Annotated in this window: 71 protein-coding genes and 3 pseudogenes; 37 read left to right on the top strand and 37 right to left on the bottom strand. The window is 72.3% G+C overall.

The genetic code is table 11. The annotated features are described in order from the left end of the window. The 4 genes and pseudogenes from ACIBAF_RS32615 to ACIBAF_RS32630 all read right to left on the bottom strand — a co-directional run. Positions 1-2025 (bottom strand): annotated as a pseudogene (locus tag ACIBAF_RS32615) (hypothetical protein); the annotation flags it as partial. Positions 2026-2181: 156 nt separating this feature from the next. After that, positions 2182-6336 carry a type VII secretion protein EccCa gene (gene eccCa / locus ACIBAF_RS32620; RefSeq protein WP_399467791.1) on the bottom strand — a complete coding sequence of 1385 codons (4155 nt, stop codon included), beginning with the start codon at positions 6334-6336 and terminating at the stop codon, positions 2182-2184. 13 nt (positions 6337-6349) lie between these two features. Further along, complete coding sequence (locus ACIBAF_RS32625) at positions 6350-6784, bottom strand: WXG100 family type VII secretion target (RefSeq protein WP_399467793.1); 435 nt, start codon at positions 6782-6784, stop codon at positions 6350-6352. A gap of 53 nt (positions 6785-6837) precedes the next feature. After that, complete coding sequence (locus ACIBAF_RS32630; protein ID WP_399467794.1) at positions 6838-7131, bottom strand: WXG100 family type VII secretion target; 294 nt, start codon at positions 7129-7131, stop codon at positions 6838-6840. A 77-nt stretch (positions 7132-7208) separates the two neighbouring features. On the opposite strand from ACIBAF_RS32630, the gene ACIBAF_RS32635 reads away from it, so the two are divergent. Beyond that, positions 7209-7823 carry a hypothetical protein gene (locus tag ACIBAF_RS32635; RefSeq protein ID WP_399467795.1) on the top strand — a complete coding sequence of 205 codons (615 nt, stop codon included), beginning with the start codon at positions 7209-7211 and terminating at the stop codon, positions 7821-7823. A gap of 75 nt (positions 7824-7898) precedes the next feature. Here ACIBAF_RS32635 and ACIBAF_RS32640 read toward each other — a convergent pair whose 3' ends face one another. The 4 genes from ACIBAF_RS32640 to ACIBAF_RS32655 all read right to left on the bottom strand — a co-directional run bounded on the left by ACIBAF_RS32640 (position 7899) and on the right by ACIBAF_RS32655 (position 12818). Further along, a complete protein-coding gene (locus ACIBAF_RS32640; protein ID WP_399467796.1) occupies positions 7899-10655 on the bottom strand; it encodes a right-handed parallel beta-helix repeat-containing protein in 2757 nt (918 codons plus the stop codon). Continuing rightward, the gene (eccD, locus tag ACIBAF_RS32645) at positions 10652-12004 is read right to left on the bottom strand and encodes a type VII secretion integral membrane protein EccD (RefSeq protein ID WP_399467797.1); all 1353 of its coding nucleotides are present in this window, start codon (positions 12002-12004) and stop codon (positions 10652-10654) included. The genes ACIBAF_RS32640 and eccD overlap by 4 nt, the downstream gene beginning before the upstream one ends. 42 nt (positions 12005-12046) lie before the next feature. Further along, positions 12047-12370 carry a WXG100 family type VII secretion target gene (locus ACIBAF_RS32650; protein WP_399467798.1) on the bottom strand — a complete coding sequence of 108 codons (324 nt, stop codon included), beginning with the start codon at positions 12368-12370 and terminating at the stop codon, positions 12047-12049. Between the two features lie 91 nt (positions 12371-12461). Beyond that, entirely contained in the window at positions 12462-12818 is a 357-nt protein-coding gene (locus tag ACIBAF_RS32655; RefSeq protein ID WP_399467799.1) for a WXG100 family type VII secretion target, read from the bottom strand. 492 nt (positions 12819-13310) lie between these two features. Here ACIBAF_RS32655 and ACIBAF_RS32660 point away from each other — a divergent pair, with 492 nt between their 5' ends. Together ACIBAF_RS32660 and ACIBAF_RS32665 are read left to right on the top strand one after the other, a co-directional pair. After that, complete coding sequence (locus tag ACIBAF_RS32660; RefSeq protein ID WP_399467800.1) at positions 13311-14216, top strand: ricin-type beta-trefoil lectin domain protein; 906 nt, start codon at positions 13311-13313, stop codon at positions 14214-14216. Between the two features lie 28 nt (positions 14217-14244). After that, complete coding sequence (locus tag ACIBAF_RS32665) at positions 14245-14610, top strand: YbaB/EbfC family nucleoid-associated protein (RefSeq protein WP_399467801.1); 366 nt, start codon at positions 14245-14247, stop codon at positions 14608-14610. Positions 14611-14938: 328 nt separating this feature from the next. On the opposite strand, the gene ACIBAF_RS32670 is transcribed toward ACIBAF_RS32665, so the two are convergent. Continuing rightward, positions 14939-18157 (bottom strand): AfsR/SARP family transcriptional regulator, encoded by a 3219-nt coding sequence (locus ACIBAF_RS32670; protein ID WP_399467802.1) that lies wholly within the window; start codon positions 18155-18157, stop codon positions 14939-14941. 173 nt (positions 18158-18330) lie between these two features. Here ACIBAF_RS32670 and ACIBAF_RS32675 point away from each other — a divergent pair, with 173 nt between their 5' ends. Further along, a complete protein-coding gene (locus ACIBAF_RS32675) occupies positions 18331-20454 on the top strand; it encodes a tetratricopeptide repeat protein (RefSeq protein ID WP_399467803.1) in 2124 nt (707 codons plus the stop codon). A 128-nt stretch (positions 20455-20582) separates the two neighbouring features. Here the strand turns inward: ACIBAF_RS32675 and ACIBAF_RS32680 are convergent, their stop codons facing one another. From ACIBAF_RS32680 to ACIBAF_RS32695, 4 genes are all read right to left on the bottom strand, one after another. Further along, a complete protein-coding gene (locus tag ACIBAF_RS32680; RefSeq protein WP_399467804.1) occupies positions 20583-21086 on the bottom strand; it encodes a hypothetical protein in 504 nt (167 codons plus the stop codon). Next, positions 21086-22309, bottom strand: coding sequence for a hypothetical protein (locus ACIBAF_RS32685; protein ID WP_399467805.1), 1224 nt, complete (start codon positions 22307-22309; stop codon positions 21086-21088). Before ACIBAF_RS32685 ends, ACIBAF_RS32680 begins: the two co-directional genes overlap by 1 nt. A gap of 131 nt (positions 22310-22440) precedes the next feature. Beyond that, complete coding sequence (locus ACIBAF_RS32690) at positions 22441-22797, bottom strand: hypothetical protein (RefSeq protein ID WP_399467807.1); 357 nt, start codon at positions 22795-22797, stop codon at positions 22441-22443. 100 nt (positions 22798-22897) lie between these two features. Then, the gene (locus tag ACIBAF_RS32695; RefSeq protein WP_399467808.1) at positions 22898-23554 is read right to left on the bottom strand and encodes a TetR family transcriptional regulator; all 657 of its coding nucleotides are present in this window, start codon (positions 23552-23554) and stop codon (positions 22898-22900) included. 58 nt (positions 23555-23612) lie between these two features. On the opposite strand from ACIBAF_RS32695, the gene ACIBAF_RS32700 reads away from it, so the two are divergent. Then, positions 23613-24317: a class II aldolase/adducin family protein gene (locus ACIBAF_RS32700; protein ID WP_399467809.1), complete on the top strand. Its 705-nt coding sequence runs from the start codon at positions 23613-23615 to the stop codon at positions 24315-24317. Then, positions 24314-25243 carry a carbohydrate kinase family protein gene (locus ACIBAF_RS32705; protein WP_399467810.1) on the top strand — a complete coding sequence of 310 codons (930 nt, stop codon included), beginning with the start codon at positions 24314-24316 and terminating at the stop codon, positions 25241-25243. The genes ACIBAF_RS32700 and ACIBAF_RS32705 overlap by 4 nt, the downstream gene beginning before the upstream one ends. A gap of 46 nt (positions 25244-25289) precedes the next feature. Here ACIBAF_RS32705 and ACIBAF_RS32710 read toward each other — a convergent pair whose 3' ends face one another. From ACIBAF_RS32710 to ACIBAF_RS32760, 11 genes are all read right to left on the bottom strand, one after another. After that, entirely contained in the window at positions 25290-26174 is an 885-nt protein-coding gene (locus tag ACIBAF_RS32710) for a 3-hydroxybutyryl-CoA dehydrogenase (RefSeq protein ID WP_399467811.1), read from the bottom strand. Then, the gene (locus ACIBAF_RS32715; RefSeq protein WP_399467812.1) at positions 26171-27361 is read right to left on the bottom strand and encodes an acyl-CoA dehydrogenase family protein; all 1191 of its coding nucleotides are present in this window, start codon (positions 27359-27361) and stop codon (positions 26171-26173) included. Before ACIBAF_RS32715 ends, ACIBAF_RS32710 begins: the two co-directional genes overlap by 4 nt. Before the next feature lie 28 nt (positions 27362-27389). Further along, positions 27390-28502, bottom strand: a complete 1113-nt coding sequence (locus ACIBAF_RS32720; protein WP_399467813.1) for an alcohol dehydrogenase catalytic domain-containing protein — start codon at positions 28500-28502, stop codon at positions 27390-27392. A 109-nt stretch (positions 28503-28611) separates the two neighbouring features. Then, complete coding sequence (locus ACIBAF_RS32725) at positions 28612-30069, bottom strand: class I adenylate-forming enzyme family protein (RefSeq protein WP_399467814.1); 1458 nt, start codon at positions 30067-30069, stop codon at positions 28612-28614. Further along, the gene (locus ACIBAF_RS32730) at positions 30066-31319 is read right to left on the bottom strand and encodes an NAD(P)/FAD-dependent oxidoreductase (protein ID WP_399467815.1); all 1254 of its coding nucleotides are present in this window, start codon (positions 31317-31319) and stop codon (positions 30066-30068) included. The genes ACIBAF_RS32725 and ACIBAF_RS32730 overlap by 4 nt, the downstream gene beginning before the upstream one ends. Further along, complete coding sequence (locus ACIBAF_RS32735) at positions 31316-31639, bottom strand: 2Fe-2S iron-sulfur cluster-binding protein (RefSeq protein WP_399467816.1); 324 nt, start codon at positions 31637-31639, stop codon at positions 31316-31318. The genes ACIBAF_RS32730 and ACIBAF_RS32735 overlap by 4 nt, the downstream gene beginning before the upstream one ends. A 23-nt stretch (positions 31640-31662) precedes the next feature. Next, positions 31663-32862 (bottom strand): cytochrome P450, encoded by a 1200-nt coding sequence (locus tag ACIBAF_RS32740; protein ID WP_399467817.1) that lies wholly within the window; start codon positions 32860-32862, stop codon positions 31663-31665. Continuing rightward, positions 32859-33389: a cupin domain-containing protein gene (locus tag ACIBAF_RS32745; RefSeq protein ID WP_399467818.1), complete on the bottom strand. Its 531-nt coding sequence runs from the start codon at positions 33387-33389 to the stop codon at positions 32859-32861. The genes ACIBAF_RS32740 and ACIBAF_RS32745 overlap by 4 nt, the downstream gene beginning before the upstream one ends. 131 nt (positions 33390-33520) lie before the next feature. Further along, positions 33521-34063 carry a MarR family winged helix-turn-helix transcriptional regulator gene (locus tag ACIBAF_RS32750; protein ID WP_399467819.1) on the bottom strand — a complete coding sequence of 181 codons (543 nt, stop codon included), beginning with the start codon at positions 34061-34063 and terminating at the stop codon, positions 33521-33523. 34 nt (positions 34064-34097) lie between these two features. Beyond that, the gene (locus ACIBAF_RS32755; protein WP_399467820.1) at positions 34098-34946 is read right to left on the bottom strand and encodes a fumarylacetoacetate hydrolase family protein; all 849 of its coding nucleotides are present in this window, start codon (positions 34944-34946) and stop codon (positions 34098-34100) included. Beyond that, complete coding sequence (locus ACIBAF_RS32760) at positions 34943-35533, bottom strand: carboxymuconolactone decarboxylase family protein (RefSeq protein WP_399467821.1); 591 nt, start codon at positions 35531-35533, stop codon at positions 34943-34945. The genes ACIBAF_RS32755 and ACIBAF_RS32760 overlap by 4 nt, the downstream gene beginning before the upstream one ends. Positions 35534-35614: 81 nt before the next feature. On the opposite strand from ACIBAF_RS32760, the gene ACIBAF_RS32765 reads away from it, so the two are divergent. Both ACIBAF_RS32765 and paaZ read left to right on the top strand, forming a co-directional pair. Beyond that, positions 35615-36511 (top strand): VOC family protein, encoded by an 897-nt coding sequence (locus ACIBAF_RS32765; protein WP_399467822.1) that lies wholly within the window; start codon positions 35615-35617, stop codon positions 36509-36511. Between the two features lie 89 nt (positions 36512-36600). Beyond that, positions 36601-38148, top strand: a complete 1548-nt coding sequence (gene paaZ / locus ACIBAF_RS32770; RefSeq protein ID WP_399467823.1) for a phenylacetic acid degradation bifunctional protein PaaZ — start codon at positions 36601-36603, stop codon at positions 38146-38148. A gap of 380 nt (positions 38149-38528) precedes the next feature. On the opposite strand, the gene ACIBAF_RS32775 is transcribed toward paaZ, so the two are convergent. Next, the gene (locus ACIBAF_RS32775) at positions 38529-39368 is read right to left on the bottom strand and encodes a TetR/AcrR family transcriptional regulator (RefSeq protein ID WP_399467824.1); all 840 of its coding nucleotides are present in this window, start codon (positions 39366-39368) and stop codon (positions 38529-38531) included. Positions 39369-39519: 151 nt separating this feature from the next. On the opposite strand from ACIBAF_RS32775, the gene ACIBAF_RS32780 reads away from it, so the two are divergent. The 3 genes from ACIBAF_RS32780 to ACIBAF_RS32790 are packed head-to-tail and all read left to right on the top strand — an operon-like array spanning position 39520 to position 42347. Then, positions 39520-40374, top strand: a complete 855-nt coding sequence (locus ACIBAF_RS32780) for an acyl-CoA dehydrogenase family protein (protein ID WP_399467825.1) — start codon at positions 39520-39522, stop codon at positions 40372-40374. Further along, positions 40374-41531, top strand: coding sequence for an acyl-CoA dehydrogenase family protein (locus ACIBAF_RS32785; RefSeq protein ID WP_399467826.1), 1158 nt, complete (start codon positions 40374-40376; stop codon positions 41529-41531). The genes ACIBAF_RS32780 and ACIBAF_RS32785 overlap by 1 nt, the downstream gene beginning before the upstream one ends. A gap of 24 nt (positions 41532-41555) precedes the next feature. Beyond that, positions 41556-42347, top strand: a complete 792-nt coding sequence (locus ACIBAF_RS32790; RefSeq protein ID WP_399467827.1) for an enoyl-CoA hydratase — start codon at positions 41556-41558, stop codon at positions 42345-42347. Between the two features lie 46 nt (positions 42348-42393). On the opposite strand, the gene ACIBAF_RS32795 is transcribed toward ACIBAF_RS32790, so the two are convergent. Together ACIBAF_RS32795 and ACIBAF_RS32800 are read right to left on the bottom strand one after the other, a co-directional pair. Further along, complete coding sequence (locus ACIBAF_RS32795) at positions 42394-43134, bottom strand: SDR family NAD(P)-dependent oxidoreductase (RefSeq protein ID WP_399467828.1); 741 nt, start codon at positions 43132-43134, stop codon at positions 42394-42396. Then, positions 43131-43937 (bottom strand): TauD/TfdA dioxygenase family protein, encoded by an 807-nt coding sequence (locus ACIBAF_RS32800; protein WP_399467829.1) that lies wholly within the window; start codon positions 43935-43937, stop codon positions 43131-43133. The genes ACIBAF_RS32795 and ACIBAF_RS32800 overlap by 4 nt, the downstream gene beginning before the upstream one ends. Positions 43938-44120: 183 nt before the next feature. Here ACIBAF_RS32800 and ACIBAF_RS32805 point away from each other — a divergent pair, with 183 nt between their 5' ends. The 11 genes from ACIBAF_RS32805 to ACIBAF_RS32855 all read left to right on the top strand — a co-directional run bounded on the left by ACIBAF_RS32805 (position 44121) and on the right by ACIBAF_RS32855 (position 55253). Then, a complete protein-coding gene (locus tag ACIBAF_RS32805) occupies positions 44121-44852 on the top strand; it encodes an SDR family oxidoreductase (RefSeq protein ID WP_399467830.1) in 732 nt (243 codons plus the stop codon). Next, positions 44849-46333 (top strand): aldehyde dehydrogenase family protein, encoded by a 1485-nt coding sequence (locus ACIBAF_RS32810; RefSeq protein WP_399467832.1) that lies wholly within the window; start codon positions 44849-44851, stop codon positions 46331-46333. Before ACIBAF_RS32805 ends, ACIBAF_RS32810 begins: the two co-directional genes overlap by 4 nt. After that, entirely contained in the window at positions 46330-47535 is a 1206-nt protein-coding gene (locus ACIBAF_RS32815) for a CaiB/BaiF CoA transferase family protein (RefSeq protein ID WP_399467833.1), read from the top strand. Before ACIBAF_RS32810 ends, ACIBAF_RS32815 begins: the two co-directional genes overlap by 4 nt. A gap of 59 nt (positions 47536-47594) precedes the next feature. Beyond that, positions 47595-48977, top strand: a complete 1383-nt coding sequence (locus tag ACIBAF_RS32820) for an ABC transporter substrate-binding protein (protein ID WP_399467834.1) — start codon at positions 47595-47597, stop codon at positions 48975-48977. Between the two features lie 61 nt (positions 48978-49038). After that, the gene (locus ACIBAF_RS32825; protein ID WP_399467862.1) at positions 49039-49230 is read left to right on the top strand and encodes a ferredoxin; all 192 of its coding nucleotides are present in this window, start codon (positions 49039-49041) and stop codon (positions 49228-49230) included. Positions 49231-49251: 21 nt separating this feature from the next. After that, positions 49252-50604 (top strand): cytochrome P450, encoded by a 1353-nt coding sequence (locus ACIBAF_RS32830; RefSeq protein WP_399467835.1) that lies wholly within the window; start codon positions 49252-49254, stop codon positions 50602-50604. Next, entirely contained in the window at positions 50601-52274 is a 1674-nt protein-coding gene (locus ACIBAF_RS32835) for a thiolase C-terminal domain-containing protein (protein ID WP_399467836.1), read from the top strand. Before ACIBAF_RS32830 ends, ACIBAF_RS32835 begins: the two co-directional genes overlap by 4 nt. After that, entirely contained in the window at positions 52271-53194 is a 924-nt protein-coding gene (locus ACIBAF_RS32840) for an alpha/beta hydrolase (protein WP_399467837.1), read from the top strand. The genes ACIBAF_RS32835 and ACIBAF_RS32840 overlap by 4 nt, the downstream gene beginning before the upstream one ends. Beyond that, entirely contained in the window at positions 53191-53691 is a 501-nt protein-coding gene (locus ACIBAF_RS32845) for a DoxX family protein (protein ID WP_399467838.1), read from the top strand. Before ACIBAF_RS32840 ends, ACIBAF_RS32845 begins: the two co-directional genes overlap by 4 nt. Before the next feature lie 13 nt (positions 53692-53704). Then, positions 53705-54517: an NAD(P)-dependent oxidoreductase gene (locus tag ACIBAF_RS32850; protein ID WP_399467839.1), complete on the top strand. Its 813-nt coding sequence runs from the start codon at positions 53705-53707 to the stop codon at positions 54515-54517. A gap of 61 nt (positions 54518-54578) precedes the next feature. After that, on the top strand, positions 54579-55253 hold the full coding sequence (locus ACIBAF_RS32855) for a TetR/AcrR family transcriptional regulator (protein ID WP_399467840.1): 675 nt from the start codon (positions 54579-54581) through the stop codon (positions 55251-55253). A gap of 56 nt (positions 55254-55309) precedes the next feature. Here the strand turns inward: ACIBAF_RS32855 and ACIBAF_RS32860 are convergent. Beyond that, positions 55310-56113, bottom strand: a pseudogene (locus tag ACIBAF_RS32860) (NAD(P)-dependent oxidoreductase); the annotation flags it as partial. A 135-nt stretch (positions 56114-56248) separates the two neighbouring features. On the opposite strand from ACIBAF_RS32860, the gene ACIBAF_RS32865 reads away from it, so the two are divergent. Genes ACIBAF_RS32865 through ACIBAF_RS32880 form a run of 4 tightly spaced genes read left to right on the top strand, consistent with a single transcriptional unit; the run spans position 56249 to position 60788 of the window. Further along, positions 56249-57526, top strand: coding sequence for an aromatic ring-hydroxylating dioxygenase subunit alpha (locus tag ACIBAF_RS32865; RefSeq protein ID WP_399467841.1), 1278 nt, complete (start codon positions 56249-56251; stop codon positions 57524-57526). Positions 57527-57557: 31 nt separating this feature from the next. Continuing rightward, on the top strand, positions 57558-57887 hold the full coding sequence (locus ACIBAF_RS32870; protein ID WP_399467842.1) for a hypothetical protein: 330 nt from the start codon (positions 57558-57560) through the stop codon (positions 57885-57887). Beyond that, positions 57887-59164: an amidohydrolase family protein gene (locus ACIBAF_RS32875; RefSeq protein WP_399467863.1), complete on the top strand. Its 1278-nt coding sequence runs from the start codon at positions 57887-57889 to the stop codon at positions 59162-59164. The genes ACIBAF_RS32870 and ACIBAF_RS32875 overlap by 1 nt, the downstream gene beginning before the upstream one ends. 25 nt (positions 59165-59189) lie before the next feature. After that, a complete protein-coding gene (locus ACIBAF_RS32880) occupies positions 59190-60788 on the top strand; it encodes a GMC family oxidoreductase (RefSeq protein WP_399467843.1) in 1599 nt (532 codons plus the stop codon). Between the two features lie 65 nt (positions 60789-60853). Here the strand turns inward: ACIBAF_RS32880 and ACIBAF_RS32885 are convergent, their stop codons facing one another. From ACIBAF_RS32885 to ACIBAF_RS32895, 3 genes are read right to left on the bottom strand one after another with little or no spacing between them, the layout of a single operon-like run. Continuing rightward, positions 60854-61612 carry an alpha/beta hydrolase fold domain-containing protein gene (locus ACIBAF_RS32885; protein ID WP_399467844.1) on the bottom strand — a complete coding sequence of 253 codons (759 nt, stop codon included), beginning with the start codon at positions 61610-61612 and terminating at the stop codon, positions 60854-60856. Beyond that, the gene (locus ACIBAF_RS32890) at positions 61602-62321 is read right to left on the bottom strand and encodes an enoyl-CoA hydratase/isomerase family protein (RefSeq protein ID WP_399467845.1); all 720 of its coding nucleotides are present in this window, start codon (positions 62319-62321) and stop codon (positions 61602-61604) included. Before ACIBAF_RS32890 ends, ACIBAF_RS32885 begins: the two co-directional genes overlap by 11 nt. A gap of 48 nt (positions 62322-62369) precedes the next feature. Further along, complete coding sequence (locus ACIBAF_RS32895) at positions 62370-63353, bottom strand: 2Fe-2S iron-sulfur cluster-binding protein (protein ID WP_399467846.1); 984 nt, start codon at positions 63351-63353, stop codon at positions 62370-62372. Positions 63354-63424: 71 nt separating this feature from the next. Between ACIBAF_RS32895 and ACIBAF_RS32900 the strand changes: the two genes are divergently transcribed. From ACIBAF_RS32900 to ACIBAF_RS32930, 7 genes are read left to right on the top strand one after another with little or no spacing between them, the layout of a single operon-like run. Continuing rightward, the gene (locus ACIBAF_RS32900) at positions 63425-64987 is read left to right on the top strand and encodes an AMP-binding protein (RefSeq protein WP_399467847.1); all 1563 of its coding nucleotides are present in this window, start codon (positions 63425-63427) and stop codon (positions 64985-64987) included. Between the two features lie 37 nt (positions 64988-65024). Next, positions 65025-66203: an amidohydrolase family protein gene (locus ACIBAF_RS32905; protein WP_399467848.1), complete on the top strand. Its 1179-nt coding sequence runs from the start codon at positions 65025-65027 to the stop codon at positions 66201-66203. Beyond that, positions 66200-67642 carry a FadD3 family acyl-CoA ligase gene (locus ACIBAF_RS32910; protein WP_399467849.1) on the top strand — a complete coding sequence of 481 codons (1443 nt, stop codon included), beginning with the start codon at positions 66200-66202 and terminating at the stop codon, positions 67640-67642. Before ACIBAF_RS32905 ends, ACIBAF_RS32910 begins: the two co-directional genes overlap by 4 nt. Further along, positions 67639-69216, top strand: coding sequence for a methylmalonyl-CoA mutase family protein (locus tag ACIBAF_RS32915; protein ID WP_399467850.1), 1578 nt, complete (start codon positions 67639-67641; stop codon positions 69214-69216). Before ACIBAF_RS32910 ends, ACIBAF_RS32915 begins: the two co-directional genes overlap by 4 nt. After that, positions 69216-69659, top strand: coding sequence for a cobalamin B12-binding domain-containing protein (locus ACIBAF_RS32920; protein ID WP_399467851.1), 444 nt, complete (start codon positions 69216-69218; stop codon positions 69657-69659). The genes ACIBAF_RS32915 and ACIBAF_RS32920 overlap by 1 nt, the downstream gene beginning before the upstream one ends. Positions 69660-69675: 16 nt before the next feature. Then, positions 69676-70617, top strand: a complete 942-nt coding sequence (locus ACIBAF_RS32925) for a TIGR03564 family F420-dependent LLM class oxidoreductase (RefSeq protein ID WP_399467852.1) — start codon at positions 69676-69678, stop codon at positions 70615-70617. Then, positions 70614-71651: a CaiB/BaiF CoA transferase family protein gene (locus tag ACIBAF_RS32930; RefSeq protein ID WP_399467853.1), complete on the top strand. Its 1038-nt coding sequence runs from the start codon at positions 70614-70616 to the stop codon at positions 71649-71651. Before ACIBAF_RS32925 ends, ACIBAF_RS32930 begins: the two co-directional genes overlap by 4 nt. 4 nt (positions 71652-71655) lie before the next feature. Here ACIBAF_RS32930 and ACIBAF_RS32935 read toward each other — a convergent pair whose 3' ends face one another. Next, entirely contained in the window at positions 71656-72423 is a 768-nt protein-coding gene (locus tag ACIBAF_RS32935) for an SDR family NAD(P)-dependent oxidoreductase (protein WP_399467854.1), read from the bottom strand. Between the two features lie 82 nt (positions 72424-72505). Between ACIBAF_RS32935 and ACIBAF_RS32940 the strand changes: the two genes are divergently transcribed. Beyond that, entirely contained in the window at positions 72506-73831 is a 1326-nt protein-coding gene (locus ACIBAF_RS32940; RefSeq protein WP_399467855.1) for an acyl-CoA dehydrogenase family protein, read from the top strand. Further along, the gene (locus tag ACIBAF_RS32945) at positions 73828-74874 is read left to right on the top strand and encodes a phosphotransferase family protein (protein ID WP_399467856.1); all 1047 of its coding nucleotides are present in this window, start codon (positions 73828-73830) and stop codon (positions 74872-74874) included. The genes ACIBAF_RS32940 and ACIBAF_RS32945 overlap by 4 nt, the downstream gene beginning before the upstream one ends. A gap of 18 nt (positions 74875-74892) precedes the next feature. Here the strand turns inward: ACIBAF_RS32945 and ACIBAF_RS32950 are convergent, their stop codons facing one another. Next, a complete protein-coding gene (locus tag ACIBAF_RS32950) occupies positions 74893-75660 on the bottom strand; it encodes an SDR family oxidoreductase (RefSeq protein WP_399467864.1) in 768 nt (255 codons plus the stop codon). A gap of 54 nt (positions 75661-75714) precedes the next feature. On the opposite strand from ACIBAF_RS32950, the gene ACIBAF_RS32955 reads away from it, so the two are divergent. After that, positions 75715-77145 carry a class I adenylate-forming enzyme family protein gene (locus ACIBAF_RS32955; RefSeq protein WP_399467857.1) on the top strand — a complete coding sequence of 477 codons (1431 nt, stop codon included), beginning with the start codon at positions 75715-75717 and terminating at the stop codon, positions 77143-77145. Then, on the top strand, positions 77138-78283 hold the full coding sequence (locus ACIBAF_RS32960) for a thiolase family protein (RefSeq protein ID WP_399467858.1): 1146 nt from the start codon (positions 77138-77140) through the stop codon (positions 78281-78283). Before ACIBAF_RS32955 ends, ACIBAF_RS32960 begins: the two co-directional genes overlap by 8 nt. Before the next feature lie 14 nt (positions 78284-78297). On the opposite strand, the gene ACIBAF_RS32965 is transcribed toward ACIBAF_RS32960, so the two are convergent. The 4 genes and pseudogenes from ACIBAF_RS32965 to ACIBAF_RS32980 form a co-directional block, all read right to left on the bottom strand. Then, positions 78298-79104 carry an acyl-CoA thioesterase gene (locus tag ACIBAF_RS32965; protein WP_399467859.1) on the bottom strand — a complete coding sequence of 269 codons (807 nt, stop codon included), beginning with the start codon at positions 79102-79104 and terminating at the stop codon, positions 78298-78300. A gap of 10 nt (positions 79105-79114) precedes the next feature. After that, the gene (locus ACIBAF_RS32970; protein ID WP_399467860.1) at positions 79115-79894 is read right to left on the bottom strand and encodes an acyl-CoA dehydrogenase family protein; all 780 of its coding nucleotides are present in this window, start codon (positions 79892-79894) and stop codon (positions 79115-79117) included. 6 nt (positions 79895-79900) lie between these two features. Further along, positions 79901-81025: an acyl-CoA dehydrogenase family protein gene (locus ACIBAF_RS32975; protein WP_399467861.1), complete on the bottom strand. Its 1125-nt coding sequence runs from the start codon at positions 81023-81025 to the stop codon at positions 79901-79903. Next, positions 81022-81393: pseudogene (locus ACIBAF_RS32980) on the bottom strand (nuclear transport factor 2 family protein); the annotation flags it as partial. The gene ACIBAF_RS32975 and the pseudogene ACIBAF_RS32980, both read right to left, overlap by 4 nt. Positions 81394-81490: the final 97 nt, after the last annotated feature.

Genomic DNA, 81490 nt, shown 5'->3' on the forward strand with positions numbered 1-81490 from the left:
CCCCTTGCCCGGAAACGGATCCGCCTTCGCGCCCGCACTGGAAGCACTGCGCGGACCCTCCTGGACCGGCAGGTCATTCACCGTCGCCGGCCGGTCATAGCCAGGGCCCGAACGCGTCGGCCTCGGCACCGCACCACCCGAACCGTCCTGCCGGGGAACGGAGTTGGGCTTGACATCGCCGTGGGGTTCCGCACCCAGGCGCTGCCCCCCACCCGGAAACGGCTCGGTCCTGGATGCGCCCGCGTCCCCGTTCGGGCGTCCGCCTCTGGCCGGGGTGCCGCCGGGCGGGTTGTTCGCCCCGTCGGGCACCGGGCGTCCGGTCGCCTTCGGACTGTTCTGGCCCGGCACCGGGGAGTCCGGCGTCGACGCGCTCGGCTCTGTCTGCGTCCGGGCGCCGGACGCGTTGGTCGTGGGCCGCGTCTGGTCCGGGGAACCGGCCCCGGAGCCGGGACGGGCCTGCGGGCCCGTCGCACCGGCCGAGTCGCGGGTGGTCGTCTCGACGTGGTTCGTGCCGGAACTTCGGGTGGGGCCGCCGTTCGGCGTGTGCGTTGCCGGCGTCGTCGCATCCGGGCCATTGCCGGTGGAGACGTTTGTCGCCGGGGCGTTCCTCGGACCACCGGGCACCTGCGTGTTCGGCGCGGCGGGGTCCGGGCGGCCCGTCGTCGGTGCGGGACGTGGCGTTCCGGTCGCGGGCACTGTCGAGTTCGGCACGGTGGTGTCCGCATGTCCGGTGTTCGGTACTGGACGTCCGGTACTGCCCGGCGCATGCGTGCTGGGCGCGGCGGGGTCCGGGCGGCCCGTCGTCGGTGCGGGACGTGGCGTTCCGGTCGCGGGCACTGTCGAGTTCGGCGCAGACGCGTCCACACGCCCCGCGTTCGGCCCCGGACGCCCAGGACCACCCGGCACATGTGTGTGCGGAACCGACGAGTCGGGTCCGTTCACCGTCGGTGCCGAACGCGCGGGGACGCCCCCGGCCGTGGTCTGTGGGGGCGGCGCGTCTGCGCGGCTGACGCCGGTGACGGGGCGGCCGGCGCCGACGCCGCCCGGGGTGGGGGCGGGGGTGGCCGTCTCCGGAGTGACCCGGCCCGTGCCGTCGGGGCGGATGCCTGCGGGCGTGGGCGTGCGGGTCTCGGGGGAGCCGGTGGTGGTAGTGATCGTGTCCGGGGTGTTGATCCTGGTGTCGCCTGGGCCCAGGGACACCGTCTCCGAGAGGTTGCCGCCCGGCGGCGTGGGCGTGTCGACGCCCTTCACCGAAGGGGGGTTGACGTGCGGGGTCGAGCTCTGTGGAACCGGCGTGTTCCTGGGGATGCCGACGTTCGGGCCGCCGCTGTCGAGGGAGGCGGGATTGCCCTTGGACCCCGTGCCGGTGGGCCGCCAGTCCGGACCCATCCAGCCGCCCATGCCGGCGCCGATCCCGATGTTGATGCCCTCCGACTTCCAGTCGATCTTGAAATCGGTGTGCGTGGCCCAGGACGCGAGGGCCTGCGCGAACACGTCCGTGCCCAGAGTGATCGCGCCGCTCAGGATCGCGTTGATCAGGAAGTTGCCGACCGGCGCCAGGGAGCCCATCGCCGAGATGACGCGGCCGACGGCGTTGACGATGAACGCGAGTACCCGGCCGACGATCCCGAAAAGCAATCCCAGCAGGGCGCCGAGGCCGGGGAGGAGGAAGCTGAGCACGAGGCCGAAGAGGCCGGCGAGGCCGGCCAGCGCCTCCGCCTCGTTGATCTCCTCGATGGTCTTGTCGAGTTGGTTCGCGTACGTCTGCAGCGCCTCGCTGATCCGCCACGCCGTGATGGCCGACTCGAGGAGCTTGAGGGCGACACCGCCACCCGGCGCGCCCCCGCCCGCGTTCTCACTCGAGGCGTAGGCCTCCCGCGCGGCGTCCGAGGCGATGCCGGACCAGGGGATGCCGCGGACGGCCTGGACCGTGGACGAGTACGTCTCGGCGAACGTGTTGCCCACCTGCATCCAGTGGTCGGCCAACTCACGGATGGGCTGGGAGTCGAAGCTGATGGGCGCCATGTCAGATCCTTCGCAGTGGCCGGGCGCCCGTGCGGGGCGGCGGGGCGGGAGGCAGTGGGGTGGTGGGTCCGCAGCCGGCGGGTACGCCCCGTGGCCCTCCGTCGCGGCGCGTCGAGGGGTGCGCCGCGACGGAGCCCACCGCAGGCGTGCAGGGGGTCAGTCGGTCCCCGGATCGAGCACGGTCTGGACGATCGCGGGCTGTGTTCGGCGGCCGACGAGTACGCCGCGGCCGGCAGGCCGGCGTGCCGCGCGCTGGTCGCCGATGAGGGCGCCCTCGCGGGGGTCTCCGGAGAGGATCAGGCCGCCGGCGCCGAACTCCTGCATCCTGCTGACCAGCGGATCGGACATCAGCGCACGCCCCGCCCCGGTGACCCGCCGGGCGATGACCAGGTGGAAGCCGATGTCGGCGGCGTGGGTGAGGTAGTCGGCGAGCGGGGCGAGCGGGCCGCGCTGCCCGGCCTGGCCGGCGACCAGGTCGTAGTCGTCGACGACGGCGTACAGCTCGGGCCCGGACCACCAGTCGCGGCGCCGCAGTTCGCGGGAGCCGATCCCTGGGGGCGGCATCCGCTCGCCGAGCTTGGCGGTGAGTTGCTCGACGTACGTGGCTGCGTGGTCGTTGTTGGCTGCCTGGGCGGCCAGGTACTCGTCGGGCACGGCCTCCAGAAGTGAGCGCCGGTAGTCGAAGACCATGAAGCGGATGTCGTGCGCGGAGTTGCGCTCGGTCATGCCCCGCATCCAGGACCGCAGGAACGATGTCTTGCCGGAGCCGGAGTCGCCCAGGACCAGGAAGTGCGAGTCTCCCGCGCCCAGATCGACCGTGGCCGGGGCCAGATCGAACTCCCTTATTCCGATGGGCACTTCGCTTGAGGGCCGGGACTCGAGGGCGACCTGCGCCGCGTCGAGCGCCTGCGCGTGGGCGGCGGTCCCGACGGCGGACGCCCGCGCGGCCTCGACCGCGGCCGTCAGCTCGGCGGGGGTGATCAGCTCCGGCAGCACCCGCACCCGCGGGGCGATCGCGCCGGTCCACCGGGCGGCGGCCTCCGCGATCGCGCTCTGCTGCGCGGCGCCGAGTCCCTGAAGGGACTGCGTCCCGTCGAGCCGCGGCAACGCGATGTGCATGAGGTCGCCGGGGGGTGCGATGCCGCGCCCGGGGACGGTGTTGACCAGCAACTTGGCGGCCTTGCGGTTGACTTCGGACTCGCCCGTCTCGTTGAGCCGCAGTTCCAGCCGGCCGCCGATGGCGTCGCGCAGGTTGGTGCGTATCTCCATCCAGCGGTTGGCGGTGATCAGCAGGTGCACTCCCACGTTGAGACCACGCGTGGCGATGTCGAGTATCTGGCCCTCGGCCTCGTCCATGGCCGCGCGCAGCGCCGCCCAGTTGTCGACGACCAGCACGATGTCGGCCGCGTTCTGCCCGTCGGGCAGGTCGCCCTCGGCGCGCAGCCGGCGGAAGTCGGCGGCGGAGTCGATCCCGAGCCGCTCGAAGAGCCGCTCCCGGTCGACGACGGTCTGCCGTACGACGGCGAGTACCCGGCGGACCTTGGCCTCGTCGTGCCGGGAGGCCACGCCGGAGACGTGCGGCGCCTGCTCGAAGGGGCCCAGCGAGCCGCCGCCGAAGTCCACGCAGAAGAACTGGAGTTCGGTGGGGGTGTGGGTGAGCATCGCGCTGAGCAGGGTAGTCCGCAGTGCCATGGACTTGCCGGTCTGCGGTGCGCCGACGATGGCGACATGGCCGTGAGCGCCGTCCAGGTTGACCTGTAGGGCGCGCTGCGCCTGCATCAGCGGCAGGTCCACCACGCCCAAGGGGAAGGCGAGCCGGCCGAGCGGGATGGCGCCCTTGGTGGCCTGAAAGCCCCGCTCGGGGTCTTCGCCGACCGGGCCGAGCAGCGAGTCGAGGTCGATGTGCGGCGGCAGCGGGGGCAGCCACACCTGGTGCACGGGGCGGCCGTACAGCCCCAGCCGCTCCACCACGACCTGCATCTCGGTACGCGCGCCGGCGGTCGGCAGCGGCACCGGGGTCGCCGCCGGTTCCTCCTCCTCGTCTCCGGTGCGGGCCTGTTCGGCGGTGCGCAGGCCGTACGGCACCGGCTCCGGCGCGGGGCCCGTCCTCGCCGGCTCGGCGCCGTCCGCCCGGTAGGCGCCCGAGACGTGGGCGACGCGGAACCGCTCGTAGACCGACTCGTCGACCTTGAGGTACGCCGAGCCGGGGATCGGCGGCAGCTTGTAGGCGTCGGCCGTGCCGATGACCGCCTTGGACTCCGCGGCGGAGAAGGTCCGCAGGCAGATCCGGTACGACAGATGGGACTCCAGGCCGCGCAGCCGGCCCTCGTCCAGCCGCTGGGTGGCGAGCAGCAGATGCATGCCCAGCGACCGGCCGACCCGGCCGATCTGGACGAACAGCTCGATGAAATCCGAGCGTTGGGAGAGCAGTTCGCCGAACTCGTCGACCACGATCACCAGATACGGCATCGGCTCCAGCGGCCTGCCGTCCACATCGGCGCCGCCCTGCGCCTGCAGCAGCTGGTACTGGCGTACGGAGTCGACGTTGCCGGCGTCGCGGAGCATCCGCTGGCGGCGTTGCTGTTCGCCGATGAGCGCGGCGCGCATCCGGTCGACGAGGGCGAGGTCGTCGGCGAGGTTGGTGATCAGGCCGGCCACGTGCGGGAGTTCGGTGACCCCGGCGAAGGTGGCGCCGCCCTTGAAGTCGACCAGGACGAAGCTGAGGTGTTCGGGCGAGTGGGTCATGGTCAGGCCCGTGACCAGGGTGCGCAGCAGCTCGCTCTTGCCGGAGCCGGTGGCGCCCACGACCAGCCCGTGCGGGCCGATACCGCCCTGTGCGGACTCCTTGAGGTCCAGCACGAGGTCCTCGCCGGCGCCGGTCACCCCGATCGGGATCCGCAGCAGCGCCTCGTCGTCGGGGCTGCGCCAGAACGCGGTGGGATTCAGCTCCGTGAGGTCCCCGACGCCCAGCATGTGCGGCAGCGAGACCGTATGGGAGAGCACCTGGTCGCGTTCGCCGGACAGTCTGAGCGGCGCCAGGGTCCGCGCGACCTCCTCGTACAGCGCGGGCTCGGCCTCGTCGGCGACGGCGTCCTGAACCGGGTTGAACAGGCTCGGGTCCCGGCTCTCCAGGGTCAGTTCCCCGGCGTCCTCCAGCCGGGCGCGGACGTCGACCCGGCCGGGCTCCTCGTTCTCCCTGCGCACCAGGCAGACCACATGGATGCCGCTGCTCGGGCCGGCCTCGGCGAGCAGCTCGGCGAGCAGGGGCGTGCGGGCCCAGGCGGCGTCGGGGCGGTAGCCGTCGATCACCACGACACAGCGTCGGCCAAGAGTGGCCTTGTCGCGGGCCGAGGGCAGTAGGGTGGCGCGCTCGGCACGCTCGGCCCGGGCCCGCTCCAGCCTCCGTTCGATGACGTCGGCGATGCCGTCGAAGCGGCGGGCGACGGTCGGCACGACGCCGGCGCCACCGGCCTGGGCGTCGGTCTCATGGGTGTGCGGCAGCCATTTGGTCCAGTCCCAAAGCGAGCCGTCCTCGTCCTGGCTCTCCCGGTCCGGCTCCGGCGCGGCGAGGACGACCAGCTGGACGTCGTCGGGGGCGTGCAGCACGGCGAGTTGGAGCAGCAGCGCCGCGGCGCCGGCCCGGGTGCGTTCGGGAGTGCCCAGGAGGCTGACCACGCCGCTGCGGGCCAGGTCGATCCAGGCGGGCTGCAGTCCGACCGTCGCGTAGTCGCGGGCGAGCTTCTCCGAGGCGCGCTGGGACAGCGGCTCGTACTCGGCGGTCGGGTCGGACTTGTTGCTCTGCACGAGCTGTAACGTCGGCACGCCTCGGCCGAGTCCGAGGCGCACCCTCAGGAAGTCGGCGTCGTTCGGACGGCGTTCCCACACCCGGCGACGGCCGACGGCCATGGCCCACAGCCGGTGCGGGCCGGGGTGCACGAAGGCCCCGACCGCGCGCTGGGCGGCCGCGGAGTCGCGGGCCTGGGCGCGGATGCCGGAGAGGTACTCGACGTAGCGGTCCCGCTGGCGCAGCCGTTGCCGCCGGGTGGTGGAGCGGGACTGCCAGCGGACGTAGAGGGTGATGGTCACGGACAGCACCACGAAGAGCACGCCGAGCATGATCATCCACGGTCGGCCGAAGGTGACCATGTACGCGGCCATGCTCACGCTGCTGAGCAGCGGCAACAGAATGATCAGCCAGTTCGCCGCCTGGTTGTTGTGGGGCTTCTGGGGTGGGGCCGCCAGGGAGATCTTGCTCTCCGGCAGCGAGGGCGGGAAGGTTCGGGCGGGGCGGTGGAAGGCGGTTCGCGTCATGTCGGTGTGCCCCTCACCAGTCGGTGCTGACGGCGGTCTGGTCCGGATTCGTCTGGTCCTGCGGCGACGAGCCGGGGAGGTCGCCGCCGGAGGAGCTCAGGCCCTTGAGGAAGTTCTGGAACATCTCGGCGAGTGCGACCTCGGTCTGGGCGTTGCCTGCGGCGACCGCCATCACTCCGGCGGCCATCACGTTGAGCACCCCGCTCTCCGGGGCGTCCTCGGTGCCGAACAGCCCGCGCATGGTGGACGTCCACTGGTTGTTCATCTTGTCCACCTCCTCCTGGGTCCGGCCGGCCCAGCCCAGCGCGAGGCCCTTCAGCGTGTTGTTGATCGCGGTGATGCCGTCCGCGACCTCTTTCGCGTGCGCCAGCAGGTTCTTGGCGCTGTCGGAGAGCCCGGTCGGGTCGATGTAGAGGGAGGAGAGGTCGTAGTCGGCAAGGTCAGGCATGCGGCGCTCCGCGGTCGGGGGCCGCAGTTCCGCCGGGCGGAGACTGCGCCACGTCAGGTCATGTTGTTGTAGTTGGCGGTTTCCATGGCGTGGTAGTTGTCGTACGCCACCTGCATCCGGCGTGCGACCTCCTCCAGCAGGTCGTGCAGGTCGGTCTGCGCCCGCGCGAACCACTGCTGCACCTCTTCGAGGCTCGCCGAGGAGGGTGTCTGCCATTCGGCGCCGACCGTCCGGAACTCGGCGGCGATCCGGCTCATGGTCGACTCGATCTGGACCGACTGTCCTTTGACGGTTCCGGTGGCTTCCTTGAGGTGCCCCAGGTGCACCCTGAAATCAGACCACGACATATCAGGCACAGTCCGATCCTTTCCCATCGATAAACCGGGCTCTGGTACTTTATCAGAAGACGAAAGGGAGGTTGGAAATGCCGGACGATGGCGATGTCAAGCATTCACCGTACGACCAGTGGCAGCAGGATCCCGGCCCGGCCGAACCGGGGGGCGACCCGGACCGCGGAAAAGAATACGGCTATCTGGTGCCGAATGTCGCAGTCGGATGGGGTTCACTCCCGACCTTCAACAACCCGCCCCCGGACACCGGGCAGGGCGGAGACGCGGAGGCCCGCTCCGACGTACCCGCGACCCCGCCCATCAGGGTGGACCTCTCAGGGCTGCGGGCCACCGAGAACACCCTGCTCAGCGCGGTGCGGACAGCGGTCGACGCCTACCAGGGGCTACGGCAGCACGTGCTGTCGACGGAGGACGATGTGTTCGGCCAGAACGAAATGGACTGGTACAAGGACCCGACCTACTACGGTTCCATTCCGAGTGAGGTTCCCAGCAAGATCCAGCCCATCGCCCGGGAATTCGCGGCGTCCATGAATCCGGCAATGGAAAAGGCGCTGTATTTCATGGGCACCACGCTGGAACTGGTCGGCGAGTACATCGCTCTCGTGAACAGGACCGGGCAGACCTACTCCGAGGTCGACCGAAAATCGCGCTTCCCGACCGAAGGCACCTCCAAGGATGTCGTGACCTGATCCGAAATCAATCCGGCGATCCGCCGACGGTTCTCCTCTGCCGTCGGCGGACGCATGTCCAGCACATGAATTCCGTCAATAGCGCAGCGCGGTCCTCGGCGGCAGATCCTCGGGCCGCACGATCGTCAGGTCGTCGGTGCCCGGATCGAGGAGTTCGGCGACCCGCTGGGCGTGCTGCTCGGTCATCCGCTGGAACACCTGACGAGCAGTGCGGCCGTTGCCGAAGTGCTCGGTGCGCTCGATCCCGTCGAAGTACTCGAGGAGCGCGGTCAAAGTCGGGTCCGGCAGCTGGTACTGGTGCCGGGCCGCCTGGTAGCGGACGATCTCCACCAGCTCCTCGGAGGAGTAGTCGTCGAAGGTGAGTGTCCGGGTGAACCGGGAGGCGAGGCCCGGATTGGAACCGATGAAGCGCTCCATGTCCGTGGGGTAGCCGGCGGCGATCACCACGACCTCGTCGCGGTGATCCTCCATCAGCTTCACCAGCGTCGCGATCGCCTCGTGCCCGAAGTCGGTCGCCTGCCCGTGAGGCACCAGGGCGTACGCCTCGTCGATGAACAGCACCCCGCCCAGCGCCCGCCGGAAGACGGCCGTGGTCTTCGGCGCTGTGTGGCCGACGTACTCACCGACCAGCGATCCGCGGTCGGCCTCCACCAGGTGGCCGCGGGCCAGCAGTCCGAGCGCGGCCAGCAGCCGCCCGTACAGCCGGGCCACCGTGGTCTTGCCGGTGCCGGGGTTGCCGGCGAACACCAGATGGCGGCTGAGCGGCGGGGGCTGCAGCCCGGCCTCCTGGCGCCGTTGGACCATCTGCATCACCTTGGCCAGTGAGCCGACCTCCTGCTTGACCCGGTCGAGGCCGACCAGCGCCGCCAACTCGGCGAGCAGACCCGGAAGTTGCTCCCGGGTGGCGCCCTCCTGGGCCTCCCTCTGCGCCGAACCCCCTGTACCGGCGGCGGACTTGCGCGGCGCCGAACCGCCGCCGACCACGGCCAGGGCGCCCCCGGACGGCTCCGCCCCGGACTGCGGCAGGGTGCTGACCGCCACGTCACGCACCCGACAGCCCTCGAACACGGCCTCCGCGTCCTCGGCGGCCGACAGGTCCTCCTGGACGTCGTGCACCAGCAGCCGGCGCAGTACCGGCGCCGACTTGGGCCCTGCGTGGACGGCGGGGAAGGCCGAGCCCGAGATCTCGCAGTCCTCCAGGATGCCCGCGCCTCCCTCGTGCACGTACACCCCGTTCTTGCCCGCGCCGGTGACGGTGACCGCGCGGATCCGCGGGGTGGCCCCGGTCCACACCACCAGCCCGCTGCCCTGCGCGCCGGAAATCTCCATCTCCTCGATCCACGCCTGACTGCGCTCCTCCAGGAACACCCCGGCCGATCCGGTGCCTGTCACCTGCCCGCCCCTGATCAGCGCCGCCGTGTCGGCCGCCACCTCGATCCCGGCGCGCCGCACCGTCCGTACCTCGCAGCCGTCCATCAGCGGCCGGTGCCGGGTGTCGAGCCGCACCCCGGTCTCCGCCTCGCTGATCACACACTCGCGCAGCACCGCGTCGGCGCCCTCCACCTGGACCCCGGCCAGCTCGGTGCGTTCGATCCGGGTGCGCTCGGCCAGCAGGTCCGCGCCCTCCGCGAGCCGGATGCCGTGCTGGGCGCTGTCCTGCACCGCGCAGTCCACCAGCATCGCGTGGGCGTTGCCGGCGAGCTGCACCGCCGAGTGGCCGGTCACGGCGATCCGGCAGTCGGCCAGCTCCAGCACCGCGTTGCCGTCGACGAGCAGTCCGCCGGCGCCGGTGCGGGTGAACACCCCGTCCCGTGCCCGGACTTCGGCGTGGTCGGCGACCACGACCGCCGCATCGGGCACATCGACGATGCGGACCGACTCCAGCTCCACCCGGGCGGCGCCGAACGCGAACAGTCCCGCGCCGTGCGCCTCCCGCACATCGCAGTCCCGCAGCAGCACCCCGCTGGAGCCGGAGACCAGCACGCCCTCCGCCCGGGTGCGGAAGATCTCGCACTTGTCGAGCCGGATCCGGCGCTCGTCCTGCCCGGCCGAGGCGCCCCCGCCGCCCGCGTCGACGCCCGCCGCCTCGGACCGGTCCCGGTCCTGCCGCGGCTGCGGCGCGGGCCGGCCCGGCGCGTCCTCGATCCGTACGCCCTGGGCCCTGGTGTCGTGCAGCCGGCAGCCGCGCAGCAGCGGTTGCGCGGGCGCGTACACCAACAGCGCGGCATCGCCGGTGTGGGCCAGCTCGCAGTCGTCGAAGGTGGCCCTGCTGGTACCGCTGAGCAGGACCCCGCAGTCCGTGGTGCGCTGCACCCGGGTGCGGTGCAGCTCGGCCCGGGCGGTGTCGACCAGGGTGATCCCGTAGCCGTCGATCGAGCGGACCGTGCAGTCCTCGAAGCCGCCGTGTGCGGTCCCGGTGATGTGGACGCCGGCCCGCTTGGCGCCGTGGACCGTGCAGCCGCGCACCTGCGCCGTGCTGTCCCGGGCCAACTCCAGCCGCCCGCCCAACAGTTCGCAGCGCTCCAGTTCCAGGGAGCCGCCCCGGGCCAGCACCACCGGCTCGGCCGTGTCGCCGCCCTCGAACTCCAGCCCGCGCAGCAGGACACGGCCCGCCGAGACGCTGACGGCCGGGCCGTGTGCCGCGGTGATCCGTACGGTCCCCGGGCCCTTCTCGGCCACCACGGTGATGTCGCGGTCCAGGACCAGGGACTCCGTGTAGGCGCCGGGCTGAACAGAGACCACCGCGCCGTCGGCCGCCGCACGGACCGCCGCTGCGACGGTCCGGTGGGTCCCCCAGCCTCGGGAGGCGACGCGCTGCAGTTCGGGTGTCACATCGACTCACCCAGCTTCATCAGGGTGCCGAACACCCCGAAGACACCGACGGCCAGCGGTACGGCCGCGAGCGCCAGCGTCGAGGACAGCCCGCTGATCCAGGCGGGCCGCTCACCGATCGACTCGCCCTCGGGGAAGGCTCGGACCAGGCCGGCCCCGAGCATCACCGCGCCCGCCGCCAGCACGGCCAGCGGCCCCGCCCAGCCGGGTGCGCCGAGCTCGCCGGGCGCACTGACGGCTACGGCCAGCAGGCCGGTCGCACCGGCGACGACCACCGGCAGCACCGCCGCGGTGATCTTCAGCTGGCCCGCGCGCAGCAGCAGCGCACCGCTCACACACACCACTAGGACCAGGCCGTACGCCTCGTCGGAGGTGGCCAGCACCACCAGAGCGGCGATCAGCGCGGCGCAGAGCAGCTGGGTGAGTCCGGCCAGCACCCGGCGGCCCCTGCGGACCAGTTGGGGGACGGCCTCGCCGGTCGCCGGGTCCTCATCGGCGGAGGCGGACAGCGCGACGAGGTGTCCGGAGAGGATCGGAGCCACGCCCAGTGCGCCCATCGCCAGCACCGCGACCACCGCGGCGCTCTCGGCGCCGTCGGCGCCGAAGCCGGACAGCAGGCCCGCGGTGGGCAGCAGTACGGCGGTGAGCACCAGCGTGGTCAGGGTGATCACATGGTTGACGGCGAGCCGGGCCGCGAGGGCTCCCGCCAGCGCGCCGGCCGCCCCTGCGACGACCGTTCTGGGAGTGGTGTCCAGCGCGGTGGGGAGCATGACCGTACTCACCGCGACGAGCGGTACGGCCGACAGGGCCATGCCCAGCCGTACCGGCAGGGCCAGCGGCCAGGTGCGTCGGGTGGCGTGGCCGGCGAGCAGGGCCAGGCCGAATCCCGCCAGCAGTGCGGCCAGTCCGACCAGCGGGAAGCGGGGGTCGTCCACGGACAGCCCCACGAACCGGCCGAGGGCGCCGGCCATCCCGCCGAGGCCGACGAAGAGCAGGGTCAGCGCACGGTGCCGGGTGTCCCAGCGCAGCCCCTCCTCGTTCGCCTCCCCTACGAGCTCGTCCAGGTCGGTGATGACGGGCTCGTCGAACTCACCCGCCGCCATGTCCCGCAGATACAGCGTGGCGCCGTCCGCTACCCCGGACTCGGTCAGGGACACGCCCGGGGAGAACGGCTTGGCGCCGGGCAGGGCCAGGGACCAGACCGCGGGGAAGGTCTCGTCCTCTTCCTCCTGGCCGGTGAGCCGCAGCAGGGTCGGGGTGTACTCGGCGATGGCGGCCCGGGCCGGTACGGCCAGGTCGACCCGCCGCCGGGTGCCCACCACCGTGATCCGGCACCGTTCGTCGTCCACTTGTGCTGTCCTTGGAGTCGTGGGGGTAAGGGCCGACGGCTTCTAGTTGCCGTTGTTCCAGGTCTGGATGTTGGACAGCTCGGCGTCCGCGCTGTTCTGGTAGCTGATGTTCAGTGCCCGGGCGATCTCGCCGAGGATGCCCACCTGCGGGTCGAAGAGACCGGTGGCGGCCTGGTCCCACTCGGTCTGCCGGGCCTGGTAGTAGCCGGCGGCCTTGCTGCGCATCCAGGACTCGGCGAGCGGGGTGAGCCGCCGCTTCAGCTCGTTGAGCCGGTCGATGCAGTCGTCGGCCCGGTTGACGACGGCCGGCCCGGCGTCGGCGAGACCGGTCGTGACAAGGATCGGCAGGCTGTCGGGGCTGGGCACAGGGGGGCTCCTTGGAGGAGGTCGCGAACCGGCGCGACCGAGGCGTGTGTGGTCGTGCGGGGTTGCTCGGGGGCGGGTGCCGGAGTCGGTCTCAGCCGAAGTTGGCGGCCGGCAGGCTGGTCTTGATCGAGGCCATGTTCTTGTGGTTGGTGACCTCGGTGTGGTCGTAGTTGTGGTAGTTGCCCATCAGGCCGTCAGCGATGGCTCTCAGCGCCTCGTTCAGCTGGGCGGCGTAGATGTTCCACTGCACCATCAGGTCCTGGAACTCGTTGGCCGCCATGCCCTGCCACTCGTTCTGGAGGCCGGTCACATACGTCTGCAGCTGCTGCAGCCACTCCGCGATGTCGTGTGCGGTCAGCTGCGTGTCGCTGGAAGCCGCCTGCAGGTCGAGCAGCGTGACGCCGTACTCGACACCGCCGCTCAGGGTGTGGGGAGTGGGAGTGGACACGAATTATGGCTCCTAGCACATCGTGGTCCGATACCGAATCGAATCCGCACGCACGGCGGTCGCTGGCGCGCTCGGAAAAACTCCGCTCACGCGTCAGAAGGATATGCGGAACGCTAAATCAGCTGTGCGGCCAGGAATTGACCGCACGTGCACAGGGACTGGTCTGTCAGTGCACAGCGTTCGGTGCGCTCTGGGTCAACCTCGGTGAAAGAGGGCAGAGTTGGGGCGATCCAACGCTGTCGGCCGCCGGGCCGCGACCTGCCGGCGGCCGGGCCCGCGACTTCGCGTAGAGCGCGTTCGGGGCGTGCAAGAATCTCCGGAAAGCGACCGGCGTCAAACGGGCGTGGACAAGCCTGTTGTAGAGTGCGCAACAATTCGCGGAGAGCCATTCCTCACGCGCCGACAATCGACCGTCATCGGTATGGCTGGTCAAGGGTTGGCCGCCAGTCGTCATCACGGGTCGTAACCCGAATCGCGAAAGGATTCACGGCAGTGGGCGAACCCACCCGCAAGGAGCCCAAAGCACCAGGAATACCTGGCTTCGCCGCAAGCTTCGCCGCAAGCTCCCGGCAGCCGGGGGACCGCGACACACCCGGTGTGCTGTCCCGAGTGCTCACCTCCGGCCTGGTGATCGTGGTCCTGGGCACCGGTGTCTTCGGCATCGGCAAGCTGATCGACTACCAGCGTGACCGCGACCGCGACCGGGTGGCCGAGCGGGCTGCGACCGCGGACAGGCCGCTGTCCAGCCCCAGCGCGACCCCGACCGGGGGCCGCGAACAGCAGAGCGCCCCTCCACCGTCCGGCTCCGGCCGAGACGGCGGCCCGGCGCGGTACGCACCGCCGGCGTACAACCCGCCCAGAGGCGCGACGAGTCCGAGTGCCTCGGCCACCGCCGGCTCCGGCGGCAAGGGCGCCTCCGCATCCACCCCGGGGGCCGGCGGACAAGGCACGCAGCAGCCGTTGTCCGGCGGCGGGAAGCCGGTGAGCGGCGGTGGCGATTCGGGCGGCGCCACGTACCGCATCGTCGGTACGGACTCCAACAAGTGCATCGATGTGACCGACCACATTTACAGCGCTCCGGACAAGACCGCGCTGCAGATCTACGGCTGCGGCAACAACCCGAACCAGAAATGGACCTTCCACCAGGACGGCACCGTCCGCTCGCTCGGGATGTGCATGTCCGTGCTGGAGGGGTCCACCGCGGACGGCGCCGCGATCGACGTCTACCGGTGCAACGGCAGCGCCAGCCAGAAGTGGCGCTTCACGACCGCCGGGGACCTGGTCAACGTCAAGGCCGACAAGTGCGTCGACGTCAAGGACTTCGGCACCGCGGACGGCGCCCGGCTGCAGCTGTACAGCTGCGCGGGCACCGGCAACCAGAAATGGCGGCTGGCCTGACGGCCGCAGGACGAGGCAGGAGTTCACCATGACGAGCCCGCTGGGCGCACAACGCCCGGACATGCGGCAGTTTCTCCAGCAGGCCCAGGCGATGCAGCGCAATCTGCTCGACGCGCAGCAGGAGCTGAGCGCACTGCGGGTCCAGGCCACCTCCGGCAACGGTGCGGTGCGGGCCACGGTCGACGGCTCGGCGCGGTTGCAGAGGCTGGACATCGCGCCCGAGGTCGCCGACCCGTACGACACGGAGGGCCTCGCCCAGCTGGTGCTCGCGGCCATCCGGGATGCCACTGCGTCGGCCCAGGAGCTGGCCCAGCAGAAACTGCTGCCGACCATCGCGCACACCCTCGGCGACTCCATGAAGGCGAACCTTCGCGGTGTGACGGGCGGCGACTGAATCGGCGGCCCGCGCTTCGTGCAGCCCGGGCGGTGGTGGCGGGCGCCCGGTGGGGTGGCGGCGTGTGCTGCCACCCCCGGTGCGCCGACCGACCCTCAGAGGGTCGACATCATGATGCACCTGTTCGTGCTGACCGTCGCGGTCGAGGAGAGTTCGGCCGCGGAGGCGCTTGACGTATTCACGCCAAGAATGCCGAGGGTGACGGCCAGGCCGGCTCCCACGGTCAGTCGACGCATTGTGCTCACGTAAACGGTTCCCTCCCTTGTGCGGATGCTTACGGAGGTTGACCGTACATGATCGTCGGCTTATCGATCTAATCGAACAATAGTCACTGGTTGCGCATTGAATCACCGCCGGGTAAGTCGACTGTTCGACGCAGTAAGGCATGCCCCGCAGGAGTGCCGCCTACTGCCAGTCGTACCTCCGTCAACGCGCTCTCCGCCTGGGCTTTCTCGTCGACGTCATGCGTGCGCTCGGCCAGGGAAACGGCGAACTCCAGTTGTTCCCGCGCCGAGTCGAGCCGGCCGGCGTCGACATGGGCCTGTCCTATGCGCCGCAGCGCCTGTATCTCCTGATGCGCCGCGCCGATCACACGCGCGATGTCGAGGGCCTCCAGGAAATGCCGTAAAGCCTTCTCGGCGTCAGCTGCCTTTCGGTGCGCCTCGCCCAGGCCGATGAGAGTGTCGGCCTGACTCTTTCGGTCGCCGAGTGCGCGGAATTCCGCGAGCGTCTCCTCGTAGAGAGGGAGTGCCGCGGCGATGTCGCCCGATTCTGTGAGGGCGTCGGCCAGGCTGCCGCGTACCGTGGCGCGGTCGTAGCGGTTTCCGGAACGTTCCAGGAAAGTCAGCGATTCCTCGAAGGAGCGGCGGGCCGATTCCAGGTCTCCGCGACGCATGTGCAGGTCACCGATATTGTTGAGCGTCTTGCCCAGCGCCGCGTGATCGCGCGCCTCGGTGAATCCGCTCAGCGATTTCTCGAAGTGTTCGAGCGCGCGGTCGTGTTCCCCGAGAAACAGCAGAGTGACCGCCATGTTGTTGTGCAGACGCGCGCGGTCCAGGGCGTCTGTGGACCGCGCGACGAGGGCGAAGGCCTTCTGGAAGAGGACGAGCGCTGCGCGGTGGTCGCCGAGGTGCCAGTTCAGGGTGCCGAGCGCGCGCAGCACCTCGGCCTGCGCCTCCTGGTCGCCGGTCGCACGGGCGATGCTCAGGGCCAGCTCGCCGCTCTCGGCGGCCTCCGGGTAGCGGGCGGTGTGGGCGTGGACGGCGCTGAGATGGAGCAGGGCACGGCACAGCGCGGCCTGCTCGCCGGTCCGGGTCCAGTGGTCGACGGCGGGTTCGAGGACGGTGCGGGCGTCGTGCCAGTGGCACTCCGCGTTGAGGAAACCTGCCATGGCGTAGGCGAGTCGGGCGGCGGCTGCGGGGTGTCCCCGATCGCGGGCGTGGCGCTCCGTGGCCAGCAGGTTCGCGCGCTCGGCGGCCAGCCACGACCGGGCGGCCTCCGCGTCGGCGTCGCCGGCCGCCCGGCGGGGCGGAGCGGCGGGGGCGTGGTCCCGCGGCGGGGCGGGTCTGGTGCGGCGGGGGTAGGCGGCGCGGTCGGCGCGGTCGGCGGCGTCGGCGTAGAAGTCCAGGAGGCGCCGCAGGACGTCGGCCCGTTCCTGGTCGGTGTCGTCGGTGAGGGACCTGGAGTGGCCGTACTCGCGCAGCAGGTCGTGGAACCGGTAGCGGTCCGGGGTCGGCTCGCGCAGCAGATGGCGGGCCAACAGCGCCTCCAGCATCCGTTCCGCGACGGCCGGGTGCAGTCCGAGTGCGGCGGCTGCCGCATCGACCGTGAGGTCCGGGCCGGGATGCAGACCGAGACGGCGGAAGGCGGTGCGTTGCTCCGGGGTGAGGGTCCGGTACGTCAGGTCGAGGGCGCGGGCCATGTCCTGATCGGCGTCCCGGATCTCGCCCAGTCTGCCCTCGGTGCGGGTCAGCCGATCGGCGAGCGTGGTGAGGGTCCAGGCCGGGTGGGCGCGGAAACGGCTCGCGACCAGCTCGATCGCGAGCGGGAGATGGCCGCATAATCGAACGATCCGGGCGGTCTCCTGGATGTCCAGGGCGCGTTCCTCCCCGGCGAACGCGCGGAACAGGGCGATGGCGTCGTCGGTCGGCAGCACGTCGAGCGGGATGTGCCGGGCGCCCGGCAGGCCGGTCAGATGGCGCCGGCTGGTGACGATCGTCAGGGAGGCCGAGCCGCCCGGCAGCAGCGGGCGGATCTGGTCGGCGCTCACCGCGTCGTCCAGGACGATCACGGCCCGCCGCTCGGCCAGCATGCTCTGCCACAGCGCCGTACGGTCCGCCACATCGACGGGGACGGTCTCCGCGGGTGTCCCGAGCAGGCGCAGCAGTGTGGCCAGGGCCGCTCCGGGACCGAGCGGTTCGCCGACGGGGGAGTGCCCCCGCAGGTCCAGGTACAGCTGGGCGTCGGGGAACCGCTCCGCGAGCCGGTGCGCGCCGTGCACCGCGACGGCGGTCTTGCCGACCCCCGCCATGCCGCTGACGGTGCTGACGGACTCCAGGCTGATCACCCAGCTGTCCTCCGCCGCAGCGTCGACCGCGGCGCTCAGCGCCCGCAGTTCCGCGTGCCGGCCGACCAGGGGCGGCTGATGCGGCAGGTTCCTCGGCGGCCGTGGCCGCGCCGGCGGCGCAGGCGCGGCCGGGCGGGGCGCGGCCGTCCGGCCCCGGACGAGATCGACGGCGGGGACGCGATCGAGGATCCCGCGGTGGATGCGGTTCAACTCGGCGCCCGGGCGGGAGCCGTACTGCGTCATCAGCAGCTGACGGGTCTCCTGGTGCACCCGTAGCGCGTCGGTGTACCGGTCGCTGCCGTAGTAGGCCAGCATCAGCTGACCCGCCAGCGTCTCGTCGCCCGGATACCGGTCGACGAGGCCGGACAGGTCGGCGCTCACCTGCGCGAACCGGCCCAGCCGGAGGGCGGCGGCGATCCGGGAGACGGCGGCGCTCAGCCGTCGTTCCGCCAGGGTCCGGCGCATGGTCTCGGCCCACAGGCCGGGCAGCCCTGCCAGGGCCTCGCCCCGCCAGAGGGCTTCGGCGCGGTCGAGGAGGGCGACCGCCTGCTCGTCGTCACCGTCCGCCGCGCCGGACCCCGCCCGCGCCACGAGTTGTCGGAACCGGTGCCAGTCGACGGATTCGCGGGCGGCCTCCAGCGTGTAGGTGTGGGCGCGGCTGACGATCCGGGGCGCGTTCGCGGACGAGGGGTCCACCAGCCGCAGCCGTCTGCGCAGCCGCGAGACATAGCTGTGTGCGTTCGCGCGGGCGTGCGGCGGAGGTTCGCCGTCCCAGAGCCGGTCGAGGAGCATGTCCAGCGCGACCGGTCGGCCCACGTCCAGTGCCAACAGGCCCAGCAAGGTCCTTTCCTTGTCCGAACCGAGCTCCACGCGCCGACCGTTCACCCGGATGCCCACCGGGCCCAGTACCTGGAATTCCACCAGCGCCTCCCGCTGGTCCGGCCATTTCGACGAACTGGCAGTGGGGAATGTGCATGCCATGGAGCGATGAGCATGACAGGGAGCGGAGGGGGTTCCAAGGCACCGCCGAGGGCTGGCCGATTCGTTTCCGTGTCATGCGCCCGACCTCGGTCGTCGGCATCGTCCGGGACGCCGCGAGGGTAGGACCATCTTGATCGATGGAGCGGGCGACCGGTCGGAGGGGGACGAGCGGTATGAGCGCGGCACGCGAGGACGGCCCGGAGAGAGGGAGCAGCAACACCATCGGCGGATCGGCCCGGTTCTACGGACCCACCGTCCAGGCCCGCGACGTCCACGGCGGCATCCAGGTGCAGACCGCACCGCCGCAACCACCACCGACGCCCCGTCAACTCCTGCCGGTCCCACCGCACTTCACCGACCGCCGGGACGAACTCACCGCCCTGGACCGGCTGCTCACACGGCGTGCGGAGACCGGTTCCCGCCAGCCGCTGATCGTGGTCAACGGCCCGGCCGGCATCGGCAAGACCACCCTGGTCTCCCGATGGCTGCGCGGGCACCAATCCGCCTTCCCCGACGGCCAGTTGTACGCCGATCTGCGCGGCCACGCGGCGGACGGACCGGCGGGCCCCGGCGAGATCCTCGGCCGGTTCCTGCGGGCGCTCGGCGCCTGGGCGGTGCCGCTCGACCTGGCGGAGCAGGCCTCCCTGTGGCGGTCCGTCACCGCGGACCTGCGGATCGCCGTCATGCTGGACAACGCCTTCACCGCGGCCCAGATCCGGCCGTTGTTACCGGGCGGCCCCGGCGGCCTGGTCGTCGTCACCAGCCGGCACCGGCTGACCGGACTGCGCCTGGACGGGGCCGACTTCCACCGGTTGCAGGCCCTCGGCCCCGCCGCCGGGGTGGAGCTGTTCATCCGCGGCGTCGGCGAGGGCCGGGTCTGCGGAGAACTGCCCGCGGTCCGCCAGGTCGTGAACCTCTGCGCGGGCCTGCCCCTCGCGGTGTGCCTCGCCGCCGCCCGGCTCGCCGCCCGCCCCGGACAGCCCGTCGCCGCACTGGCGGACGCTCTCAGACCGGACGTCGGCCGCCTGGCCGCGCTGGAAGTCGAAGGGGAGGCCACCGTGCGCAAGGCCCTGGACGCGTCGTACGCGGTGCTGAGCGCGGAGGCCGCCCGGATGTACCGGGCCCTCGGTCTGCTGCCGCTGCCCGACTTCGACTCCCGGACGGCCGCCGCGGCCTGCGGGCAGCCACTGGAGTGGGCGGAACGCCGACTGGACGAACTCGTCGAGGCCAGTGTGCTGGAGGACATCGGACCCGACGCGTTCCGCTTCCACGACCTCGTCCGGGTCCACGCCCGCCACCGCGCCACGACCACCGACACCGAGGCGGACCGCGAACGCACCCTGCGACAGGTCGCCGACTGGTACCTGCTGACCGCGACCGAGGCCCAACGCGCCATCACGCCCATCCAGTTCACCCTGCCCCGGACCTACGCCCACCCGTCCGCGCTGCCCGCACCCTTCACCGACGAACCCGGCGCCCTCGGCTGGCTGCACGACCGACGCAGCCACCTCATGGCGATCCTCCGCCTGGCCGCCGAGCGCGGCTGGCACGCCACCGCCTGGCAACTGGCCGACGCCATGTGGCCGTTGTTCCTGCGCAGACGCCACTACGACCTGTGGATCGAGGCCCATCGCATCGGCCTCGCGGCCGCCCGCAGCGACGGACACCGGGAGGCGGAACGGCAGATGCTCAACTCCGGGGCCATCGGCCTGAGCGCGGCCCGCCGGATCGACGACGCCACCGAGTGGTACACGCAGTCCCTGTACGCGGCACGCGACGCCAAAGACGCGCGCGACGAGGGGCAGGCGCTGCTCGGCCTCGGCGGCTGCCACTTCGAGGCGGGATGTTTCGCCGAGGCGGTGGCGCACCTGAACCGTGCGGCGCGGACATGGGAGGAGTGCGGCTATCCGCGCGGGGTGGCCCTCGCCCGGATCGTGCTCGGCGAGGTCGCGCTCGCCGAGCACGACCCCGACCGGGCCGTCGCTTGCTTCACCGAGGCCCGCACCGGGCTGCTGGCCGTGGCCGACCCGCACGACGCGGCCCGGGCCCTCGCCTTCCTCGGCCGGGCCCGCGCCCGCACCGGCCACCCCGCCACGGGCGCCGCGCAGATGGAGGAGGCGCTCGCCGTGTTCACCGCCTCCGGCGCCGTCCACTGGCAGGCCCGCACCCTGGAGATGCTCGGCGACAGCGCACGCGAACAGGGCGAGGAGAGGGCCGCGGACGAGTTCCGCGCCCGCGCCCTCGCCCTGTACGAGACCACCAGCCCGGCCGACGCACGCCGACTGGGGCGACCGTAGGGCGTGTCTCGAAAGCCCGGTCCGGCTCGCGCGTCTTGCACCGCACCGGATGCCGCGAGCTCCGCCCGCCGGGCGAACGACGCCGCCTTCGCATCACGCCCTCGGCGCGCACACCGGCGCACTCGTCCTCAGGCGTCGTACAGCACGCGGACGTCCTCGATCTCCGCCAGCGTGTGGCCCGCCACCAGCCAGGCATGCAAACAGGACGCCAACAGGGGTTCGTCCGGCGGTACTTGGCGGGCCAGCGGCACGACCGTCCGGCTCGTGGTCTCGGTGACCGCCCAGCCGCCCCCGGTCAGCGGCGCGGCGGCCAGACGGCAACCCGGCTGGGCGGCCGTGATCGCGCCCAGCCGGCGTGCCGCGTCGGCGAACGGGCGCGGGCGCCGCTCGTGCAGCACATCGGCACAGGCCGGCCACCGGGCCTCGGGACACAGCCCGACGTCCAAGGCGACGTGCTCGTCGACGCCGGCCACGGCCCCGTCCGGGCCGGGCTCCATGAGGCCGACCCGGGCCAGCACGTCGTAACTGCTCCCCGCCGACCGGATGCGCAGCGCCAGGTCCGGCGCCGTGCCCCGGCGCGGTCCCCGGGGACAGGGCAGCGGCGCCCGCACCCGGACGGAGACGAAGCGCATCACGCCGGCACCCCTCGGCGGCCCCGCGCCCAGGTGTCCAGCGGCGGCGGCTCCGGCAGCGCAGCGGTCTCCGGTTCGTGGGCGGGCTGGCCGAGGCCCAGCAGGCGGTACATGAGCCGCCGCATGTTGCGGTTGAAGCGGCCGGGCTCCGAGGTGAGCCGCGAGGCGATCGCCGCGTACTCCTCCCGGCGGTACTCGGCGGCGGCGTACTGGAGCTGGCCGACCAGCGGGTGGGTGGGCGACAGCGCGGGCGCGGTCACGGCGAGGGCGGCGGCGGGCGAGGCGGGGTTGATCTCCCGCTCCGGTGAACTGGCCAGCAGGATCGGCGCGTCGGTGAGCGTGCCGTACAGCGTCACCGACCCGTGGTCGCCGATGATCCAGTCCGCGGCGATCAGCACCCCGCGCCAGTCCGCCTCCGGGGGCACGAGCGCGATGCCCCGCTCGGCGCAGCGCGCCAGCCAGGCCCTGACCTGCCAGGAACCGTGCCCCGACCACACGTTGGGGTGGACGAGGACGACGGACCGGAACCGCGCGGCGGGCAGTTCGGCGACGAGCCGGGGCAGCAGCGTCTCGAACCGGCCGAAGGACGAGCGCGCCCCCCAGGTCGAGGCGACGACCACCAGCTTCTCGCCGTTCGAGAGCCCCAGCGCCCTGCGGTACCGGGCGCGCAGCGGCAGGCTCGCCGCGATCCGGTCGTGCGCCGGATCGCCGACCACATGGGCGAGGGGAAGCGCCTCCGGGCAGTGCCGTTCCAGGTCGGCGAGTTCGGCGTGGTGGGGCACCGCCACGGCGGCGGGCAGCCGTCCGCCGGGGGCGAGGTCCTGGCGGCGCAGTCCGGCCACGCCCGTGTGCCGGACCGACACCAGCCGCTTGAGATAGCCGGCCCCGTGGGGCAGCGTGATCAACGGCGCGGAGATCTTCTCCACGCCCCGCGGCCCGGCGGCGAGGGCCAGGTCGAACGTCATCCGCACCGCCTCGTCCCACGGCAGCACCGCGCCGCCCAGCCCCTTGAGGAAGCTCGGCACCTCGTCGCCGAAGACGTGCGGCGGCGCCGTGAACACCACCTGCACCCTGAAGTCGGCCTCCAGCAACGACAGGACGTCCACCAGCCGTTTGCCGTAGGTGAGGGTGTGCACGACGACCAGCACCAGCTTGTGCTCGACGAGTGTCCGCCACTCGCGCTCCTCGACCGACGGCTCCGTACTCTTCCGCAACGCCGACATGAAGTCCCCCGTCGTCCCGTGCGGGCCCGATCCGGCCCGTTCAGCCGGGCGTCTGCCCCTCCCGATGGACGGAAGACCTGCCGGGACCTTGCGGAAACCTTGCAGCGGCCGTCAGCACCGGCCGCCGGACGTCACCGGAACTCGTGAACGACCTCGATCCTGCCCACCACATGGGCGTTGAACTCCGGCAACTCCTCGGCCGGTACCCACAGTTCGAGGATCGTGCGCCCGCCCGCCTGCTGGACCGGATACCTGCGCAGGAACTCCGAGTCGACCTCGAACCGGGTGACGAAGCCCGCGCCGTCGTGCTTGACGTTCCAGTCCCGGGCGATCCTGACGGCGTACTCCTCGTTGAGGACCGGGTAGAAGATCGGCTGCTCGGGGAGACGGGGCGGCCAGGCGCGCCAGTCGAGGTCGCGCACCAACTCCAGCTCCTTGGGGCCGGTGGGACGCCACAGGGTCGTGGTGGCTCGGTGCTGCCTGGTCACGGGAATCGCTCTCCGGGTGCGGTGACCGCCGGTGCGGTCGGCTTCGGGCACCGACGGTATCGACCGGCCCGGCGCGGCGGCCACCGACTTTCCCCGCACGTCACGGCTGCCGCCGTCCAAGGCGCGCGACGACCTCGGTGAGGTAGCCGCGCAGCATCGCCTTCGCCTCGTCGAGCAGGTCGGTGTCGCCCTGCGGCGCCCGGCGGAAGGCCTCCTGGGCGAGGGCGTCGGCGGCGAGGATCGCGGCGTGGCAGGCCCGGGCGAGCGCCTCGTCGTCGGGGGCCACGCCCAGCGCGAGCAGGACCCGGCGGATGCCGTCGGCCATCCGGCGCTTGTGCTCGCGGTCCGCCGCCCGCGTCTGCTCGGTCAGCCCGCTGCCGAACCACAGGGCGCGGAAGCCGTGTTCGGTCCGGTAGACCTCGGCGTACGTGTCGATCAGGACGCCCACGGGGTCGTCCCACCGCTCCTTCGACGCGGTCCGCACCAGGTCGTCCATGACGCCTTCCAGACGCGCGAAGTAGCCCGCGGCCAAGGCGTCGATGATCGCGCCGCGGTCGGGGAGGTACTGGTACAGCGAGCCGACCGACACCTTCGCCTCGGCCGCCACCCGCGTCGTGGTGAGCCCCTCGACGCCCTCGCCGATCAGGATGCGCTCGGCCGCCTCCAGTACCAGGGCCAGACGTGCCTTGCTGCGCGCCTGCCGGGGGGTGCGGCGCAGGGGAGCGCCACCGTCGGGTCCCGCGGTCGCCTCGACCAAGGAGCTGCCTCCAAACCTGAACGTGACTTTGTTTCAGGTTTACGCTACCTTCGCGCCCATGACCGCCTCAAGCTCGGCGCTGGCTCAGGAGCGGGCCGCCGTGGCGGACGCCTGCCGGCGCCTGGGGGCCGAAGGCCTCCTCATCGGCACGGCAGGGAACGTGAGCGTGCGCGTCGAGGACCGGGTCGCGATCACCGCGACCGGAGCGGTCCTCGCCCGGCTCACCCCGGACCAGGTGACCGTGGTCGACCTCGACGCGAACGTCGTGGCCGGGACCCTCCAGCCGACCTCCGAACTGGAGCTCCACCTCGGCGTCTACCGCCGCTACGGCACCGGCGCGGTCGTCCACACCCACGCTCCGATGGCCACCGCCGTCTCCTGCGTCCTCGACGAACTGCCCTGCATCCACTACCAGTTGCTCGCCCTCGGCGGCGCCGTGCGGGTCGCGCCGTACGCCACCTTCGGCACCCCCGAACTCGCCGAGTCGGTGCTCGCCGCGCTCGACGGCCGCAGCGCCGCCCTGATGGCGAACCACGGCGCGCTCACCCACGCCACGACCCTCGACAAGGCCGTGGAGAACGCCCTGCTCCTCGAATGGGCCTGCGGCGTCTACCAGCGCGCGGCAGCCATGGGCACTCCCCGCGTCCTCGACGAACAGCAGCAACTCGCGGTGATCGAGGCGGCGATCGCCCGCGACTACGGCGCCACCCACCCCGTACCAACCGCGCAGGACGAAGAGCCGACGAAGGGGGAAGGCAGATGAAGATCTTCACGATGGGCGTGCACGTGCTGGACGTGCTGGTGAGACCCGTGGAGGAGATACCCGAGGGGCAGGGCGCGACCCTGGTCGAGGACATCCGGATGACCGCCGCCGGAACGGCCGGCGGCACCGCCCTCACCCTCGCCAAGCTGGGCGCCGAGGTGCGCAGCGCCGGCGCCGTCGGCACCGACCCGACCGGCGACATGCTGGTGCAGTTGCTCGACCGGGCGGGCGTCGACACCGAGTTCCTCGTCCGTCGCACCGACACCGCCACCTCCGCGAGCGTCCTGCCGATCCGGCCCAACGGCGACCGCCCCTCGCTGCACCTCCTCGGCGCGAACATCACCTACGGCCTCGCCGACGTCCCCTGGGACGCCCTCGCCGAGGCGACCCATCTGCACCTCGGCGGACCGGAGTTGATCGGCGTCGACGTCGCGACGCGCATCCTGTCGTACGCCAAGGAACACGGTGTCGTCACCTCCGTGGACCTGCTCGCCCCCGGTGTCCTCGGCAGCTTCGAGCAGATCGAGGCGGCCCTGCCGTACATCGACCATCTGCTGCCCAACGAGGACCAGGTCCTCGGCTTCACCGGCGAGGACGATCTGCTCACCGGGGCGCGGAAGCTGCTCGCCGCCGGGGCGGGGGTCGTCGCGGTCACCCGGGGTGGCGACGGGGCGCTGGTCGTGAGCGCGGACGGTGCCGAGCCGGTGCCGGCGTTCGTCGTCGATGTCGTGGACACCACCGGATGTGGGGACGCCTTCTCGGCGGGGTATCTGCGGGGGGTCGGTCTGGGGCGTACGCCGAGTGACGCGGCGGTGCTGGGAAGTGCGGCTGCCGCGCTGGTCGCGCAGGGACTCGGCAGTGATCACGGCGACTTCGATCTGGCGGGGGCCGATGCGTTCGCCTCGTCTGCCAAGTCCCACGCGTGAGCGGGTGCGGCGCCGTGGGGGCCGGTCGCGCAGTTCCCCGGCGCCCCTAGGGTTCCCGGGCGTAATCATGGAACCCCCGGCCCGATTTCCGGCCCAGCAGGCCCGCCTCGACCATCCGTAGGAGCAGGGGTGGCGGGGCGTGCAGCGGGTCCTTGAAGTCCGCGTACATAGCCTCGGCGATGGCGGTCAGGGTGTCGAGGCCGATCAGGTCGGCCAGGCTCAGCGGCCCCATCGGGTGGGCGCAGCCCAGGACCATGCCGGCGTCGATGTCCTCGGCGCAGGCATGGCCGGACTCCAGCATCCGGATCGCGGAGAGCAGGTAGGGCACGAGCAGGGCGTTGACCACGAAGCCGGCCCGGTCCTGGGCCCGGATCACCTTCTTGCCCAGGACCCGGGTGACGAACTCCTCGGCACGGGACTGGGTTTGAGGGGACGTCAGCAAAGAGGGCACGATCTCCACGAGCTCCAGCACCGGCACCGGGTTGAAGAAGTGCACGCCGATCACCTGGTGCGGGCGGGCGGTGGCCATGCCCAGTTTCATGATGGGCAGGGAGGAGGTGTTCGTCGCGAGCAGCGCGTCCCCCCGGACGACGATCCGGTCGAGCTCGGCGAACAGCGCGGCCTTCACCTTCTCGTCCTCCGTGGCCGCCTCCACCACCAGGTCCCGGTCGGCCAGGTCCGCCAGGTCGGTGGAGACCCGCACCCGGGCGAGCGCGGCGTCCCGGTCGACCCCGGAGAGCTTGCCGCGTCGTACCCCGCGGTCGAGGGAGGCGGTGATCCGGGCGCGGCCGGCGTCGGCCACACCCGGGTTCGGTTCGTGGACGACGACGTCGAGGCCGGCCCGGGCGCAGACCTCGGCGATGCCCGCGCCCATCAGACCGCAGCCGACGACCCCGACCCCGCGGATGTCCGCGCCCGGCCCGGCGCTCACCGGAACGCCGCCTGGCCCGTCAGCGCCTGGCCGATCATCAGGGTGTGCATCTCGACCGTGCCCTCGTAGGTGAGGATCGACTCCAGGTTGTTGGCGTGCCGGATCACCGGGTACTCCAGCGAGATGCCGTTGGCGCCGAGCACCGTGCGCGCGCTGCGGCAGATCTCCAGCGCCGTACGGGTGTTGTTGAGCTTGCCGTAGCTGACCTGTTCGGGCCGCAGCCCGCGGTCGTCCTTGATCCGGCCGAGGTGCAGGGCCAGCAGCGTGCCCTTGGACAGTTCGAGGGACATGTCGGTCAACTTGGCCTGGGTCAGCTGGAATCCGCTGATGGGGCGGCCGAACTGGACCCGGTCGCCGGCGTATTCCAGGGCCGCCCGGAAGGCGGAACGCGCGGCGCCCATCGCGCCCCAGGCGATGCCGTACCGGGCCTCGTTGAGGCAGGACAGCGGGCCGCGCAGCCCCCGGACCTCGGGCAGCACGGCCGTCGCCGGCAGCCGTACGGAGTCCAGGACCAGCTCGCTGGTGACCGACGCCCGCAGCGACATCTTGTGCTTGATGGCCGGCGCCGAGAAGCCGGGGGTGTCGGTGGGGACCACGAAGCCGCGGATGCCGTCCTCCGTACGGGCCCAGACCACGGCGACGTCGGCCACCGAACCGTTCGTGATCCACATCTTGCGGCCGTCGAGGACCCAGTCCTCGCCGTCCCGGCGGGCCGCGGTGCGCATGCTGCCCGGGTCGGAGCCGGAGTCGGGCTCCGTGAGGCCGAAGCAGCCGATCGCCGTGCCCGCCGCCATCCGCGGCAGCCACTGCTCCTTCTGCTCCTCGGAGCCGAAGGCGTGGATCGCGTACATGGCGAGCGAGCCCTGCACGGAGACCAGGGAACGCAGTCCGGAGTCGGTGGCCTCCAGTTCCAGGCAGGCCAGGCCGTAGTCGACCGCGCTCATCCCGGCGCAGCCGTAGCCGTCCAAGTGCATGCCGAGCAGGCCGAGTTCACCGAGTTCCTTGGTGAGTCCGCGGATGTCCGCGATCTCGCCCTGCTCGAACCAGTCGGCGATGAACGGATCGACGCGCCGGTCGCAGAAGGTGCGCACGGCGTCGCGCACGGCGCGCTCGTCCGGGGTGAGCAGGCTGTCGAGTTCCAGGAGGTCGTCAGGGTCCGCCGGGCGGCCGGCGTGCGGTGCGTGCATCGTCAGTCTCCTAAGTACGCGCCGGCGGTCAGGCCGTCGGGCTGATGATGAAGTTGCTGAAGCCGCCGTTGCGCACGGCGATCCCGCCGATGGCGTCGTTGACCTGCTCCAGGGGGTACACGTGGTGCTCCAGCGGGCTCAGGTCCAGCAGGCCGGCCTCCGCCATGTCGGCCATGGTCTGGCCCTCGGCGGAGGTGAACCACGCCGAGCCGATCAGCCGCAGCTGCTGGTCCATCATCCGGTGGATGTCGATCGGCAGATCACCGGCGACGGCGCCGATGTTGACCGCGATGCCGCCGCGCGCCATCGCCCGCATGCCCGCCCGGAACGTCTCGTGCGGGGCGCCCGGGCCGAGGGCGTCGATGTAGACGTCGACGCCGTAGCCGTCGGTCTCCTCGCGGATCCAGTCGTCGAGCGGCCCGTCGTCCAGGGAGTGCAGCCGCAGTCGGCCGCCCGCCAGCTTGGCGACCTTGTCGAGCAGGGCCTTGTCCCGGCCGGTGCCGTACACGTGGGTGAGCCCCATGGCGGGGGCGAGGAGCGCGGCGGCGATCCCCAGGGTGCCGCTGATGCCGTTGACGAGGATCCGCTTGCCCGGCCCGGCCTCGGCCTTGCGCAGCGCCGAGTACATGGTGCCGATGTAGCCGAAACGGGCCGCGGCCTCGAAGGAGAGCGAGTCCGGCAGCTTCACCAGGCTGTACGCCGGGGCCACCATGTACTCGGCGAGGCCGCCCTGATAGCGGTCGAGGAGGTCGACGGCGGTCGGGGAGAAACCGAAGTAGCCGGCGAACGCGTAGCTGGCGCAGTTGATCGAGTCGCCGCTGCGGCACGAGCGACAGGAGCCGCAGGAGCGGCCCGGGTTGACGTACACACGGTCGCCCGGCCTGAACGCCTGGACGCCCTCGCCGACCGCCTCGACCACGCCTGCCGGATCCAGGCCGAAGATCGCCGGGAGGGTCGGCAGGGGGCTGTGCGGGAACCAGGTCGTCCACATGTTCAGGATGTTGGCGAGGTTCGGGACGATGTTGACGGCGTGGACGGCCACGCGGACGTCACCGGGGCCGGGCTCGGGAACGGGCAGTTCCTCGATCTTCATCGGCTCGCCGACGTGGTGCATCCGCGCGGCTCGCATGGTCGCACTCATGGCGTCTCCTCGGGGTGAGGGTAGGGGAGGGACAGACGGCACCGACGGCGGTGCGGTCTGCGGGAGTTGTGGAGCGATGAGAGGGCTGTGCGGTCTTGCTGACGGGGAGTCAGTCGTCCAGCAGCGTCGTCAGTCGCGCGCGCTGCAGTTTTCCGGTGGCCCCGCGCGGCAGTGCGGGTACGACGCACAGCCGTCGGGGCCACTTGTGCCGGGCGAGCCGGCCGTCGAGGTGACCGCGGACCTCGTCCAGGGTCGGGGCGCCGGCGTCGGTGACGAGGAAGGCGGTCACGACCTCGCCCCAGACCGGGTCCGGCGCCCCCGACACCGCGACCTCGACGACGCCGGGGAAGTCGGCGAGCGCGTTCTCGACCTCGGCGGGGTCGACGTTCTCGCCGCCGGTGATGATGGTCTCCTTGAGCCGGCCGACGACCGTGAGACGGCCCTCTTCGTCGAACCGTCCCCGGTCGCCGCTGTGGAACCAGCCCTCCGCGTCGGTCACCGGCGCCGGCCCGGCGGCGGTCCAGTACACGGAAGCCACCGACGGCCCGCGCACCCAGATCTCGCCGGGCGTGTCGACCGGCGCGGGGGAACCGGTCGCGTCCACGACCGTCACCTCCGTCTCCGGGACGGGGGAGCCCGTGGAGGTCGCCGGCTCGTCGGGCGCGGAGTACGTGACGCCCGCGCTGGTCTCGGTCAAGCCGTAGGAGTTGACCACGCCGATCCCGCGGGCCCGGAACTGCTCGCGGGCGGCGGTCTGGGCCGGTGAGCCACCGGACAGGATCCACCGCAGGGTGTCCAGGTCGTCGCCGGCGAAGCGGGGGTGGCGGGCCAGCAGGGCGGACATGGCGGGGACGGCGAAGGCGCAGGTGACCCGGTGGTCGCGGACCAGGTCGACGAAGAGGTCCGGGTCGAAGCGCGGCGCCAGCACGACCGTCCCGCGCCGTGCCCAGGTGCACTGCGGAAGCCCGCCCAGCACGGCGACATGCGCCAGCGGGGTGGAGACGAGCGCGGTGTCCTCCTCGCCGAAGGGCAGCAGCGCCAGGCCGCCCGCCATGCTCCGGTGCAGGTTGTCGTGGGTCAGCGCGACGCCCTTGGGGCGGCCGGAGGTCCCGGACGTGAACGCGATCACCGCGACGTCCGAGCCGGCCGGGGGATCGCAGACGGGCGCCTCGGGACCCTCGTCCTCGGGATGCAGGTCCTCCCACGTCAGCCGCAGGCCCGTGCCCGCCGGGAACCCCGCGTCGGCGACCAGAGCCGTCGGGGCGGTCTCCTCGCACACGACCGCGAGCTCGCCGGCCGTCACCTGCGGGTGCAGCGGGACGAGGACGGCGCCCACGCGCGTCACCGCGAACAGCGTGATCAGCGCCTCGGGCCGGGCAGCGCCCTGCATCACCACCCGGTCGCCCCGGCGGATTCCGTACTTGTCGAGCCGGGCGACCGCGCGCCGGACCGCCCGGTCCAGCTCGGCGTAGGTCCAGGAGCGGTCCTCGAACACGAGGGCGGGCCGGGAGCCCGCCTGCGCCGCACTGGTCACGAGGTGGGCGCCGAACCAGGAGGTCGTGGTCATGCCCGCACCTCCGCGGCCCGTCTCGCGCGGGCGAGTCCGCCCAGCGTCGTGCCTGCCAGCTCGTCCGCCAGCACCGGCGTCCGCCGCTCCAGCAGCCGACGGGCCGCCAGATGCTCGGCCGGCCAGTCCAGCGTCTCGACGGCCACCAGCCGGCCGTCGCGGAAGGCGTACGCGGCCAGTCGTCCCGGAGTGTCGCCCGGCACCAGCCGGACGTCGTCGGAGGGCTCGCGCAGCCCGGCGATCTGCAGCTTGACGGCGCCCTGGTCGCTCCAGAACCACGGCAGGCTCTCGTACCGGGCGGGCTGTCCGGCGAGGCGCCGGCCGACGGTCGCGCCCTGGTCGGCGGCGTTCTGCACGGACTCCAGCCGGACCGGGCCCACCGCGCGGGGGTGGGGGTGGCGGGCGCAGTCGCCGACGGCGGAGACCCGCGGGTCGGTGACCGAGCGGAGCTGCTCGTCGACGAGCACACCGTCGTCCACGGCCAGACCGGCGTCCCGCGCCAGCTCGTCCCGGGGGACGGCGCCGATGCCGTACACGACGAGGTCGGCGGGGAGGGCCCCGGCCGACGTCACGACCTGCCGGACCCGGTCCGTGCCCTCGATCCGCTGCACGGCCGTCCCGGTGAGGACGCGGACGCCGGACTCCTCGTGCCGCCGCCGCAGATGTTCCTGGAGCTGCGGGGAGACGGCCCGGCTCAGCAGCCGGTCGGCGAGTTCGACGACGGTCACCTGCGCGCCGCGGGCCCGGGCCACCTGGGCGAGTTCGAGCCCGATGAAGCCGCCGCCGACGACGACCACGTCCCGGGCCGTCGCCAGCGCCCGGCCGACGGCCAGCGCGTCGTCGAGCGAGCGCAGGGCGTGCACCCCGGCCAGGTCGGCGCCGGCCACCGGCAGGGGCCGGTTGCGGGCGCCGGTCGCCAGCACCAGATGGGCGTAGGGCACGCACAGACCGGCGCGGGTGCGGACCGTGCGGGCGGCGGTGTCCAGGGCGACCACGTCGTCCCCGAGCCGCAGCTCGATGTCCCGCTCGCCGTAGAAGGACTCCGGGACCAGCGAGACCCGCAGCTCGTCCGGCTCGGTGTGGGCCTTCTTCGACAACGGCGGCCGCTGGTACGGCAGATGGGGCTCGGCGGCGAACACGGTGACCGGACCGGCGTAGCCGCAGGCCCGCAGGGTCGAGGCGACGCTGAACCCGGCCTGCCCGCCGCCGACGACGACCACGCCCGCGGCGCCTGTCGTACCTGTGCTCATACCTGCTCCTCGGGCACGTGGACCACCAGTGGGTCGAGAACGTCGGTCAGCTCGACCTGGCAGCTGAGCCGGCTGGTGGGCCGGCGTTCGGCGGCGGTGAAGTCCAGCATCTCGTCCTCGACGTCGTTCGGCCCTCCCGCCAGCTCGGACTGGGCGGCGTCGACGTAGACATGGCAGGTCGCGCAGGAGGCGTTCCCGCCGCACTCGGCGACGATGCCCTGGACGCCGTTCGCGACGGCCGCCTGCATGAGCACGGTCCCCGACGCGGCGGTGACCTTGCGTTCGGTCCCGTCGGGCAACTGGAAGATGACGGTGGGCATGAAGTCCTCCCGATGGGGACGGCTCAGGCTGCTTGCCAGGTGACGTTCAGCGAGGTCGGCCCGCGGAACACCCAGCCGTCCATGCGGCTCTGCGCGCCTTCGGCGAGCCGGAGCCCCTTGAGGCGGCTGAAGATGAGGGGCCAGGCGATCGCGCTGACCTCGTGGCGCGCGACCCACGCGCCCATGCAGAAGTGCGGTCCGCCGCCGAAGGCGAGGTGCGGCCGGTGCGGCCGGCCGAGGTCGAACTCGTCGGCCCGCTCGAACACCGACTCGTCCCGGTTGCCCGAGGCGATGACGAGCGCCACGCGGCTGCCGGCGGGCAGGGCCAGCCCGGCGATCTCGTAGTCCTGGGTGAGCTGGCGCGGGTACATGCCGATCGGCGAGATCCAGCGGGCGCTCTCCTCGAAGACCCGCTTCCAGCTCGCCGGATCCGCCAGGACCCGGTCCAGTGCCTCGGGGCGGTTCAGCAGCGCCCAGGCCCCCACGCCGAAGACGTCACGCGGCTCGTTGACGCCTCCGCCGATGATGACCTTGACGTTGTTCTGGATCTCCGTCAGGGCTACGGGGTCGGCCGCGTGGACCATGGAGGAGATCACCGAGCCGTCGGGCTCGCGCAGGGCGGCCTCGGCGGCCCGGGCCACCGCGTCCTCGATGGCCCGGGTGGCCTGTTCGGCGCGCAGCCAGACGTCCGGGTCGTCGGCGTAGTTGCTGTTGCCGGCCATCATGGCCCGCGACCAGTCGGCGACCTCCTCGGCGCTCGCGTCGCGCAGCCCGAGCACCAGGGCCAGGTCGGCGGCGACGAGCGGCTCGGCGAAGTCGGCGATCAGGTCTGCCTCGCCCCGGCCGGCGATCCCGTCGAGCAGTTCGTGCGCGGTGCGCTCGAAGGCGCCTGCCCACAGGTCGCGGACCTGGCGCGGGCGGGTCGGCGGCTCGGCGGCGGCGCGCAGCCGCCGGTGGTTCGGGTCGTCCTCGCGGAGCATGTTCGGGCCGACCGTGCGCAGCAGCAGCGAGCCCTCCTCGCGCGAGCTGAACACCTCGGGGAGCTTCTCCGCGTGGACGATGTCGTCGTACCGGGTGAGCAGATGCCGGCCGACCGAGGGGACCCAGGCGAGCGGGGCGGTGCGGCGCAGCTCGGCGTAGGCGGGGTAGGGGTCGCGGCGCAGTTCGGCGAGGTCGAGGTCGACGACCGGGGCGCCGGGCGCCGCCGCCGTCAGGGCGCTCATGACCCGCCGCCCGCGCCGATCAGGACGAAGAACGCCGTCGCGGGCTCCGTGCCGAGATTGCGCCAGGCGTGCCGCGTGCCGTTCTGCACGATCAGGTCGCCGGGCTTCAGTACGGCCGTCTCGCCGCCGTCGAGGTCGAGGACCAGCTCGCCGGACAGGACGACGCCGTAGTCCACGGTCGGCGTGGTGTGCATGCCCGGGTTGTCGAGCTCGAACAGCTCGGCCAGACCCGGGGTGGCCTCCAGCTGCTCGGCGCCGGCGGCCGCGGGATCGAAGCCCGGCTCGGCGTAGACACTGGCCGGCGCGAAGGTGACGGTCAGGGCGATCGTCTCGCCGGGGGCGGGCACGTAGGACTTCACAGATTCCGTCGGGTCGGCCGACGGGGCGGGGGGAGCCGTCGTGGTCCACACCAGGGAGCGGGCGAAGCCGGGGGTGTGGGTGTACTGGCGGGTGACGGGCGGCTCGCCGTCACTGACGATCACGGGCTTGCCACTGGGATCGACACCGGTGACGACACGACGGACCATGATTCTCTCCCTTGAGAAACCAACCAACTGTCTAATGCTTGACGGTAAGAGTTCTAACTGTTTTCTGCGGCTGTGCTACGGCGGCTCCGAGCACAGGTCCTGTATGTGGGGGCCGGTTCCCCGGGCCCGGTTCACTCCGCGGGCGGGGTCTCCTGGTTCACCAGCGTACGCAGCAGATGCACCAGTTCACTGAGCTGGTCGTCACGCAGCACGCCGGTCCAGGCCCGCTCGCGCTCGGTCTGCGCCTCGATGGCCTGCCGCAGCGTCTCGCGGCCCTCCGCCGTCAGCTCGACGAACAGCTGGCGGCGGTCGCTCTCCACCCGCTCGCGGGTGACGAGGCCGCGGCTCTCCAGGGTCGCGAGCGCGCTGGAGATGCTGGCCCGGGTGGATCCGGACACCCGGCCGATGTCCTGCTGGCCGAGCGGACCGTAGACCCACAGGGAGTTCAGGATCCTGAAGCCCGCCCAGGTCAGGCCGAGCGGCCGGTGGACGTGCTTCTCGAAGTCCTTGGTCAGCCGGGCTTCGAGACGGGTGAGGTCGGTGACCATCTCGATCGCGTCGAGATCCCGGGGGTCGGTCGTGCCCAGCTCGCGATGCCGGTGGCGCAGCAGCTCCGAGAACTCCCGGGTCCGGCTCGTCCCCGAGGTCTCCGGTTCGCGCACGGTGTCCGTCACGGTCTCCCGCCCTTCTCTTGAGGCCTCGCCGGTGTCAGCCGCCGACGACCGGATTGACCATAGTGCCCACACCGGTGACCTCGGTCCGCAGGACCTTGCCCGCGGTGAGGTACAGCCGCGGGGTGCGCCGGACCCCGCAGCCGGCCGGGGTGCCGGTGAAGATCAGGTCGCCGGGTTCGAACGTCACCCGCTTCGACAGCCAGGCGATCAGCTCGGGCACGCTGAAGATCAGGTCGGAGGTACGGCCCCGCTGGACCTCCAGGTCGTCGACCCAGCCGGCCACCTCGATGTCGTCGGGGTCGGCGAACTCGTCGAGCGTGACCAGGTACGGGCCGATCGGGCTGAAGGTGTCGTACGACTTCGGCAGCGTGAACTGGTTGATCGGCTTGCGCCACTGTTCCTTGCGGTCGCTGATGTCCTGACCTGCGGTGACGCCGGCCACGTGGGACCAGGCGTCGGCCTCGGAGATGTTCTTGCCGGCCTTGCCCATGACGACCACGAGCTCCGCCTCGAAGTCGACCTTGTCGTACTGCGCCTCCACCACGATCGCGTCGTAGGGGCCGACGACCGAGGAGGCGAACTTGGCGAACACCGACGGCTCGTCCGGTACGGGAAGGTTGGACTCCTCGGCGTGCGCGCGGTAGTTCAGGGCGACCCCGATCGCCTTGTACGGCTTGGCCACGCGGCCCAGGTCGTGCCGGTCGAAGGGCTTGAAGTCGGCGTCGTCGGCGCGCTCGGCGATCGCGCGCAGCTCGTCGTGGAGGGCGAGGTCACAGAGCACCTCCAGGCGCGGCTCGATCGCTCCCTTGCTGGCGTCCGCGATGTCGAGGGCACGGTCGTCACGGACGACGACGGGGCGCCCGGCGAGGTTGGCGAGCTTCATGCGGCTTCTTCCTTCTGCTGGACAACCGGCAGGGGCAGGGCGAGCTCGCCCTCCACCTGGACGCCGAGGGTGTTGATGACGGTGGCGATGGTGAGGTACTGGCCGACGGTGTAGAGGACGTCGATGACCTGCTCGACGCTCAGGCGCCCGGTCAGCCGGTCCCACAGCTCGTCGTCCACGCCCTGGCGGTCCACGAGGGAGTCGGTGGCGGCGAGCAGCACCCGGTCGAGCTCGTCCAGCGCGTCCCACTCGCCGGTCGCGGCGGCCAGGATCGTGTCGTCGGCGAGCCCGGCGCGGCGGGCGATGCGGACATGCTGGTCCCACTCGTACGCGGCCTGTGCACGGGCGGCGATCCGAAGGATCATCAGCTCCCGGGACGGCAGCGGCAGGGTGTTCTTCCCCAGCACGTGGTTGCCGAAGACGATGAAGCGGCGCAGCGCGTCCTCGTGGTGCGCGAGGGTCGCCCAGATCGTGTAGATCCGGCCGTCCCGGTCGCGGTACGGCGCCAGCGACGCCAGTGTCTTCTCGTGCAGCTCGCCCTCGTCGCGGGGTCGCACACGGGCCTTCTCGGGCACTTCTCCCGACATCGGAGACCTCCTCGGCTCGATGACGTCAACGTATTCGTATGAGTCTTGACCGTCAAGGGTCTAACAAATATCGTCCTCGTCATGACGATCCAGAGCCTTGGGTACGTGGGCATCGGTGCGCCCGACCCGACAGCATGGGCGGAGTACGCCCGCAACGTGATAGGCCTCGCCGTCGAGCCGGGTGAGCCGGGTGAGCCGGGTGAGCCAGGTGAGGCGGAGGGTCCGGAGGGGCCGGTGCGCTACCGGCTGCGGATGGACCAGCACCCGTTCCGCATGTGGCTGACGAAGGCGCCGACGGGGGGCGTGACGGTCATCGGCTGGGAGGTGCGCGACCCGGCGGCGATCGACGAGATGACGGTCCGCCTCAAGGAGGCCGGCGTCGAGGTGTCCGTCGGCACGGACGCGGAGTGCCGGGACCGCCAGGTGGCCCGGATGGTGCACTTCACCGGCCCGCTCGGCATCCGCACCGAGCTGTTCTGCGGCCGCCGTCTCGCCGCCGGCCAATTCGTCTCACCGCTCGGCGTCGACTTCGTGACCGGGGAGCAGGGGCTCGGCCACGTGGTGATGAAGACTCCGCACGTGCAGGAGGCGGTGGACTTCTACTGCGACGTCCTGGGCTTCCGGCTCAGCGACACCGCCGACTACCCCTGGGGCACGTTCCACTTCCTCGGCTGCAACCCGCGGCACCACAGCATCGCCTTCATCCGGTCGTACAAGAACGAGGGCACCCACCACATCCTGTGCGAGGTGACCAGCCCGGAGGAGGTCGGCCGCGCCCTCGACCGCACGCGTGAGCACGACGTGAAACTCATGGCCACGCTCGGCAAGCACGCCAACGACGGGATGTTCTCGTTCTACATGACCTCGCCGGCCGGTTTCGGCATCGAGATCGGCGCGGGCGGTGTGCAGGTCGACGAGAGCACCTGGGTCAGCCGGGTCTACACCGCCGACATCTGGGGCCACCACCCGGTCGACTGACCCGCCGGCCGAGCCGACCCTCCCCGAAGCCTCCTCGAAAGCCTCGAAGCCTCCTCGAAAGTCTCCTCGAAGAAAGCGGGCCGCATCCCATGCTTCCGAGTCATCTGCAGGACACCTGGGTCACCCCCGCGGCCGCCGACGGCACGGCGGCCGACGTACACGACGCGGTCACCGGAGAGCTGGTCTGCCGGGTCTCCTCCGAGGGCCTCGACCTCGCCGGCGCGTTCGACCACGCGCGCCGGGTCGGCGGCCCGGCGCTGCGGGCTCTGACCTTCCACCGGCGCGCCGACCTCCTGGACGCCGTCGCCGCGTGTGTCCGCGCCCGCCGCGAGGAGCTGTACGCCCTCTCCGCCCGCGCCGGAGCGACCCTGAACGACGCCCGCTACGACGTCGACGGCGGCATCCGCGTCCTGCGCGACTACGCCGCCCGCGCGCGGGCCGAACTCCCGGACGCGCCGCACCTCGTCGAGGGCCCCGCCGAACGCCTCGCCCGGGGCGAGGACTTCCTGGGCGTCCATCTGGTCACGCCGTCCCCGGGTCTGATGCTCCAGGTGAACGCCTTCAACTTCCCCGTGTGGGCGCCCCTGGAGAAGCTGGCCCAGGCCGTGCTGGCGGGCATGCCGAGCGTGGTGAAGGCGGCCACGCCGACCTCGTACCTCACCGAGCGCCTGGTCCGGATCGTGACGGACGCCGGTGTGCTGCCGCCGGGGACGCTGCAACTCGTCGTCGGCTCGGTGCGGCCGGCGCTCGGTCTGCTCGGCGAGCAGGACGTCCTCTCCTTCACCGGTTCCGCCGCCACCGCCGAGACCCTGCGCACGCATCGCAACCTCGTCGCCCGCTCAGTGCGCTTCAACGCGGAGGCGGACTCGGTCAACGCGATCGTGCTCGCCCCGGACGTCGCCCCCGGCTCGCCGCTCTTCGACGCGTTCGTGCGCGAGGTGGTGACCGAGATGACGGTCAAGGCGGGCCAGAAGTGCACCGCGATCCGCCGCGTCCTCGTCCCCGGCGCACACGAGTCCGCCGCCCTCGACGCGATCTCCGCCGGGCTGGCCGGGGTGACCGTCGGCAACCCCGCCGCGGCGGGCGTGACCATGGGCGCGGTCGTCAGCCTCGCCCAGCGCGACGACGTACGCCGGGCCGTGCGCAGGATCGCCGAGTCCGGCCGCTTCGTGCACGGCGACCCGGAGAAGGTGCGCCTGGTCGACGCAGACCCCGAGCGGGGCGCCTTCCTCGACACCCTCCTGGTCTCCGCCGACCCGGACGCCGCCGCGCCCCACGAGGTCGAACCGTTCGGCCCGGCGGCGACGGTGCTGGCCTACCGGGACACCGCACATGCGGCGGACCTGCTCGCGCGCGGACGCGGCAGCCTCGCCGCGTCGGTGGTGAGCGACGACGTGGCCTGGACGGTCGGCTTCGTGGCGGAGGCCGCCGCCTGGCACGGACGGCTGCACCTGCTGGACTCCGCGACGATGGGCCAGACCACGGGACACGGATCCCCCCTTCCCGCACTGCGGCACGGAGGGCCCGGACGGGCCGGCGGCGGATCGGAGATGGCGGGGATCCGGGGCGTGCTGGACCTGATGCAGCGGACCGCGGTCCAGGGGTCGCGGCGGGTGCTGGGCTCGCTGGGAGCGTAGCCGACCGGGCTGCCCCGGCAGCGGGTCCCCGTGGCAGCCCGGTCCTGGTGGCAGCCGGTCCTGATGGCAGCCCGGTCCTGGTGGCAGCCGGTCCTCGTGTCAGTGGGTCCCTGTGCGGCTGGGTTCCCGTGTCAGTGGGTCCCTGTGCGGCTGGGTTCCCGTGTCAGTGGGTCTCCGTGCGGCTGGGTTCCCGTGTCAGTGGGTCTCCGTGCGGCTGGGTTCCCGTGTCAGTGGGTCTCCGTGCGGCTGGGTTCCCGTGTCAGGGGGTCCCCGTGCGGCTGGGTTCCCGTGTCAGTGGGTCCCCGTGCCGCAGCATTCCCGTGTCATCAGGGTCCCCGTAGGGGAGACCTACGGGGACCCTGATGACGGACCGTGTGGGGTCAGGTCTTGCTGCGCGGTGTCCTCGTCGTGGCCGACTTCGCGGCGGTGCTCTTCGTCGCCGTCCTGCGCGTGCCCGCCGTCTTCCTGGCGGCCGGCGCGGCGGGGGACTTCTTCGCGGAGGCGCCCGGCTGCTCCTCGTCGAGCGGCGCCTCGGTCGTGCCCGCGGCGACCGCCGGGCCCGTGATCCCGCCCAGGCAGAACGCCCACACCTCCTGCGCGGAGATGGGCGAGGGATGCGCGCCGACCGGCGCCGAAGGGGCGCGGGCCGTGAACATCGCCGTCTGCATGATGAGCGAGGCGGTGCGGCGCGGCTTCGGGGAGACGGCCTGGCCCGCCGCGACGGCCTCTTCCACCAGCTCCGTGAAGAAGCCCAGCAGCGGCAGGTGCGCGGTGGCCACCTGGTCGGGATGGCTGACGAGCAGCTGGATGGCGAAGTCCGTGAACAGCGGGGACTGCGCGCCCGACTTGGGTTCGGAGGAGCGGTAGAGCAGGTCGACGGCGATGCGGAGCTTGTCCAGCGGGTCGCGGCCGGCTGCGGCGGCCCCGCGGATCTCGACGGCCGAACGCGACAGGGCGTCCTCGAACAGCGCGAGCAGCAGCTCGTGCTTTCCGTCGAAGTGCTGGTAGAAGCTGCGCAGCGACTGCCGGGAACGCTCGACGATCTCCTGCACCGTGAAGTCGGTGGTGCCCTTGTCGGCGATCAGTTCCTGGGCCGCGTCCAGGAAGCGCTGCACGCGTTGCTCGGCGCGGAGCTTCGCGGCGCGGGTGGAGCGCTCGACGGCGCGCTGCCGCCAGGCGGGCTCGGGTGGCTCAACCGGTTCTACGGGGACGGCGCTCATGGGTAGAACGGTACTCCACATATGTGAAAGGGGAGGGCGCGCCCCCTACCGAACTGCGCTCCCCCAGAAACAAGACTCTTACTTCCCGATAGCGAGAATGTTATTCTCGCCCGATGGTGTCGCCGGTACGATGAGAGGGCGGAGGCCGGGCGTGGAGTTCGAACTCGACGAAGACCAGCGGCTGTTGCGGCGCACGGTCCGCGAGACGGTCGCCAAGGTGCGCGGCCGGCCCGAGGACCGGCAGTGGGACACCTATGTGAGGCTCGGCTGGCTGGAGGCGCCTCCGCTCGAACTGGCCCTGATCCTGGAGGAGCTCGGCCACGTCGCCGACCCCACCCCGTTCCTGGCCACCGCCACCTGGTTCGCCCCGCTGGCGGGCCGGCTCCCCGAGGGCAGCGGCACCGCCGTGTTCGACGGCGCCGGCCGTTTCGTCCTCGACGCCGACCGCGCCGACGAGGTCGCGCTGCTCACCCCCGACGGCGTCACCGTCGTACGCGGCGCCGACCTGGCCGCCGAACGGGTGCCCGTCCTCGACCCCCAGCTCCACGTGGCCCATGTCGAAGGCCGGGGAGAACTCGTCGCAGGGGTGCCGGACCTGGCCCTCGTGGGCCTCGCCGCCACCGCGGTCGGCGCCTGCCGTCGCATCCTCGACCTCGCCCTCGCCCATGTGAAGCAGCGGGTGCAGTTCGGCAGACCGCTGGGCTCCTTCCAGGCGGTCAAGCACAAGGCCGCCGACATGCACGTGGCGATCGAACGCGCCCGTGCGCTCACCCACTTCGCGGCCCTCACGATCGCCGAGGACGACCCGCGTCGCACGGACGCCGCGCACATGGCCAAGGCCGCCGCGGGGGAGTGCCAGCGCCTGGTCCTCCGGCACGGCCTGCAGCTCTTCGGCGCCATGGGCTTCACCTGGGAGAACGAGCTGCAGTTCGTTCTCAAGCGGGCCCAGGCCTGCGATCTGCTCCTGGGCGCCGCGGCCGTCCACCGCAAAGCGCTGGTCATCTGATGAGGCTTGCCGACGACCACCAAGTGGCTGCGTTCCGCGCCGAGTTCGCGGTCTTCCTCGACGCCCGTATGCCCGCCGAGGCCGAGGCGCGCGAACGCTCCCGCTCCAGCGCCCACGTCCCCGACTGGGCACGCCGCTGGCAGCGCACCCTCTTCGACCACGGCTGGCTGCTGCCCGGACAGCCGCCCGAGTACGGCGGCCGGAACGCCACCCTGCCCCAACAACTCGCCCATCTGGAGGAGTTGGCCCACCGCCGGATCTACCACAGCTTCAACCCCCAGGGCCTCGGCATCATCGCCGCCTCGCTGCTCACCTTCGGCACCGAGGAGCAGAAATCCCGCTGGGCGGTGCCGATCCTGCGCGCGGAGATCACTGCGGCCCTCGGCATGAGCGAACCCGAGGCCGGCTCGGACCTGGCGTCCCTGCGCACCCGCGCCGTCCTCGACGGGGACGCCTTCACGGTGAACGGCCAGAAGATCTGGACCTCCGGCGCACACGACGCCGACGTCCTGCTCGCCTTCGTCCGCACCGACCCCGACGCGCCCAAGCACAAGGGCATCAGCGCCCTTCTCATCCCCACGAACGCCGAGGGCGTCGTCCGCCGCCCCTTCGGCTCGATCGCCGCCGAGGACGACCTCGACTTCAACGAGGTGTTCCTCACCGACGTGCGCGTGCCCCGGGAGAACCTCGTCGGCCCGCTCGGCGGGGGCTGGCGGGTGGCGAACGGCTCCCTCGGCCATGAACGCACCCTGCTCTGGCTGTCGTACGCCGAACGCCTGGAGGACCTGATCCGCGACGCGGCCGACGCCGGAGCCGGCCAGGAGTGGTACGCCACGCTCCGCATGGACCTCCAGGCGCTGCGCCTGCTGGGCTACCGCCGGCTCGGCCCGGGCCGCGACCCCGCCGGGATCTCCGTCCTCAAACTGCTGGGCTCCGAGGCCGTCCAGTCCGCCTCGCTGCACGCGCTGGAGGCGCACGGCGCGGAGGGGCTGCTGCATCCGGCGCTGACCGGCCCGCACCACCACATGAACAACGAGGCGTTCGTCTCCAGCTGGTTCGAGCGGTACGCGCGCAGCTTCGCCGGCACCATCGCCGGCGGCACCAGCGAGATCCAGCGCAACATCATCGCCGAGCGCATCCTCGGCCTGCCCCGCTGACCACCCCTTTCAGGAGCCAGCCGTATGGACCAGATCCTCTACGCGGCCGAGGACGGCGTCGCGACGATCACCCTCAACCGCCCCGAGGCCGCCAACGCCCAGACCATGGCGCTCCTCGACGACCTCGACGCGGCCTTCGCCCGGGCCGGCCGCGACGCGGACGTGCGGGTGGTCGTCCTGCGCGCCAACGGCCGTCACTTCTCCGCCGGGCACGACCTCAAGGACCGCTGGCCGGGACCCGGCGAGATCACCCTGGAATGGATCTACGACGCCGAGACGCGCCGCTATCTGGAGTACGCGCTGAAGTGGCGCAACCTGCCCAAGCCCACCATCGCCGCCGTCCAGGGCAAGTGCATCGCCGCCGGGCTGATGCTGTGCTGGCCCTGCGACCTGATCGTGGCGGCCGAGAACGCCGAGTTCTCCGACCCGGTGGTGCACATGGGCATCGGAGGAGTCGAATACCACGGCCACACCTGGGAGTTGGGTGCGCGCAAGGCCAAGGAGATCCTGTTCACCGGCCGGCCGCTGACCGCAGCCGAGGCCGAGCAGGCGGGCATGGTGAACAAGGTGGTGCCCCTGGACGAACTCGACGCGTCCGTCCGGGCGTTGGCCGCCCGGATCGCTCTGATGCCGCCCTTCGGTCTGCGCCAGGCCAAACGCGCCGTCAACCAGACGCTCGACGTCCAGGGCTTCTACGCCGCCCTGCAGTCCGTCTTCGACGTCCACCAGACCGGTCACGGCAACGCCCTGAGCGTGGACGGCTTCCCGATCCTGACCCGCCTCGACGAGATGAAGGAGCGGCTCAGGAACGGGTGAGCGCACCCGCGCCTGCGCCGCCCCCTCCCGGCGACCCCTGACCCCGTCAGGTGTTGCGGCCCCCGTTCACCCCGAGGATCTGGCCGGTGATGTAGCCGGCCTCCTCCGACACCAGGAACGAGCAGGCGGCCGCGATGTCCTCGGGGCGCCCGACCCGGCGGACCGGAGTGCGGGCGATGTGGTCCTCGATGGAGCCGCCCAGCTGCTCCTTCTGCTCGGCGGAGCGCAGCATCGGGGTGTCGACGAAGCCCGGGGGGACCGCGTTGACGGTGATGCCCCGCGGGCCCAGCTCCAGGGCCAGGGACTTGGTGAGCCCGTTCACCGCGGACTTGGCCGCGACGTAGTGCGCCATGAACGGCTGTCCCGAGTGCGCGCTGGAGGAGGAGATGTTGACGATCCGGCCCCAGCGGGCGTCCCACATGTCCGGCAGGGCGGACTGCACGCAGTGGAAGACGCCGTTGAGGTTGACGTCGACGACCCGCTGCCAGTCCGCGAAGGACAGTGTGCGAAAGCGTGTGAAACCGTCCTTGCCGGCCGCGTTGACCAGTACCGACACCGGCCCGAGGCGCTCGCGCACCGCGTCCATCGCCTTGTCGACCTGCGCCCGGTCGGTGACGTCGACGAGGAGGCCGTAGCCCTCCTCGGCGGGCGTGATGTCGAGGACGGCGACCTTCATGCCGTCCGCGGCGAGCCGCCGGGCGACGGCCCGGCCGATGCCCGAGGCGCCGCCCGTGACGACCGCCGTCCGGACCGGGCCCGCGGCCGCCGCCGCTGCTTCCGGGCTCATGCGAAGGCCTCGTCGCCGACGACCGTCGTCCGGTGCAGCAGCCGCTCGGAGCGCTCGTCGTAGGGCAGCGCCCGGTGCAGGATCCCGGTGTTGTCCCACACCACCAGGTCGCCGACCGCCCAGTCGTGCGCGTAGCGGAACCGTTCCTGGGTGCTCCAGTCGCGGAGTTCGTCGAGCAGGGCCCGGCTCTCCCCGGGGTCCATGCCGACGACGTGGTCGGCGGTCGCGCCGGTGACGAGGGAACGGCGGCCGTCCCGGCGCCGCCACACCAGGGCGACCTCGTGGGTGGGCTGGGTGCGCCAGCCGGCCAGCTCCTCCTCGGTGGGGTCCGGGGTCACCAGCCGCTGCGCGGCCTCGAAGCTGTGCACCACCCGCAGGTTCTCGTAGCGCTCGCGGTCCTTCTCCGGCAGGTTGTCGTAGGCGGCGTAGGTGCTGGCGAACTCCGTTCCGCCGCCGACCGTGGCGACATGACGGGCCGTCAGCGTGGTCGCCTTGACGGGGATGTCGTCGGTGGTGCCGTCGAGGTGCCAGTGGAACGCCCCCTTCAGGTACTTGGCGCTTCTGCTCTTCGCCGGGTTGATGGAGATCGGGAAGATCTCCTGGCCGCGCAGCGCGACGACCTCGCCCAGCCTGCGGCTGAACGCGAGCTGCCGGTCGTCGTCGAGGTGCAGTCCGCGGAGGAGCAGCACCCCCCGCCACTTGAGGGCTTCGGCGGCGCGTTCGACGAAGGCGTCGTCGAGCGGGTCGGTCACGCCGACGAACTCCACCCCGAGCGACGGGCTCAAGGCCTTCGATTCGATCATGGAAATACCCCTTCCATACATGAGAATCATATTCTCACCATGTTCGGCGCCGGAAGAGGAGAGCATCGTCTTCTCTCGTCCGAATGCTTGATTCGCGCAAACAGAGAATGTAGTTTCCGCAGCATCCGGGGTCTGACATCCGGGGTCCGACATCGGGGGTTCGACCGAGCGAGGAGGGCTGGGATGCGGTTCAAGGACAAGGTGGCGATCGTCACCGGGGCCGGGCAGGGCATCGGCGAGGGGTACGCCAAGGCGCTGGCCGCGGAGGGCGCGAAGGTCGTCGTCGCCGAACTGAACGAGGAGCAGGGACAGCGCGTCGCCAAGGAGATCGGCGACGCGCTCTTCGTACGGGTCGACGTGGCCGACCCGGCCTCGGCACAGCAGCTCGCCGACACCGTCGTCCATGAACTCGGGCGCATCGACTACCTGGTCAACAATGCCGCCGTGTTCCACGGGATGCGCCGCGAGGGCATCGTCACCGTCGACTACGACTACCTCGACCGGTTCCTCAAGGTGAACCTGCTGGGCGCGCTGCACATGACCCGTGCCGTCCTGCCCCACCTCCAGGAGGGCGCGGCCATCGTCAACCAGTCGTCCACCGCGGCCTGGCAGCCCACCGGTTTCTACGGGCTCGCCAAGGCCGGCGTCAACCACCTCACCGTCTCCCTCGCCGCCGAACTCGGCGGCCGGGGCATCCGCGTCAACGCGATCGCGCCCGGACCCACGGACACCGAAGCGGCCCGCTCGATCATCCCGGAGGAACAGCGCACGGCCATGGTGCAGTCCTTCGCCCTCAAGCGCATGGGCACCCCGGCCGACCAGGCCGGCGCCCTGCTCTTCCTGCTCTCCGACGACGCGGCCTGGGTCACCGGCCAGGTCGTCGCCGTGGACGGCGGATCGGTGGTGCGGCTGTGAGCACCTCGGCCCCAAAGCCCTCCCTGGTCGTCAAGTCCCAGCTGATCGACGGCAAGCTGACCGCCGCCGAGACCACCTTCGCCTCCCACAACCCCGCCACCGGCGACCTGCTCGGCCACGCCCCCGACGCCACCTCGGCCGACGCCGAGACCGCGATCGCCGCCGCCCGCCGCGCCTTCGACACCACCGACTGGTCCACCGACAAGGACCTGCGGCTGCGCTGCCTGCGCCAGTTGCACCAGGCCCTCCTGGAACACCGCGAGGAACTACGCGAGTTGACCATCGCCGAGGTCGGCGCCCCGCTCCAGCTCACCCACGGACCCCAGCTCGACGAGCCCATCGGCATCGTGAAGTTCTACGCCGACCTGCTGGAGGGCTACGAGTTCAGCGAGGACCTGGGCGAGATCGAGTCACGCGGCCGGCGCCACCACCGCTGGGTGGAGAAGGAGGCCGCCGGGGTCGTCGCCGCGATCCTGCCGTACAACTACCCCAACCAGCTCGCCCTCGCCAAACTCGCCCCCGCGCTCGCCGCGGGCTGCACCGTCGTCCTGAAGGGCGCCCCGCAGAACCCGCTCATCACCCTGGCGCTCGGCGAACTCATCGCGGAGCACACCGACATCCCGCCGGGCGTGGTCAACGTCCTCAGCTCCTCGCGCGCCGAGGTCGGACAACTCCTCACCACACACCCGGACGTGGACGCGGTCACCTTCACCGGCTCGACCGCCGTCGGCCGCCGCATCATGGCCGCCGCCGCGGACACCGTGAAGAAGGTCTTCCTCGAACTCGGCGGCAAGTCCGCGATGATCGTCTTCGAGGACGCGGACCTCGTGAAGTCGGCCATGTTCGCCGCGTTCACCATCTGCTCCCACGCCGGCCAGGGCTGCGCGCTCACCTCCCGACTCCTCGTCCCGCGCGCCCACCACGACCGGATGGTGCAGCTCGTCGCAGCCGGCCTCGAACGCGTCCAGGTCGGCGATCCCACCGACCCGAAGACCGCCATGGGCCCGCTCATCAGCGAGCAGCAGCGCGACAAGGTCGACGCCATGGTCCAGCGGGCCGTCGCCGACGGGGCGACCCTCGTACGCGGCGGCCACCGGATCGACCCCGGCTGGTTCTACGAGCCGACCCTGCTCGCAGGCGTCGACCCGAACAGCGAGATCGCCCAGGAGGAGGTCTTCGGCCCGGTCCTCGCCGTGATCCCCTTCGACGACGAGGACGACGCCGTCCGCATCGCCAACCACTCCAAGTACGGCCTGTCGGGGGCCGTCCACAGCGCCGACGAGGAGCGCGCGATCCGCGTCGCCCGCCGGATCCGCACCGGCACCTTCTCCATCAACGGCGGCAACTACTTCGCCCCCGATGTGCCCTTCGGCGGCTACAAGCAGTCCGGCGTCGGCCGGGAGAGCGGACGGGCGGGCTTCGAGGAGTTCCTGGAGGAGAAGTCGCTCGCCCGGGTGGTCGCACCGCAGGAGTCGGCGTGAGGCCGCTGGAGGGCATCCGGGTTCTGGAGGCAGCCATGTACGGGTTCGTGCCCTCGGCCGGCGCCGTGCTCGCCGACTGGGGCGCCGACGTCGTCAAGGTCGAGCACGCCGTCACCGGGGACCCGCAGCGCGGCCTGCGCCAGACCGGCGCCTTCAAGGTGGAGGGCGACCCCAACCCCAACGTGGCCCACGCCAACCGCGGCAAGCGCTCCCTGGGCCTCGACATGGCGTCGCCCGAGGGCCGCGACGTGCTGAACGAGCTGGTCAGGCGCGCGGACGTGTTCCTCACCAGCTTCCTGCCCGCCTCCCGCGCCCGCCTCGCCATCGACGTCGACGACATCCGCGCCGTGAACCCGCGCATCGTCTACGCGCGCGGCAGCGCCCTCGGGCCGCGCGGCCCCGAGTCCGACCGGGGCGGCTACGACATGACCGCCTTCTGGGCCCGCGCCGGCACGGCCGCCTCCATCACCCCGCCCGGCACCGAGGGCATGGTCAGCCCGCCGGGCCCGGCCTACGGCGACACGATCTCCGGCACCAACCTGGCGGGCGGCATCGCGGCCGCGCTCCTGCGCCGTGAACGCACCGGCGAGACCTCCGTCGTCGACGTCTCCCTGCTCGGCAGCGGCCTGTGGGCGCTCGGCCACTCCATCGGTCTGTCCCTGCACCTCGACCGGGCCTGGGAGGGCGTCACGCCCAGCGCCCACGGCTCGCCCGCCAACCCGCTCTCCGGGCTCTACCGCACCTCCGACGACCGCTACCTGTCCTTCGTCATGCTCCAGCCGGCGAAGTTCTGGGCGAACGTCTGCCGCTGCCTCGGCCGCCCCGACCTGGCGGGCGACCCCCGCTTCGCCACCGCCGAGTCCATCGCCGCCCACACCGACGACGCCGTGAAGATCCTGCGCGAGGTGATCGCCACCCGCACCCTCGCCGAGTGGTCACGGGACCTCGCCGCCTTGGAGGGCCCCTGGGCGCCCGTCCAGGACACGCTCCAGGCCGCCGCCGACGCGCAGGTGCGCGCCAACGGCTACATCGGACAGGCCGGCGAGCTCGAACTCGTCGCCAGCCCGGTCCAGTTCGACGTCGAGGACACGCCCCTCGGCCCCGCTCCCGAGTTCGCCGCACAGACGGAGGAGATCCTCTCCGAGCTCGGCTACGACTGGGACCGCATCCTCGCCCTCAAGGCGGGCGGCGCGGTCACCTGACCCCGCACCTTTCCTCACCTCCCTCGGACGACGGCGTCCGAGCTCCCCGAGGAGGCACCTTGCGCAGGCTGCTGATCGGCTCGGTCACCGTGGTCGCGGTGCTGCTGGCCGGCTGCTCCACCCGCTCCGACGACGACACGAACACCGACGCCGCACGGAAGGCGACCCCGGCCGCCGGCGCGTCCGCGGCCTCCGCCGACTTCGGCGCCCTCAAGAACGTCTGCGGCCCCGGCACCGCCAAGCCGTCGTCGGTCCAGGGCGTCACCGACAAGAAGATCCAGGTCGGTGTGATGTCGGACGTCGGGTTCACCAAGAAGTCCGAATTCACGGACGCCGCCGAGGTGTTCACCGACTGGTGCAACGACGCGGGCGGTATCAACGGACGGCAGCTCGCCCCCGTCACCCGCGACACCAAGCTCATGGAGGTCCGCCAGCGCGTGCTCGAAGCCTGCAAGGCCGACTTCGCGCTCGTCGGCGGCGGCGCCGCGCTGGACGCCCTGGGTGTGCAGGACCGCCTCAAGTGCCTGCTGCCCAACTTCCCCGGCCAGTCCAGTCAGATCGGCGCCATCGGCTCCGACCTCCAGGTGATCGCCTCGCAGCCCGTGGCCGGATACTTCCAGTACGCCGGCTACTACAGCTGGCTGATCAAGGACAAGTACCCCGACTCCGCACAGCAGGTGGGCATCATCTCCGGCGACTCCCCCGTCACCAAGGTGATGTCCGCCCAGTTCAAGGAAGCCGTCGCGGGCCTCGGCGGCAAGGTCTCCTACACCGACCTCTATCCGGCGGCCGGCGTCTCCGACTGGACCCCCTATGCCCAGTCCATCAAGGCCAAGGACGTCAGGGGTCTGGTCTTCCTGGGGGACTTCGCGAGCCTCGCCAAGCTGGAGCAGGCCCTCACCAACATCGGCTACACCCCCGACTGGATCGACGCCAACAACAACGCCTACGGCCCCGCGTTCCCGCAACTCGCCGGCGCGGCCCTGGCCAAGCAGCACAACTACGCCGAACTGGCCGCCACCGCACCGCTGGAGAGCGCGGCCGACAACCCGGCCACGCAGCAGGTCATCGACCTGTTCAAGAAGTACGCGCCCGACAAGCAGATCACCTACCCGGTGCTGCGCGCCTTCTCCGCCTGGCTGCTGTTCGCCACCTCGGCCCGCGACTGCGCCGAACTCACGCGCACGTGCGTGTACGACAACGCGCTGAAGAACACGGACTGGACGGCGGGCGGGCTCCAGGCGCCCTTCGACCTCGCCTCGAAGGAACCGCCCACGTGCTACTCCGTCGTCGAGGCGACTGCCAAGGGGTGGCAGCCGGCCGACTTCAAGCCGGATCAGGGCGCCTACCGCTGCGACGCCCCCGTCTACAAGTACAAGGGGAACTACGGCGAGCCCGCCACCCTCGCCTCCGTCGGCAAGTCCCTCTCCGACCTGACCTGACCTGGCCTGACCTGACCTGACCTGGCCTGAACCGACTGGAAAAGAAGGGGAGTTGAGTGACGTGAAGGTACGCGTCGACCCCGAGCGCTGCCAGGGTCACACCCTGTGCTTCATGCGTGCCCCGGAGGTCTTCGAGCTGAGCGACATCGACGGGCACTCCGCACCGGCCGTCGAGGAGGTCCCCGAGGGCCAGGAAGACCGTGTCGTCGAAGCCGTCCGGTCCTGTCCCGAGCGGGCGATCAGCGTCTTCTGAGCGCAGAGAGCAGGCACCCCCATGAGCGACGACGAGACCCGCAAACAGCCCCGCGTCCACTTCGACCGGCACGCCCCCGAGTACCGCGAGCGGTTCGAGGAGCAGACCCGTGCCTTCCACGCGGGCTGCCCGCTCGCCTGGACCGACACCTACGGCGGCCACTGGGTGGCCGGCGGGAACCGCGAGCTGCTCGCCTTCGTCCGCGAGCAGGACAAGCTCTCCAACGACCACGACGTGCACGGCGAACGCCGCGGCTACCAGGGCATCAACATCCCAGCCCCGAAGCGCGGCCGGGGCATCCGCGGCGGCTTCCTGGAGATGGACCCGCCCGAGCAGCGTTCCTACCGGGGCGCCCTCAACCCGTACCTGTCCCCGGCGGCCGTCGCCCGCTGGATCCCCTTCGTCGACGAGGTGGCACGGGCCTGTCTCGACGAACGGATCGAGTCCGGCCGCATCGACTTCGTCGACGACCTCGCCAACATCGTCCCGGCCGTCTTCACCCTCGCCATGATGGGCATCCCGCTGAAGAAGTGGGAGCTGTACAACGAACCCGCCCACGCCGGCGTCTACACCCCGCCGAACTCGCCGGAGATGGCCCGGGTGATCGAGGCCCACATGGCCATGATCAAGGACATCGGCGTCACCCTCCACGAGGTCCGCGCCCACCCCCGCCCCGGTCTCGCCGACGCCCTCGCCCGGATGGAGATCGACGGCGAGACCCCCTCCGACGCGGACCTCGTCGGCGCCCTCGCCCTGCTCATCGGCGGCGGCTTCGACACGACGACCGCGCTCACCGCCCACGCCCTGGAGTGGCTCTCCGGGCACCCGGACGAACGCGCCCGGCTGAGCCGCGAACGGGACACCCTGCTGGACTCGGCGACCGAGGAGTTCCTGCGCTACTTCACCCCTGCGCCCGGGGACGGCCGTACCGTCGCCGAGGACTGCACGATCGCCGGCAAGGAGTTCAAGGAGGGCGACCGGCTGTGGCTGTCATGGGCGATGGCCAACCGCGACCCGGCCGTCTTCGCCGACCCGGACCACGTCGACCTCGCCCGCCCCGGCAACCGGCACACCGCCTTCGGTCTCGGCATCCACCGCTGCATCGGCTCCAATGTGGCCCGCACGGTGTTCAAGCGGATGCTCGTCCAAGTCCTCGACCGGCTACCGGACTTCGTGTGCGACCCCGAGGGCGCCGTCCACTACGAGACCATCGGCGTCATCCAGGGCATGCGCCATCTGCCGGCCGCCTTCACCCCAGGCCCCCGTCTCGGCCCGGGCCTGGAGGAGACCCTCGCCGTTCTCCAACAGGCCTGCGACGAACAGGGGTTGGCGGAGCCCGTCACCGTGCGCAAGGCGGAGGCGAAGATCCGTTGAGCGCCCCGCCTCCGGAAACCGCCGCCCGTCCGCAGCCGCAGATCACCCAGGAGACCGAGTTCTTCTGGACCTCCGGACGCGACGGGCGGCTCCGCTTCCAGCACTGCACCGCCTGCGCGGCCCTGATCCACCCGCCGCAGCCGGTGTGCCGGCACTGCCGCTCGCACGCCACCGCGGTCCGCGAGGTCTCCGGCCGCGCTGCCCTCATCGGCTTCACGCTCAACCACCGCTTCCCGTTCCCGGGGCTGTCGACGCCCTTCGTCGTCGCCCAGGTCGCCATCGAGGAGGACCCGCGCGTACGGCTGACGACCAATCTCGTCGACTGCGCACCCGAGGACCTCCGCCTCGGCATGCGCATGGAGGTCGTCTTCGAACGGACGGGCGAAGCTTGGCTGCCCCTGTTCCGCCCCACGGCCGAGCAGCCGCCCCCGGCCCCGCTCCCCGCCGACGACCCGCCCCCGGAGCAGGTGCGCGATCACATCCGTCCGCGGGTGAGCCCCAGCAAGTTCGAGGAACGGGCCGTCATCAGCGGCGCCGGAGCCTCCCGCCTCGGCCGCCGCCTCATGGTCCCGCCCCTCGAACTCACCGTCGAGGCCTGCGAGAAGGCCGTCGCCGACGCCGGACTCACCTTCGACGACATCGACGGCCTGTCCACCTACCCGGGCGGCGGCGCGTACGGCGGCTTCGCCGAAGGCGGCGTCACCGCCCTGGAGTCGGCCCTGGGCATCCGCCCGACCTGGCACAACGGCGCCGGCGAGACCTTCGGCCCCGGAGGCTCCCTCGTCGCCGCCATGCTGGCCGTGGCGGGCGGCCTCGCCCGGCATGTGCTGTGCTTCCGTACGGTGTGGGAGGCGACGTACGCCGAACTCGTCCGGCAGGGACGGATCCGTATGCCGGGGCCGGCGGGCCCCGAGGGCTGGTTCAAGCCGTTCGGCGCTCTCTCGCCCGCGATCATGCTGGCGATGAACGCGCAACGCCACATGCACCGCTACGGCAGCACGCGCGAGACCCTCGGCTGGATCGCCCTCAACCAGCGCGCGGGCGCCGCCCGCCACCCCGACGCCGTCTACCGCGACCCGCTCACCATGGACGACTACCTCTCCGCCCGCACCATCACCACCCCCTTCGGCCTGTACGACTGCGACGTGCCGTGCGACGCGGCGACCGCCGTCGTCGTCTCGGCGGCGGACACCGCGGGCGACCTGGCGAAGCCACCCGTCCGGATCGAGGCCGTCGGCACCCAGATCGTCGAGCGCCCCGAGTGGGACCAGGCCACCCTCACCCACGAACCCCAAGTACTGGGCCAGGCAGCCCACTTGTGGACCCGCACCGAGCTGGGCCCCGCCGACGTGGACGTGGCTCTGCTCTACGACGGCTTCACCTTCAACTGTCTGTCCTGGCTGGAGGCGCTCGGCTTCTGCCGGATCGGCGAGGCCCGGGATTTCCTGGACGGCGGCAAGAACATCGCCCTTGACGGGGTGATCCCGCTCAACCCGCACGGCGGACAGCTCTCGCACGGCCGCACCCACGGCATGGGCCTGCTGCACGAGGCCGTGCTCCAACTGCGCGGCGAGGCCGACGCCCGGCAGGTGGCGGGCGCGCGGACCGCCGTCGTCTCCAGCGGCGGGCTCACCCCCGGCGGCGTACTCCTGCTCAGGACGGACGGATGACCTCACCCCCACCCTCGGCGGAACCCGGACTCGCCGCCGTCGTGCGGCGGCAGGTCGTCGACGTGCACGGCGTCCCCGCCTCCGCCCTGGTCGCCGAGGCGGCGAGGCCGCAGGCGGTGATCGTGGCCCTGCACGGCGGCGCCACCACCTCCGCCTACTTCGACCACCCCGGCCACCCGCGGCTCTCCCTCCTGCGGACGGCGGCCGCGGCGGGCTTCACGGTGATCGCCCTCGACCGTCCCGGCTACGGCAGCTCCGCCGGGCACGAGGCGCGGATGCGCACGCCCGAGCAGCGCACGGACTTCGCGTACACGGCCGTCCAGGCGCTCCTGACGGGCCGGGAACGCGGCGTCGGGGTGTTCGTGTGGGCGCACTCGGCGGGCTGTGAACTCACCGTCCGGATGGCGAGCGACCCGCGCGGCGCCGACCTGCTCGGCGTGGAGCTGGCCGGCATGGGACGCGTCCACCACCCGCGGGCGGTGGACGCGATGGAGAAGTGGCGGCGCGACCCCACCCGCGCCCGGCCGCACATCCGCCAGGCGCTGTGGCATCCGCCACACGCCTACCCGCCCGACGTGCACGGCGGCCACAGCATCGGCGCCGCCTCGCCCGCCTACGAGGGCCACCGCGAGGGCTGGCAGGAGGAGTTCACACAGCTCGCGGCCAAGGTCCCCGTGCCCGTGCACCTCACTCTCGCCGAGTACGAGCAGGTGTGGGCGAACGGACCCGAGGGCCTGGCGGACCTCGCCTCCATGTTCACCGGAGCCCCCCGGGTGGTACGCCACGAACAGGCGGGCGCCGGGCACAACACGAGCGTCGGCCGTACCGCTGCGGCCTACCACCTGAATGTCCTCGCCTTCGTCGAGGAGTGCGCGCTGGGTGTGCAGGCGCTGCCGACGGAGAAGGGGACGTGGGGATGAGTCAGGCTTCGGACACCGCTCTGCTGCTCGTACGGGTCGTTCTCGGCGTGGTGATGGTGGCCCACGGCTGGAACCACTGGCGCGGCGGAGGGGGCATCACCGGCACGGCCGGCTGGTTCGGCGGCCTCGGTCTCACCCGCCCGCGACTGCAGGCCTGGCTGAGCGTGCTGACCGAACTGGGCGCGGGGGCCTTGCTGTTGGCCGGCTTCCTCACGCCGTTGGCCTGCGCGGCGGTGCTGTCCGTGATGCTGGTGGCCGGGCTGCTCGCGCACCGGCGCAACGGCTTCTTCGTGTTCAAGGAGGGCTACGAGTACGTCCTCGTCCTGGGCGTCCTCGCGGTGGCGCTGGGGGCGTGGGGGCCGGGGGAGTACGCGATCGACGAGGCCGCGGACATCACCGTGACCGGATGGGCGGGCGCCGGAGTGGTGCTCGGAGTGGGCGTCGTCGCGACGGCCGGTCTCCTGGCCGTGTTCTGGCGCCCGCAGAAGACGAGTTGAGGAGAGAGAGCCCATGCGCGTCGGATTCATCGGACTGGGCGGCCAGGGCGCGCCCATGGCCCGCCGTATCGTCGAGGCGGGCTTCGAGACCACCCTGTGGGCCAGGCGGCCCGCCACCCTCGCCCCCTTCGCCGACACCGCCGCCAAGACCGCCGGCTCGGCGGCCGAACTGGCCGCCGCCTGCGACCTGGTGTGCCTGTGCGTGGTCGACGACGGTGACGTGGAGCAGGTGGGCGACGAGGTGCTGGCGGGCCTGCGCCCGGGCGGCACCATCGCCGTGCACTCCACCGTCCACCCCGACACCTGCCGTCGTCTCGCTCGGCGGGCCGGCGCTCAGGGCGTCCGTGTGCTGGACGCACCCGTCAGCGGCGGCGGACGCGCAGCCGACGAGGGCGCCCTGCTGGTCATGGTGGGCGGGGAGCCCGAGGTGTTCGCCTCCTGCCGCCCGGTGTTCGCCGCCTACGGCGACCCGGTCGTCCACCTCGGCCCGACGGGCACCGGTCAGATCGCCAAACTCCTCAACAACCTGCTGTTCACGGCCCAGTTGGGGCTGGCCGCCGACACCCTCGCGCTCGGTGGCCGGCTGGGCCTGGACCCGGACGGTCTCGGCCGGATCCTGCCGCGCGGGAGCTCCACGAGCTTCGCGCTGGAGCGGGTGGTCGACGCGGGCGGCACGCTGGAGCGGATCGCCGGCCACGCGGGCGCGCTGCTCGCCAAGGACGTGCGGCTGTTCGAGGAGGTGGCGGGCGCGTCGCCTGCGGGAGCGGCGGCGCCCGGGCCGGCGCAGGAGGCCGCCCGCGCAGCGCTCCGTGCCATGGGTCTGTGAGGAACATTGCGGAATCGCTAGGGTGAGCGGACACCCGTCCAACGGCGGAAAGGGGTGGCCCGTGGCATCCGCTCGGCGTGAGGAGATCCTCGAAGCGGCGCTGGAGGTGCTGGCCGCCCGAGGGTTCAAGGGCACCTCGATCGACGCCGTCGCCGAGCGCGCCGGGCTCACCCGGCAGGGCGTCCTGCACTACTTCCCCAGCAAGAAGCGGCTGTTCCTGGAGGTGTTGAACCTCCGTGAGCGGCTCAACCGGGAGAACCTGGCCGACCGCAGGCTGGGCGAGGACTGGGCCGGCGACTTCGCCGAGACCATCGCCTTCGAACAGGACCATCCCACCCTCGCCCGGGTGCACAGCGTGGTGCTGGCCGAGGCGGTGACCGGTCAGGAACCCGCCCGCAGCTATGTCCGCGACCGCCGCCGCACGGTCCAGGGCCACCTGACCGAGCATCTCGCCGCCCGGTACGGCGACCGGCTGCCGAGCGGCCTGGACACCCGGACCGGCGCCACCGCCCTCTTCGCCCTCATCGAGGGCGTCCTCCAGCTGTGGCTGGTCGACCAGGACGGCGACGACCGCTACCCCGAGGTCGTGCGCGAGGTGCTGTCGGTGCTGCTGGGGGACTCCGGGGTTCCGGGGGTGACCGAGGCCCCGGCCGTGAGCGAGGTTCCAGCGGTGTCCGAGGTTCCGGCGGTGTCGGAGGTTCCGGCGGTGTCCGAGGCTCCGGTGGTGAACGGGTAGATGCGGGTGAAGTCCGCCCCCGGATCCGCCGCCGAGAACGCCTCCCACACCGCGTCGGTCACCGCCGCCACGGTCGCCGCGCCGCCGGACTCGGCCACCTCGCGCAGATAGAGCCGTACGTCCTTCGCCATCAGCGTGTTGCTGAAACCGGAGGCGTAGCGGCCGGTCAGCACCTCGTCGGGGAACTTGTCGGCGGTGGCTGCGCTGCGGCCGCTGGAGGCGTTGAGCACCTCCACCAGCACCGCGGGGTCCAGTCCGGCGGCGGCGCCGAAGGCGACGGCCTCGCTGGTCGCGGCGAGCGCGGTGGCCGACAGGAAGTTGTTGGCGAGCTTCAGCGCCTGCGCCTGCCCGGGCCGGTCGCCGACCCGCCGGCGACGGTCGCTGAGCCCCGCCAGCACCGGCTCCACCCGTGCGCAGTCGTCGTCCGTGCCCGCGTACATGACCATCAGAGTGCGCTTGCGGGCCCCCGCCGCCCCGCCCGAGACCGGCGCGTCCACGTACGCCAGGCCCATCGCCGCCAACCGGCGCGCCGCCGTCACGCCCACCGTGGAGGTGTCCACGACGTGCGTGACGCGCCGGTCCCGGACGGCGACGAGCTCCCGGAGCACCTCCGCGCAGACCGCCCCGTCGGGCAGGCTGAGCAGCACGACGTCGGCCTCCCGGGCCAGTTGGGCGGGATCGGCGGCCCAGCGGGCGCCCAGCGGCGTGCGGGCCGGCCCCGCGGCGTCGTACGCCGCAACCTCGAACCCGGCCCGGACCAGGTTCGCCGCCAGGGCGCCGCCCATGTTCCCCAGGCCGACGCAGCCGACGACGAGGCCGCTCGCCGTCCGTGCGGCCCGCTGCCGGTCGCCGTCGTACATCCGCTGTCTCCTTGCTTGCCAGAGGTCTGCCCGAGGTGTGCCAGAGAGCTCAGATGACGATAAGCGGAAACGGTATTCTCCTCAAGAGAGATCGCTGTTATCTTGGCGGTGTCAACCGACCGGAGGTTCCGTTCCATGGCGCACTTCCCGAAGCCCCCTGAGGGCAGTTGGACCGAACACTTCAAGATCGACACCGAGCCGGTCTCCTACGCGGACTCGATCTCGCCGGAGCACTACGAACGCGAACGCGACGCGATCTTCCGCCGGACCTGGCTGAACGTGGGACGCGTGGAGCAACTGCCGCGCAAGGGGAGCTACTTCACCAAGGAACTCGACGCGGCCCGCGCCTCCGTCGTCATGGTGCGCGGCGTGGACGGCGAGGTGCGCGGCTTCCACAACGTGTGCCGGCACCGGGGCAACAAGCTCGTCTGGGACGACGACCCCCGCCAGGAGACCAAGGGCACCTGCCGCGCCTTCACCTGCAAGTACCACGCCTGGCGCTACGACCTGGAGGGCAAGCTCGGCTTCGTCCAGCAGGAGTCGGAGTTCTTCGGCCTGGACAAGTCGAGTTACGGCCTGCTGCCCGTGCAGACGGAGATCTGGGAGGGGTTCGTCTTCGTCAACCTCGACCCGGACAACACGACGTCCCTCAGGGACTACCTCGGCCGGTTCGGTCAGGGCATCGAGGGCTACCCGTTCCACAAGCTCACCCAGGTGCACAGGTACCGGGCCGAGATCGGCAGCAACTGGAAGCTGTTCATCGACGCGTTCGCCGAGTTCTACCACGCGCCGATCCTGCACTCCGGCCAGTACGTCGCCGAAGAGGCCGCCAAGATCAAGAAGTACGGCTACGAGGCGCTGTCGTACGACATCGACGGTCCGCACAGCATGGTCTCCTCCTGGGGCGGGATCGCGCCGCCGAAGGCCCGGGCCATGGTCAAGCCGATCGAGCGGGCCCTGCGCAGCGGCCTGTTCGGCCCCTGGGAGGAGCCCGACATCGGGCTGACCACCGAACAGCTGCCGCCCGCGATCAACCCGACGCGCAGCAAGGTCTGGGGCATGGATTCCTTCGTGTTCTTCCCCAACTTCATGCTGCTGGTCTGGCGGCCCAACTGGGTGCTGACCTACCACTACTGGCCGACCTCGTACCACACGCACATCTTCGAGGGCACCGCCTACTTCGTGCCGCCCCAGAACGCCTTCCAGCGGCTCCAGCAGGAGCTCGCGGTGGTGTCGTTCAAGGAGTACGGACTGCAGGACGGCAACACCCTGGAAGCCACCCAGACCATGCTGGAGTCGCGCACCCTGGACCGGTTCCCGCTGTGCGACCAGGAGGTCCTGCTGCGCCATCTGCACACCACCGCACGGCAGTTCGTGGACGCGCACGCCAAGCAGCCGTCCACCGCGTCCTGAAGTCCAGCGAGCAGACAGGGAGATCCCGGACATGGCCAACGTCTTTCCCGCCGACTTCGCCGCGCTCGAACCGTTCGCGGACTGGGCGGTCCAGGGCGAGAAGGCCCGCTACGCCAAGCGCGTCGCCAGCACCATGGAGGAACTGCAGTCCTTCTACGACGTGGCGTTCCCGCTGCTGGAGAAGGGCGCCGCGTATCTGGAGAAGGTGAGCCTCGACGGCATCGGCGAGGAGGACCGACACCTGCTGTGGGCGTTCTGCTCGCTGGTGACCGTCGCCTTCCCGGTGGAGGCCTGGGGGCAGCCGCGGGTCCCGGACAGCGGGCCCTCCAGCATCGACGCCGTCGTCGAACCGGCCGTGTGATGACACCGCCGGCGCCGGAGGCGGAAGAACCGCCGGTCCTGCTGCGGGCGGCGCGGCTCCTCGACGTCGACAAGGGCGAACTCGTGGAGCCCGGCGAGGTGTTGGTGATCGGCGAGCGCATCGCCGAGGTGGGGCGGCCGGCCCGGCTGCCCGCCGGCACGGCCGTGCGCGACCTCGGGGACGTCACGCTGCTGCCGGGCCTGATGGACATGGAGGTCAACCTCTTCCTCGGCGGCCCCGACCACCGCAGCCCGCTCATCCCCGTCCAGGAGGACCCCGCCCTGCGGACCCTGCGCGCGGTCGCCAACGCCCGCCGCACGCTCCACCGCGGCTGCACCACCGTCCGCAACCTCGGGCTGTTCGTGCAGACCGGGGGCGTGCTCCTCGACGTCGCGCTGAAGAAGGCGATCGACCTGGGGTGGGTGGAGGGCCCGCGGATCGTGCCCGCCGGACACGCGATCGCCCCGACCGGGGGGCACCTCGACCCGACCATGTTCCAGGCGTTCGCGCCGGGCGTGCTGCCGTTGACGGTGGAGGAGGGGATCGCCAACGGGGTCGCCGAGGTGCGCAAGGCCGTCCGGTACCAGCTCAAGTACGGGGCGCGGGTCATCAAGGTGTGCGCGTCCAACGGCGTCATGTCGCACACCGGACCGGCCGGCGCCCAGCAGTACTCGGACGAGGAGCTGCGGGCCGCCGTCGACGAGGCGCACCGGGCGGGCGTGAAGGTCGCCGCGCACTGCATGGGGGACTCCGCGATCCGGGCCGCCGTCGAGGCCGGCATCGACTGCATCGAGCACGGCTTCCTGGCGAGCGACGCCACCCTCGATCTGATGGTGGAACGCGGCACCTTCCTGGTGGCGACGACCTACCTCACCGAGGGCATGAGCACCGCCCACGCCGACCCGGCGCTGCGGGCCAAGGCCGCCGACGTCTTCCCGCGCGCCCGCGAGTCCACGGCCCGGGCGATCCGGCGCGGGGTCAAGGTCGCCTTCGGCACGGACGCGCCCGCCATCCCGCACGGCCAGGGCGCCAAGGAACTCCTCGCCCTGGTCGACCGGGGCATGCGGCCGCTCGACGCGTTGCGCGCCGCCACGGTCGTGGCCGCCGACCTCATCGGCGCCGAGGACCGGGGGCGACTGCGGGAGGGACTGCTCGCGGACGTGATCGCCGTCCCCGGCGATCCCCTGGCCGACCTGTCCGTCACCGGTCGGGTGTCCTTCGTGATGAAGGGCGGCCGGGTCGTCCGGGACGACACCGGGAGCGCTGGGCAAGGCTGAGACGACGAAGAGAAGGGTGTCGGCGATGTACGACTACGTGATCGTGGGCGCGGGCTCGGCGGGCTGTGTCCTGGCCGACCGGCTCTCGCGCGATCCCGGGGCGCGGGTGCTGCTCGTCGAGGCGGGCGGCCCCGGCCGGCACCCGTATCTGCGGATCCCCAAGGGCGTCGGGAAGCTCTTCGGCGACCCCGCCTACTCCTGGCACCACCGCACCCGCCCGCTGCGGGAGGGCGGCAATCCGGAGGTGTGGGTGCGCGGCAGGGTGCTGGGCGGCTCCAGTGCCGTCAACGGCATGGTCTACAACCGGGGGAGCCGCTCCGACTGGGACGCGCTGGAGGGGCTCGGCAACCCGGGCTGGGGATGGGACGCCGTGCTGCCCGCCTTCCGTGCCCTGGAGGACAACGCCCTGGGCGCCACGGCGACCCGGGGCACGGGCGGGCCCCTGCGGGTGTCGGGCGTGCGCGACCCGGATCCGCTGTGCGACGAACTCGTCGCCACCGGCGAGGAGTTCGGGCTGCGGGCCGTCCCCGACGTGAACGAGGAGGACGGCGAGCGCATCGGCTACGCCATGGCCACCATCAAGGCCGGACAGCGGTTCAGCGCGGCCCGCGCCTTCCTCCGCCCGGCCCGCTCCCGGCCCAACCTGACCCTCGCGGCGCACACCACCGCCGTCCGCGTCCTGTTCGACGGCGACAAGGCCGTCGGCGTACGGGTGCGGACGGCCGAGGGGCACGAGGAGGACGTCCGGGCCCGCCGCGAGGTCGTCCTCAGCCTCGGCAGCCTCGGCACGCCCAAGCTGCTCCAGCTGTCCGGGATCGGACCGGCCGAGGTGCTCCGGGCGGCCGGTGTCGACGTCCGGCTGGACCGGCCGCACGTCGGGGCCAGGCTGCGCGAACACCGCTGCCTGGCCCTGCGGTTCCGGCTGAACGCCCCGCTCGGCGTCAACCACCGCCTCGCCACCCCCGCCGCCCAGGCGCGCACCGGAGCGGGCTATCTCCTCACCCGCAAGGGGCCGCTGGCCCGGCCCGCCTACGACGTCATCGGCTTCCTCAAGACCCGCCCCGAGTCGGCGCGTCCCGACGCCGAGGTGCTGCTCGCGCCCTGGTCCCTCGGCGCGCTCGTGCCCGGGAGACCGGCGGGCGTGGAGAGGGAACCGGGCCTCTCCGCCTGCGCGATGGTGCTACGGCCCACCTCCGAGGGTTCGCTCGCGATCACCTCGGCCGACCCGGACGGCGGGCTGGACATCGACCCCGGGTACTGGCGGTCGGCGTACGACCGTGAGGTGGGCGCCGGTCTGTTCCGTCGGCTGCGGGAGTTCTTCGCGACGGACCCGATCGCTTCCCGGATCCGCCGCGAGACGTTCCCGGGCCCGGGCGTCGCCTCCGACGAGGAGATCATCGAGTCGTCGCTCGACGGCGGCTACTGCGGCTTCCACGCCATCGGCACCTGCGCGATGGGCTCCGCCCCCGAGGACGTGACCGATGCGGGGTTGCGGGTGCGGGGCGTCGACGGTCTGCGGGTCGTCGACGCGTCCGTACTGCCTGTCATGGTGTCCGGCAATCTCAACGGGCCGGTGATGGCACTGGCCTGGCGGGCCGCCGATCTCGTTCTCGCCGAGAGCTAGGGACCGGGGGCGGTGCCCCCAGTCCCCCCCGGGTCCCCCCTGTCGGCCCTGAAGGGGCCTCGTCCTCAGACGCCGGACGGGCTGGAGAACGCAGGCCTGGGCTGTGAGGCGCCGCCCGCGCACCGCCCCCGCAGGAACTCCGCCGCGGCCCCCAGCTGCCGCAGGCCCTGCGCCGACGCGTCCTCGTAGATCCGCAGGTCCACCGCCACCCCGGAGTGTGCCGCGCGGGTCGCGAACGACAGGGCGTCGTCCAGCAGGACCTCCGTGCCGGCCGCGTGCAGCTGGATGGGCGGCAGCCCGTGGAGGTTGCCGTGCAGCGGACTGAGCAGAGGGCTGGTGCGGGACTCGGCTCCCGCGTACGCGGCCGCCCGCAGCGGCAGCGACTCCGCGTCCACCGTGCGGTCGGCGGCCGCGTTGAGCAGCAGACTCGGCGCCTCCAGCGTGAAGTCCAGCAGCGGCGAGGTCAGCACCGCGCAGGTCGGCGGCGTGGCTCCCTCGTCGCGCAGGCGCAGCAGCAGCCCCGCCGCGAGCGCCCCGCCGAGCCGCTTGCCGGCCACCGCCACCGAGCCGCCGCCGGCCCGGCAGTGCTCCCAGGCGGCGTACACGTCGTCCAGCGCCTGCGGGAACCGCGGCCGGTAGCGCGCGCAGACCACGGCGTACCCGGTGGCGCGGGCCAGTTCGCGCGCGGTGGGCAGGGCGTCCTGCGGGGTGCCCGCGAGCCGCGGATCCCCGTGCAGATACAGCACCGTCTGCTCGACGGCGGCGTGGCCGGGGCGGACCTCCGGTCCGAACGGCCCTTCCTCGACGCGGACTTCACTTGCCACGGGACATCACCCTCTCGGCCGCTTCCCAGTGCTCCTCGGCCACCCACAGCCGGGCGAAGGCCGCGGCGGCCTCCTCCGGCGTTCGCGTGCGGGTGGTCAGCTTCTTGATCTCACGGGCCTGCGCGGTGGCCAGAGCGTGCGCGGACTCCCGCCAGGCGTCGACGAATCCGGCGCGCGGCAGGACGACGTCGACCAGGCCCAGCCGTTCGGCCTCGGCAGCGCCCAGCACCCGTCCGGTGCCGGCCAGCAGCATCGCCCGCCCCTGACCCACCAGCCGGGCCAGCCGCTCGGCCCCGCCCCAGGCCGGCACGATCGCCAGCCGGGACTGGTTGAAGCCGATGCGGACGTCCTCCGCGGCGATCCGGATGTCGGCGGCGACCGCGATCTCCGCGCCACCGCCCAGGGCGTGCCCGTTGAGCGCGGCGAGCACCGGACCGGGGAAGGCGGCGATCCGGTCGCACACCGCCCGCATCCGCAGCGCCATCCGCGACGCCTCCCGCTCGGTGCGCAGCCGCGCCAGCTCCTTCAGATCGCCGCCGGAGACGAACGCCTTGTCGCCCGCCCCGGTGATCGCGAGCGCGAGCGCACCGCCGGCCGCGTCCAGGGCCTTCTCCAGCTCGGCCATGGTGTCGAGGTCGATGGCGTTGCGGGCGTGCGGGCGGTCGATCGTGAGGACGGCCAGGCCGTCCTGAAGCTCCAGCTCAACCATGCGCGGCCTTCCGGTCGTTCGGCGTCGGCGGTCGTCCCGGTCGTCGTCTCAGTCCTCGTACTCCACCGTCACGTCCGGTGTGGTCGGCTCGGCCTGGCAGGTGAGCACATATCCCTCGGCGACTTCGTCGGCGTCGAGGGCGTTGTTCACCCGCATCTCTGCCTCCCCCGCCGTGAGCCTGGCCATGCAGGTGGCGCAGTCCCCGGATTCGCAGGAGAAGGGCGGCGTGAAACCGGCCCGGCGGGCACTTTGCAGGAGTGTCTCGCCAAAGCGCCGGGGCACGGAGCGCCGCGTCCCCCGGAGCCAGACGGTGACCGTGCCGTCGGCGCGCGGGGCTTCGGGAGCCGTGCCGTTCACCGGAGCGAACCGCTCGGCGAAGATCCGCTCCGCGGCCACCCCCTGCGCGCGGAGCGTGCTCTCCACCAGGTCCATGAACGGCTGCGGCCCGCACAGGTAGAACTCCGCCTGAGGGGAGGCCAGTTCGCAGATCTCCAACGCCGTGACCAGACCGTCCCGGTCGTCGAGGTGGTGGCGGACATCGAGCCGCCCCGGGTAGCGGTGCGCGAGCGCGTCGAGCTTCGCGCGGAAGATCGCGGCCGGTGCGCTCTGGTGGGCGCTCAACAGTCGCACCGGCCGTCCGGTAGTCGCCAGTGCGCTCTTGACCAGCGAGAACACGGGCGTGATGCCGCTGCCTCCGGCGAAGGCGACGAGCGGGCGCTCACCGGCGTCCTCGCGCAGGCAGAAGGTTCCGCTCGGCCGGGTGGCCTCCAGGGTGTCCCCGGGCCGCAGCTCCTCGTGCATCCAGGCCGACACCAGCCCGCCCGGCACCCGCTTGACGGTCACGCACAGCTCGCCGTCGGTGTCGGGCGAACTCGACATCGAGTAGCTGCGCAGCGCCCCGCACACCCGGAACGTCATGAACTGCCCCGCCCGGTAAGGGAATCCGGCGTCGAGGGCGAATGTGCGCACATCCGGCGTCTCGTCGACGATCCGGGTGATCCGCACCGGATGGAAGCCGTGGTCGCGTGCCATGTATGGAACTTACCTTCTCGCTGTGCGAGAGTGCAATTCTCGTACCGGTGCGAGTGAGGAGACCCTCTGCCATGGTGACGATTCCCCCCGGCGTTCTGCGGACCGTGCCCCCCGAGCTGACGAAACGCTACGAAGCCGAGGGCTGGTGGACCGACGAGACCCTCGGGGACCTGCTGGCGACCGGGCTGGCGGCGGCCGGCGGCACGGAGTTCCGCGTGCACTCCGAGGTGCGCCCCTGGTCGGGGACGTTCGCGGACGTGGAGCGGGTGGCGCGCCGGCTCGCCGCCGGGCTGCGGGCGCGCGGCGTCGGCCCCGGCGACGCGGTGGTCATGCAGCTGCCCAACTGGATGGAGGCGGCGGCCGTCTTCTGGGCCGCCGCCTTCCTCGGCGCCGTGGTCGTGCCGGTCGTCCACTTCTACGGCCCCAAGGAGGTCCGCTACATCGTCGAGGCCACCCGCCCCAAGGCCTTCTTCGCCGCCGCGCGCTTCGGACGGGTGGAGTTCCGCCCGGAGCTGTGCGCCTTCGTCCCCGTGGTGGGCGTGGTCGGCCAGAACTTCGACGACCTCCTCGCCGACGAGCCGCTCCCCGGCGTGCTCCCCGTCGACCCGTCCGCCCCTGCCCTGATCGCCTTCACCTCCGGCACCACCCGCGACCCCAAGGGCGTGATCCACAGCCACCGCACCCTCGGCTTCGAGACCCGCCAGCTGGCCGCGAGCTATCCGCCCGACCGAGGGCGGCAGTTCACGGTCGCGCCGGTCGGCCACTTCATCGGCATGGTCAACGCCTTCCTCATCCCGGTGCTCGACGGCGCCGAGGTCCACCTCGGCGACACCTGGAACCCCGCGCAGGCGCTCGCGCTGATGAGGGACGAGGGCCTGACCGTCGGCGGCGGCGCGACGTACTACATGACGAGCCTGCTCGACCATCCCGACTGCACGCCCGCGCACCTCGCCCGCCTGCGCTACGCCGGCCTCGGCGGCGCCTCCGTCGCCTCCGCCGTGACGACCCGGCTGGAGGGCCTCGGCATCGGCGTGTTCCGGGCCTACGGCTCCACCGAGCACCCCTCCGTGACCTGCACGCCCTACGACGGCCCGGCCGCGAAGCGCCTGCACACGGACGGACTCCCGCTCCCCGGCGTGGAGTTGAGGCTGGCCGAGGACGGCGAGATCCTCACCCGCGGCCCCGACCTCTGTCTCGGCTACACCGACCCGGCCCTCACCGCCGCCGCCTTCGACGAGGACGGCTGGTACCGGACGGGAGACATCGGGGCGCTCGACTCCGAGGGGTGGCTGTCGATCACCGACCGCAAGGCCGACGTCATCATCCGGGGCGGCGAGAACATCGGCGCGCTGGAGGTCGAGGAGGTCCTCCTCGGCCTGCCCGGCGTGGCCGAGGCCGCCGTGGTGGCCGCCGCCGACGCCCGGCTGGGGGAGCGGGTCGCGGCCGTGCTGCGGATGCTGCCGGGCTGGTCGACGCCGAGCCTGGCGGAGGTGCGCCTGCACTTCCAACGGGCGGGCCTGGCCCGGCAGAAGTGGCCGGAGCAGGTGCACGCCGTCGCCGACTTCCCGCGCACCCCCAGCGGCAAGGTCAAGAAGTTCGCTCTTCGTGACAGCATTGCCACTACCTCGAAGTGAGAATACCATTCTCGCGATCGGTAAAGGAGGATCTCTCATGCCCTCTCGCGACGTCGCGTATCCGCTGTTCGACGCGGACAACCACCTCTACGAGACGCAGGAAGCGCTCACCAGGCACCTCCCCAAGGAGTACGACGGGGCGATCGAGTACGTGAACGTCCGCGGCCGCACGAAGATCGCGATTCGCGGGCAGATCAGCGAGTACATCCCGAACCCCACCTTCGACGTGGTCGCCCGCCCCGGCGCCATGGAGGAGTACTTCAAGGTCGGCAACCCGACCGGCAAGACCCGCCGGGAGATCTTCGGCGAACCGATGCGCTCGGTCCCCGCCTTCCGCGAACCGGCCCCCCGCCTCGCGCTGATGGACGAGCTCGGCATCGGGCGCAGCCTGATGTTCCCGACCCTCGCGAGCCTCATCGAGGAGCGGATGAAGGACGACCCGGAGCTGATCCACGCGGTCATCCACGCCCTCAACCAGTGGCTGCACGAGACCTGGGGCTTCGCCTACAAGGACCGCATCTTCACCGTCCCCGTCATCACGCTGCCGATCGTCGAGAAGGCAGTCGACGAGCTGAACTGGGTGGTGGAGCGCGGAGCGCGGGCGATCCTGGTCCGGCCGGCGCCCGTTCCCGGGTTCGGGGGCACGCGTTCCTTCGCCCTGCCCGAGTTCGACCCGTTCTGGAAGCGGGTGGTGGAGACCGGCGTCCTGGTCGCCTTCCACTCCTCCGACAGCGGTTACGCGAACTACGCCAATGACTGGGAGGGCAACAGGCGCGAGTTCCTGCCCTTCAAGCCCAACGCGTTCCGGCAGGTCAACGAGTGGCGGCCGATCGAGGACGCGGTGACCTCGCTGATCTGCCACGGCGCGCTCTCCCGCTTCCCCGGGCTGAAGGTCGCCGTCATCGAGAACGGCGCCTCCTGGGTGCTGCCGGTGCTGGACCGACTGGCCGACGTGTACAAGAAGATGCCGCACGAGTTCCAGGAGGACCCCGTCCAGGTCTTCCGGCGGAACATCCACATCAGCCCGTTCTGGGAGGAGGACATGGCCGCCCTCGGCGACCTCATCGGCATCGAGCGCGTCCTGTTCGGCTCCGACTACCCCCACCCGGAGGGCCTCGCCGACCCGCTCACCTACGTCGACCACCTGGTGAAGCTGAGCGAGAAGGACCAGGCGATGGTCATGGGCGGCAACCTGGCCCGGCTGATCGACGCATGAACCCGACCGCGCGGTGGCACAGCATCCCGGAACTGGTGAGCAGCGCCGCGACCCGCTTCGGCGACGCCGAGGCCGTCGTCGACGGCGCGACACGGCTCACCTTCGCGCAGCTCGCCGACCAGGTCAGGCGCACCGCGGGGGCGTTCGCCGCGACGGGCGTCGGCCCCGGCGACCGGGTCGGGCTGTGGGCGCCCAACTCGGCCGAGTGGATCGTCGCCGCGTTCGGCCTGCTCACGGCCGGCGGGGTGCTCGTCCCGGTGAACACCCGGTTCCACGACGAGGAGGCCCACGACATCGTCGTACGCAGCGGGGCGAAGGCGCTTCTCGTCCAGAACGGCTTCCTGGACCGGGAGTTCACCGGGCCGCCCGGCGTCCCCGTCATCGATCTCACGACCGACGGGTTCCTGGGCTCCGGCGAGCCGCTGGAGCGCGAGGTCGGCGAGGACGACCTGGCCGACATCATCTTCACCTCCGGCACCACGGGCCGCCCCAAGGGCGTGATGACCACCCACGGCCAGACCCTGCGCCTGTACACGGAGTGGTGCGACCTCGCCCGACTCCGCACCGGGGACCGGTACTTGATCGTCAACCCGTTCTTCCACATCTTCGGCTACAAGGCGGGCCTGGTCGCGTCGATGATCCAGGGCGCGACCGTGCTGCCCCTGGCCGTCTTCGACGTCGAGCGGGTGCTGGAACTGGTGGAGAAGGAGCGGGTGACGGTCCTGCCGGGCCCGCCGACCCTCTATCACTCCCTGCTGGCGGCGGCCGGCGGCCGGGACCTGTCCTCCCTGCGGGTCGCGGTGACCGGTTCCGCGGACATTCCCGTCGAACTGGTCCGCCGGATCACCGCCGAGCTGCCGTTCCGCCACCTCATGACCGGCTACGGCCTCACCGAGGCCGGCACCGTCACCGCCTCCCGCCCCGGCGACCCGTACGAGGCCGTGGCCACCACCGTCGGCCGCCCCTGCGAGGGCTTCGAGATCCGTATCGCCGACGACACGGAGATCCTCGTCAGGGGGTACGGGGTGATGCGCGGCTACCTCGACGACCCCGCCGCCACCGCCGAGGCGATCGACGCCGACGGCTGGCTGCACACCGGCGACCTGGGGGAGCTGGACGACGAGGGCCGGCTGCGGATCGTCGGCCGCACGAAGGACATGTTCATCGTGGGCGGCTTCAACGCCTACCCGGCCGAGATCGAGGGCTTCCTGCTGAAGCACCCGGCCGTCGCCCAGGCCGCCGTCATCGGTGTGTCCGACGCGCGGCTGGGACAGGTCGGCAAGGCGTTCGTCGTACCGCGCGCCGAGGTGAGCGAGGGCGAGCTGATCGCGTGGGCCCGCGAGCGGATGGCCGGCTTCAAGGTGCCCCGGCAGGTCGAGTTCCGCACCGAACTGCCCGTGAACGCCACCGGCAAGGTGATGAAGGACCAGCTGTCATGACCGACGACTTCCGCACCGCCTCCGGCATCCCCCTCGAACCGGTCTACGGCCCCGCCGACCTCCGCGCCGAACCGCCCGGCCCGGGCGACTACCCCTACACGCGCGGCAATTACCCCACCGGCTACCGCGGCCGTACCTGGACCCTGCGCCAGTACTCCGGCTTCGGCACCCCGGAGGAGTCCAACCGCCGCTACCGCTACCTCCTCGACCAGGGCGGCACGGGCCTGTCGGTCGCGCTCGACCTGCCCACCCAGTGCGGCTACGACTCCGACGACCCGGAGTACGGCGACGAGGTCGGCCGGGTCGGCGTCGCGATCGACACCCTCGCCGACGCCGAGATCCTCTTCGACACGATCCCCCTGGACCGCATCAGCACCAGCTTCACCGTCAACGGCACCGCGGCCGTCCTGCTCGCCCTGTACGTCGCCGCCGCCGAGAAGCGGGGCATCCCGCGCACGAAGCTCACCGGCACCGTCCAGAACGACATCCTCAAGGAGTACGCCTCGCGCGGCACCTGGATCTGGCCGCCCGAGCCGTCGCTGCGGCTCATCGCCGACACCATCGAGTTCTGCGCCGCCGAGGCCCCCCGCTTCAACGCGATCTCCGTCGCCGGCGCCCATTTCCGCGACGCGGGCGCCAACGCCGTACAGGAGATGGCGTTCACGCTCGCCGACGGGGTGACGTACTGCGAGACCGTCCTCGAACGCGGCCGGATGACGATCGACGAGTTCGCCCCGCAGATCTCCTTCTTCTTCTACACCCACGGCGATTTCTTCGAGGAGGTCGCCAAGTACCGTGCCGGACGGCGGCGTTGGGCCACCATCGTGCGTGAGCGCTTCGGCGCGCAGACCGACAAGGCGTGCATGTTCCGCTTCGGCTGTGTGGCCGGCGGGGCCTCGCTCTACGCGCCCCAGGCCCGCAACAACACCGTCCGCGTCGCCTACGAGGCGCTCGCATCGGTCCTCGGCGGGGTGCAGTCGATGTTCACCGCCGCCTGGGACGAGCCGTTCGCGCTGCCCAGCGAGGAGTCCGCCACGCTTGCCCTGCGCACCCAGCAGATCCTCGCCCACGAGACGGGCGTGACGAAGGTCGCCGACCCGCTGGGCGGCTCGTACTTCGTCGAGGTGCTCACCGACGCCACCGAGGAGCGCGTCGAGCGGATCATGGCCGATCTGGAGGCGCACGGCGGCATGGTCCGCTGTATCGAGGACGGATATCTGCAGGGCCTGATCGCCGACGAGGCGTGGCGGCTGCACCAGGAGGTCGACTCGGGCGCGCGCCCGGTCGTCGGAGTCAACCGGTTCACGGTGGACGAACCCCCGCCGGACCTCGCCGCCTACGAGCTCGACGCCGAGGGCCGCGAACGGCAGTTGAAGCGCCTCGCGCAGGTGAAGGCGGAGCGCAGTGCGGCCCAAGTGCGCACCCGGCTCGCCGAGTTGAAGCGGGCGGCCGAAGGGGACGTCAACCTGATGAAACCCCTGATCGACTGCGTCAACTCCTACTGCACGGTGGGAGAGATCGCGGGTGCGTTGCGCGAGGTGTGGGGCGAGTTCCAGCAGCCGGTGGTGTTCTGATGGAGCGTCGATCAGCGGCTCCGGCAACGGCGTCCGCGCGGATACGGGTGCTGGTCGCCAAGCCAGGGCTCGACGGCCATGACCGGGGCGCCAAGCTGGTCGCGAGGGGACTGCGCGACGCCGGGTTCGAGGTCGTCTTCACCGGCATCCGCCGACGGGTCGACGACATCGCCGCCACCGCCGTACAGGAGGACGTGGCGCTGGTCGGACTGTCGATCCTGTCCGGGGCGCACCTGGCCCTGACCCGGCGCACCGTCGCCGCCCTGCGGGCGGCCGGCGGGGACGACATCCCGGTGGTGGTCGGCGGGACGATCCCGGCGGGAGACATACCGAGGCTGCGGGAGGCCGGGGCGGCCGCCGTGTACCCCACGGGCACCGCGCTCGACGCCGTCGTCGCCGGCATCCGCGCGCTGACCGAAGCCCTACCGCCTGGACTGGAGTGACATGCGAGTCGGAGTGATGAGCGGACCCGAGCGGGGCGACGCCGCGCACAAGGCGGCGCGCATGGTCGACGACGCCCGCTGGGCCGAGGAGGCCGGCTTCGACACGGTGTGGGTGCCGCAGGCGCCCACCGACTTCGACGCGCTGACGGCCGTCTCCCTGATGGGACAGGCCACGTCGCGCATCGAACTCGGCACGGCGGTCGTCCCGGTGCACGCCCAGCATCCCGTGGCGCTGGCCCGCCAGGCGCTCTCGGCCCACGCGGCGGCGGGCGGCCGGCTCGCGCTCGGCGTCGGCGCCTCCCACCACTGGATCGTGCGCGACATGCTCGGCGTCCCGTACGAGAAGCCGGCCGCGTACACCCGCGCCTACCTGGAGGTCCTCAACAAGGCAGTGAGCGGGGCGAGTTCGGTGGACGTGGAGAACGACGTCTTCAGGGTGCACAACCCGCTCACCCTCGCTCCCGTCGCCCCGCTGCCGGTGCTGATGGCGGCCCTCGGTCCGGTGATGCTGCGGATCGCGGGAGAGCGCGCCGACGGCACGATCCTCTGGATGGCGGACGAGCGGACGGTCGCCGACCACGTCGTACCGGCCATCACCAAGGCGGCGGAGGGAGCGGGCCGCCCGGCCCCGCGCATCGTCGCGGGCATCCCCGTCTGCCTCTGCGCCCCGCACGAGGTGGACGCGGCCCGCGAACGCGCCAACCGCATCCTCGGCGAGGCCGAGATCTCGCCCAACTACCAGCGTCTCCTCGCGCGAGGCGACGCACGCGGCGTCGGCGACCTGTGCGCGGCGGGCGACGAGGCGGCGATCGCGGCCCGCTTCAAGCGGTTCGCGAACGCCGGCGTGACCGACCTGTCGGTGCGCCTGCTGCCCCTCGGCAACGGCCGGGACGCACTCGTCGCCTCGAAACTGCGCACCCGGGACGCGGTCGCGGCGCTGGCGGCGGACTTCCGGTGAACGGGCCCCTCGCCGGCCTGCGGATCCTGGAGGTCGGCCACATCCTCGCCGGTCCGTACGCCACGATGCTGCTGTCCGACCTGGGCGCGGAGGTCACCAAGGTCGAACCGCCGGGCGGGGACCTCTCCCGGCAGGTGTCGGACGCGTACTTCGCCAGCCTGAACCGGGGCAAGCGCTCGGTGCGGGTCGACCTGGCGGCCCCGAAAGGGCAGGAGCGCCTGCACGCGCTGGTGCGGGACGCGCACGCCCTCCTGGTCAACCTCAAGCCCTCCGCCGTCCACCGCTTCGGCCTCACCTACGACGCCCTGCGCCCCTACAACGAACGGCTGGTCTGCGTGGCCCTGACCGGCTGGGGCATGGCGGCGGGCGACGACCCGGCCTTCGACTACGTGGTCCAGGCGGCGACCGGCATCGCCGCCCTCACCGGCGACCCGGACGGCCCGCCCCTGCTCCCCGGCTACTCCTCGGCCGACAACTCGGCCGGCCTGGCCGCCGCGCTGGGACTCCTGGCCCAGGTGGTCTCCGGCCGCGGCGGCCAGATCGAGGTCTGCCTGCGGGACGTCATGCTGTCCCAGCTCAACTACCACGCCGCGGCCTGGCTGAACGACGGCGTGGCGCCCCGCCGTCTCGGCGGCGCCCACGCCTACTACGTCCCCGCGCAGCTGTTCCCGACGGCCGCGGGCCACTTGGCGCTCTTCATCACCCACGACGCCTTCTGGCGCGCCTTCGCGCAGGAGGCGGGCATCGACGGCTACCCGACGATGGCCGAGCGCGCGGCCCGCCGGGCGGAGGTCGTGGCGGCCGTGACCAAGGCGCTGGCGGCGGACACGGCGCAGGGCTGGGAGGCACGGCTGCGCCCCCTGCGGGTGCCCGCGGCCGCGGTGCGCACCCTTCCGGAGGCCCTGGCGGCGGCTCCCGAGACGGTGGTGGAGACGGGCGGCCGCCGGCTGGTGGCCAGCCCGTTCCGCATCCCCGGCCACGAGCCCTCGTACGGCCCGCCGCCGCGGCTCGGTGAACACGGCGACCTCACCTGATGTCCTACGGCATCCCGCCGTCCACCCGCAGCGTCGCCCCGCTCGTGTACGACGACGCGTCCGACAGCAGGTACAGCGCCGCGCCCACGATCTCGTCCGGGACGCCGATGCGCTGCAGGGCGTGCGGGCGGACGCCCTCGGCGAGTCGCTCCGGGTCCTGCTGCCAGCCCCGGGTGGCCCAGGTGGCGAACGGGCCGCACATCAGGGTGTTGACCCGGACGCTCGGGCCGAGCGCCTGGGCCAGGCCGGCCGTCACCGCGTTGAGCCCCGCCTTCGCCGCCGCGTACGGGACGATCGCCGGGCGCGGCCGGATCGAGCCGGTGGAGCTGACGTTGACGATCGTGCCGCCGCCGGCCTCCGCCATACGGGCGCCTGACAGGACCGACAGGCGGAACGGGCCCTTGAGGTTCAGGTCCAGCACCGCGTCGAACATCCGCTCCGTGACGGTCGTCAGGTCGTCGTAGACCGGCGACATGCCCGCGTTGTTGACCAGCGCGTCCAGCCGCCCGAACCGGTCGTACACCGCGTCCACCAGGCCGGGCAGTTCCTCCCAGCGGCCCACGTGGACGGCGTAGGGGAGCGCGGAGCGGCCCGTCTCCTTCTCGATCTCCCGGCCGACGGCCGCGCAGGCGTCGTACGTGCGGCTCGCCACCACCACGTCCGCACCGCAGCGGGCGGCGCCGAGCGCCATCGCCCGCCCCAGTCCCCGGCTGCCCCCGGTGACGAGCACGACCCGGCCGGTGAGGTCGAACAGCTCGTCCGCGTACCCCATCACGCCTCCTGGAGCGTTCTCTCGAGTGAGAGTATCGTTCTCGCTAACACAGAATACCATTCTGTCCAATGGAGGGTGCGTCATGTGGGACTTCAGTACCGACGACGCGTTCCAGGAGAAGCTCGACTGGGCCGCGACGCTCGTCCGTGAGGAGATAGAACCGCTGGACGTGCTGTTTCCGGGCAACGCCGATCCGTACGACCGGGGGAGCGAGGTCTTCCGCGAGGTCGTCCGCCCGCTCCAGGGCCGGGTGCGTGAACAGGGGCTGTGGGCCGCCCACCTGCCCCCGTCGCTCGGCGGCATGGGGATGGGACAGGTGAGCCTCGGGCTGCTCAACGAGATACTGGGCCGGTCGAGTTGGGCGCCGATGGTGTTCGGCACCCAGGCCCCGGACTCCGGCAACGCGGAGATCCTCGCGCACTACGCCACCGAGGAGCAGCGTGAGCAGTACCTCGAACCGCTCCTCGACGGTCGGATCGTGTCCACGTTCGCCATGACCGAGCCGACCGGCGGCGCCGACCCCGGCGGTTTCACCTGCCGCGCGGTGCGCGACGGCGCCGAGTGGGTGATCGACGGCGAGAAGTGGTTCGCCTCCAACTATCCGCTGGCCGCCTTCGTCATCGCGATGGTGATCACCGACCCCGACGTGCCCGTGCACCAGGGCGCCTCCATGATCCTGGTCCCCGCCGGCGCCCCCGGCATGGAGATGGTGCGCGGCAGCGGCATGGCCGGCGAGCCGCTCGGCGACGGCGCGCACGCCTACCTGCGCTTCACCGGCTGCCGCGTCCCCGCCGAGAACCTCCTCGGCGAGCCCGGCTCCGGCTTCCTCATCGCCCAGACCCGCCTCGGCGGCGGCCGGCTGCACCACGCCATGCGCTCCGTCGGCCAGTGCCGGCGCGCCCTGGAGATGATGACCGAACGCATCGCCTCCCGCCGCACCCGCGGCGGCCCCCTCGCCGACCAGCAGGCCGTACGGCATCAACTCGCCGACACCTGGATCCAGATCGAGCAGTTCCGCCTCCAGGTCCTGCACGCCGCCTGGCACATGGACAAGGCGCGGCGCACCGGCGACCGGGCCGACGCCCGCCGCGCCCGCCTGCACGTCTGCGGAGTGAAGGTCGCCACCCCCAAGGTCCTCGTCGACGTCGCCTACCGCGCCCTGCACCTGCACGGCGCCCTGGGCGTCTCCAACGAGCTGCCGCTGACCAGGATGTGGCACTCGGGCCCCACCCTGGGCGTGGCCGACGGCCCCACCGAGGCCCACCAGGACGTCGTGGCCCGGCTGTTGCTGAAGGACGCCGAACCGGCCGACGATCGACTCTTCGGCTCCGCGCACCTGCCCACCCGACTGGCCGCGGCCCGCGCCCAGTACGCGGACCGCCTCAAGGAGACGGCGGTGACCTGGTGACCGACGACGACCTCAAGGCCGACCTGGACCGGCTCAACGACTGGCCCGGACTCCACGACCTCCCCGGCGACGGCCCGGTGACCGCCCTCGAACCCCTCACCGGCGGCGCCCAGAACCTCCTGTTCACCCTTCGCCGGGCCGACGGCGCCGAGTTCGTGCTGCGCCGCCCCGGCCGCCATCTGCGGTCCGCCGCCTCCGACGCCTTCCGGCGCGAGAGCCGTGTGCTCGCCGCCCTCGCCGACACCGACGTGCCGCACCCACGCCTGCGCGCGAGCGTGCTCGACGAAGGCGTGCTCGGGGCGCCCTTCTCCGTCCTGGAGAAGATCGACGGCTTCACCCCGCGAGGCAGGCTCCCCGGCGCGTACGCCGAGGACGCGTCCTGGCGACGCGCGGTCGCCTTCGCCCTGGTCGACGGCGCCGCGAAACTGGCCGCGGTCGACCCGTCCCGGCACGGCCTCGCCGACCTGGGCCGGCCGCAGGACTGGCTGGCGCGCCAGACGCCCAAGTACCTGAAGCTGCTGCACGGTTACCGCGACGACCCCGCCTACCGGGAGGGCGAGTCCCCGGAGGTGGACCGCGTCGCCGACTGGCTGACCGCGCACACCCCGAACGGGGATGCGACCGGCATCGTCCACGGCGACCTGCAGTTCGCCAACGTCATGTTCGCCCACCGCACCCCGGAGCTCGCCGCCATCGTCGACTGGGAGATGGCCTCCCTCGGCGACCCGCTCCTCGACCTGGCGTGGATCCTCACCGCCTGGCGGGAGAAGGGCGACCCGCCCGGCAGCGACCCCCGGTTCCAGCCGTGGGACGGCATGCCCGGCCGCGCCGAACTCGTCGCGTACTACGGCGAGTCGACCGGCCGGGACGTCTCCGGCTTCCGCTGGTACCAGGTCCTGGCCTGCTTCCGCCTCGCCGCCCTCCTGGAGGGCAGCTACGCCCGGGCCCTCACCGGAAAGATGAACCGCGGGCTCGGCGAGGGACTGCACGCGTACGCGGGCTGGCTGTGGGCCAAGGCCCGACAGGAGATGGACCGGGACTGAGGCCGACCGTCGCGGGGGCTACTTCGGCGGGAACCTCAACGCGCCGTCCAGACGGATCACTTCACCGTTGAGGTAGTCGTTCTCGCACAGATGCTGGACGAGCGCCGCGTACTCCGCCGGCCGCCCCATCCGGCGCGGATGCGGGATCTGCGGCCCCCAGTACGCCTCCAGTCGCTCGCCCGCCGTGCCGTACGCGGGCGTGAGGACCGTGCCGGGCGCCACCGAGACGACGCGGATGCCGAGCGGCGACAGATCACGGGCGGCGACCAGCGTCATCGCCGTCACCCCGCCCTTGGCCGCCGCGTAGGGGAGTTGGCCGATCTGGCCCTCGTACCCGGCGATGGAGGAGGTCGTGACGACGACGCCCCGCCCGCCGTCCTCGCCGAACGGCGCGGTGCGGGCGAGGGCTGCGGCGGCCAGCCGCAGCACGTTGAACACGCCGGTGAGATACACGTCGACCGTGGTGCGGAAACCCGCGAGGGCCAGCGGCGAGCCGTCCTTGCCGACGAGCCGGCCGCCGCTCGCCGGGCCCCCGTGGCAGTCGACGGCGATCCGGAACTCCCCCGCCCCCTCGGCCGCTTCGACCGCCGCCGCGACCGAGTCCTCGTCGGTGGCGTCGGTGCGCACGTACCGCACCCCGAGCTCCGCCTCCAGCGCCTTGCCCTTGTCGTCCGCCAGGTCGGCGACCACGACCCGGGCCCCGGCGGCGTGCAGCCGCCGCACCGTCGCCTCGCCGAGCCCGCCCGCGCCGCCGACCACCAGGGCCGAGGAACCTTCGATGAGCACCGTCATTCCCCTCTCTTGCGATCCAGCCTCTGAGTGTATGAGAATGGCATTCTCATGAATATAGCCGTGATCCTGGAAATGGCCGCCTCGGCGGGAGACCGGCCGGCCGTCACCGAGGGCGGCCGCTCGCTCTCCGCCGCCGAACTCCAGCGCCTCGCACACCACGCGGCCGATCGCTTCCGTGACCGTCCGGCGGTCCTGTACCTGGGGACGAACCACCTCGCCTACCCCGTGGCCCTGTTCGGCGCGGCCCTGGCCGAAGTCCCCTTCGTCCCCCTCAACTACCGGCTGGGCCAAGCCCAGTCGCGCGAGCTGCGTGACCGGCACCCGGGCGCCGAGGTGCTCTGTCCCGACGACCTGGACGCCCTCCTCGACCCCCCGGGCGAGCCCGACCGGCGGCCCGCCCCCGACGACCGGGACGCCACCGCCGTCACCCTCTACACCAGCGGCACCGCCGCCGCCCCCAAGGCCGCCCTGCTCCGCCACCGCCACCTGCTCGCCTACGTCTTCAACACCCAGGACTTCGGCTCCGCCGACCCCGGCGACGCCACCCTCGTGGCCCTCCCGCCGTACCACGTCGCCGGTGTGATGAACCTGCTGACGAACCTGTACGCCGGCCGCCGCATCGTCTACCAGCCGTCCTTCGAACCGGCGGACTGGCTGCGCACCGTGCGCCGGGAGCGCGTCACCCACGCCATGCTCGTCCCGACGATGCTCGCCCGCGTCACCGCCGAGATCGGCGACGGCACGGCGGACGCACCGAGCCTGCGCAGCCTCGCCTACGGCGGCGCCCGCGCCCCCCGCCCGGTCGTGGAGCGGGCGCTGCGCCAGTTCCCGGACACCGGCTTCGTCAACGCCTACGGCCTGACCGAGACGGCCTCCTCCGTCTGCGTCCTGGGCCCCGACGACCACTGGCGGGCGGCGGCCTCCGGCGATCCGGCGGTCCGCGGGCGGCTCGCCTCGGTCGGCCGCCCGCTGCCCGGCATCGAGATCGCGGTCCGTGACGAGGACGGCCGGGCGTTGCCCACCGGTGCGACGGGGCTCGTCTTCGTGCGCGGCGAACAGATCTCCGGCGAGTACGCGGGGACGGGCACGGCGGCCCCCGACGGCTGGTTCGCCACCCGCGACCGGGGACGCCTGGACGCCGACGGATACCTCTTCATCGAGGGCCGCGCGGACGACACGATCATCCGGGGCGGCGAGAACATCGCACCGGCGGAGATCGAGGACGTCCTCCTCGAACACCCCGGGGTGCGGGAGGCCGCCGTCCTCGGACTGCCCGACCCCGAGTGGGGGCAGCGGCTGGTCGCCGTGCTCGTCGGGACGGGCGACCCGGAGGAGATCCGGTCCTTCGCCAAGGAGCGGCTGCGCTCCGCCAAGACCCCCGACACCGTCGTCTTCCGTCCCGAACTGCCCCGCACCCCCACCGGCAAGCTGCTGCGACGCACCCTCGTCGCCGAACTGGAGGAGGCCGCCGATGCCTGAAGCCGTCCTGGTCGCCGCCCTGCGCACGCCCGTCGGCACCGCGTTCAAGGGCAGCCTGAGGAACACCACCGCCTACGAACTGGCCGACCGGGCGGTGACGGCGGTCGCGGAGGGCCTCGACCCCGGGCTGGTCGACGACATCGTCCTCGCGGAGTCCCACTACGGCGGGGGAGACGTCGCACGGCACGCGGCCCTCACCGCCGGGCTGCCCCAGGTGCCCGGCGTGGCGCTGAACCGGCACTGCGCGGGAGGGCTGGCCGCGGTGCAGACCGCCGCCGCGTCGATCCGGGCCGGGATGGACCGGCTCGTCCTCGCGGGCGGGGTCCAGTCGCTGTCCACCATGCCGCGCCTGGCCTACCGGGGCTCGGGGGAGGAGTGGGCGGACCGCTGGGTGCCGCCCTCCCACCCCGACCGACCCGACGCCCCCAACCTCGACATGTCGATCACCGTCGGCTGGAACACCGCGGTCCGCGCCGGCATCAGCCGCGCCGAGATGGACGACTGGGCGCTGCGCTCCCACCGCAACGCCGTGCGCGCCCTGGACGAGGGCCGCTTCAAGGCGGAGACGGTCCCCGTCGACACGCCGCAAGGCCCCTTCGAGGCGGACGAGCATCCGCGCCGCGACACGAGCGCGGCGAAGCTCGCCGGGCTGAAGCCGCTGCACCCGGAGATCGAGGGGTTCTCGATCACGGCGGGGAACGCGTCCGGGGCGAACGACGCGGCGGCGGTGCTGGCGGTGGCCGACGCGCGGCTCCGGCTGCCGGCCCTGGCCACCGTCCGCGCCTGGGCCTCGGTCGCCGCGGACCCGGCGGAGACCGGACTGACCCCCGTCCAGGCCATCCCCAAGGCACTCGACCGGGCCGGGATGGTGCTCTCCGACGTAGACCTCTTCGAGATCAACGAGGCGTTCGCGTCCGTCCCCGTAGCCGCGGTCCACCGCCTCGGCCTCGACGCCGACACGGTCAACGTCAACGGCAGCGGTTGCTCCCTAGGCCACCCCGTCGCCGCCACCGGCGCCCGCATCCTGGTCACCCTCGTCCACGAACTCCGCCGCCGCGGCGGCGGAGTCGGCGTGGCGGCGATGTGCGCGGGCGGGGGGATGGGCTCGGCGCTGGTGGTGGAGGTCCCCGCCCGCTGAGGACGCGGGCGGGCTCACCGGAACCGCAACAACGCCTCCTGCGCGAAGGAGGCGACCAGGGCGCCCTGTTCGGTCAGTGCGTCGCCGCGTCCGAAGGAGCGGCCGTGCGCGGAGATCGGGCTGTGCTGCCGGAGCAGCAGCCACCCGCCGTCGGGGGACGGCCGGTGGAACCACACCGTGTGCGTGGTCACCGCCGAGGCGAACGCACGCCCCGAGCCGGCCTGCGTCACCCCCTCCACCGGTCGTAGCGCGGTGCCGATCGGTGTGAGGTCGGTGGCGTAGGCGAGGAGCGCCGGCGAGAGCGCTCGGTGCACCTGCGGGACGCGTGTCCACAGCTCGTACACCGGCGGCTCGGGCTTCTCCGTGTCCAGGTCGGTCGCGGCGCGTGACTCCCAGGGGAGCAGGGGGAGTTCGACGGTCCGCTCCGGGCCGGGGAGGGCGGGGACGGGGTCGACGGTCTCCCGGTCCGGTCCCTGCTCCCACCCGTGCAGGCTCGCGTCCGCCACGGCGACGATCCCGTGCTCCTGGCGAGCGGTGAGCCGTACGGAGGCGAACGTGCGCCCCTCCTGCGGGACTTCGGTCTCGTAGCGCACCGGCTCCCCGGTCCGGCCCTCCCGCAGGAACTGCGTGTGCAGGGACTTCAGCTCCTTGCCGGGCGCGGCCAGTGAGGCGGCCCGGGCGAACTGGCCGAGCAGCTGACCGCCGAACAGCCGCCGGTACGCGAGCTGTTGGGAGCGGCCCTGATAGGCGCCCGAGCCCAGCGGAGTGAGGTCGAGGCAGCCGAGGAGGTCGGGCCACAGGTCGGTGGTCTCGGTGGTCATAAAGGGCTCCTCACAGGTCGACGAGGCGGGGCGCCCGCCGCTCGCGCAGCAGGGACGAACCTGCCTCCCGGGTCAGTTCGCGGGCGGAGCCGAGCAGCCCGTCGAGGACGAGCGCCCGCCGGACATGCCGGTGCAGATCGTGCTCGGCCGTGAACCCGAGGCCGCCCAGGGCCTGCCCGCAGTGCCGGGCGGCGGTGAGCGCGGCCCGCCCGGCGGCGGCCTTGGCCAGCAGCGAGCCGGTGTCGTCCGTGGCGGCGGTCAGGACGGCCTCGGCGCCCTCCAGAGCCACATACGTCTCGGCGAGCCGGTGCCGCAGCGCCTGAAAGGAGGCGAGCGGGCGGCCGAACTGCTCACGGTCCAGCACGTGTCGGCGGGCGAGGGCGAGCATGGCGTGCCCCGTCCCCAGCAGCCACCAGCCCAGCGCCCGCCGCCCCGGGGCCAACGGCAACGCGGGGTCGCCGGCTTCGGTCCGCCGCAGCGGCAGTGCGGGGTCGAGCGGGCCGGCGTAGGCCGAGGCCGCCGGCCCGCCCCGGTCCCAGACCAGCCAGGCGCCGCCCGCGTACGGCAGCGGTGGTGTGCCGCCGAGCGGGCGGCCCGCCGCGTGCAGCACGACGTCGTTGAGGACCGGTGCGTGCGTGCCCGTCTCGCCGAGGAGCCGGAACAGCAGCGGCACCACGGCGTCCGGTTCCTCGACGAGCATGTCCGGCCAGCCCAGCTCGGCGAGATCGGCGCCCGAGGTGAGCGCCTTGCGCAGGGCGTCCGTCAGGAGGTCACGTTCGGCCGTGTCCATGCGGGATCACTCCCTTCCGAGGTCCAGCAGACGGCGGGCGACGATGTTGCGCTGGATCTCGGCGGTGCCGCCGTAGATGGTCGCGGCCCGCGAGTAGAGGTACTCGGTGCGCCACGGGCCCTCGGCCAGCTCCACCGCGCCTGGCAGCAGGTCGCGGGCCGTGTCGAAGAGCCGCTGCTCCGCGCCGGCCAGCAGGATCTTGTCGACGGAGGTCTCCGGGCCGAGCCGTCCGCCCGCGGCGAGGCGCGCCTGGGTGGCGGCGGAGCGGCAGCGCACCGTGTGCAGGTCGAGCCAGGCGGCGCCCAGCGCGTCCGCGTCGGACTCGCAGCCGTCGGCGAGGAGCCGATCGAGGCGGCTGTAGAGGTGGGCGGTGCGGTGCCAGAAGCAGGTGGAGCGCTCGTACGGCAGCAGGTCCATCGCAAGCCGCCAGCCGTCGCCCGGCTGACCGAGCAGGCGGGACGCCGGGACGCGCACGTCGTCGAAGAAGACCTCGGCGAACTCGTCGACGCCGTGCATCGTGCGCAGCGGGCGGACCGTGATGCCGGGGGAGTCCATGTCGACGAAGAACGCGCTGATGCCGGCGTGCCCGGGACCGCCGGTGCGGGCCAGCAGGACGCAGCGGGCCGCGTACTGGGCGAGGCTCGTCCACACCTTCTGCCCGGACACCACCCAGCCGTCGCCGGCGCCGTCCTCGTCGCGTACGGCCCGGGTCGACAGGGAGGCCAGGTCGCTGCCCGAGCCCGGCTCCGAGAAGCCCTGGCACCACTGCTCCACGCCGCCCAGCAGCCGTGCCGCCATCTCGGCGGCCAGCGCGGGCGGCGCGTAGTCGATCAGGGTGGGGACCAGCACCTCGGCCATCGACCAGATCCCGGCCTCGGTCAGGTCACGGGAGGCGACCTCCTCGCCGAGCACGGCGCGCAGCAGGCCGCTGCCGCCCACCCCGCCGACCTCGCGCGGCCAGCCGTACCGCATCCAGCCCGCCGCCCACAACGCCCGCCGGACCCGGGCGAGTTGGGCGACCTGGGCGTCCAGGTCGCAGCGGTCGCCGGCCGGGGAGAGGTCGTGGTCGTCCAGCCAGTCGCACAGCTCGCTGCGGAACGCGGCGACGCTGGTGAACGGGGAGAGCCTCATGAACGGGTGAAGGCGTGCGGGCGCCCGGAGTCGTGGTCGCCGCTGCGGCGGATGAACGTCATCGCGCGGGTGCGCAGCCGCCAGCCGTCGGCCGTGCGGGCGTAGGCGTCGTTGTAGTAGCCGATGCGCATCTCGTGCCGGGCGTGCTCCACGAAGCACAGCGGCTGCGTGCCGGTGGCCGTGTCGCCGTCGTCCGCCAGTTCGATGACGGGGGCGCCGACGAGGAACAGTCCCTTGGGGGCGGCGGCGATCAGCGCCGGGAACTCGTCGAGCGGGTAGGTGTCGCCGAAGGCGCTGTAACTGCCGTCCGGGGTGAAGACGGCGAGCACCCGGTCCACGTCGCCACGGGTCATCGAGACCGCGTAGCGGGCTAGGCCGTGTCTTCAATTGATCTTGAGTAGTGGATCATGGTCGTGTGATACGTCGCCATGAACTGTCTGATCAGGAGTGGGAGTTCCTCCGTCC

The organism is Streptomyces sp. NPDC051677 (assembly GCF_044453465.1).
Taxonomy (GTDB): domain Bacteria; phylum Actinomycetota; class Actinomycetes; order Streptomycetales; family Streptomycetaceae; genus Streptomyces.

Bases quoted from the DNA above. Each gene is read 5' to 3' on its own strand.
- eccCa (WP_399467791.1), bottom strand. From the start codon at position 6,336: ATGACGCGAACCGCCTTCCACCGCCCCGCCCGAACCTTCCCGCCCTCG.
- ACIBAF_RS32625 (WP_399467793.1), bottom strand. From the start codon at position 6,784: ATGCCTGACCTTGCCGACTACGACCTCTCCTCCCTCTACATCGACCCG.
- ACIBAF_RS32630 (WP_399467794.1), bottom strand. From the start codon at position 7,131: ATGTCGTGGTCTGATTTCAGGGTGCACCTGGGGCACCTCAAGGAAGCC.
- ACIBAF_RS32635 (WP_399467795.1), top strand. From the start codon at position 7,209: ATGCCGGACGATGGCGATGTCAAGCATTCACCGTACGACCAGTGGCAG.
- ACIBAF_RS32665 (WP_399467801.1), top strand. From the start codon at position 14,245: ATGACGAGCCCGCTGGGCGCACAACGCCCGGACATGCGGCAGTTTCTC.
- ACIBAF_RS32670 (WP_399467802.1), bottom strand. From the start codon at position 18,157: ATGGCATGCACATTCCCCACTGCCAGTTCGTCGAAATGGCCGGACCAG.
- ACIBAF_RS32675 (WP_399467803.1), top strand. From the start codon at position 18,331: ATGAGCGCGGCACGCGAGGACGGCCCGGAGAGAGGGAGCAGCAACACC.
- ACIBAF_RS32680 (WP_399467804.1), bottom strand. From the start codon at position 21,086: ATGCGCTTCGTCTCCGTCCGGGTGCGGGCGCCGCTGCCCTGTCCCCGG.
- ACIBAF_RS32685 (WP_399467805.1), bottom strand. From the start codon at position 22,309: ATGTCGGCGTTGCGGAAGAGTACGGAGCCGTCGGTCGAGGAGCGCGAG.
- ACIBAF_RS32700 (WP_399467809.1), top strand. From the start codon at position 23,613: ATGACCGCCTCAAGCTCGGCGCTGGCTCAGGAGCGGGCCGCCGTGGCG.
- ACIBAF_RS32705 (WP_399467810.1), top strand. From the start codon at position 24,314: ATGAAGATCTTCACGATGGGCGTGCACGTGCTGGACGTGCTGGTGAGA.
- ACIBAF_RS32715 (WP_399467812.1), bottom strand. From the start codon at position 27,361: ATGCACGCACCGCACGCCGGCCGCCCGGCGGACCCTGACGACCTCCTG.
- ACIBAF_RS32720 (WP_399467813.1), bottom strand. From the start codon at position 28,502: ATGAGTGCGACCATGCGAGCCGCGCGGATGCACCACGTCGGCGAGCCG.
- ACIBAF_RS32725 (WP_399467814.1), bottom strand. From the start codon at position 30,069: ATGACCACGACCTCCTGGTTCGGCGCCCACCTCGTGACCAGTGCGGCG.
- ACIBAF_RS32730 (WP_399467815.1), bottom strand. From the start codon at position 31,319: ATGAGCACAGGTACGACAGGCGCCGCGGGCGTGGTCGTCGTCGGCGGC.
- ACIBAF_RS32735 (WP_399467816.1), bottom strand. From the start codon at position 31,639: ATGCCCACCGTCATCTTCCAGTTGCCCGACGGGACCGAACGCAAGGTC.
- ACIBAF_RS32740 (WP_399467817.1), bottom strand. From the start codon at position 32,862: ATGAGCGCCCTGACGGCGGCGGCGCCCGGCGCCCCGGTCGTCGACCTC.
- ACIBAF_RS32745 (WP_399467818.1), bottom strand. From the start codon at position 33,389: ATGGTCCGTCGTGTCGTCACCGGTGTCGATCCCAGTGGCAAGCCCGTG.
- ACIBAF_RS32755 (WP_399467820.1), bottom strand. From the start codon at position 34,946: ATGAAGCTCGCCAACCTCGCCGGGCGCCCCGTCGTCGTCCGTGACGAC.
- ACIBAF_RS32760 (WP_399467821.1), bottom strand. From the start codon at position 35,533: ATGTCGGGAGAAGTGCCCGAGAAGGCCCGTGTGCGACCCCGCGACGAG.
- ACIBAF_RS32765 (WP_399467822.1), top strand. From the start codon at position 35,615: ATGACGATCCAGAGCCTTGGGTACGTGGGCATCGGTGCGCCCGACCCG.
- paaZ (WP_399467823.1), top strand. From the start codon at position 36,601: ATGCTTCCGAGTCATCTGCAGGACACCTGGGTCACCCCCGCGGCCGCC.
- ACIBAF_RS32775 (WP_399467824.1), bottom strand. From the start codon at position 39,368: ATGAGCGCCGTCCCCGTAGAACCGGTTGAGCCACCCGAGCCCGCCTGG.
- ACIBAF_RS32785 (WP_399467826.1), top strand. From the start codon at position 40,374: ATGAGGCTTGCCGACGACCACCAAGTGGCTGCGTTCCGCGCCGAGTTC.
- ACIBAF_RS32790 (WP_399467827.1), top strand. From the start codon at position 41,556: ATGGACCAGATCCTCTACGCGGCCGAGGACGGCGTCGCGACGATCACC.
- ACIBAF_RS32795 (WP_399467828.1), bottom strand. From the start codon at position 43,134: ATGAGCCCGGAAGCAGCGGCGGCGGCCGCGGGCCCGGTCCGGACGGCG.
- ACIBAF_RS32800 (WP_399467829.1), bottom strand. From the start codon at position 43,937: ATGATCGAATCGAAGGCCTTGAGCCCGTCGCTCGGGGTGGAGTTCGTC.
- ACIBAF_RS32805 (WP_399467830.1), top strand. From the start codon at position 44,121: ATGCGGTTCAAGGACAAGGTGGCGATCGTCACCGGGGCCGGGCAGGGC.
- ACIBAF_RS32830 (WP_399467835.1), top strand. From the start codon at position 49,252: ATGAGCGACGACGAGACCCGCAAACAGCCCCGCGTCCACTTCGACCGG.
- ACIBAF_RS32840 (WP_399467837.1), top strand. From the start codon at position 52,271: ATGACCTCACCCCCACCCTCGGCGGAACCCGGACTCGCCGCCGTCGTG.
- ACIBAF_RS32845 (WP_399467838.1), top strand. From the start codon at position 53,191: ATGAGTCAGGCTTCGGACACCGCTCTGCTGCTCGTACGGGTCGTTCTC.
- ACIBAF_RS32850 (WP_399467839.1), top strand. From the start codon at position 53,705: ATGCGCGTCGGATTCATCGGACTGGGCGGCCAGGGCGCGCCCATGGCC.
- ACIBAF_RS32865 (WP_399467841.1), top strand. From the start codon at position 56,249: ATGGCGCACTTCCCGAAGCCCCCTGAGGGCAGTTGGACCGAACACTTC.
- ACIBAF_RS32870 (WP_399467842.1), top strand. From the start codon at position 57,558: ATGGCCAACGTCTTTCCCGCCGACTTCGCCGCGCTCGAACCGTTCGCG.
- ACIBAF_RS32875 (WP_399467863.1), top strand. From the start codon at position 57,887: ATGACACCGCCGGCGCCGGAGGCGGAAGAACCGCCGGTCCTGCTGCGG.
- ACIBAF_RS32880 (WP_399467843.1), top strand. From the start codon at position 59,190: ATGTACGACTACGTGATCGTGGGCGCGGGCTCGGCGGGCTGTGTCCTG.
- ACIBAF_RS32890 (WP_399467845.1), bottom strand. From the start codon at position 62,321: ATGGTTGAGCTGGAGCTTCAGGACGGCCTGGCCGTCCTCACGATCGAC.
- ACIBAF_RS32895 (WP_399467846.1), bottom strand. From the start codon at position 63,353: ATGGCACGCGACCACGGCTTCCATCCGGTGCGGATCACCCGGATCGTC.
- ACIBAF_RS32900 (WP_399467847.1), top strand. From the start codon at position 63,425: ATGGTGACGATTCCCCCCGGCGTTCTGCGGACCGTGCCCCCCGAGCTG.
- ACIBAF_RS32905 (WP_399467848.1), top strand. From the start codon at position 65,025: ATGCCCTCTCGCGACGTCGCGTATCCGCTGTTCGACGCGGACAACCAC.
- ACIBAF_RS32910 (WP_399467849.1), top strand. From the start codon at position 66,200: ATGAACCCGACCGCGCGGTGGCACAGCATCCCGGAACTGGTGAGCAGC.
- ACIBAF_RS32915 (WP_399467850.1), top strand. From the start codon at position 67,639: ATGACCGACGACTTCCGCACCGCCTCCGGCATCCCCCTCGAACCGGTC.
- ACIBAF_RS32920 (WP_399467851.1), top strand. From the start codon at position 69,216: ATGGAGCGTCGATCAGCGGCTCCGGCAACGGCGTCCGCGCGGATACGG.
- ACIBAF_RS32925 (WP_399467852.1), top strand. From the start codon at position 69,676: ATGAGCGGACCCGAGCGGGGCGACGCCGCGCACAAGGCGGCGCGCATG.
- ACIBAF_RS32935 (WP_399467854.1), bottom strand. From the start codon at position 72,423: ATGGGGTACGCGGACGAGCTGTTCGACCTCACCGGCCGGGTCGTGCTC.
- ACIBAF_RS32940 (WP_399467855.1), top strand. From the start codon at position 72,506: ATGTGGGACTTCAGTACCGACGACGCGTTCCAGGAGAAGCTCGACTGG.
- ACIBAF_RS32955 (WP_399467857.1), top strand. From the start codon at position 75,715: ATGAATATAGCCGTGATCCTGGAAATGGCCGCCTCGGCGGGAGACCGG.
- ACIBAF_RS32960 (WP_399467858.1), top strand. From the start codon at position 77,138: ATGCCTGAAGCCGTCCTGGTCGCCGCCCTGCGCACGCCCGTCGGCACC.
- ACIBAF_RS32965 (WP_399467859.1), bottom strand. From the start codon at position 79,104: ATGACCACCGAGACCACCGACCTGTGGCCCGACCTCCTCGGCTGCCTC.
- ACIBAF_RS32970 (WP_399467860.1), bottom strand. From the start codon at position 79,894: ATGGACACGGCCGAACGTGACCTCCTGACGGACGCCCTGCGCAAGGCG.
- ACIBAF_RS32975 (WP_399467861.1), bottom strand. From the start codon at position 81,025: ATGAGGCTCTCCCCGTTCACCAGCGTCGCCGCGTTCCGCAGCGAGCTG.